Source organism: Streptomyces sp. NPDC001480, assembly GCF_042894725.1.
Taxonomy (GTDB): Bacteria; Actinomycetota; Actinomycetes; order Streptomycetales; family Streptomycetaceae; genus Streptomyces.
In genome coordinates, this window is the sequence record NZ_JBIAVX010000005.1 from 343520 (window position 1) to 456180 (window position 112661).

Annotated in this window: 101 protein-coding genes, 2 tRNA genes and 2 pseudogenes (1 of these 105 cut by a window edge); 46 read left to right on the forward strand and 59 right to left on the reverse strand. The window is 71.2% G+C overall.

Going from position 1 to position 112661, the window contains the following annotated elements; translation table 11 throughout:
• Positions 1-36 precede the first annotated feature (36 nt).
• The 4 genes from ACFY01_RS14450 (at position 37) to ACFY01_RS14465 (ending at position 3650) form a co-directional block, all read left to right on the forward strand.
• Positions 37-264 carry a ferredoxin gene (locus ACFY01_RS14450; protein ID WP_390736034.1) on the forward strand — a complete coding sequence of 76 codons (228 nt, stop codon included), beginning with the start codon at positions 37-39 and terminating at the stop codon, positions 262-264.
• A complete protein-coding gene (locus ACFY01_RS14455; protein WP_390736035.1) occupies positions 261-1661 on the forward strand; it encodes an NAD(P)/FAD-dependent oxidoreductase in 1401 nt (466 codons plus the stop codon). The genes ACFY01_RS14450 and ACFY01_RS14455 overlap by 4 nt, the downstream gene beginning before the upstream one ends.
• Before the next feature lie 13 nt (positions 1662-1674).
• Positions 1675-2889, forward strand: a complete 1215-nt coding sequence (locus ACFY01_RS14460; RefSeq protein ID WP_390736036.1) for a cytochrome P450 — start codon at positions 1675-1677, stop codon at positions 2887-2889.
• Between the two features lie 62 nt (positions 2890-2951).
• Complete coding sequence (locus ACFY01_RS14465; protein WP_390736037.1) at positions 2952-3650, forward strand: DUF899 domain-containing protein; 699 nt, start codon at positions 2952-2954, stop codon at positions 3648-3650.
• A gap of 13 nt (positions 3651-3663) precedes the next feature.
• On the opposite strand, the pseudogene ACFY01_RS14470 reads toward ACFY01_RS14465, so the two are convergent.
• Positions 3664-3781: pseudogene (locus tag ACFY01_RS14470) on the reverse strand (phosphotyrosine protein phosphatase); the annotation flags it as partial.
• Positions 3782-3936: 155 nt separating this feature from the next.
• Positions 3937-5994, reverse strand: coding sequence for a restriction endonuclease (locus ACFY01_RS14475; RefSeq protein WP_390736038.1), 2058 nt, complete (start codon positions 5992-5994; stop codon positions 3937-3939).
• Positions 5995-6266: 272 nt separating this feature from the next.
• Here ACFY01_RS14475 and ACFY01_RS14480 point away from each other — a divergent pair, with 272 nt between their 5' ends.
• Positions 6267-7220, forward strand: coding sequence for an NADP-dependent oxidoreductase (locus tag ACFY01_RS14480; protein ID WP_390736039.1), 954 nt, complete (start codon positions 6267-6269; stop codon positions 7218-7220).
• 84 nt (positions 7221-7304) lie between these two features.
• Here ACFY01_RS14480 and ACFY01_RS14485 read toward each other — a convergent pair whose 3' ends face one another.
• The 11 genes from ACFY01_RS14485 to ACFY01_RS14535 form a co-directional block, all read right to left on the reverse strand.
• On the reverse strand, positions 7305-9260 hold the full coding sequence (locus ACFY01_RS14485) for a TIGR03960 family B12-binding radical SAM protein (RefSeq protein ID WP_390736040.1): 1956 nt from the start codon (positions 9258-9260) through the stop codon (positions 7305-7307).
• 93 nt (positions 9261-9353) lie between these two features.
• On the reverse strand, positions 9354-10877 hold the full coding sequence (locus ACFY01_RS14490) for a CHAD domain-containing protein (protein WP_390736041.1): 1524 nt from the start codon (positions 10875-10877) through the stop codon (positions 9354-9356).
• Between the two features lie 79 nt (positions 10878-10956).
• Positions 10957-12153 (reverse strand): rod shape-determining protein RodA, encoded by a 1197-nt coding sequence (gene rodA, locus ACFY01_RS14495; RefSeq protein WP_390736042.1) that lies wholly within the window; start codon positions 12151-12153, stop codon positions 10957-10959.
• The gene (mrdA, locus tag ACFY01_RS14500; RefSeq protein WP_390736043.1) at positions 12150-14399 is read right to left on the reverse strand and encodes a penicillin-binding protein 2; all 2250 of its coding nucleotides are present in this window, start codon (positions 14397-14399) and stop codon (positions 12150-12152) included. Before mrdA ends, rodA begins: the two co-directional genes overlap by 4 nt.
• A gap of 152 nt (positions 14400-14551) precedes the next feature.
• Entirely contained in the window at positions 14552-15229 is a 678-nt protein-coding gene (mreD, locus tag ACFY01_RS14505) for a rod shape-determining protein MreD (protein WP_390736044.1), read from the reverse strand.
• A 17-nt stretch (positions 15230-15246) separates the two neighbouring features.
• Positions 15247-16185, reverse strand: coding sequence for a rod shape-determining protein MreC (mreC, locus tag ACFY01_RS14510; protein ID WP_390736045.1), 939 nt, complete (start codon positions 16183-16185; stop codon positions 15247-15249).
• 175 nt (positions 16186-16360) lie between these two features.
• On the reverse strand, positions 16361-17380 hold the full coding sequence (locus ACFY01_RS14515) for a rod shape-determining protein (RefSeq protein WP_266514304.1): 1020 nt from the start codon (positions 17378-17380) through the stop codon (positions 16361-16363).
• 1221 nt (positions 17381-18601) lie between these two features.
• Positions 18602-19015, reverse strand: a complete 414-nt coding sequence (ndk, locus tag ACFY01_RS14520) for a nucleoside-diphosphate kinase (protein WP_390736046.1) — start codon at positions 19013-19015, stop codon at positions 18602-18604.
• 63 nt (positions 19016-19078) lie between these two features.
• Positions 19079-19438: a DUF4233 domain-containing protein gene (locus tag ACFY01_RS14525; protein ID WP_390736047.1), complete on the reverse strand. Its 360-nt coding sequence runs from the start codon at positions 19436-19438 to the stop codon at positions 19079-19081.
• 8 nt (positions 19439-19446) lie between these two features.
• Positions 19447-20970: a bifunctional folylpolyglutamate synthase/dihydrofolate synthase gene (locus ACFY01_RS14530; protein ID WP_390736048.1), complete on the reverse strand. Its 1524-nt coding sequence runs from the start codon at positions 20968-20970 to the stop codon at positions 19447-19449.
• 88 nt (positions 20971-21058) lie between these two features.
• Positions 21059-23689 (reverse strand): valine--tRNA ligase, encoded by a 2631-nt coding sequence (locus ACFY01_RS14535; protein WP_390736049.1) that lies wholly within the window; start codon positions 23687-23689, stop codon positions 21059-21061.
• 136 nt (positions 23690-23825) lie between these two features.
• On the opposite strand from ACFY01_RS14535, the gene ACFY01_RS14540 reads away from it, so the two are divergent.
• Entirely contained in the window at positions 23826-24758 is a 933-nt protein-coding gene (locus tag ACFY01_RS14540; RefSeq protein ID WP_390736050.1) for a hypothetical protein, read from the forward strand.
• A gap of 407 nt (positions 24759-25165) precedes the next feature.
• On the opposite strand, the gene clpX is transcribed toward ACFY01_RS14540, so the two are convergent.
• The 5 genes from clpX to ACFY01_RS14565 all read right to left on the reverse strand — a co-directional run bounded on the left by clpX (position 25166) and on the right by ACFY01_RS14565 (position 30042).
• Positions 25166-26452 (reverse strand): ATP-dependent Clp protease ATP-binding subunit ClpX, encoded by a 1287-nt coding sequence (gene clpX, locus ACFY01_RS14545; protein ID WP_390736051.1) that lies wholly within the window; start codon positions 26450-26452, stop codon positions 25166-25168.
• A gap of 192 nt (positions 26453-26644) precedes the next feature.
• Entirely contained in the window at positions 26645-27310 is a 666-nt protein-coding gene (locus ACFY01_RS14550; RefSeq protein WP_390736052.1) for an ATP-dependent Clp protease proteolytic subunit, read from the reverse strand.
• Positions 27311-27383: 73 nt separating this feature from the next.
• Positions 27384-27989, reverse strand: coding sequence for an ATP-dependent Clp protease proteolytic subunit (locus ACFY01_RS14555; protein ID WP_390736224.1), 606 nt, complete (start codon positions 27987-27989; stop codon positions 27384-27386).
• A gap of 399 nt (positions 27990-28388) precedes the next feature.
• The gene (gene tig, locus ACFY01_RS14560) at positions 28389-29786 is read right to left on the reverse strand and encodes a trigger factor (protein WP_390736053.1); all 1398 of its coding nucleotides are present in this window, start codon (positions 29784-29786) and stop codon (positions 28389-28391) included.
• A 179-nt stretch (positions 29787-29965) separates the two neighbouring features.
• A tRNA-Pro gene (locus ACFY01_RS14565) sits at positions 29966-30042 on the reverse strand.
• A 165-nt stretch (positions 30043-30207) separates the two neighbouring features.
• Between ACFY01_RS14565 and ACFY01_RS14570 the strand changes: the two genes are divergently transcribed.
• A tRNA-Gly gene (locus ACFY01_RS14570) sits at positions 30208-30281 on the forward strand.
• Positions 30282-30347: 66 nt separating this feature from the next.
• Here ACFY01_RS14570 and ACFY01_RS14575 read toward each other — a convergent pair.
• The 13 genes from ACFY01_RS14575 to ACFY01_RS14635 form a co-directional block, all read right to left on the reverse strand.
• A complete protein-coding gene (locus tag ACFY01_RS14575) occupies positions 30348-31517 on the reverse strand; it encodes a tyrosine-type recombinase/integrase (protein WP_390736054.1) in 1170 nt (389 codons plus the stop codon).
• Complete coding sequence (locus ACFY01_RS14580; protein WP_390736055.1) at positions 31517-31723, reverse strand: excisionase family DNA-binding protein; 207 nt, start codon at positions 31721-31723, stop codon at positions 31517-31519. Before ACFY01_RS14580 ends, ACFY01_RS14575 begins: the two co-directional genes overlap by 1 nt.
• Complete coding sequence (gene repSA / locus ACFY01_RS14585) at positions 31716-33110, reverse strand: replication initiator protein RepSA (protein ID WP_390736056.1); 1395 nt, start codon at positions 33108-33110, stop codon at positions 31716-31718. The genes ACFY01_RS14580 and repSA overlap by 8 nt, the downstream gene beginning before the upstream one ends.
• Positions 33107-33277 carry a hypothetical protein gene (locus tag ACFY01_RS14590; protein ID WP_390736057.1) on the reverse strand — a complete coding sequence of 57 codons (171 nt, stop codon included), beginning with the start codon at positions 33275-33277 and terminating at the stop codon, positions 33107-33109. Before ACFY01_RS14590 ends, repSA begins: the two co-directional genes overlap by 4 nt.
• Positions 33278-33279: 2 nt before the next feature.
• Positions 33280-33483, reverse strand: a complete 204-nt coding sequence (locus ACFY01_RS14595; RefSeq protein ID WP_390736058.1) for a hypothetical protein — start codon at positions 33481-33483, stop codon at positions 33280-33282.
• Entirely contained in the window at positions 33483-33662 is a 180-nt protein-coding gene (locus ACFY01_RS14600; protein WP_390736059.1) for a hypothetical protein, read from the reverse strand. The genes ACFY01_RS14595 and ACFY01_RS14600 overlap by 1 nt, the downstream gene beginning before the upstream one ends.
• 93 nt (positions 33663-33755) lie before the next feature.
• Positions 33756-34064 carry a SpdD protein gene (locus tag ACFY01_RS14605; protein WP_390736060.1) on the reverse strand — a complete coding sequence of 103 codons (309 nt, stop codon included), beginning with the start codon at positions 34062-34064 and terminating at the stop codon, positions 33756-33758.
• 15 nt (positions 34065-34079) lie between these two features.
• Positions 34080-34268, reverse strand: coding sequence for a mobile element transfer protein (locus ACFY01_RS14610; RefSeq protein WP_390736061.1), 189 nt, complete (start codon positions 34266-34268; stop codon positions 34080-34082).
• Between the two features lies 1 nt (position 34269).
• Positions 34270-34452 carry a hypothetical protein gene (locus ACFY01_RS14615; RefSeq protein ID WP_390736062.1) on the reverse strand — a complete coding sequence of 61 codons (183 nt, stop codon included), beginning with the start codon at positions 34450-34452 and terminating at the stop codon, positions 34270-34272.
• Between the two features lie 19 nt (positions 34453-34471).
• The gene (locus ACFY01_RS14620; RefSeq protein ID WP_390736063.1) at positions 34472-35119 is read right to left on the reverse strand and encodes a DUF2637 domain-containing protein; all 648 of its coding nucleotides are present in this window, start codon (positions 35117-35119) and stop codon (positions 34472-34474) included.
• Positions 35120-35124: 5 nt separating this feature from the next.
• Entirely contained in the window at positions 35125-35316 is a 192-nt protein-coding gene (locus ACFY01_RS14625; RefSeq protein ID WP_390736064.1) for a hypothetical protein, read from the reverse strand.
• Positions 35317-35327: 11 nt separating this feature from the next.
• A complete protein-coding gene (locus tag ACFY01_RS14630; RefSeq protein WP_390736065.1) occupies positions 35328-36668 on the reverse strand; it encodes an FtsK/SpoIIIE domain-containing protein in 1341 nt (446 codons plus the stop codon).
• A 2-nt stretch (positions 36669-36670) separates the two neighbouring features.
• Positions 36671-37000: a hypothetical protein gene (locus ACFY01_RS14635; RefSeq protein ID WP_361456683.1), complete on the reverse strand. Its 330-nt coding sequence runs from the start codon at positions 36998-37000 to the stop codon at positions 36671-36673.
• Positions 37001-37187: 187 nt separating this feature from the next.
• On the opposite strand from ACFY01_RS14635, the gene ACFY01_RS14640 reads away from it, so the two are divergent.
• Entirely contained in the window at positions 37188-37946 is a 759-nt protein-coding gene (locus ACFY01_RS14640) for a GntR family transcriptional regulator (RefSeq protein ID WP_361456680.1), read from the forward strand.
• Here the strand turns inward: ACFY01_RS14640 and ACFY01_RS14645 are convergent, their stop codons facing one another.
• From ACFY01_RS14645 to ACFY01_RS14655, 3 genes are all read right to left on the reverse strand, one after another.
• The gene (locus ACFY01_RS14645; protein ID WP_390736066.1) at positions 37947-38516 is read right to left on the reverse strand and encodes a nuclease-related domain-containing protein; all 570 of its coding nucleotides are present in this window, start codon (positions 38514-38516) and stop codon (positions 37947-37949) included.
• Between the two features lie 1362 nt (positions 38517-39878).
• Entirely contained in the window at positions 39879-42032 is a 2154-nt protein-coding gene (locus tag ACFY01_RS14650; protein ID WP_390736067.1) for a PQQ-binding-like beta-propeller repeat protein, read from the reverse strand.
• Between the two features lie 88 nt (positions 42033-42120).
• Positions 42121-42315 (reverse strand): hypothetical protein, encoded by a 195-nt coding sequence (locus ACFY01_RS14655; RefSeq protein WP_390736068.1) that lies wholly within the window; start codon positions 42313-42315, stop codon positions 42121-42123.
• Between the two features lie 431 nt (positions 42316-42746).
• Between ACFY01_RS14655 and ACFY01_RS14660 the strand changes: the two genes are divergently transcribed.
• Entirely contained in the window at positions 42747-43946 is a 1200-nt protein-coding gene (locus ACFY01_RS14660) for an acyltransferase family protein (RefSeq protein ID WP_390736069.1), read from the forward strand.
• A 38-nt stretch (positions 43947-43984) separates the two neighbouring features.
• On the opposite strand, the gene ACFY01_RS14665 is transcribed toward ACFY01_RS14660, so the two are convergent.
• From ACFY01_RS14665 to ACFY01_RS14680, 4 genes are all read right to left on the reverse strand, one after another.
• Positions 43985-44452: an HD domain-containing protein gene (locus tag ACFY01_RS14665; protein WP_390736070.1), complete on the reverse strand. Its 468-nt coding sequence runs from the start codon at positions 44450-44452 to the stop codon at positions 43985-43987.
• Positions 44449-46935 carry an ABC transporter permease gene (locus ACFY01_RS14670; protein ID WP_390736071.1) on the reverse strand — a complete coding sequence of 829 codons (2487 nt, stop codon included), beginning with the start codon at positions 46933-46935 and terminating at the stop codon, positions 44449-44451. Before ACFY01_RS14670 ends, ACFY01_RS14665 begins: the two co-directional genes overlap by 4 nt.
• Positions 46935-47693, reverse strand: coding sequence for an ABC transporter ATP-binding protein (locus ACFY01_RS14675; protein ID WP_390736072.1), 759 nt, complete (start codon positions 47691-47693; stop codon positions 46935-46937). The genes ACFY01_RS14670 and ACFY01_RS14675 overlap by 1 nt, the downstream gene beginning before the upstream one ends.
• 175 nt (positions 47694-47868) lie before the next feature.
• Positions 47869-49047: a PP2C family protein-serine/threonine phosphatase gene (locus ACFY01_RS14680; protein ID WP_390736073.1), complete on the reverse strand. Its 1179-nt coding sequence runs from the start codon at positions 49045-49047 to the stop codon at positions 47869-47871.
• Positions 49048-49210: 163 nt separating this feature from the next.
• On the opposite strand from ACFY01_RS14680, the gene ACFY01_RS14685 reads away from it, so the two are divergent.
• The gene (locus ACFY01_RS14685; protein ID WP_390736074.1) at positions 49211-50464 is read left to right on the forward strand and encodes a GNAT family N-acetyltransferase; all 1254 of its coding nucleotides are present in this window, start codon (positions 49211-49213) and stop codon (positions 50462-50464) included.
• Between the two features lie 25 nt (positions 50465-50489).
• Here ACFY01_RS14685 and ACFY01_RS14690 read toward each other — a convergent pair whose 3' ends face one another.
• Together ACFY01_RS14690 and ACFY01_RS14695 are read right to left on the reverse strand one after the other, a co-directional pair.
• Complete coding sequence (locus ACFY01_RS14690; protein WP_390736075.1) at positions 50490-51332, reverse strand: Fpg/Nei family DNA glycosylase; 843 nt, start codon at positions 51330-51332, stop codon at positions 50490-50492.
• A 355-nt stretch (positions 51333-51687) separates the two neighbouring features.
• Entirely contained in the window at positions 51688-52176 is a 489-nt protein-coding gene (locus tag ACFY01_RS14695) for a ribose-5-phosphate isomerase (RefSeq protein WP_390736076.1), read from the reverse strand.
• Positions 52177-52401: 225 nt separating this feature from the next.
• Between ACFY01_RS14695 and ACFY01_RS14700 the strand changes: the two genes are divergently transcribed.
• Complete coding sequence (locus tag ACFY01_RS14700; RefSeq protein ID WP_390736077.1) at positions 52402-53823, forward strand: amino acid permease; 1422 nt, start codon at positions 52402-52404, stop codon at positions 53821-53823.
• Positions 53824-53883: 60 nt separating this feature from the next.
• On the opposite strand, the gene ACFY01_RS14705 is transcribed toward ACFY01_RS14700, so the two are convergent.
• Positions 53884-55758 (reverse strand): serine/threonine-protein kinase, encoded by a 1875-nt coding sequence (locus ACFY01_RS14705; RefSeq protein ID WP_390736225.1) that lies wholly within the window; start codon positions 55756-55758, stop codon positions 53884-53886.
• A gap of 270 nt (positions 55759-56028) precedes the next feature.
• Between ACFY01_RS14705 and ACFY01_RS14710 the strand changes: the two genes are divergently transcribed.
• Complete coding sequence (locus ACFY01_RS14710; RefSeq protein ID WP_390736078.1) at positions 56029-56742, forward strand: LPXTG cell wall anchor domain-containing protein; 714 nt, start codon at positions 56029-56031, stop codon at positions 56740-56742.
• 86 nt (positions 56743-56828) lie between these two features.
• Here ACFY01_RS14710 and ACFY01_RS14715 read toward each other — a convergent pair whose 3' ends face one another.
• Positions 56829-57407, reverse strand: coding sequence for a biotin transporter BioY (locus tag ACFY01_RS14715; RefSeq protein ID WP_390736079.1), 579 nt, complete (start codon positions 57405-57407; stop codon positions 56829-56831).
• Between the two features lie 430 nt (positions 57408-57837).
• Here ACFY01_RS14715 and ACFY01_RS14720 point away from each other — a divergent pair, with 430 nt between their 5' ends.
• From ACFY01_RS14720 to ACFY01_RS14770, 11 genes are all read left to right on the forward strand, one after another.
• Positions 57838-59037 carry an ROK family protein gene (locus tag ACFY01_RS14720; protein ID WP_390736080.1) on the forward strand — a complete coding sequence of 400 codons (1200 nt, stop codon included), beginning with the start codon at positions 57838-57840 and terminating at the stop codon, positions 59035-59037.
• Between the two features lie 204 nt (positions 59038-59241).
• Complete coding sequence (locus ACFY01_RS14725) at positions 59242-60309, forward strand: ABC transporter substrate-binding protein (protein WP_390736081.1); 1068 nt, start codon at positions 59242-59244, stop codon at positions 60307-60309.
• A gap of 5 nt (positions 60310-60314) precedes the next feature.
• A complete protein-coding gene (locus ACFY01_RS14730; RefSeq protein WP_390736082.1) occupies positions 60315-61157 on the forward strand; it encodes an ABC transporter permease in 843 nt (280 codons plus the stop codon).
• Positions 61133-61867 (forward strand): ABC transporter ATP-binding protein, encoded by a 735-nt coding sequence (locus ACFY01_RS14735; protein WP_390736083.1) that lies wholly within the window; start codon positions 61133-61135, stop codon positions 61865-61867. The genes ACFY01_RS14730 and ACFY01_RS14735 overlap by 25 nt, the downstream gene beginning before the upstream one ends.
• Positions 61868-62002: 135 nt before the next feature.
• A complete protein-coding gene (locus tag ACFY01_RS14740; RefSeq protein WP_390736084.1) occupies positions 62003-63337 on the forward strand; it encodes an LLM class flavin-dependent oxidoreductase in 1335 nt (444 codons plus the stop codon).
• Positions 63338-63366: 29 nt separating this feature from the next.
• On the forward strand, positions 63367-64269 hold the full coding sequence (locus tag ACFY01_RS14745) for a TauD/TfdA dioxygenase family protein (protein WP_390736085.1): 903 nt from the start codon (positions 63367-63369) through the stop codon (positions 64267-64269).
• A gap of 120 nt (positions 64270-64389) precedes the next feature.
• Complete coding sequence (locus ACFY01_RS14750; protein ID WP_390736086.1) at positions 64390-65766, forward strand: amino acid permease; 1377 nt, start codon at positions 64390-64392, stop codon at positions 65764-65766.
• Positions 65767-65869: 103 nt separating this feature from the next.
• Positions 65870-66517: a superoxide dismutase gene (locus tag ACFY01_RS14755; RefSeq protein WP_390736087.1), complete on the forward strand. Its 648-nt coding sequence runs from the start codon at positions 65870-65872 to the stop codon at positions 66515-66517.
• Between the two features lie 192 nt (positions 66518-66709).
• Positions 66710-68890, forward strand: a complete 2181-nt coding sequence (locus tag ACFY01_RS14760; RefSeq protein WP_390736088.1) for an MMPL family transporter — start codon at positions 66710-66712, stop codon at positions 68888-68890.
• A 5-nt stretch (positions 68891-68895) separates the two neighbouring features.
• Positions 68896-70089 (forward strand): sensor histidine kinase, encoded by a 1194-nt coding sequence (locus ACFY01_RS14765; RefSeq protein WP_390736089.1) that lies wholly within the window; start codon positions 68896-68898, stop codon positions 70087-70089.
• A complete protein-coding gene (locus ACFY01_RS14770) occupies positions 70086-70724 on the forward strand; it encodes a response regulator (protein WP_390736090.1) in 639 nt (212 codons plus the stop codon). Before ACFY01_RS14765 ends, ACFY01_RS14770 begins: the two co-directional genes overlap by 4 nt.
• 1 nt (position 70725) lies before the next feature.
• On the opposite strand, the gene ACFY01_RS14775 is transcribed toward ACFY01_RS14770, so the two are convergent.
• On the reverse strand, positions 70726-71337 hold the full coding sequence (locus tag ACFY01_RS14775) for a histidine phosphatase family protein (RefSeq protein WP_390736091.1): 612 nt from the start codon (positions 71335-71337) through the stop codon (positions 70726-70728).
• Entirely contained in the window at positions 71334-72782 is a 1449-nt protein-coding gene (locus tag ACFY01_RS14780) for an FGGY-family carbohydrate kinase (RefSeq protein WP_390736092.1), read from the reverse strand. Before ACFY01_RS14780 ends, ACFY01_RS14775 begins: the two co-directional genes overlap by 4 nt.
• 164 nt (positions 72783-72946) lie before the next feature.
• Here ACFY01_RS14780 and ACFY01_RS14785 point away from each other — a divergent pair, with 164 nt between their 5' ends.
• From ACFY01_RS14785 to ACFY01_RS14825, 9 genes are read left to right on the forward strand one after another with little or no spacing between them, the layout of a single operon-like run.
• Entirely contained in the window at positions 72947-74380 is a 1434-nt protein-coding gene (locus ACFY01_RS14785) for an ABC transporter substrate-binding protein (RefSeq protein WP_390736093.1), read from the forward strand.
• 7 nt (positions 74381-74387) lie between these two features.
• A complete protein-coding gene (locus ACFY01_RS14790; RefSeq protein ID WP_390736094.1) occupies positions 74388-75269 on the forward strand; it encodes a carbohydrate ABC transporter permease in 882 nt (293 codons plus the stop codon).
• On the forward strand, positions 75266-76096 hold the full coding sequence (locus ACFY01_RS14795; RefSeq protein ID WP_390736095.1) for a carbohydrate ABC transporter permease: 831 nt from the start codon (positions 75266-75268) through the stop codon (positions 76094-76096). Before ACFY01_RS14790 ends, ACFY01_RS14795 begins: the two co-directional genes overlap by 4 nt.
• The gene (locus tag ACFY01_RS14800; protein WP_390736096.1) at positions 76093-77193 is read left to right on the forward strand and encodes an ABC transporter ATP-binding protein; all 1101 of its coding nucleotides are present in this window, start codon (positions 76093-76095) and stop codon (positions 77191-77193) included. The genes ACFY01_RS14795 and ACFY01_RS14800 overlap by 4 nt, the downstream gene beginning before the upstream one ends.
• Entirely contained in the window at positions 77193-78020 is an 828-nt protein-coding gene (locus ACFY01_RS14805; RefSeq protein WP_390736097.1) for a DeoR/GlpR family DNA-binding transcription regulator, read from the forward strand. The genes ACFY01_RS14800 and ACFY01_RS14805 overlap by 1 nt, the downstream gene beginning before the upstream one ends.
• Entirely contained in the window at positions 77998-79080 is a 1083-nt protein-coding gene (locus ACFY01_RS14810; protein WP_390736098.1) for an ABC transporter ATP-binding protein, read from the forward strand. Before ACFY01_RS14805 ends, ACFY01_RS14810 begins: the two co-directional genes overlap by 23 nt.
• On the forward strand, positions 79077-80120 hold the full coding sequence (locus ACFY01_RS14815) for a 2-hydroxyacid dehydrogenase (RefSeq protein WP_390736099.1): 1044 nt from the start codon (positions 79077-79079) through the stop codon (positions 80118-80120). Before ACFY01_RS14810 ends, ACFY01_RS14815 begins: the two co-directional genes overlap by 4 nt.
• 44 nt (positions 80121-80164) lie before the next feature.
• The gene (locus tag ACFY01_RS14820) at positions 80165-81592 is read left to right on the forward strand and encodes an FGGY family carbohydrate kinase (RefSeq protein ID WP_390736226.1); all 1428 of its coding nucleotides are present in this window, start codon (positions 80165-80167) and stop codon (positions 81590-81592) included.
• 39 nt (positions 81593-81631) lie between these two features.
• The gene (locus ACFY01_RS14825) at positions 81632-81838 is read left to right on the forward strand and encodes a hypothetical protein (RefSeq protein ID WP_390736100.1); all 207 of its coding nucleotides are present in this window, start codon (positions 81632-81634) and stop codon (positions 81836-81838) included.
• Positions 81839-81862: 24 nt separating this feature from the next.
• Here ACFY01_RS14825 and ACFY01_RS14830 read toward each other — a convergent pair whose 3' ends face one another.
• On the reverse strand, positions 81863-82525 hold the full coding sequence (locus ACFY01_RS14830) for a DsbA family protein (RefSeq protein ID WP_390736101.1): 663 nt from the start codon (positions 82523-82525) through the stop codon (positions 81863-81865).
• Positions 82526-82662: 137 nt separating this feature from the next.
• Here ACFY01_RS14830 and pepN (ACFY01_RS14835) point away from each other — a divergent pair, with 137 nt between their 5' ends.
• Complete coding sequence (gene pepN / locus ACFY01_RS14835; protein WP_390736102.1) at positions 82663-85242, forward strand: aminopeptidase N; 2580 nt, start codon at positions 82663-82665, stop codon at positions 85240-85242.
• A gap of 213 nt (positions 85243-85455) precedes the next feature.
• Complete coding sequence (locus ACFY01_RS14840) at positions 85456-86502, forward strand: hypothetical protein (RefSeq protein ID WP_390736103.1); 1047 nt, start codon at positions 85456-85458, stop codon at positions 86500-86502.
• A 40-nt stretch (positions 86503-86542) separates the two neighbouring features.
• Here ACFY01_RS14840 and ACFY01_RS14845 read toward each other — a convergent pair whose 3' ends face one another.
• Together ACFY01_RS14845 and ACFY01_RS14850 are read right to left on the reverse strand one after the other, a co-directional pair.
• The gene (locus ACFY01_RS14845; RefSeq protein WP_390736227.1) at positions 86543-87760 is read right to left on the reverse strand and encodes a glycosyltransferase; all 1218 of its coding nucleotides are present in this window, start codon (positions 87758-87760) and stop codon (positions 86543-86545) included.
• Between the two features lie 160 nt (positions 87761-87920).
• Positions 87921-88766 (reverse strand): SDR family oxidoreductase, encoded by an 846-nt coding sequence (locus ACFY01_RS14850; RefSeq protein ID WP_390736104.1) that lies wholly within the window; start codon positions 88764-88766, stop codon positions 87921-87923.
• Positions 88767-88930: 164 nt separating this feature from the next.
• Here ACFY01_RS14850 and ACFY01_RS14855 point away from each other — a divergent pair, with 164 nt between their 5' ends.
• Entirely contained in the window at positions 88931-89476 is a 546-nt protein-coding gene (locus ACFY01_RS14855) for a TetR/AcrR family transcriptional regulator (RefSeq protein WP_390736228.1), read from the forward strand.
• A 4-nt stretch (positions 89477-89480) separates the two neighbouring features.
• Here the strand turns inward: ACFY01_RS14855 and ACFY01_RS14860 are convergent, their stop codons facing one another.
• From ACFY01_RS14860 to ACFY01_RS14880, 5 genes are all read right to left on the reverse strand, one after another.
• Positions 89481-90629, reverse strand: a complete 1149-nt coding sequence (locus ACFY01_RS14860) for a serine hydrolase domain-containing protein (protein WP_390736105.1) — start codon at positions 90627-90629, stop codon at positions 89481-89483.
• Positions 90630-90722: 93 nt separating this feature from the next.
• Positions 90723-92480 carry a TIGR03767 family metallophosphoesterase gene (locus tag ACFY01_RS14865; protein WP_390736106.1) on the reverse strand — a complete coding sequence of 586 codons (1758 nt, stop codon included), beginning with the start codon at positions 92478-92480 and terminating at the stop codon, positions 90723-90725.
• Positions 92481-92727: 247 nt separating this feature from the next.
• Positions 92728-93198, reverse strand: a complete 471-nt coding sequence (locus tag ACFY01_RS14870; protein ID WP_390736107.1) for an NUDIX hydrolase — start codon at positions 93196-93198, stop codon at positions 92728-92730.
• A 9-nt stretch (positions 93199-93207) separates the two neighbouring features.
• Positions 93208-94095, reverse strand: coding sequence for a pyridoxamine 5'-phosphate oxidase family protein (locus tag ACFY01_RS14875; RefSeq protein ID WP_390736108.1), 888 nt, complete (start codon positions 94093-94095; stop codon positions 93208-93210).
• Between the two features lie 2 nt (positions 94096-94097).
• Entirely contained in the window at positions 94098-94544 is a 447-nt protein-coding gene (locus tag ACFY01_RS14880) for a VOC family protein (protein ID WP_390736109.1), read from the reverse strand.
• A gap of 107 nt (positions 94545-94651) precedes the next feature.
• Between ACFY01_RS14880 and ACFY01_RS14885 the strand changes: the two genes are divergently transcribed.
• A complete protein-coding gene (locus tag ACFY01_RS14885; RefSeq protein ID WP_390736110.1) occupies positions 94652-95191 on the forward strand; it encodes a CGNR zinc finger domain-containing protein in 540 nt (179 codons plus the stop codon).
• 52 nt (positions 95192-95243) lie between these two features.
• On the opposite strand, the gene ACFY01_RS14890 is transcribed toward ACFY01_RS14885, so the two are convergent.
• A complete protein-coding gene (locus ACFY01_RS14890) occupies positions 95244-96008 on the reverse strand; it encodes a hypothetical protein (protein ID WP_390736111.1) in 765 nt (254 codons plus the stop codon).
• A gap of 1 nt (position 96009) precedes the next feature.
• Positions 96010-96543 (reverse strand): RNA polymerase sigma factor, encoded by a 534-nt coding sequence (locus ACFY01_RS14895; RefSeq protein ID WP_390736112.1) that lies wholly within the window; start codon positions 96541-96543, stop codon positions 96010-96012.
• A gap of 392 nt (positions 96544-96935) precedes the next feature.
• Between ACFY01_RS14895 and ACFY01_RS14900 the strand changes: the two genes are divergently transcribed.
• Positions 96936-97976, forward strand: a complete 1041-nt coding sequence (locus ACFY01_RS14900) for an aspartate-semialdehyde dehydrogenase (RefSeq protein ID WP_390736113.1) — start codon at positions 96936-96938, stop codon at positions 97974-97976.
• A gap of 85 nt (positions 97977-98061) precedes the next feature.
• Here the strand turns inward: ACFY01_RS14900 and ACFY01_RS14905 are convergent, their stop codons facing one another.
• A complete protein-coding gene (locus tag ACFY01_RS14905; protein WP_390736114.1) occupies positions 98062-98547 on the reverse strand; it encodes a DUF1203 domain-containing protein in 486 nt (161 codons plus the stop codon).
• Between the two features lie 112 nt (positions 98548-98659).
• Between ACFY01_RS14905 and pepN (ACFY01_RS14910) the strand changes: the two genes are divergently transcribed.
• On the forward strand, positions 98660-101236 hold the full coding sequence (gene pepN, locus ACFY01_RS14910) for an aminopeptidase N (protein WP_390736115.1): 2577 nt from the start codon (positions 98660-98662) through the stop codon (positions 101234-101236).
• A gap of 201 nt (positions 101237-101437) precedes the next feature.
• Positions 101438-101647: pseudogene (locus ACFY01_RS14915) on the forward strand (helix-turn-helix domain-containing protein); the annotation flags it as partial.
• Between the two features lie 122 nt (positions 101648-101769).
• Here the strand turns inward: ACFY01_RS14915 and ACFY01_RS14920 are convergent.
• The 3 genes from ACFY01_RS14920 to ACFY01_RS14930 all read right to left on the reverse strand — a co-directional run bounded on the left by ACFY01_RS14920 (position 101770) and on the right by ACFY01_RS14930 (position 104409).
• Positions 101770-102036: a hypothetical protein gene (locus tag ACFY01_RS14920; RefSeq protein ID WP_390736116.1), complete on the reverse strand. Its 267-nt coding sequence runs from the start codon at positions 102034-102036 to the stop codon at positions 101770-101772.
• A 63-nt stretch (positions 102037-102099) separates the two neighbouring features.
• The gene (gene malQ, locus ACFY01_RS14925; protein ID WP_390736117.1) at positions 102100-104163 is read right to left on the reverse strand and encodes a 4-alpha-glucanotransferase; all 2064 of its coding nucleotides are present in this window, start codon (positions 104161-104163) and stop codon (positions 102100-102102) included.
• Positions 104164-104409 carry a hypothetical protein gene (locus ACFY01_RS14930; RefSeq protein WP_390736118.1) on the reverse strand — a complete coding sequence of 82 codons (246 nt, stop codon included), beginning with the start codon at positions 104407-104409 and terminating at the stop codon, positions 104164-104166. It lies immediately after the preceding gene.
• A 279-nt stretch (positions 104410-104688) separates the two neighbouring features.
• On the opposite strand from ACFY01_RS14930, the gene ACFY01_RS14935 reads away from it, so the two are divergent.
• The 3 genes from ACFY01_RS14935 to ACFY01_RS14945 are packed head-to-tail and all read left to right on the forward strand — an operon-like array spanning position 104689 to position 107272.
• The gene (locus ACFY01_RS14935; protein ID WP_390736119.1) at positions 104689-105222 is read left to right on the forward strand and encodes a PadR family transcriptional regulator; all 534 of its coding nucleotides are present in this window, start codon (positions 104689-104691) and stop codon (positions 105220-105222) included.
• Positions 105219-105917 carry an ABC transporter ATP-binding protein gene (locus ACFY01_RS14940; protein ID WP_390736120.1) on the forward strand — a complete coding sequence of 233 codons (699 nt, stop codon included), beginning with the start codon at positions 105219-105221 and terminating at the stop codon, positions 105915-105917. Before ACFY01_RS14935 ends, ACFY01_RS14940 begins: the two co-directional genes overlap by 4 nt.
• Positions 105917-107272, forward strand: coding sequence for an ABC transporter permease (locus ACFY01_RS14945; RefSeq protein WP_390736229.1), 1356 nt, complete (start codon positions 105917-105919; stop codon positions 107270-107272). The genes ACFY01_RS14940 and ACFY01_RS14945 overlap by 1 nt, the downstream gene beginning before the upstream one ends.
• Positions 107273-107490: 218 nt before the next feature.
• On the opposite strand, the gene ACFY01_RS14950 is transcribed toward ACFY01_RS14945, so the two are convergent.
• Positions 107491-108027: an HNH endonuclease gene (locus ACFY01_RS14950; protein ID WP_361796818.1), complete on the reverse strand. Its 537-nt coding sequence runs from the start codon at positions 108025-108027 to the stop codon at positions 107491-107493.
• Positions 108028-108338: 311 nt separating this feature from the next.
• Between ACFY01_RS14950 and ACFY01_RS14955 the strand changes: the two genes are divergently transcribed.
• The 4 genes from ACFY01_RS14955 to ACFY01_RS14970 form a co-directional block, all read left to right on the forward strand.
• Entirely contained in the window at positions 108339-109445 is a 1107-nt protein-coding gene (locus ACFY01_RS14955; RefSeq protein ID WP_390736121.1) for a mechanosensitive ion channel family protein, read from the forward strand.
• A 135-nt stretch (positions 109446-109580) separates the two neighbouring features.
• The gene (locus tag ACFY01_RS14960; RefSeq protein WP_390736122.1) at positions 109581-110204 is read left to right on the forward strand and encodes a Uma2 family endonuclease; all 624 of its coding nucleotides are present in this window, start codon (positions 109581-109583) and stop codon (positions 110202-110204) included.
• 202 nt (positions 110205-110406) lie between these two features.
• Complete coding sequence (locus ACFY01_RS14965; RefSeq protein WP_390736123.1) at positions 110407-111618, forward strand: ROK family protein; 1212 nt, start codon at positions 110407-110409, stop codon at positions 111616-111618.
• A 72-nt stretch (positions 111619-111690) separates the two neighbouring features.
• On the forward strand, positions 111691-112661 hold the 5' portion of the coding sequence (locus tag ACFY01_RS14970; RefSeq protein ID WP_390736124.1) for an ABC transporter substrate-binding protein. The gene runs 382 nt beyond the window's last position; only the first 971 of its 1353 coding nucleotides appear in the window; the start codon lies at positions 111691-111693; its stop codon lies off the right edge, out of view.

Below are 112661 nucleotides of genomic sequence, written 5' to 3' on the forward strand. Positions count from 1 at the left end.
CAGGGTCCGCAGCTCGCATTCCCTGTGGAGGTCGGGATGAGAGTTGTCGTTGATCTTTCCCGATGCGAAGGCTATGCGCAGTGCGCCTTCCTGGCTCCGGACGCTTTCCGGATGCACGGCGAGGAAGCGCTGATGTACGACCCGAACCCCGACGACGCCCACCGCGACCAGGTACTGCGCGCCGCGGCGGCCTGCCCCGTCCAGGCGATTCTGGTCGACCAGCTGGAGGGACGGGGCGTACCGGTGGCGGCGTCGAAGCCATGACCAGCGCCGACACCCTGCGAGCGTTCAAGCGCGACGGCCGCATCGTGGTCGTCGGGGCGTCACTGGCGGGACTGCGGGCCGCGGAGGCCCTGCGCGACGAGGGTTTCACCGGATCGCTGACCATGATCGGTGACGAGCCGTGCGAGCCCTACGACCGGCCTCCCCTGTCCAAGCAGGTACTGACCGGGTGGGTGCCGGCCGGGGGGACCATGCTGCCGCGACGTCGTGACATCGACGCGGAGTGGCTGCTGGGCGTGCCCGCCGCCGGGCTGGACCTGGCGGCCAACCAGGTGCGGCTCGCCGACGGACGCGAGGTTCCCTTCGACCGGGTGCTGATCTCCACCGGGGTACGGGCCCGGCCGTGGTTCGTCGAGTCCGAGGCGTCCCTGGACGGTGTGTTCGTCGTACGGACGCGCGAACACGCCGAGAGTCTTCAGCGGGCCCTGGCCGCAGGCCCCTCCCGCGTACTGGTCATCGGCGCGGGATTCACCGGGTCCGAGATCGCCTCCATCTGCCGTGAGCGGGACATCCCGGTGACCGTCGCCGAACTCGCGCCGGCCCCGCTGGTCGGGGCGCTCGGCGCCATGATCGGTGAGGTCGCGGCGGACATGCAGCGCGCCCACGGCGTCGACCTGCGCTGCGGTGTCAAGGTCACCCGGCTGGAGGGCGACACGCAGGGGCACTTCCGCCGGGCCCACTTCGACGACGGCAGCACCGTCGACGCCGACGTGGCGGTGGTGGCGCTCGGGGGCATCCGCAACACCGAGTGGCTGCGGGGCTCGGGACTGGCGGCGGGGGTCTGGGGGATCGCCTGCGACACGGGCTGCCGTGCCCTCACCCTCGACGGCCTGCTCACCGACGACGTCTTCGTCGCCGGGGACGTGGCGCGCTGCCCGAACCCGGTCTACGAGTACCGGCTCATCTCGCTGGAGCACTGGGCCAATGCCGTGGAACAGGCGGAGGTCGCGGCGCACAACATGGTCAGCGGCCAGGCGGACCGCTGGCCCCACCTGTCCATCCCGGTGTTCTGGTCGATCCAGTTCGGCGTCAACATCAAGTCCGTCGGCGTACCGACCTTCGCCGACGAGGTGGTCGTCACCCAGGGCTCGGTGCCCGACCGCCGTTTCGTCGCCGCGTACGGCTACCAGGGCCGCGTGACCGCGGCGGTCAGCTTCAACAACGCGAAGTGGCTCGACCACTACCGCCGGCTGATCGAGACGGCCGCGCCGTTCCCGCCGCCCTGTCCCACGCCCGACCAGCCCGTCGACGTGAAGCCGGTGCCCGTCGACTTCCCCGGCCCGACCCTGCTCGCCCAGGGCGCCACCGTGGTCGTCACCGGCCACGACCCGGGTGAGCGGCGGGTCACGGCCGCTTACCAGCACCACCACCACCGGTAGGAGGGAAAGCGAGATGACCACGACCGAGACACCGGACACCCTCCACCGGATCCTCGACTACTCCTCCCGGCCCGACCCGTACCCGCTGTACGCCGAGCTGCGCGAGACGCCGGTGGCCCGGCAGGAGGACGGCAGCTACGTCGTCAGCACCTACCGCGAGCTCACGGACCTGCTGCACGACCCGCACCTGAGCTCCGACGTCCGCAATCTGTCGCATCCGATGCCCTCGGTCGAGGAAGGGACCACGCCGGCGTTCATCAACATGGACCCGCCCGAGCACGACCGCCTGCGGCGCATGGCGATGCGCCACTTCGGCCCCCCGCACACCCCGGGGCTGGTGGCGGGACTGGATGACGACCTGGCCGCCGTCGTGGGCGGCCTGATCGACGACTTCGCGGGCAAGGAACAGATCGACATCGTCGACGACTTCGCCTACCCGTTCCCCGTCACCGTGATCTGCCACCTGCTCGGCGTGCCACGCGAGGACGAGCCCAGGTTCCGCGTGTGGGTGAACGACCTCATCAACTCGATCGACTACAACCCCAAGACCGACCCGAAGGAAAAACTGGAGAACGGGCTCCAGGCCCGCAAGGACCTGCGCCAGTACCTCGGCGGACTGCTGGAGCAGCGCCACGGCCGGCCGGGCGAGGACCTGCTGGCACGGATGGTCAACGACGACGGGCCGGACGGGCGGATGACCGACGACGAGATCATCTCCACCGCCAACCTGCTGCTGATCGCCGGCCACGAGACCACCGTCAACCTCATCACCAACGGGATGCTGACGCTGCTGCGCAACCCGCAGGTGCTCCAGCGACTGCGCGACGACCCGGACCTGGTCGTCCCACTGGTGGAGGAACTGCTGCGCTACGAGCCCCCCGTGCACATCATTCCCTGGCGGGCGGCTTACAGCGACATCACCGTCGCCGACACCGTCATCCCCAAGGGCTCGCAGATCATGCTGATGCTGGCCTCGGGCAGCCGCGACCCGGACCGCTTCCACGATCCCGACCGCTTCGACCCCGACCGGCGCGACAACCAGCACCTCGGCTTCGGCAGCGGCATCCACCTGTGCTTCGGCGGCCCGCTGGCCCGACGGGAGACCCAGATCGCCCTGACCGAGCTCGTACGCCGCCTCGACCGCCCCAGCCTCGTCACCGACCCACCGCCGTACCGGCGAAGCCCCGTCCTTCGCGGGCCGGTCCATCTGCACATCGAGCACCGATGAGTTCTGGAGCCCGGTCGGGTCTACCTCCCACAAGCGAAAGCCGCGAGCTCTGTGAGGGGACCATGACCACCCACCACGCACTGCCACCCGTCGTCGACGCCGCGACCTGGAACCACCGACTCGAGGCACTGCGTGCCCGGGAGAAGGCCGCGACGCGGGAGCTCGACGCCATCGCCGCCGAGCGCCGTCGCCTGCCGATGGTCGAGATGCCCGAGTACACCCTCGAGGGCGAGGACGGCCCCGTCCGGCTGGCGGACGTCTTCGAAGGCAGGAGGCAGCTGATCGTCTACAACCACATGTGGTTCGCCGGCAAGGAATGGCAGTGCCCGGGCTGCACGGGGTTCACCTCGCAGTTCACCCGCCTGGAGTTCCTGGACAACTACGACGCGCGCTTCGTCGTCGTCACCCAGGGCCCGATCGAAGAGGCACTCGCCTACAAGCAGCGGGTCGGCAACCGGATGGCCTGGTACTCGACCGCCAACAGCTCGTTCGGGGCCGACGTCGGCGCACCGCCCGACGGAGGATTCGCGGTCAACGTGTTCCTGCGCGACGGCGCCACGGTCTACCGCACCTGGCACACCAACGGCCGGGGCACCGAACAGCTCAGTCACACCTTCGCGCTGATCGACCTCCTGCCGTACGGACGGCAGGAGGAATGGCAGGACTCCCCCGACGGCTGGCCCCAGTCGCCCACCTACAGCCGCTGGGCGACGTCCAAGGACATCGCGGCGCTCTACGGCCCGGGCTCCGGCGACAGCTGACCCACCCGGACCGTCAGCCGACCGGGTCGGCCACCGGGCCGCGGATCCGCCGTTCGATCTCGTCCCCGGATCGGGCGAACCGCATCGACCCCCTGCCCGGCAGGGTCGTCGAGTTGCCAGTCAGCCATCCGGGAGCGCCCGGCGTTGTGGACGCAGCCGAACAGAACCGACGGTCGTGAAACCGGGAAAGTCATCGGCCGACCGTGCCGAGGCTTCTTCGACGGGCCCGGTGGCGTACGCGGTCTCCCCACAGGACACCGGCACCGCGGCCTGACCCACCCTGTCGTCACTCCACTTCGATGCCGTACTCCTGGACGAGCTGCTCCAGCCCGCCCGTGTACCCCTTCCCTCCGAGCACGAAGTCCCAGTCGCCATTGGGCCTGCGCCGGAAGGAGCCGAGCACCAATGCGGTCTCGCCGGAGCGGCCGTCGGAGACTTCGAGTCGGCCCAGCTCGGTCATTGCCGGGTCCAGCAACCGGATGCACGCATCGGTGAATCCGGACAGGTCGGCTTCCGGGTTCACCTCCGGGTCGACGGCCGCCACGAGCACGAACCGATCAGCCGCCTCCGGCAGCGCGTCGAAGGAAACACGGATCGCCGCCTTGTCCGGCGCCGCAGCCGGCACCGCGCGTACCGAACCGTCCGGGCTCTGCGGATTGTTGAAGAAGACGAAGTGGTCTTCGCTCAGGACCCGGTTGCCACGGCAGACAAGAGCGCATACGTCCAGTGCGACACTGCCGGACCAGCTCATGCCCAACACGTTGTGGTCGTCGGGCGCTGTTGCGGGACCGGACGGCGACGGCTGCGCCGGAGTCGCTCGCCCGCCCTCCCCCAGGCGCCCACGAAGCCCGTGCCGGTGCAGGAGGTCGACGAGTTCACCGCCCGAGATGAGCTCCAGGGGCTTGCCCCGGGCGAATGTGTGTGAGCCGGGGCCGAAGCCCGCCGTGGTCACCAGCACTCCCTTGTTGGCACCGACGTCCTGGACCGTCCCGTACAGGTCACGCACCGCGGTGGGCGGCACCGTGCTGCGGTAGCGCTTCACCTGTACGACGATCTTGCCGCCTCGGATGGGCGTCGGGTCCAGCGCGTCGACATCCACGCCGCCGTCATTCGAGCGCTGGGTCGTCACAGCCTGCATGCCCATGGCGCGGAACAGGTCGGCGACGAGCGACTCGAATTCGATCGGATCCATGTCATACAGATCCGGGTCCTCATCACCGCCGTGGGTGACGATGTGGTTCCCGACGTCCTGAGGCTTTCGGCCCGGGCGTACGGAGGTGAGCTGCTCAGGGCGGGACGCGAGCCGGCCCCTCAACGCGCCGGTCAGACAACTGACCGCGTCCACCTGTTCCAGGTGCAGGCCGGTGAACGCCGCCCGCTGGGCCATGGCGGTCGCAAGGAAGATGTGCGTGCGCCTGCCCGTCGCCGGATCGTGGGCGTCGACGAAGCCGTTCAGGGCCACCGAGTCGAGGATGCCGTACTCGTCCGCCGCGAAGAGCTGACGCAGGACCAGCAGCAGGCTCTGCGCGAGCACCTCTCGGTACAGCCCACGGCGCTGGGTAACGGGACGTGCGGTTTCCTTGTACTCGTCCTGGGCGGGCACGTACCTTACGGATTTCGCCTCGGGGACCACGTCGTACCCCGGCAGCTCCCAGTCCAGAACAAGCTGCCGCGCCGCCGAGTCGAAGGCCGCCGCGACCTGCCGGGGAAACCCTTCAGGCCAGGCAGTCGACGAGTAGAGAGCGGCGGAGAAGTACTCGACCACGGAGTCAGGGTCGCCCCGTCTGACGCCCTCGGTCACCTCGGCGATGCCGGCATTGCGCCGACGCACCTCCGCACGCTGAGCCCCGGTCCTCTGCTCGTAGTCCCGCTGGAGGGCCGCCAACCGCTGCCGCCGCTGCGCCTCGGCGGCTTGCGCGGCATGCCAGTCCCGTTCGAACCGAGCCCGTGCCTCCGCCTCGGCCTGTGCACGCCTGTTCGCGGTCCAGCCTCCCTGCGCCTGGTACTGGCTCGGATCCGGCATGCGCACGGGCCAGGCGAGTTGTCCCGGGTCGAACGGCGGGATCTCCTCCGTGCGCATCAGGGACGACGCCCTGAAGGCCGGCGCCTGGCAACCCGCGGCCAGCAACCCCTGCAAGGCGGCGACCTGCCCGTCCAGCTCCTCCGTGCGCCGCCTCGCCTCTGCCTGTCGGTACTGCCGGTGCTCTTGAGCGGCAAGTCGTTGGCAGGCCCGCGCCTGTCGGTCCTCTTCCCGGCGCCGTCTGGCCTCGGCTTCCACTTGACGCTGGTGCTGACGCTGCATTTCTGCCCAGGCACCGACAAAACCAGCAGAGCGACGACTCATGCGCTACAGGCCCTCCCCAGGACGTCGGCACAGCCGACCAAGCTCTGGTTGCCCCCACAACCAGTAGTAACCGAACGACTTTACCCGGCAATCGCTGGTACGGACATCAACTTGCCAAAGGCAACTTGCTGGCTGAGCAGCACCCCGACCGGCGGAGTGCGGCGGCAAAGATCCCTTGAATGGGCGATGATCGGCACCCGTCGTACCTGTGATGCTGGACGCGACGGCCTGGCCACCGGCAGGTCACCCCCATCATCAGGAGTGATCGCATCATGAACACGATGCGCGCGGTCCGCGGGCACCGGCGCGGGGGCCCCGACCAACTGGTCTACGAGAGAGCACCGCGTCCCGAGCCCGGCTCCGACGACGTCGTCGTCGCGGTACTGGCCGCCTCCATCACCACCGGAGAACTCGCTTGGGACGCCACCTGGACCGACAGCTTCGACGGATCCGGGCAGGACCGGACGCCCGTCATTCCCGCACACGAGGTGTCCGGCGTCGTGGTCGAACAGGGGGCCGGCGTCACGGCTCCCGCCGTGGGTGCCGAGGTGTACGGGCTCATCCCGTTCCTGCGTGACGGAGCCGCCGCCGAGTACGTCGCCGTGCCGGCCGGAATCCTCGCCGCCAAACCGGACGGGCTGGACCACCAAAGCGCGGCGGCCGTCCCCCTGGCGGCGCTCACGGCATGGCAGGGACTGGTCGACCGGGCCCACCTGGAGCCCGGCCAGCATGTCCTCGTCCACGGCGGCGCCGGAGGCGTCGGCTCGTTCGCCGTGCAGATCGCCGCCGCGCTGGGCGCGACGGTCACCGCGACCGCCTCGGCCCGCGACACCGAGTTCGTCGCGGGCCTCGGCGCCCAGAACGTCATCGACTACGCGGGCGGCCGGTTCGACGACCAGGTGAACGACGTGGACGTCGTGTTCGACACGGTGGGCGGCGACACCCAGGCCCGCTCCTGGGGCGTTCTGCGCCCGGGCGGCGTCCTCGTCAGCATCGTCGCACCCCCCGACCCCGACGCGGCCCAGGACCCTGGCACACACGGAGTGTTCTTCGTCGTCGAGCCGGACCGCGACGGACTCGACGCCATCAGCGAGCTGATCACGAGCGGACGGCTGAGCCCGCAGATCGACCGGGTCGTTCCCCTGGAGCAGACCCGCGCCGCGTACGAGGCGCTTGAGCGGGAGCACCGGCGCGGCAAGATCGTCATCCACGTCGCGGACGGATGACCAACCGCGGCCCCGCAGGCACACACCGTGGCGCCGTGGAGTGACCCTCGCTTCTCGGGCCGACGCCACAGCGCCTCACCCACGTCAGTGCGCGTGACCGCTCGGCGCCGGCGCGGCGTTCTTGACCGTCAGGGGCAGGAGCTTCTTGCCGGTCGGGCCGATCTGGATGCTGGTGTCCATCTGCGGGCAGACCCCGCAGTCGAAGCACGGTGTCCAGCGGCAGTCGTCGACCTCCGTCTCGTCGAGGGCGTCCTGCCAGTCCTCCCAGAGCCAGTCCTTGTCGAGGCCGGAGTCGAGGTGGTCCCAGGGGAGGACCTCCTCGTAGGTGCGCTCGCGGGTGGTGTACCAGTCGACGTCGACGCCGTAGGGGGCGAGGGCCTTGTCGGCGCAGGCCATCCAGCGGTCGTAGGAGAAGTGCTCGCGCCAGCCGTCGAAGCGGCCGCCGTCGTCGTAGACGGCGCGGATGACGGCGCCGATGCGGCGGTCGCCGCGGGACAGGAGGCCCTCGACGATGCCGGGCTTGCCGTCGTGGTAGCGGAAGCCGATCGAGCGACCGTACTTCTTGTCGCCGCGGATCTTGTCGCGGAGCTTCTCGAGGCGGGCGTCCGTCTCCTCGGCGGAGAGCTGGGGAGCCCACTGGAAGGGCGTGTGGGGCTTGGGGACGAAGCCGCCGATCGAGACGGTGCAGCGGATGTCGTTCGAGCGGGAGACCTCGCGGCCCTTGGCGATGACCTTCGTCGCCATGTCGGCGATCTGGAGGACGTCGTCGTCCGTCTCCGTGGGGAGGCCGCACATGAAGTACAGCTTCACCTGGCGCCAGCCGTTGCCGTAGGCCGTGGCGACCGTGCGGATGAGGTCGTCCTCCGAGACCATCTTGTTGATGACCTTGCGGATGCGTTCGGAGCCGCCCTCCGGGGCGAAGGTGAGGCCCGACCGGCGGCCGTTGCGGGTCAGCTCGTTGGCCAGGTCGATGTTGAAGGCGTCGACGCGGGTGGAGGGGAGGGAGAGGCCGATCTTGTCTTCCTCGTAGCGGTCGGCCAGGCCCTTGGCGATGTCGCCGATCTCGGTGTGGTCGGCGGAGGAGAGGGACAGCAGGCCCACCTCCTCGAAGCCCGTCGCCTTCAGGCCCTTGTCGACCATCTCGCCGATGCCGGTGATCGAGCGCTCGCGCACCGGGCGGGTGATCATGCCCGCCTGGCAGAAGCGGCAGCCGCGGGTGCAGCCGCGGAAGATCTCCACCGACATGCGCTCGTGGACCGTCTCGGCGAGCGGGACGAGGGGCTGCTTGGGGTAGGGCCACTCGTCCAGGTCCATGACCGTGTGCTTCGACACGCGCCACGGCACGCCCGACTTGTTGGGGACCACTCGGGCGATACGGCCGTCGGGGAGGTACTCGACGTCGTAGAAGGCCGGGATGTAGACGGCGCCGGTCTTCGCCAGGCGGAAGAGGACCTCCTCGCGGCCGCCGGGGCGGCCCTCCGCCTTCCACTCCTTGATGATCCGCGTCATGTCGAGCACGGCCTGCTCGCCGTCACCGATGACCGCCGCGTCGATGAAGTCGGCGATGGGCTCCGGGTTGAAGGCCGCGTGGCCGCCTGCCAGGACGATCGGGTCGTCGACCGTACGGTCCTTGGACTCCAGGGGGATACCGGCCAGGTCCAGGGCCGTGAGCATGTTCGTGTAGCCCAGCTCCGTGGAGAAGCTGAGGCCGAAGACGTCGAAGGCCTTCACCGGGCGGTGGCTGTCCACCGTGAACTGCGGGACGCCGTGCTCCCGCATCAGCGCCTCCAGGTCCGGCCACACGCTGTACGTGCGCTCGGCGAGGACGCCCTCCTGCTCGTTGAGGACCTCGTAGAGGATCATGACGCCCTGGTTGGGCAGGCCGACCTCGTACGCGTCCGGGTACATGAGCGCCCAGCGGACGTCACAGCTGTCCCACGGCTTGACGGTCGAGTTGAGCTCGCCGCCTACGTACTGGATCGGCTTCTGCACATGCGGGAGCAGGGCCTCGAGCTGTGGGAAGACCGACTCGACAGACATCGCGGGGGTTACCTTCGTGAGCTGACAGGGGTGACCATCAAGCGTAACCCGGCCGGAGGCCTCCCCCGTACGCCCCGGGAGAACCGGAGGGCCTCAGACGAGCACCCGCGACCGCGCCTTCTCCCACACCCGCGGCAGCTCCGCCTCCACCGCCGCCGCCCGCTGCTCCTCACGCCCGTACAGCAGTCCCCAGGTGAACGTGTCCTCCTCCGCCGCGTGCGCCACGGCGGAGAGCTCGCGCAGGGCGAGGCGGGCCATGACGCTGTCCTGGTGGTCGCCGAGCAGCTGGGTCAGGGACTTCATGGCCTTGGTCAGGGCGGCGGCCGGGTGGCCGAGGGCCGGGGTGGCCGCCTCCGCCGTGTAGCGGGTGCGCTTGGCCTTCTTGCGGGCCTCGTGGATGGCGACGTCCCGGTCCTGACCGGGCGGTGTGTCGATCGCCTGCTCGATGAGCCCGGAGACGCGGCGGGACTCCTTGCGGACGGCCTTGGCGATCGCCTTGGACGGCTTGCCGCCGGCCGCCTTCCGCAGCGGCGGGTCGGTGACCAGGGCGTCCAGGGCGTCGAGCAGCGCCAGATGGCGTGCGGAGTCCAGTACGCCGATCAGGTGCGGCCGGGAGCCGCCGCGCCGCCCCTCCGCCCATGTGTGCAGCCGGTCGGCGACCGGGCCGTGGACCAGGGCGTCCGGAAGCGCGTCAAGGTCCGCGGTCAGACGCTCGGCCAGCACCTCCCGGTCTCGGTCCACCCCGAGCTCGGCCGCCAGCCACTTCAGCTCCGCGCCGATCGGCTCGGTGACGGCCCGGTCGAACAGCGAGCGGTAGGCGCGCAGGGCGCTGCGGGCCCGGCGGGTGGCGACCCGCATCTGGTGCACGGAGTCCTCGACGTCCCTGCGTACGGCCGGGTCGAGCTCGACGATCGCGTCGCGCTGGGCGCGGATGTAGGCGAGGACGTGGTCGCCGGCGGTGACGGGCCGGGCGGGCTCCCGCCGGCGCTGCCCCTTCTTGCCCTTCGACGCGCCCCCCTTCGGCGCGGTCTCCGTGAGCGCCCGGGCCAGCTTCGACGGTGACTTGGACGGCCGTACGTCGGCCTTGCGCAGCCGCTTGTCCACCAGGTCGAGGAAGGCCGGGTCCCCGCCGTCGGCGAGCTCCACCTCGATCTCGGTCCACTGGGCCAGGCCGCCCTCGCCGGTGAGCCGCTCCGCGGTCACGGCGTCCACGCTGGCCTCGGCGAGCAGCAGGCCGTCGGCGTCGACGAGGTGGCGTACGTCGCGGACGGAGCGGAGCCGGACCACGGGGACCAGTTCGGCGTCGCGGACGCGGGAGCGGAGCAGGGGGGTGAGGTCGTCCGGGACCGTGTCCGAGAGGGGGGCCCGGATCTCGTCGCGCACTCCCGGGGCGACCGGGAGTTTGAGGTGCCAGCCCGCGTCGGAGCCGCCGGTGCGGCGGCGCAGGGTGACACCGGTGGCGGCGAGGCGCTCGTCCGGCGTGTCGTAGTAGGTGGCGTCCAGTTCCACGACGCCCTTGTCGAGGACGCCCGTCACCCCGCCGACGCCGGTCAGGTCGGGCAGGCCGCTGTCGTCGGACTCGTACTTGCGTTCGATCTCCCGCTTCGTATCCGCCATGAACCGAATCTAGCCCCGATCCGCCCGGGTACGCCCTCCCCCAGTGACATCGGCTACGCGGACATCGGCCGCTGCACCCTTACGCCGACATCGGCCGCTGCACCCTGATCGACTGGAGGAGTCCCACCGCCACCCACACCGCGAACATCGACGATCCGCCGTAGGAGACGAACGGCAGCGGCAGGCCGGTGACCGGCATGATGCCCAGGGTCATGCCGATGTTCTCGAAGGCCTGGAAGGCGAACCAGGCCACGATCCCGGCGGCCACGATCGTGCCGTACAGCTCGGTCGTCTCGCGGGCGATGCGGCAGGCGCGCCAGAGCACGACGCCCAGCAGCAGGATGATCAGGCCCGCGCCGACGAAGCCGAGCTCCTCCCCCGCGACGGTGAAGACGAAGTCGGTCTGCTGCTCGGGCACGAACTGGCCGGTGGTCTGTGAGCCGTGGAAGAGGCCCGCGCCGGTCAGGCCGCCGGAGCCGATCGCGATGCGGGCCTGGTTGGTGTTGTAGCCGACGCCGGCCGGGTCGAGGTCGGGGTTGGCGAAGGCCGCGAAGCGGTTGATCTGGTACTCGTCCAGGATGTGCAGCTGCCAGACCGCGATCGCGCCCAGTGCGCCCGCGCCGAGCAGGCCGAACACCCACCGGTTGGAGGCGCCGGAGGCGAGCAGGATGCCCAGGATGATGATCACCATGACCATGACCGAGCCGAGGTCGGGCATGAGCAGCACGATCATGATGGGTACGGCGGCCAGGCCGAGGGCCTGCACGACGGTGCGGTGGTCGGGGTACTTCTTGTCGCCGGCGTCGACGCGGGCCGCGAGCAGCATCGCCATGCCCAGGATGATCGTGATCTTCACGAACTCCGAGGGCTGGAGGGAGAAGCCGCCGCCGAGCACGATCCAGGAGTGGGCGCCGTTGACGGTGGAGCCGAGCGGGGTGAGCACCAGCAGGATGCCGAAGACGGAGAGGCCGTAGAGGATCGGCACGACGTTGCGCAGGGCGCGGTGGCCGAGCCAGATGGTGCCGACCATCAGGGAAAGCCCGATGCCGGTGTTCATCAGATGCCGGAGCAGGAAGTAGTACGGGTCGCCCTGGTTGATCTCGGTGCGGTTGCGGGTCGCGGAGTAGACCAGCAGCGAGCCGAGCCCCGACAGGGCGAGGCACGCGAGCAGTATCGGCCAGTCCAGCCGGCGGGCCACGGAGTCACGGGCGAGGAGCCGGGTCCAGCCGGCCCGCTCGGGGCCGTACCCGGAGACGGAGAAGCTGTTGCCGGTCATGCGGGCATCCTCCGGCTTCCCCTCTTGCGAGGTCGCCTGCGGGTGTTGCGGTTGCCGGTCTCGGGCGAGGCGGTGGTCGCCGCGGGCTGGGACTCGTCCGGGGAGGGCGAGCCGGACGGGGTGGCCTGGACGTCCTTGGCCGGGTCGCGGGAGACCTTCCCGGCGGCGATCGTGCCGTCGTCACGGACCTTGGGCAGGCCCTTCTGCGGGGTGGGCAGCAGCGCCTTCTTCTTGTCGATCGAGCCGTCGGACTGGACGCCGTAGAGCGCGCTGTAGATGTTGCGCACGGCCTCACCGGAGGCGCCGGAACCCGTACCGGCCTGGGCGATGGTCATGATGACCGTGTAGTCCTTGGAGTAGGTGGCCAGCCAGGACGTGGTCTGCTTGCCGTAGACCTCGGCGGTACCGGTCTTGGCGTGCAGCGCGATCTTGTCCTGCGGCCAGCCGCCGAACTTCCAGGCGGCGGTACCGCGGGTGATGACGCCCGCGAAGGCCTCGTTCATGCCCTTGAGGGTGGCCTGGCTGACCGGCAGCTTCCCGGTCTTCTTCGGCTTGATCTCCTGGACGCTCTTGCCGTCGGGGCTGATGACCGCCTTGCCGATGGTCGGCTGGTACATGGTGCCGCCGTTGGCGACGGCGCCGTACATCACGGCCTCCTGGATCGGGGTGACGAGGGTGTCGCCCTGGCCGATGGAGTAGTTGATCTCGTCACCCTCGCGCATCTTGTTGCCCTCGAGGCAGTTCTCGTACGCGATCCTCTCCACGTACGAGCCGTTCTTCTTGCCGGTCTTGCACCAGGCGTCCTTGTTGGCCTTCCAGTAGTTCAGCTTCCACTGGCGGTCGGGGACGCGGCCGGTGACCTCGTTGGGCAGGTCGACGCCGGTCTCCTTGCCGAGGCCGAACTGGTGGGCGGTCTTGAAGAAGTAGTCCTTCGGCTCGCCCTTCTTGGGGTTGATGCCGCCGTCCTTCTTCCACTCGCGGTCGGCGAGGCCGTAGAAGACGGTGTCGCAGGAGACCTCCAGGGCCCGGCCGAGCGAGATCGGGCCGAAGTTCTCGCCCTCGAAGTTCTTGAAGACCTGGCCGCCCACCGAGTACGAGCTGGTGCACGGGTAGCCGCCGTCCCAGACGTAGCCGGCCTGGACCGCGGCGGCCGTGGAGACCACCTTGAAGGTCGAGCCGGGTGCGGCCTGACCCTGTATGGCCCTGTTGAGCAGCGGGTAGTCGGAGTTCTTGCCGGTCAGGGCCTTGTAGTCCTTGCCGGAGATACCGCCGACCCAGACGTTGGGGTCGTAGGTCGGGGCGGACGCCATGGCGACGATCCGGCCGGTCTTGGCCTCCATCACGACGACGGCGCCTGAGTCGGCCTTGTAGTTCTCGCCGGTGATCTTGTCGTACTGCTGGCGGGCGACCTTCATGGCGTGGTCCAGCTCGTACTCGGCGACCCGCTGGACGCGGGAGTCGATGCTGGTGACGAGGTTGGCGCCGGGCTCGGCGGCGTCCGACTCGGCCTTGCCGATGACACGGCCGAGGTTGTCCACCTCGTAGCGGGTGACGCCGGCCTTGCCGCGCAGCTCCTTGTCGTACTGGCGCTCCAGGCCGCTGCGGCCGACCATGTCGGACCGCAGGTAGGGCGAGTCGGTGTCCTTGGCCTGCTGGATCTCGTTGTCGGTGACCGGCGAGAGGTAGCCGAGGACCTGCGCGGTGTTGGCCTTGCCGGGGGCCGGGTAGCGGCGCACGGCCTCGGGTTCGGCGGTGATGCCGGGGAAGTCCTCGGCGCGCTCACGGATCTGGAGGGCCTGCTTGGGGGTGGCCTCGTCGGTGATCGGGATCGGCTGGTAGGGGGAGCCGTTCCAGCACGGCTGCGGGGTCTTGGCGTCGCACAGCCGGACCTTCAGCATGACCTCCTTGGGGTCCATGCCGAGGACCCCGGCCAGCTTGGTGAGGACCGCCTTGCCGTCGTCCTTCTGCTTCAGCAGGTCGGTGCGGGAGGCGGAGACCACCAGCCGGGTCTCGTTGTCGGCGAGCGCGACGCCCCGCGCGTCCAGGATCGACCCGCGCACGGCGGGCTGGACGACCTGCTGGACATGGTTGCCGGACGCTTCCTTCTGGTACTCGGCGCCCTCGCGGATCTGAAGGTACCACAGCCGGCCGCCGAGGGTGCCGAGCAGGGAGAGGACGAGGATCTGGATCACGACGAGCCGGATCTGGACCCGTGGGGTCCGTCCGGTCTCGGGAATGTTGGTCACTGCGGCTGCCTCCCCCTCTCAGTGCGTGTATGTGTCATATACGACGAAGCTGTGCGCGTACGGGCGTGGCCCCCGGGTATGTCCTGGGCGCGGCCCCCGCGTCTGTACAGCCGTCCGCAGGGCCATCTGCACGGCCGTCAAGTGTCCGCCGGTCACAGCCGCTTGACCCCCTTGATACGGCTCACGCGCGCGGCGCGGGTGCGGGTTCTGGCCTTCAGGCCGCCGAGGCCGCCGCGCTGGCTGCCGATGCGCAGCCCGGTGCCGGAGGAGAGCCAGCCGGAGGAGATGTCGGCGGCCTTGGCCGCGGAACCGGCCTCCGCGAGCGGGTCGTTCTCGGCGCGGCGGGCCAGGGCGATGATGCCGGGGACGACGAACGGCGCGAGGAGCAGGTCGTACACGGCGGCCGAGGTCAACAGGCCGACGAGGCCGACATGGCGGGCGGCGGTGTCGCCGACGAGGGCGCCGACCCCGGCGTACAGCAGGGTCGAGCCGATCGCGGCGGCGACCACGACGACCATCGGGCCGGTGGCGGACTTCAGGCGGCCGTTCTCCGGCTTGATGAGTCCGGCGAAGTAGCCGATGACGCACAGCACCAGCGCGTAGCGGCCGGCGGCGTGGTCGGCGGGCGGGGCGAGGTCGGCGAGGAGTCCCGCGCCGAAACCGACGAGGGCGCCGCCGACATGACCGTAGACGATCGCCAGGCCCAGCACGGTGAGCAGCAGCAGGTCGGGCACCGCGCCCGGGAGGTGCAGGCGGGCGAGGACACTGACCTGGATGACCAGGGCGACGACGACCAGCGCGGTGGAGAGCAGGATCCGGTTGAGGCGCATGGGACTTCGAGCTCCTACTACTGCTGCTGGTCGTTGGCGGTCGCGTCGGACGACGGGGTGACCGTCACGGTCACCGTCGGCGTCGGGGTCGGCTTCGGCTTGGCCGGCAGCACCTCGTCACGCGGGTCCCGCTTGGGGGCCTCGACGACGACACCCACGATGTCCAGCTTGCTGAAGCCGACGAACGGGGTGACGTAGAGGGTGCGGGTCAGGCCGCCGCCGGAGGGGTCGATGCGGGAGACGACACCCACGGGGACGCCGGGCACGAACGGCTTGTCGGCCTGGGAGCCGAAGGTGACGAGCCGGTCGCCCTTCTTCACCTCGGCCTTGCCGTTGAGGAGTTCGACGCGCAGCGGACGGTCGCCCTGCCCGGAGGCGAAGCCGAGTTCGTCGCTGCCCTCCATCCGGGTGCCGACGGTGAAGTCGGGGTCGTTGGCGAGCAGCACGGTGGAGGTGTTCGGGCCGACGGTGGTGACGCGCCCGACCAGGCCGTCCCCGTTGAGGACGGTCATGTCCCGCTTGATGCCGTCGTTGGCGCCGACGTCGATGGTGACGGTCCAGGAGAAGCCCTGCGCCGACCCTATGGCGATGACCTCGGCGCCCTTGATGCCGTACTGGCCCTCGCCGGCGATCTTCATCATCTTGTCGAGCTGACCCAGGCGGCTGCGGTTGCGGTCGCTGCTGCCGAGCTTGGCCTTGAGGGCCGCGTTCTCCTTCTCCAGCCGCGCAAGCCGGTCGTGCCGCTCACCGGAGTCACGGACCGCGGAGACGGCGTTGCCTACGGGGTCGACCACCGACGACACCCCGTTCTCGATCGGGCCGAAGGCCGCGGCCGCGACCTGCCGGGCGCCGTCGACCGGGGAGTTCTCGCCGCCGCGGATGTCCACCGTGATCAGTGCGAACGCGATGGCGATCAGCAGCACCAGGAGCAGCCGGCTCTCTTTCGTGTCCCTCACGTGCGGCGGCCGTGCCCTTCCTCATTGGAATGCGACTGGGGATGAACTTGGTAATGAACTTGGGGACGAACTGGGGGATGAACTGGGGGATGAACTTGTGGGGGCTTGTGTCTCTATATCAACGATCCGCCGTACGAGAGGAGATCATCTCGTACGGCGGAATCGAAGAGTTACGTCATCTGCGCGGCTGGGCGTCGAGCACCTGCTGGAGCGCCTCGAACTCCTCGACGCACTTGCCGGAGCCGAGCGCCACGCTGTCCAGCGGGTCCTCGGCGATGTGGATGGGCATGCCGGTCTCGCGCCGCAGCCGCTCGTCGAGGCCGCGCAGCAGGGCGCCGCCGCCGGTGAGCACGATCCCCCGGTCCATGATGTCGCCGGACAGCTCCGGCGGGCACTTGTCCAGGGTCGTCTTCACCGCGTCGACGATCGCGTTGACGGGCTCCTCGATCGCCTTGCGTACTTCGGCGGCGGAGATGACGACGGTCTTGGGCAGCCCGGAGACGAGGTCCCGGCCGCGGATCTCGGTGTGCTCGTCGGCGTCGAGTTCGTACGCCGAACCGATCGTGATCTTGATCTGTTCGGCGGTCCGCTCACCGAGGAGGAGGCTGTACTCCTTCTTGATGTGCTGGATGATCGCGTTGTCCAGTTCGTCGCCCGCGACGCGGATGGACTGGGCGGTGACGATGCCGCCGAGCGAGATGACCGCGACCTCGGTGGTGCCGCCGCCGATGTCCACCACCATGTTGCCGGTGGCCTCGTGGACCGGCAGGCCGGAGCCGATGGCCGCCGCCATGGGTTCCTCGATGATGTGCACCTGGCGGGCACCCGCCTGGGACGACGCCTCGATGACGGCGCGGCGCTCGACGCCGGTGATACCGGAGGGCACGCAGACGACGACGCGCGGCCTCGCGAGGTACCTGCGCTTGTGGATCTTCAGGATGAAGTAGCGGAGCATGCGCTCGGTGATCTCGAAGTCGGCGATGACGCCGTCCTTCAGCGGGCGCACGGCGACGATGTTGCCGGGGGTCCGGCCGATCATCTTCTTCGCTTCGGCCCCGACCGCGAGGATGCCACCGGTGTTCGTGTTGATCGCGACGACGGACGGCTCGTTGAGTACGATCCCGCGACCCCTGACGTACACCAGCGTGTTGGCGGTCCCGAGGTCGACAGCCATGTCACGGCCGATGAACGACATTGAGTTCCCCATCAGGATTCGTCTGGCCTTCCCACGAGCTTTTGAGGGCTTTTCAGGTAGGCGAGGTGGGTGCTGTGACGTGAAGGCCTCCATCGTAAACGGGCCTGCACGAACACTGCGCGAGGGTCTTCGCCATTGTCAGCAGATGGGCGAGTGCCTCGCTTGTGGAGACGGCCCAACGGGGGCATGCGTTCCCCCGATCGGCACGCATATGCCAAGCGGTGGTCGAAAAGGTACGTGCGCCGCAGCTCAGCGGGCGGGGCGAGGTGACGCACCCTCAGAAAAATCCTCGGAAAATTCCCCTCACGCCGACCCGCACCACCGCCACCGACGACCTCACGGAACCCGAACGGACGCCGCCGCACGGGGCCTGTCCGAGCGGGCCGGCGGCGCACCGCCACGCGGGGCTCGGCCGAGCCTGATGGGCCACGGCCTGGTCCACCCGGAGGGCACACGCCACGAACGCCTCTGCGCGAAGCCCGGCCGAACGGGTTCACGGACCGCTCACCCCCGGCCGCCGGCCACCGCTGCGCGGGACTTGGCGAGCGGGGTTTCACGGGCCGGCCACGCCCGTCCGGCGGACGCACGGCACGCACGCCGCTGTGCGGGGCTCGGCCGAGCCGGGTGGCCCACAATCAGGTCCGTCCGTCGGGCAGCACGTGGCCTCCCGGGCCCGGGCCTGCCCGGCGGTCGCGCCCCGACGCCGCTGCGGCAACCACAACCCGGCAGGAGCCGACAGCGATCACGGCGGAAATCTGACGCCCCCGGACGTGAGCGGCCCGCCCCAGCCCGAGGGGCAAGGCGCGGGCCTCCGGTGCGTGGGACCTGGCCGAAGCAGACCGATTCCAGTCCCCCGGCCCCGCCGCCCGGCCCTGGCGCACCCCCTGCACAACCCCCGCAGGGGCGTGACAGGGGTCAAACATGGCCCCTGAGCCCGCCACCCGGTCCGGCGGGGCGGCGCGGGCGCCGATACACGACACCCGGCCCAACCAGCCCAGCCCCGGTCCCCTACGCCCGGTCCCGGTGGACACCCCCGACACACCCGGTCGCAAGCCGGACACCCCCGGGCGGCGCGGGCGCCAATGCGCGGGAGCCGGCCCAGGCAGCCCTGTCCCGGTGGGCACCCCTGACGCATCCGGCCGTAAAACGGACACCCCGGACGGCGCGGGCGCCGAGGCGTGGGACGCGCGAGGTCGGTCGCCGTTCAGCCCCCGGCAGGGATCACGCGTGGGTGGGGAAGAAGATCTTGACCTCGCGGTTCGCCGATTCCTCGGAGTCGGAGGCGTGGATCAGGTTCTCGCGGACGATGACGCCGTAGTCGCCGCGGATGGAGCCGGGAGGCGCGGCGATCGGGTCGGTGGGGCCGGCCAGGGCGCGCAGGCCCTCGATGACCCGCTCACCCTCGACGATCATGGCCACGACCGGGCCGGAGGCCATGAACTCCACCAGCGGCTCGTAGAAGGGCTTGCCCTTGTGCTCACCGTAGTGCTGCTCCAGCGTGTCCTGGTCCAGCGTGCGCAGCTCCAGCGCGGTGATCTGCCAGCCGGCCTTGCGCTCGATGCGGCTGATGATCTCGCCGGTCAGGCCGCGACGGACGGCGTCGGGCTTGAGCAGGACGAGGGTGCGCTGGGTCACTGGGGGCTCCTTCTGACTGACATGTGCGGTGGCACGAGATTACAGGGCGTGTCCAGGCGCCTGTTACGCAGCGTCAGCTGTGGTCGAGCTCTCCGCCTGCGCCGCGAATCTCGCCTTCGCCTCGTCCACCTTCCGCCCGAAATGCACCGACGCCCACCACAGGGCGGCGAACACCACGCCCAGGATGTACATCATCGGGACGAAGAACCCGGAGGCGACCAGCGCGATCTGGAGCGCCCAGCCGAGGGCCACGCCCCCGGGCCGGGTCACCATGCCGCACAGTGCCACGCTCAGGAACATGGCGATACCGCACACCGTCCACACGGTGGACGTGGACAGGTCCTGGTCCTTCATCGCCACCAGCCCCGCGAAGCCGATGATGAAGAACTCCCCGATCAGGGTCGAGGAACAGAGCGTACGCATGGGAGCCCTCAGCCCCTTCCCAGCAGCAGCCGGGCCTCGCCGACCGTGATGACGGAACCCGTGACGAGCACACCGCCGCCGGCGAACTCGCCCTCCTCCTCGGCCAGCGTGATCGCCGCCTCCAGCGCGTCCGGCAGCCGCGGCTCGACCTGCACCCGCTCCTCGCCGAACACCTCGACGGCGACCGCGGCCAGCTCGTCCGCGTCCATCGCCCGGTGGCTGGAGTTCTGCGTGACGACGATCTCCGCGAAGATCGGCTCGAAGGCCTCCAGCAGGCCACGGACGTTCTTGTCGCCGCTGGCCCCGACCACACCGATCAGACGGCTGAAGTCGAACGCCTCCCCCACGGCCTCCGCGGTCGCCCGCGCGCCCGCCGGGTTGTGCGCCGCGTCCAGCACGACGGTGGGCGACCGCCGTACGACCTCCAGCCGGCCGGGCGAGGAGACCGCCGCGAAGGCCTTGCGGACGGTGTCGATGTCCAGCCGCTCCGCCCGCTGCGCGCCGACCCCGAAGAACGCCTCGACGGCCGCGAGCGCCACGGCCGCGTTGTGGGCCTGGTAGGCGCCGTGCAGCGGGAGGTAGACCTCCTCGTACTCGCCGCCCAGCCCGCGCAGCGTCAGCAGCTGCCCGCCGACCGCGACCTGCCGCGCCACGACGCCGAACTCCAGCCCTTCCCGGGCCACGGTCGCGTCGACCTCCACCGCCTTCTTCAGCAGCACCTGCGCCGCGTCCACCGGCTGCTGGGCCAGGATCACGGTCGCGTCCTGCTTGATGATCCCGGACTTCTCACCGGCGATCTCGGCGTGCGTCTCCCCGAGCCGGTCGGTGTGGTCGAGGTCGATGGGGGTGACGACGGCGACGTCCCCGTCGATGACGTTGGTGGCGTCCCAGGAGCCGCCCATGCCCACCTCGACGACGGCCACGTCCACCGGCGCGTCCGCGAAGGCCGCGTACGCCATGCCGGTGAGCACCTCGAAGAAGGAGAGCCGGTACTCCTGCTGCCCGTCGATCATCTCCACGTACGGCTTGATGTCCTGGTACGTCTCGATGAACCGCTCGGCGGTGATCGGGGCGCCGTCCAGGCTGATCCGCTCGGTGATCGACTGCACGTGCGGCGAGGTGTAGCGGCCGGTGCGCAGCTCGAAGGCGCCGAGCAGGGCCTCGATCATGCGGGCCGTGGAGGTCTTGCCGTTGGTGCCGGTGATGTGGATCGAGGGGTACGAGCGCTGCGGCTCGCCCAGCACGTCCATCAGCGCGGAGATCCGGCTGACGGAGGGCTCCAGCTTGGTCTCGCCCCAGCGGGTGGCCAGCTCGGCCTCGACCTCGCGCAGCGCCTTGTCGACCTCGGGGTCCTCGGGCCGCGTCGGGACGTCCGCCTCCGGCGGCCCGCCCTGCGTGCGCAGGGTGCGGCTGCCGGCCTCGATCACCGCGAGGTCGGGGTCACGGTCCGTCTCCGCCGCGATGATCTCGTCGAAGGAGTCGAGGGGGTCGCGTGGGTCGGGCTGGTCGCTGTTGCCGGGGAGGTCACTCACGGGGCCAGTCTACGGAGCCGCGGTGACAGAGGTGGGCGAAGGCCCCCGGAGCAGGATGTTCCGGGGGCCTTCACCTACGTACGACCGCTTACGCGGAAGGGAGCCGGTCCAGCTGGGCCTGGATCCGGGCGATGTCCTCGTCCGCCTTCGCCAGCCGCGTACGGATCTTCTCCACCACGTTCTCCGGCGCCTTGGCCAGGAACGCCTCGTTGCCGAGCTTGGCCGTGGCCTGCGCCTTCTCCTTCTCCGCGGCCGCCAGGTCCTTGGCCAGACGCTTGCGCTCCGCCGCCACGTCGATGGTGCCGGAGAGGTCGAGGGCGACCTCCGCGCCCGCCACCGGGAGGGTCGCGGTCGCCGTGAAGGAGTCACCCTCCGGCTGGAGGCGCAGCAGCTGGCGGATGGCCGCCTCGTGCGGGGCGAGCGCCGTGCCGTCGAGGGTCAGGCGGGCGGGGACCCGCTGGCCCGGCTGGAGGCCCTGGTCACCGCGGAAGCGGCGGACCTCGGTGACGACGGACTGGAGGGTCTCGATCTCCCGCTCGGCTGCGGCGTCCCGGAAGCCACTGTCCGTGGGCCACTCGGCGATGACGACCGACTCGCCGCCCGTGAGGGTGGTCCACAGGGTCTCGGTGACGAACGGGACCACCGGGTGGAGCAGCTTCAGCGTGACGTCGAGGACCTCGCCGAGGACCCGCTTGCTGACCTCGGCCGCCTCGCCGCCCGCCTGGAACGTCGTCTTGGACAGCTCGACGTACCAGTCGAAGACCTCGTCCCACGCGAAGTGGAAGAGGGCGTCGGAGAGCTTGGCGAACTGGAAGTCTTCGTAGAACGCGTCGACTTCGGCGATGACGGTGTTGAGCCGGGACAGGATCCAGCGGTCCGTCGCCGACATCGCGGACGGGGCCGGCAGCGGCCCGTCCACCGTCGCGCCGTTCATCAGCGCGAAGCGGGTCGCGTTCCAGATCTTGTTGGCGAAGTTGCGGGAGCCCTGGACCCAGTCCTCGCCGATGGGGACGTCGACACCCGGGTTCGCGCCACGGGCCAGGGTGAACCTGAGGGCGTCGCTGCCGTACTTGTCCATCCAGTCCAGCGGGTTGACCGCGTTGCCGAAGGACTTCGACATCTTCTTGCCGAACTGGTCGCGGACCATGCCGTGCAGGGCGATGGTGTGGAACGGCGGGGTGCCGTCCATCGCGTACAGGCCGAACATCATCATCCGGGCGACCCAGAAGAAGAGGATGTCGTAGCCGGTGACCAGGACGGAGTTCGGGTAGAACTTCGCGAGCGACTCGGTCTGTTCGGGCCAGCCGAGGGTGGAGAACGGCCACAGGCCGGAGGAGAACCAGGTGTCGAGGACGTCGGTGTCCTGCTTCCAGCCCTCCGCCTCGGTGCCGGGCGGCTCCTCGTCGGGGCCGACGCAGACGACCTCACCCTCCGGGCCGTACCAGACCGGAATCCGGTGCCCCCACCACAACTGCCGCGAGATGCACCAGTCGTGGAGGTTGTCGACCCAGTCGAAGTACCGCTTCTCCATCTCCTGCGGATGGATCTTGACCTTGCCCTCGCGGACGGCGTCACCGGCCGCCTTGGCCAGCGGGCCGACCTTGACCCACCACTGCATGGACAGCCGGGGCTCGATGGTGGTCTTGCAGCGCGAGCAGTGGCCGACGCTGTGGACGTACGGCCGCTTCTCGGCGACGATGCGCCCCTCGGCGCGCAGGGCCGCGACGATCGCCGACCGTGCTTCCAGCCGGTCCAGGCCCTGGAAGGGGCCGTGGGCGGTGATGACGGCGTGCTCGTCCATGACGGTCAGGGACGGCAGGTTGTGGCGCTGGCCGATCTCGAAGTCGTTCGGGTCGTGGGCCGGGGTGACCTTGACGGCGCCGGTGCCGAACTCGGGGTCGACGTGCTCGTCCGCGACGACCGGGATGGAGCGGTCGGTCAGCGGCAGCCTGATGAGCTTGCCGACCAGGTGCTTGTACCGCTCGTCCTCGGGGTGGACGGCGACGGCGGTGTCACCGAGCATCGTCTCGGCACGGGTGGTGGCGACGACGATGGTGTCGTCCCCCTCGCCGTACTTCATCGAGACGAGCTCGCCGTCGTCGTCCTGGTACTCGACCTCGATGTCCGAGATGGCCGTCAGACACCGGGGGCACCAGTTGATGATGCGCTCGGCGCGGTAGATCAGCTCGTCGTCGTAGAGGCGCTTGAAGATGGTCTGGACGGCCTGGGACAGCCCCTCGTCCATGGTGAACCGCTCACGCGACCACGCGACACCGTCTCCCAGGCGCCGCATCTGCCCGCTGATCTGCCCGCCGGACTCGGCCTTCCACTGCCAGACGCGCTCGACGAAGGCGTCCCGTCCCAGGTCGTGGCGGGACTTGCCCTCCTTGCCGAGCTCGCGCTCGACGACGTTCTGGGTGGCGATGCCGGCGTGGTCCATGCCCGGCTGCCACAGCGTCTCGTAGCCCTGCATGCGCTTGCGCCGCGTGAGGGCGTCGATGAGCGTGTGCTCGAAGGCGTGCCCGAGGTGCAGGCTGCCCGTGACGTTCGGCGGCGGGATGACGACGGTGTACGGAGGCTTGTCGCTCTTCGCGTCGGCCTCGAAGTAACCCCGCTCTACCCAGCGCTCGTACAGCGGCCCCTCTACATCGGCCGGCGCGTACTGGGTCGGCAGTTCGGTGTCGGGCGCTGGTGGCTGCTGCTGAGCGTTCTCGGTCACGGGGTCAGTTTAGAGGTGTTACGGGGCCGTCCCGAAACGCCTTTGTTCTGTAACGGTGAGACCCCCGATGCGGTGCGCCTCCGACGGCTGAGCCAGGATGTCAGGAACACATAAGTATCTGGAGGGGAACCCAGTAATGAGTCACAACCAGCCGGGCCCGTACGGCGGGCAGCCCCAGCAGCCTGGACCGTACGGCCAGCCGGGCCCGTACGGCCAGCAGCCGCCTCAGGCCCCGCAGCCCGGCTACGGCTACCCCCAGCAGACGCCTCCGCCCGCCCCGCCGCAGCCCGGGTACGGCTACCCGCAGCAGGGCGCCCCCCAGCAGCCGAACCCGTACCAGCAGCAGCCGCAGCCGTACGGCCAGCAGCCCTACCCCACCGTCCCCCAGCCGCCCGTCCCCGACGGCGGCAAGAAGAAGACGGGGCTGATCATCGGCGCGGTGGCGGTCGTGGCCGCGGTCGCGGTGGGTGTCTTCTTCGTGGTCGGCCAGGGCAGCGCCGACGGCAGCGGCGCGGACATCAAGGACGACGGGGCGCACAAGCTCACCACGCCGGCGACGATCCTCGACAGCGAGTACAAGAAGAGCGACTCCGGCACCGGCAAGATGTCCGACAGCGACATCAAGGACGCGGAGTCCTGGGGCGTCAAGAGCCCCAAGGACGTCAGCGCGGGCTACACCTCGGGGTCGGGTCTCACCTCGAAGCAGCTGCTGCTGTCCGGCGTGTACGGGACGATCGACGACCCCGGGGCTGTCGTGGACGCCATGTTCGCCCAGATGAAGAAGGATTCCGAGAAGAGCTCCGACTCCTCCGACGGCAAGCTCGTGGGCAGCCCCGAGACGGTCAACCCGTCCGGCTTCTCCAACGGCGTCATGAAGTGCCAGTACATCGAGAGCACGGAATCCGGCAAGACCACCAAGATGCCGTTCTGCATCTGGGGCGACCACAGCACCATCGCCTACGTACTTTCGTACGACATGGCCAGCCTGGCCGCGGGCAAGAGCACCTCGATGTCCGACGCCGCCGACCTGGCGGCCAAGGTCCGCAACGACGTGCGCGTCAAGGCCTGAGGCCGTACGCCCCGATGACGAAGGGCCCCGGTCGGTCGATCGGGGTCCTTCACCCGTTCGCAGTGCAGCATTCACGCCCGTATGCGGGCCCCAGCGCGACACTGTTCGTGACACCGGCCTGGACCAGGTCATACACACACCAAGGGTTGACCTGCTTGCCAGCTCCGGTGTTGATGGCCGCGTTACTACAGGCGCCCTTCACCTTGGGACGGACCACGTAGCCGTGGCTTACCGCGATCAAGATGCGCTTCTCCCCATCGGAACCCTCCCGTTTCCCAGTCACCAGCCAGGGCGGCTGTGAACCTGGCGTGATCCTTGCGTCCGGCGTCCGGCGTCCGGCGTCCGGGACAAGACAAGGTGCCCGGTGCTCGCTTCAGCACCGGGCACCTCTTCGGAAGGGGGACCGCTCAGGCCGTCTTCTGCTCCCCCGAGCCCCGCCCCCGCGCGTCCCGCGGGATCAGCGTCGGGTTGACGTTGGAGTGGACCACGTCGGCGGTGATGACGACGCGGGCCACGTCCTTGCGGGACGGGACCTCGTACATCACCGACATGAGGACCTCCTCCATGATGGCGCGGAGGCCGCGGGCACCCGTCTGCCTCAGGATCGCCTGGTCGGCGATGGCCTCGAGGGCCTCGCGCTCGAAGTCCAGTTCCACGCCGTCGAGTTCGAAGAGGCGCTGGTACTGCTTGACCAGGGCGTTGCGGGGCTCGACCAGGATCTGGAGCAGGGCCTCGCGGTCCAGGTTGTGGACCGAGGTGATCACCGGGAGGCGGCCGATGAACTCGGGGATCATGCCGAACTTGACCAGGTCCTCCGGCATGACGTCCTCGAAGACGTCCTTGGCCTCCAGCTCGCGCTTGGAGCGGATCGTCGCGCCGAAGCCGATGCCCTTCGCGCCGGCCCGCGACTCGATGATCTTGTCCAGGCCCGCGAAGGCACCGCCCACGATGAACAGGACGTTCGTCGTGTCGATCTGGATGAACTCCTGGTGCGGGTGCTTGCGGCCGCCCTGCGGCGGGACGGAGGCGGTCGTGCCCTCCAGGATCTTCAGCAGGGCCTGCTGCACGCCCTCGCCCGAGACGTCCCGGGTGATCGACGGGTTTTCGCTCTTTCGGGCTACCTTGTCGATCTCGTCGATGTAGATGATCCCGGTCTCGGCCTTCTTGACGTCGTAGTCCGCCGCCTGGATCAGTTTGAGGAGGATGTTCTCGACGTCCTCGCCGACGTACCCCGCCTCCGTGAGCGCCGTCGCGTCGGCGATCGCGAACGGTACGTTCAGCATGCGGGCCAGGGTCTGGGCGAGGAGCGTCTTGCCCGAACCCGTGGGGCCCAGCAGGAGGATGTTGGACTTCGCCAGCTCGATGGCGTCGTCCCGGCCCTGGGCCCCGCCGTTCTCACCGGCCTGGACCCGCTTGTAGTGGTTGTACACCGCGACTGAGAGCGCCTTCTTGGCGGCCTCTTGCCCGACTACATAGCCCTCGAGGAACTCGTAGATCTCGCGGGGCTTGGGAAGTTCCTCCCAGCGCACCTCGCTCGTCTCCGCGAGCTCCTCCTCGATGATCTCGTTGCAGAGATCGATGCACTCGTCGCAGATGTACACACCGGGCCCTGCGATGAGCTTCTTGACCTGCTTCTGGCTCTTGCCGCAGAACGAGCACTTGAGCAGATCGCCGCCGTCACCGATGCGTGCCACGGTGTGCTTCCCCTTCGCCTGGGAGACGCCTGGACGCTAAGAGTCCAGCGGCTCCTGGTGCTGCCTTATTCCGACGGTACCTTGCCGGGCCCCCCGTTCGGGCCCCCCTTGGCACGGTTCACTTTGACGTGCACCTTTCCGCGCACACGGTCAAATCGTGCCAAGGGTGGCAGACGACAACATCACCCCGCGTCAGCGGACGGATTCGTTGTTCATCTTCCGGGTCGAGATGATCTGGTCCACGATGCCGTACTCCAGCGCTTCCTCGGCCGTGAGGATCTTGTCGCGCTCGATGTCCTCGCGGACCTTCTCGATCGGCCGGTTGGAGTGCTTGGCCAGCATGTTCTCCAGCTGCTCACGCATCCGCGTGAACTCGTTGGCGATGATCTCCAGGTCGGAGAGCTGGCCGCGGCCGGTGGAGCCGGCCGGCTGGTGGATCAGCACACGGGAGTTCGGCAGCGCCATCCGCTTGCCCGGCGTACCGGCGGCGAGCAGGATGGCCGCGGCGGAGGCCGCCTGGCCCATGCAGACCGTCTGGATGTCCGGCTTCACGAACTGCATCGTGTCGTAGATCGCCGTGAGGGCGGTCATGTCGCCGCCGGGGCTGTTGATGTAGATCGAGATGTCCCGGTCGGGGTCCATCGACTCCAGGCACAGCAGCTGCGCCATGACGTCGTTGGCGGAGGCGTCGTCGATCTGGACGCCGAGGAAGATCACACGCTCCTCGAAGAGCTTCGCGTACGGATCGTACTCGCGGATGCCCTGGGAGGTGCGCTCGACGAAGCGCGGGATGACGTAGCGGGCGTCGGGCCGGGGGCCGTCGTAACGGGCGTCGGCGGCGCCGGAGAAGTTGGTCATGAGGGTGTTCACCGTCCTGGTGGCGTTCGGGGGGCTGGTGTCTCGGCGGTGCGTGGCGTGGCCGGGCATGGCGTCATGCGCCGGTGCCGCCGCCTCCCGGAATACCCGAGGCGTTCGTGATGATCTCGTCGATGAGACCGTACTCCTTGGCCTCTTCGGGGGTGAACCAGCGGTCGCGGTCGGCGTCGCGGAGGATCGTCTCGACCGACTGGCCGGAGTGCCGCGCGGTCAGTTCGGTCATGGTCTTCTTGGTGCGCAGCAGGTACTGGGCCTGGATCTTGATGTCCGAGACCGTACCGCCCAGGCCCGCGGAGCCCTGGTGCATCATGATGTCCGTGTGCGGCAGGGCGAAGCGCTTGCCGGCGGTGCCGCCGGTGAGCAGGAACTGGCCCATCGAGGCCGCCATGCCCATGCCGATCGTGACCACGTCGTTCGGGATGTACTGCATGGTGTCGTAGATCGCCATGCCGGCCGTCACCGAGCCGCCGGGGCTGTTGATGTAGAGGTAGACGTCCTTGTCCGGGTCGGCGGCAAGGAGCAGCAGCTGCGCGGTGATCTTGTTGGCGATGTCGTCGTCGACCTGCTGGCCGAGGAAGATGATCCGCTCGCCGAGCAGCCGGTTGTAGACCTGGTCGCCGAGGCCACCACCGATGGAAGGCTCGCCGGCGGCGGAGGGCATCAGATTCGTCACGTATCCACCTGCTCGTCTTAACGACGGCGCCGGGCCGTCTCACGTGTTCCCTGCGTATTCCCTGCCAGGGGCTGGGGCGGGTTCGGGGACTCCCCTGCCCCCGTATTCATGGACCCTAACGCGCGGGCCCCTTCGGGGAATCCCGTGGAAGGGGGTGTTCGCCGGGGGCGTAGCGGTGACCTCCGGTGGACCGGCGGGTGCGGTGCGTGGGAAGGCGGTGCGGGAATCGCCGGACGGCGGGTGCGCCGTGACTTGTCGCGCCCCGCGGCAAAGCCGTCATCGGCACGGCCCGGCGCCCCTGGGCGGGCTGCCCCGAGGCAGTACGTCGACGGGCCCCGGGGAAGGTCCCCAGGGCCCGTCGTACGTGCGTCAGAGGCGCCGCAGGGCTCAGCCCTCGGTCTTCTCCTCGGCGGCCTCGGAGGACTCAGCGGCCTCGGCAGCCGGAGCCTCGGCCTCGGCCGTCTCGGTCTCCTCCTCGTCGTCCAGGTCGACGATCTCGCCGTTGGTGTCCTTCACCGTGGCGGCCTCGACCACGACGGCCAGGGCCTTGCCGCGGGCGACCTCGCCGACGAGGAGGGGCACCTGGCCACCCTCGACGACGGCCTGGGCGAACTGGTCGGGGGACATGCCGGAGGAGGCGGCGCGGCGCATGAGGTGCTCGGTGAGCTCCTCCTGGTTCACGTTGAGCTTCTCCAGCTTGACCAGCTCGTCGAGGACGAACTGGGTCTTGATGCCCTTGACCGCGGCCTCGCGGGTCTCGGTCTCGAACTCCTCGGCGGTCTTGCCCTGGAGCTCCAGGTACTTGTCGAGGGTGAGGCCCATCTGACCGAGCTGGTGGTGCTCGAGGTTGTGCTTACGGGTGTTGATCTCGTCCTCGAGCAGCTTCTCCGGGACGGGCACCTCGACGAGCTCCAGCAGCTTGTCCAGCACGCGCTCCTGGGCCTGCGTGGCCTGGTCGTACTGCTTGGTGTCGGCCAGCCGCTTGCGGCTGTCGGCCTTCAGCTCCTCGAGCGTGTCGAACTCGGAGGCGAGCTGCGCGAACTCGTCGTCCAGCTCGGGCAGTTCGCGGGCGGCGACCTGGGTGACCTTGACGGTGACCTCGGCCTCCTTGCCCGCGGCGGAGCCGCCCTTGAGCTCGGAGGTGAAGGTGGCCTCCTCGTCGGCGGACAGGCCCTTCACGGCGTCGTCGATGCCGTCGAGCAGCTCACCGGAGCCGATCGTGTAGGAGACGCCCTCGGCGACGCCGTCCTCGAGGACCTCGCCGTCGACCTTGGCCTGGAGGTCGATGGTCACGACGTCGCCGTCCTCGGCGGCGCGCTCGACCGGAGAGGTGGAGGCGAAGCGCTCGCGCAGCTGCTCGACCGCCTTCTCCACGTCCTCGTCGCTGACCTCGACGGCGTCGACCTCGACCTCGATGCCGGAGTAGTCCGGGATCTCGAGGGCCGGGCGGATGTCGACCTCGGCGGTGAAGTTCAGCGTCTCGCCGTCCTTCAGCTCGGTGATGTCGACCTCGGGCTGGCCCAGCGGGCTGAGCTCGGCCTCGTTGACCGCCTCGGTGTAGAACTTCGGCAGCGCGTCGTTGACGGCCTCCTCCAGCACCGCACCGCGGCCGAACCGCTGGTCGATGACACGGGCCGGGATCTTGCCCTTGCGGAAGCCCTTCACCGTGACCTGCTGGTTGATCTTCTTGTACGCCGCGTCGAGGCTGTCCTTGAGCTCCTCGAAGGGCACCTCGACAGTGAGCCGAACCCGGGTCGGGTTCAGGGTCTCCACGGCGCTCTTCACGGTTCGGTCTCCTTGTGGCTGACTTCTTGGTTTCTGCCGGAGCCAGACAGGTCCGGCGGATTTCGCCGCCCGGAGGAGTTCGTAGGCCGAGTGGGCCGGGACACACGGGCGCGCAGCTTGCATAGTAACCGCAGCCGCTCAGCGCCCCAAAAGGCGATCATCACGGTGACGTGAGTCTGTGGTCGGGGTGGCGGGATTTGAACCCACGGCCTTCCGCTCCCAAAGCGGACGCGCTACCAAGCTGCGCCACACCCCGTGCTGGTGCGACACGTAGGGTACATGCCCGGGCCGGTCGCGTCGGCCGCTTTCCCGTACGATCGCCCCCGCGAAATCCCCGCAGACCAACGCGTTGGCCTGTGCGGCGTGCGACCCGCTACGATGCCTTCTGTTGCCGCGGTCCCGGGACCAGCGGCGCACGTGTGCGGGCGTAGCTCAATGGTAGAGCCCTAGTCTTCCAAACTAGCTACGCGGGTTCGATTCCCGTCGCCCGCTCCACATGGCTCAGGGCCAGGTCAGAGGATTATTCCTCCGCCTGGCCCTGAGTGTTTCCGGGAGTCCCGGTCAGTCCGCCGTGTCCCCCGCGTGCCCCTCGGACTCTGGATCTTGCTTCTCGTCGCCCGTCCGGGTCCCCCTGCGCCCCCTGTCGACCAGGGCGCTCAGCGCGTCGGCGATCAGCCGGTCACGGTCCGCACTGGCGTGCTGGTAGATCAGCGCGGCGCGGGCGGTGCTGTGGCCCATGCGCGCCATCAGCTCTCGCGTGCTGGCCCCCGTCGAGGCGGCGAGGGTGTTGCCCGTGTGCCGAAGATCATGGAAGTGCAGGCCCTTGATCCCGGCGTCCTCGGAGGCCTTGCGCCACAGCCGGTTGAAATGGTTCCGGCGAGGAGTCGCCCCCTTGGCCCCGACGAAGACCCGGCCGTCCGCACCCGGCTCAGCGAACCGCTCCAGGTGATCACGGATGTCGGAGACGATCGCGGTCGGAACCGTCACCGTGCGCTTGCCCGCCGCGCTCTTGGGAGCCTTGATCTGGCGCTGGCCGTTGTTCAGCTCGGCGACGGCCCGGCGGACGCGCACGGTGCCGTGGTCAAGGTCGATATCCCGGCGGTGCAGCCCGATCAGCTCGCCCCAGCGCAGACCGAGGAAGCCGGCCATCAGCACGAGCGCCCGGTAGCGGGACTGGATCGCGTCGGCCAGGTCGTAGACCTCCTGCACGGTGGCGGTCGGCCGCTCCGGGGTGTGCACGGTGCTCGCACCCTTGATCGTGCACGGGTTGCGCCTGATCATCTGGTCATCGACGGCCGTGCCCATGATCGCGCGCAGCAGGGCGTACGCCTTGGCAACGGTGGTCGGCCCGGTGCCGGCGGCGAGCTTGTCGGCACGCCAGCGACGCACGAGCGGGGGCGTGATCTCCGCGACATTGGCGGTGCCGAGGGTGGGCTCAAGGTGCTGACGCAAGAGCGAGCCGTAGAGCTGCCGGGTGGTGGCGGTCAGCTCGCGTTCCTCGATCCAGGCAGCGGCGTACGAGCCGAACGGCACCTTCCCCGCGTCCGGGTCGTGCCAGTCGCCACGGCGCAACTCGGTCTGTTTGTCGGCCAGCCAGTCATCCGCGTCCCGCTTGGTGCGGAACGTCTCCGGAGCGGGCCGCAGGAGGCCGTCAGGGCCGACGTAGCGGGCTTGGTAGCGGCCCGAGGGCAGCTTGCGGACCCGGCCGAACTGTCGACGCTTGCCGGCCATCAGGCAGCCACCCCCGGGGCGCCACCACGGCGCGGCTCGATCGTGTTCGCGACGATGAAGGCACGAACGGCGCTTTCCGGGATGCGGACGTGCCGCCCCACTTTGACGTAGGTAATCCGCCGCTCCTCGATGAGCCGACGGGGAAAGCGCACGGTCGTACCGAGCAGCTCGGCGACCTGGGCGACGTTCAGGTAGCGCTCATGCATGGTCGTACTCCCCTTCCGGGTCGAGGTCTGCGAGCGCCTCCCGGGCCGTCTCGCGGTTGAGTTGGATGTCCCGACGGATGCTGGCGGCGAGCCAGGATTCGCCGGGGGTGTGGCCGTGGCCGGCGTAGGCCCAATGGGCGAGGGTGAGCGTGGTGGCTTCCTCGTCGTCCCGGTCGGGCAGGCCGAGCGCAGCCCGTTGCTGGGCGGCGCGGTAGTCGGCGCGGACCTGGCGGAGGGCGCCGAGCGTGGTCGAGTAGCGGCGGGACTTGGTGGAGAAGTGGCCGCGGAAGCCGAGCATGTGGGCCCAGTCGCGGAGCTTGCGGTCCGGGTAGAGCGGGTGCAGGTCGAGGCAGGCGGCGATGAGCCGGGCGGGGTGCTCGGGGACGCCGAGCAGGTCGAGGGCCTCTTTGTTGCCGATCCGTCGGTCTACGGTGCCGGTGGTTTCGGCGGCTTTGGTGGCGTACTTGGCCACATAGGAGGCAACGGCCTGCTCGGTGATCTCCTCGCCCTGGCCGAAGGCGCCGATCGGCTGTACGTCGAGCTGGGTGCCCCAGCGCAGGGTGCGGGCCGGCTGGTCGCCTGACGGGGGCACGTCGACAGCGACGCGGGCGGCGGCGGCGCGGATCGCGTCAGTGAGCAGGTCGAGGGTGGCCCAGGCCGGGGGCGGATCGTCGGGCCCGTCCGGTCCGTCGAAGCGGATCACGGCGTGGAAGTGGACGGCCCCGCGCTTTTGGTACTCGGCGACCTTGCCGAAGGAGACACGCGACTGTTCCCGGGCATCCTTCTGGGTCAGGCCGGCCCGGCGGGCGATCTCGCGGCGCAAGTAGATCGTGAAGTACCGCCAAAGCTCCGAGGCGTGGTTGTTCCACAGCACGGCGCCCGCGTAGTCGTACGTGTCCGGGGCGAGCGGTGTGCCCAGCTCCGAGGCGTCCTCGGTGTGGCGGGTGCCGCAGCGGCAGGGCCGGTTGCCGGGCCGGTTGTGGACCGGGCCGAACGAGGGCGCGGTGAGTGTGGCGAAGACGCGGGGGTGGTCGCGGATCGTCTCGGGAGTGCCCTTGGCCGGGTCGCCGACGAGGCCGGCGCGGATGAGGTGATAGGTGTCCCCGGCGTAGGTCCAGGCGCAGGACGGGCAGCGGGAAGCCCGGCGGTTGCCGCAGGCGAGGCGGAGGACGCCGCCGGGTTCGTGGTCGGTCGAGTAGGAGTGCAGGACGTGCCCGGTGGTGGCGTCGCGGGTGACGGTGGAGCCGTGCAGGCGGATCGGGTCGGTGCAGCCGCCGGTGCGGCGGATCTGGTCTTGGATGCGGTCGAAGCCGGTGGACCCGGCCAGCCTCAGCACGTCGGCGAGGGTGGCCGGGTCCAGGCCCGCCGCGGTGGCGGTGTCGGTCACTTACCGTCCTCCTCGGGCAGGTGGCGGTCGATCCACTCCTCTGCGCACACCTTGTGGACGGGCTTGCCGCGGTCGGACCGCAGCGGGGTGGGCTTGGTGCAGATCACGCACGGCTTGTCGCCGCTGTGGTCGAAGTGCTCGGGCGAGCGCCAGTCGAGAAGGGCCATGGTCACCGCCCCCAACGCCGCTTCTGAGGGGTGCTGGATTCGCTGCTGGACGGCCCGGACAGGTCAGCGCGGCCCGGGCGGGACGGCTTCGCGCGGCCGCTGTCGTGCAGCTCGTGTGCCTTGGCGGTCTTCTTCAGGCGGTCGTATTCGCCGTCCAGTCCGTCAGAGTGGATGCGGTCGACTCCGCGGCTCCAGATGCGAGGCATCAGACACGCACCCCCTGGTTTCGGGCCGGGCGGGCGATTCCGGTGCCCTTGCAGGTCAGGCAGGTGACGGTGAGGGTCGCGCGGGTGCCGTCCGACTTGCGGGTGCCGGTGGTGATGGCGGCGGTGGCGAAGCCGTCGCAGTCGCGGCAGACGCGCGTGTTCTGGGCGTGCTGAGGCATGATGAGGCTTCCCTTTCGGGTCCGTTGGATCTGGAAGAGGTGCAGGCGCCCGGAGCGGCGGAAGTTTGGCGACCGAGGCCGCTCCGGGGGCCGTTAGCGCTGCTTGTTGATGTCCTTGATCAGCGACTTGAGGACGACCGCGACCACGGCTACCGAGGAAGCCGTGATGGCGACGGCCAGGAGCATGGAGACCAGGACCGCGCCGACGACCAGGACCACGGCGGTGCCGCCGCCGACCAGGGCGAGCACGGTGCCCGGGGTGAGCTGAACCGTGGGCCGGTTCGAGGCCGGGACGACCGGCACCGGGGCCGGCGTGGCGGCGGCCGGGACGCTGTCCATCGAGGGCGCCGGGGCCGGGACCGCGGGGGCGGTGTCCGGGGGCGGGTACTTGGGCGTGAACACGGATCGTTCCTCCTGTCAGGGGTTGCAGTGGTGGGTGCGGGCGGCGAGTTCGGCGGCGGAGCGGTCGGCGTAGTCACCGGAGAAGCCGCAGCCGGGGGCGTTGCAGGCGGCGGTGTGGCGGGTGCGGCCCCGGCCATCGTGGTAAGTGGCGACGGTGACCGGGCCGAAGCGGCGCACGTCGCGGAAGCGGCGGAAGACGGCCATGTCAGCTCTCCCGCCGCAGCGTGCCGCCGGGGAACTCGTCGAGGATGCGGGCCGCCTCGTTCGGGTCCGGGGTGCGGTCGGCGGCTTCCTCGGCCAGCAGTCGGGCCAGGGCCGGGCGTCCGGAGTCGGCCATCTCGCGAGCCGCGTCCAAGTAGTCGGCAGCGCGGTTGTAGGTCTGCGGCATGGGTTGTTCTCCTTTCACATCAGGTGAGTTGGAGTTGAGCGGCGATTGCCTGGCAGGTCGGGGCAGGCAGGCCGAGCCGGGCGGTGAGCGCGTCGGCGGTGATCTGCTCGCCCGTGCTGGTGCGGTGTGCGTCGGCGATCGAGCGGGCGTGATCGAGCAGGGCCGGCGGAACCGCCGCAGTGCTGACGGACGGCTTGGGCGGTGCCGGGGGCAGTTCCGCCGCCGGGGCCGGGTCGGGTGCGTCGGTGGACTGCATCTCGACTTCCGGCACCGCCGGTTCGTGGTCCTGCTCTGTGTCCGGCAGGGCGGGGGCGGGGGCGTGGACCAGGAGGGTGCCGCCGAGGAAGGCGAGGGCGGGCCAGCCGGCGACGAGGATGCGCAGCCAGGCGGGCACGTGGCCGAGGTCGAGCAGCCCAGCCGTGGCGACGTTGGCGCCGAGCGAGGCGCACAGGGCGACCGCGAACCACAGCCAGGAAGAGGTGCCCCGGCCGGCGCGCAGCCGACGCCAGGCGGCGACCAGCAGCAGGTCGACCGAGACCGGATAGGCCCACGCCTTCCAGCCGGACTGTCCGGCCGCCGCCGCCAAATCGTGCAGGTGCGCGAAGGACAGGGCACCGGCGATCACGGCTTGGATCAGGACCGCGTCCGGGCGGATCGAGCGAGTCACGGTGATCACTCCCCGTCCGCCGGGACTTCCCCGGTCCCCAGGCAGGCCAGGCAGATCCCCGCTTGCTGGCCCACCGTCCGGTGACGCCGGCCCACTCGAACCGTGGTCGGCACCGAGCCGGTACCGCCGCACTCCGAGCACGCCTTGACCGCCGGGACGGCCGGAGCCGTGCGCTTGGTGGTCTTGCGAGCAGCCATGGCGGTCCCTCCTACTCGGTGACCGGGCGGGGCTTGACCAGGGACGGGCCCGGAGCGGTGACCGGGTCGGGCACGTCGGGGCGGAACGGCGCCAGCGCGGGCAGACTCGGCACCAGGTGCGTGTACTGCCGACAGGCGGCGACCGCTTCGGAGCGGGAGACGTGCGGGGTGCGGATGCGGGACCAGCCCCCGGAGGAGTCGCCAGCCACCGCCGTTCCCGGGCGGTCCGCGCGGATCAGGCCAGCCGCCGGGACCGCGTCCGGGGCCACGTCGGCCAGGCCCATTTCGGCGGTCTGCTTGTCGTTGACCCGGTGCACCACCCGCCCGGTGAGCTGCGCGCGCAGCATGGTCGCGCCCCTGCCCAGCTCGGAGCCGAAGCGCTGTCCGCACACCTCCAGGTAGAGCCCGACCGCGCGGGACATCTGCGCCAGCCGGATCAACGCCGTCACGAGCCGTTCGCGGCGTTCCTCGTCCTTCTTGGACGCGATCAGGAACAGTTCCGCGATCTCGTCGACCAGGACCACGACGGGGACCGGGCGCACCTTCTCGGGCAACTCCCACAGGTCCGACACCCCGTGCCGGGCCAGCAGATCGAACCGGTCGCCCATCTCCCCGACCAGAGCGTCCACAAGGGCGGAAGCCTGATCCGGGGTGGTCGCCAGCGCCGACAGCCGAGGCCCGTACGCGGTCTGTTCCACACCGCGCTTGCAGTCGATCCCGACCAGCGCGACCGGCAGCGACGCCAACCCCTTGATGAGCGAGCGCTGGTAGACCGACTTCCCCGACTGGTTCGCGCCCAGGGTCAGCGCGTGCGGCACGGCCCGGTAGTCACGGGCGAACACTGTCCCGTCGTCCCGCAGAGCCACCGGCACCACCAGGCCATCCGCGCGGGCCGAGCGGGGCAGGCGCACCCGGTTGAGAACGTCGTAACCGGTCATCCGCAGTTCGACGAAGCCCGGCTTGGTCTCCGCCACGGTGACCGCGTGGACGCCCCAGGCGTGCCGCAGCCGCTCCGAGGCTGCCGCGATGTCCGCCGGTTCCAGGCCGGCCGGAAGCCGCAGCGTCACCCGCAGCCCCGTCGACGTACCCCGCACCCGGCGCACCTTCGGCGGGACCGGCAGCACCTCCCGACGGGCCACGTTCCGCGTCACGAACGCCCGGAACCCCGACGGCTGCACCGTCAGCCCGCACACGTCCATGGTCGAGCGGTACGACCAGGTGAACCGGGCCCAGGTGACCGGCAGGCCCACCAGCGACCAGTACACCCGCGGGGCCCGCACCTTCGCGTAGCCGAGGCCGCCGGCCCCCGCGAGCGCCCCGGTGGCCTCCAGCCACACCGTTGCGTCGGTCATGGTCAGGCCACCGAGGTGATCGCGACCGCGCGGAACGAGATCCCGTGCCGCTTCTGGCCGTTGAACTCGTTCTCCCAGTCGCGGGCCTTCAGGCCGATGACCTTGACCGGCATGCCCGGCGCCAGACCCTCCGGATAACCCGTCTCCGGGATGGTCACCTGGTAGAGGTTCCCCTCCCCCTCGTCCGAGACCAGCAGGCCCACCGTCGACAGGGCCGCACCGGTCTCCCGGTCCATGGCCCGCTCACCGGTCTTGGCGTTGGCCAGCTTCGGCGTCGGCGCGGTCGCCACGAACACCACAGCGGTCGAAGTGTCGATTTTGAAGGACGGCATGCGTCACTCCTCGTTCCTGGAGGCCGCCTGGCGCGACCTCTCTAGACATCTCCATTGGAGCGTACGTCTCTAGAGACGTCAAGAGAGATGTCTAGAGACGTTGAGGGTCGCGGATCTCGGCTACACGGAGAGAGCGGGCGGCGCACCCGTGACCTAAGCTGTCTAGAGAAGAGAGGAGGGCTTCGAAATGGCCACCACCGACGACGACCGTCGGCCGAAGTACCAGCGGATCGCGGACTCCCTACGCGAGGCGATCCAGTCGGGCGAGTACGGTCCCGGTGATCGGCTTCCGGGCGAAAACGACCTGATGGCCGCGCACGGCGTGGCCCGCATGACGGCCCGACAGGCATTGAGTGTGCTCCGTGACGAAGGCGTCGCCGAGGCCCGCAAGGGCGCCGGCGTGTTCGTCCGGGCGTTCCGGCCGCTTCGACGCCGAGGCATCCAGCGACTTTCCCAGCAGCAGTGGGGCAGCGGCCGTTCCATCTGGTCCGCGGACATCGAAAACCGCGCGCTCGAAGTGGACCAGGTCACCGTGTCGGAAGAGGGGGCCCCCGACCACATCGGCGCGGTCCTGGAGCTGGCCGACGAGGAGACCGTGTGCGTGAGGCGCCGGCGCTTCGTCTTGGATGGGAAGCCCGTTCTGCTCGCGACGAGTTACCTGCCCACCTCAGTGGTTGCAGGGTCGGCGATCACTGAGGAGAACACCGGACCCGGCGGGACGTACGCCAGGCTTGCCGAACTCGGCTACAAGCCCGTGCACTTCCGCGAGGAGATCCGCTCACGCATGCCGTCGAAGGACGAGGCGGCGCAGTTGAACATCTCCTCGGGTACGCCGGTCATTCTCATCTGCCGCACCGCTTTCGCGGACGAGGGCCGCCCCGTCGAGATCAACGAAATGACGCTTGACGCTGCCTCGTACATCCTGGAGTACGACTTCGACGCCTGATCAACTGGCCCAGGTCTGAGCCCTTCGCGCCACACCATAGATGTGGGCCACCTGGTCGGTGGAGAGCGTCGGTGAGAGCCCCGACAGAACCTGGTCGAGGTGTTCGACAGCCAGGACGAGTACCGGAGGGTTCGCCCCCTTGATGGTCAGTTTCGACGCGTGCACGACGGAGATCACCGGGCGGACGGGAACGTCGACTCCGCAGCGCTGAGACAGGATGCGGGACACACGGCGCGCTTCAGACTGACTGACTGCGATGTGACGGGTGGGAGCGCCGTTCACCGTGATGGCACGGTCGCCGTACCAAACAGCCTTGCCTCGGTGCCGTTTGGAGTTGATGGCGAAGACGCCGGCGGGGCCGATGGTGAGGTGATCTATGTCCGCGCCGCTCGCCCACTGGATGGCGTGGAGAGTGAACCAGCCACGACCCCGTAGTCTGCTCAGCTTCCGGGCGGTGAGCCGTTCGCCTGTGAGTCCGTCCACCCAACTCCGGATCTCCGAACGGGGCCGCCAACGGTCGACCAGCCGCAGTGCTCGATTCGGCTGCAACTCGTGGATCTTGCGGCGCACCGCGTCGCCCGGCCGGTTCCGCGCCAAGTCATCCGGTAACGGCTGCACCCTGCCCCCTCCCGCGTGCTATCGCTGCCAGATCACCACGGAGGCATGACCAGCGCCAAGACCCGTATCGGCCATGAGCTGTTACAGGTTTCTCTACCTCATCAAGCCCCGGCTGCGCTCCGCTCCGCCGGGCGCGCTTCCCGGCTCCGCTGCGGGCGCCGCTCCTGCCTCCGGCCCGCTCCGCCCGCGCTGCGCCGACGCGCGCCCACACATGGATTGGGCCGGAGGCCATGAGTCGAGCACCCGACGAGCACGGCCACCGGTCACAGACGATGCCTCCGGCGGGGGATCGGCCGGCACCGGGATGGAGGGGGCACCATTGCCGAGTGCGGGCCCGTTGTGGCGTGCGCGGGGAGCTCCCATCCCGCACGCCGTCGACCCAGGCAGAGCCGAGCAGACGCGGCCCCTGGCGTCCAGGTCGTTCGTACAGTGGCGCGCTCCACCTGGACGCCAGGAACCACGCCCGCTCCACGGTGTGTGGGTCGACGGCGTACGGGATGAGAGCTGGGGAGAGTGGTGGGCTGATGTCGTTGGCCGTGGGCACTTTCGGCGGCCCCACAGCACCTTTCCGGCCAACCTGTAGTCACGGCACGCACGCGAATATGCCCGGGTTTCACCGAGTCTCAATGTCGCTCAGTGTCGCTCAGTGTCGCTCAGTCCAGGCACCTAGTTGCTGGAAGTGAGCGGACGGGAAAACGGCCGGATGAGCGCTGAAGCGCCCGCTGCTACCGTCTTGAAGCAGCCCGAAACCACACCGTCGCAAGTAGCAGCCCACGAGGGCGAGTTGTGGAGCCGCGCCTGTTAGAGTTAGCCAGCTACGCACAGCAATGACCCGTTCGGCGTCTGTCTCTCACCACGTCCGCCGACGGGTCACTCGACACTCGAAGGGAAGTCATGTCTGCGCACGACGACCATCCGGAACCATCGAAGATGGGAGACAACTGTCTCCCGTCCCGGAATAGTACACCCGGGTCAACGAGCAGTACAGTCGGGACCCCTAACACAGCCGCGCTGATCTCAGCCCTCGCCAGTCTGATCACGGCTCTGACAGGACTCGCGGCCCTCTTGCTGTACCGAAGCTAACCGACCAACCACCGTGCCCCCTGCGTGCCCGATGCTGAGGTGCGCAGGGGGGAACCACGGGGAGCCGCAGCGAGCACCCGAAGGACGTGCAGGTCAGCGTCTTACCAGGTCAAGCAGCATGCGCATACGCGATCTTCCAAACTAGCTACGCGGGTTCGATTCCCGTCGCCCGCTCTGTACGGCCCTGGGGCCCGGTTTCCGTTTCGGCGGGGGCCGGGCCCCTCGCGTTTGCTACAGGTCGCGGATGTCCGCGGAGTAGACGGCGCGTATGCCGTACGGGACGTAGACGGCGTCGCCGTGTACCAGGGGGGTCGAGCCCACGTACACGAAGACGGGGTCCGTGCGGGCGTCGCGGCCGGGGAGGCTGTGGAGTTCCCTGCCGGTGCGGCGGTCCAGGGCGGCCAGGCGGCCGCCGGGGGAGGCGACGAGGACGTAGGCGTCGCTGACGGCGGGCGGGCCGGGGCGTTCGACGGAGGAGCGGGTGTCCCACAGGGTGCGGCCGGTGGCCGGGGTGACGGCGCGGACCTCGCCGCTGTTGAGCGTGAAGTAGAGGGTGCCGCGGAGCACGGTGGGCGTGGAGCCGGACGGTACGGCGTGGGCCAGGGGGACGACGTGCGGTGAGCGGTCGGTGACGTCGAGCAGGGTGATGCGGTGGTAGGCGACGCCCGAGGCGTCGTCGGGGGCGTTCGGGGACGTGAGGAGGACCAGACGGCCCGCGGACCGGCCGGCCAGGGTGAGGGCGCCGTCCACCGTGGCGGTCCACCGGGCCCTGCCGTCGGCCGGGGCGACCTCGGAGATCCGGGTGTGCTTGCCCTTGGGGTCGACGCACAGCAGGTAGCCGTGGCCCGCCGCGGCGCGGACCTCGCAGGTGTCCCCGGCGGGCGTGGTGCGCTTCCAGCGGGGTGTGCCGGTGGCGGTGTCCAGCAGGGAGTACGTCCTGCCGTCCCTGCCGTAGGTGATGATCGGCCCGTCGGCCGTGACGGCCGTGCTGCCGTCCACCGCGGACAGCTCCCGGTCGCCGACGGGCATGTTCCAGCGCACCTTGCCGGTGCGGGCGTCGAGGGCCTGGAAGACGTAGTCGCCGGTGTCGGCCGACCGGGCCTTGGTGTCGGCGACCACGTACACGTCGTGTCCGTGGGTGCCGAACACCCCGCTGTCGGGGATGCTTCCGCCGCTGCTGTTCGGGTCGGGGTGGTCGGCCACCGGGTGGCTCCATTCGACCTTGCCGGTGGCGAGCGAGAAGCGGACGGCCTTGATGCTGTCACCGGCGCAGATCAGTCCGCCGTCGAGCGCGGTGCAGGACGGGAACGCCGCACTGGGGCTGGTCGCCTTGTCGAGGTCCTTCGCCTGCCAGGCCCGCCAGCCCGCCGGCAGGTCGCTGTGGGTACCGCTGCCGTCCCCGCCTCCCGTCAGCCACAGCGCGGTGGCGGAGGCGGCCGCCGCGAGCAGCAGGGCGCCCGCGATCGATGCGGCCCGCAGCCTTCGGCGCCGGCCGTGCGGGCTGCGCGGCGCGGTGTCCTCCCGCGTGTTTCCGCGCGTGTTCACCCGGGTGGGCTCCGGGCGCGGGTCCGGCAGGGTCCCGTCGCGCAGGAGGCGAAGGAGCTCGTCGGGGGTGGGACGGGACTTCGGGTGCTTTTCCAGGCAGAGGCTGACGAAGGGGAGCAGTTCGGCGGGGACGCCGTCGACGTCCGGCTCGCCCTCGACGACCCGGGTGGCCGTCTCGTAGGGGCTCGGGCTGTCGAACGGACCGCGCCGGGTGGCGGCGTACGCCACGACCGCGCCGAGGGAGAAGATGTCGGCGGCCGGGCCGACGTCGTGCGGGGAGGAGAACTGTTCGGGGGACATGAAGGGCGGGGTTCCCATGACGCGGCCGGTCTGGGTGAGGGCGTCGGCGGAGGCGGACTCGGCGGCGCGGGAGATGCCGAAGTCGATGACGCGGGGGCCGTCCTCGGCGAGCATCACGTTGGCCGGCTTGAGGTCGCGGTGGACCACGCCGGCGCGGTGGATGTCGCGCAGCGCCTCGGTGAGGCCGGCGGCGAGTTCGCGCAGCCGGGGCGGGGGCAGCGGGCCGTGCCGGCGGACGTGGGTGCCGAGGTCCTCGCCCGGTATGTAGAGCGTGGCCATCCAGGGGCGCGGGGCGTCGGCGTCGGCGTCGACCACAGGAGCCGTGAAGGCGCCGCTGACCCGGCGGGCGGCGGCAACCTCGCGGGCGAACCGGGTGCGGAACTCGTCGTCGTCGGCGTACTGGCCGTGGACGACCTTGACGGCGAGGCGGCGGCCGGAGGCGGACCGCGCGAGGTAGACCACGCCCATGCCGCCGCTGCCGAGGCGGTCCTCGATCCGGTAGCCGCCCACCTCGGCCGGGTCCGAGTCGCGCAGCGCCATCCCCGTACGTTCCCCCCCCCCCGTCGTCCGTCGTCCGTCGTCCGTCGTCCCGTCGTCCCGTCGTGCGTCGGGTGCCGCCGATCGCGGGTCAGAAGCTGATGGAGTTGATCGACTCCGCTATCGAGTTCAGGAACCGCTGGATGGACGGAGCCATCCCGGTCGAGGCCAGGAAGAAGCCGAAGAGCACCGCGACGATGGCGGGGCCGGCCTTGATGTTCCCCCCTCTGATCAGCACCACAAGGATGATCGCCAACAGCAGCACCACGGACAGTGAAATGGCCACAACTGATCACACCCTCGGTCGGTCCGCACTCCCGGAACCATCGTGCCACCAACCGGGCCGTCCTATGCGGCACGTGACACATCGTCGGCCCCGCCCGCGCCAAGTCCGGCGCCCGCACACTAATTCGAGGCCCCACTCGCGCCGCCGTCCACCGGGAACCCACAGGGAATTACACGACTTCGTTTCCCTGTCCACACATCCCGTGCGCGGGTAATTCGAATTGTTCACGCAGAGACGGCGTTATGCACCAATTAGTCGGGATGAATCTGGACATCAAGGCCATCCGGCGGTCCCCTACGACCCATTGATGTGCTCGCCATCACGTGGCCAGACATGTCAACTTCGGAAAATCCGGGGTACCCGCAGTCCGATAACCAGGAATGACGCACGGGGTTTTACGAAATCCCACAGCCGACGCTAGGGTGCCTGAGATGTTTGACGCCGCCTCGTCCCACGGCCAGCACCGAAGGCCACTCCCCCCGGCACAGTCGCCGACGGAAGGAGTGCCCAGTCCGCGTACCCCGACAGGTGCGCAGCAGTCACGGGAGCAGCCGACACAGGCGGACAGACCGGGCAAACAGCGCGACGCGTTCTTCGACAACGCCAAGTACCTCGCCATCGTGCTGGTCGCCATGGGGCACTCGTGGGAGCCCCTCAAGGGCGACAGCCGCATCCTCGAGGGCCTGTACTCGGTCGTGTACAGCTTCCACATGCCGGCGTTCATCATCATCTCCGGCTTCTTCTCGCGCAGTTTCGACATGCGCCCGGACCGGCTGAAGCGGCTGATCACCGGCGTCGCCGTGCCGTACATCGTGTTCGAGACCGCCTACCCGCTCTTCAAGCGGTTCGTCGACCACGACCCCAGCCAGGAGATCAGCCTCCTCGATCCCTGGTACCTGACCTGGTTCCTGTGCGCGCTGTTCGTCTGGCGGCTGACCACGCCCATCTGGAAGCTGGTCCGCCACCCGCTCCCGGTCGCGCTCGGCATCGCCATGCTGGCCTCCGTCACCCCGAGCATCGGCGACGACCTGGACCTCCAGCGCGTCCTGCAGTTCCTGCCGTACTTCGTGCTGGGCCTGTGCATGAAGCCCGAGCACTTCCATCTGGTGCGCCGCCCCTGGGCGCGGGCCGCCGCCGTACCGGTGTTCGCGGCCGCGCTGGCGTTCGGCTGGTGGGCGGTGCCCCGCATGAACACCGCCTGGTTCTACCACCGGGACTCGGCCCAGGAGCTGGGCGCGCCGTGGTGGGCGGGGCCGGTCATGGTGGTCGCGATGTTCGGCTGCTCGCTGCTGCTGACCGCCTGCTTCTTCGCCTGGGTGCCGGGCCGCACGACGTGGTTCACCGCGCTGGGCGCGGGCACGCTGTGCGGCTACCTGCTGCACGGCTTCCTGGTGAAGTTCGCCGACTACCAGGGCTGGTTCGACCACGCGGCGCTGCACCGGCCGCTCGGCGAGATCCTGGTGACCGTCACCGCGGCCGCCGTCGTCACGCTCCTGTGCACCGCCCCTGTACGGCGTGTGTTCCGCTTCGCCATGGAGCCGCAGATGAACTGGGCGTTCAAGCAGGACGCCGCCGAACTCGCCCGCGAACGCCGGCTGCGGGAACCCGAGCGCGAGAAGGTCGGCGTCTAGCCCCGTCATTCCCCGGGCCCGTCACTCCCCGGGCCCCGTCATTCCCCGGGCGTCCCCAGGCCGAGAAGTGCGCGCATCCGCGTGTACTTCTCGGTCAGTCGTGTCCGGGTCGCCCCGTCCAGCACGGCCAGCCGGTCCGGGTCAGCGTTGTGGGCGAGGTCGGCCTCCTTCACCAGCAGCGCGCCGGGCGTGTCGAGAACGCGCCGGGCGTACGCCTCCGGGCCCTCCCCCGCCCGCTTGGTGACCGCCAGCACGATGTCCTTCGTACGGCGGCTCAGCGCGGCCCCCGCCAGCCACTCCTCGGAGAGGGCGTCGTCCTCGACCGCGTCGTGCAGCCAGCCCGCCGCGATCTGCGCCTCGTCGCCGCCCCGGGCCCGCACGCCCTCCGCGACGGCCCGCAGATGCTCGGCGTACGGCCGCCCCGCCTTGTCGGTCTGCCCGGCGTGGGCGGCGCACGCCAGGGTCTCCACCTCGGCGAGGGTCATCGGGGGGCGCGTCTCGGTCATCGCCCCAGTGTCTCCCGGCGCAGCGCGGCCCGGGCCGGAAGGGTCGCGGCGGCCACCCCGAGCACCACGACACCGGCCGCGAACGCCCCGTACACCAGCGGCGGTACGTACGGTTCCTGTCCCGTCAGTCCCTTCATCATCGGCACCAGCGTGGCCAGTGCGATCGCCGTGCCCAGGCCGATGCCGCTGAGGGCGACCAGGAGGGCCTCCCAGCGGATCATGCGCAGGATCTGCCGGCGGGTGGAGCCGATGAGCCGGAGCGTGCCGAGCTCGCTGCGCCGGTCGAGGACCGTCATCACCAGCGTGTTCACGGCGGCCACGGCGGCGAACCCGCCGAGCACGCCGGCCATCACGGCGTTGGCCCAGGCGTTCAGCTCCCGGTCCAGTGACCGGGCGGTGGTGTACCCGCCCCGGTCCAGCACCTTCCCCAGGGGCGCCAGCGCCCGTGCCGTGCCGCCCTTGGTCCACAGCTCGGTGTCGAAGGCCGAACTGACGTGGCCGGCCAGCGCGGCGCGGCCGAGGGTGACCTGTGAGAGTCCCATGCCGCGCGCGTACGTCGCCACGACCAGCGGCGCGGTCCTGGTCCCGTCGGGCAGGTACAGGCGGAGCCGGTCGCCGACCCCGACGTGCGTGTTCCGGGCGAGGGAGGCGTCGACCGCCACCTCGCCGGGCCGCAGCGACAGCCGCCCCCGCCGCACCCCCAGGTCCTGTACGGCGGCCAGGTCCCGTACCGTCCCCGTGACCCCCTGCGCGCTCGCCGACTCCAGCGACCCGGAGACCGGCACGAGCACCGAGGTCCGCAACAGGCCCACGGCGGCGGTGACCGAGGGGGTGTCCTGGGCCCTGGTCACGGCGTCCGGGGCGAGCCCGGGATCGGCGGTGACGATGTGGTCGGCGGTGACGCCCGCGCGCTGCTGATCGCCGGTCACCTTCTCCTCGCTGGTCTGCATGAACACCAGCACCGAGGAGAACGCCATGGCGAGCACGATCGGCGTGATCGCCGAGGCCAGCCGGCGGGCGTTGGTACGGGAGTTGGCGGCGGCGAGTGCCCCGGGCGCCCCCGCGCCGCGCAGCACCGGCCCGAACAGGGCCGCGAACGCCCGGGCGAGCAGCGGTCCGAGCAGCGCCACGGCCAGCATGAACAGCAGGACCACACTGAGGGCGGCGTTGGCCGCGTCCTCCCCGTCGAGCGAGGAGGCCAGCCCCGCGCAGACGAACCCGCCGACGGTGGCGGCGATCCCGAGCGGCGTACGGATCCACCCGATCCGCAGCCGCTCCACGGACGCCTCGCCGAGCGCCTGCCCCGGCTTGATCCGGGAGCTGCGGCGGGCGGCGATGTACCCGGCCCCGAGAGCGGTGACCAGCACCGCGCCGACCGCGCAGACCAGCGGGATCCAGCCCACGGCCAGGTCGACGGCGCCCGGGATCGCCCCCTTGCCCTTCAGCTGCCCGAACCACCAGCGGGCCAGGGCGATCCCCGGCAGGCAGCCGGCCGCGCCCGCGAGCGGGGCGACGAGGAGGGCCTCGGTGGCGATCGTGCGGCGGATCTGCCGCGGGGTGGTGCCGATGGCCCGCAGCAGGGCGAACTCCCGGGCGCGTTGCCCGACGGCGAGCGCGACGGTCCCGGCCGCCGTGAACACCGCGACCATGGTGGCGACACCGCCGAAGGAGCCCCCGAGCCCGGTGAGGAGCTCACAGGCCTCGGCGAGCGAGGGGTCCTCGACGGCACCGCGGCCGGCACCGGTGTGCACCTGGGCCCGGTGCCCGAGGGCGTGGGCGACCTGGGCCCCGAGGGCGGCCGGGGTGACGCCGGGCTTCGGCAGCACGACGACGGCGTCGATACGGCCGGGGTGCCCGGAGATGCGGAGGGCGTCCGGATCGGCGAACCAGACGGTCGCCGCCGGGGCCCTGGTGAGGCCGGAGACACGGTAGGTGCGGGGGCCGTCGGGGGTGATGAGGGTGACGTGGTCGCCTACGGTGACGTGGGCGCTGACCGTGCCGTGGTCACCGACCGTGCCGTGGTCGCCGACGACCGCGCCATGGCTCAGGACGACCTCACCGGGGCCGGGCGCGCGACCGCCCGTGAGGTGCTCGCCGGTGAAGGCGGTGGAAGCCCAGTTGTGGGCGGTGAGCGGGTCGGCGTGCGGGCCGCCCACGGGGAAGGTGACGTCGGCGACGGCCGTGCGGGCGCCCGGCACGGAGGCGGCCCGCGCCACCAGGCCGGCGGCCAGGCGGGCGCGGTCCGGGACCGGCACGGCGTCGCTGTCGTCCCCGTGACCGGTATGGGCGCGCTGGTCCGCGGCGGCGACGACGGGGGCGTGGGCGTAGCGGACCGGCGGGACCGTGGCCCGTATGCCGGTCTCCAGCAGGATTCCGCAGGCCGCGACGATCATCGCGGCCAGCATGAGGGCGACGAAGGTGCCCGCGAACGCGGCGGGACGGAAGCGGACGGCGGCGCGGGCGAGGCCGTTGGGGCCGTACATCAGGCGGCCGCTTCCGCACGGGCGGGGCGGGCGGTGAGCTCGGCCATGCGGTCGGCGATACGGGCGGCCGGGGCGCGGTCGAGGTGGTCGACGATCTCGCCGTCCGCCAGGAACAGCACGCGGTCCGCCCAGGCGGCGGCCGACGGGTCGTGGGTGACCATCACGACCGTGGCGCCCTGTGCGTCGACGGCGTCCCGCAGGAGGGCGAGGATCTCGGCGGCGGTGGTGGTGTCCAGCGCGCCGGTCGGCTCGTCGGCGAAGACCACGTCCGGGCGGGTGACGAGTGCCCGGGCGACCGCCACCCGCTGCTGCTGGCCGCCGGAGAGCTGGCCCGGGCGGCGGCGGGCCTTGTCGGCGAGGCCGACCTGGGCGAGGACCTCGGCGGCGCGGCGGCGGTCGGGGCGGTGGCCGGCCAGGCGTGTCGGCAGGACGACGTTCTGCTCGACCGTGAGGGAGGGCAGCAGGTTGAAGGCCTGGAAGACGAAGCCGAGGCGGGTGCGGCGCAGCGCGGTGAGCTTGTTCTCGCTCATGCCGGTGATGTCCGTGCCGCCGAGCAGCACCTTCCCGCCGGTGGGGCGGTCCAGGCCGGCCGCGCACTGGAGGAACGTCGACTTGCCCGAGCCGGAGGGTCCCATCACGGCGGTGAAGGTGCCGGGCGGGAGGGTGAGGTCGATGCCGCGCAGGGCGTGGACGGCGGAGCCGCCCCGGCCGTAGCGCCGGGTCACTCCGTGCAGTTCTACGGCCCACTGGCTTGGCATGGGGGTCCTTCCCGTCCGTTCGTCGAGGGGGGCAGGGCGCGGTGGTGCCGCGCGGTGGTGCCCGCGCGGTGGCGTCTGCCGGTTTCTCGAACGTACGGATTCGGGGGGTGCCCGGGCCATGAGGGCGGCTGGCGGATGGGGCCGGGGGAAAACCCCACCGTCAGGACGGCACGTGTCAGCGGGCCTGCTGGGCGGACGGGCCTTCCCGGCAGATCAGCAGCAGCGCCCGGTCGTCGTTGACGTCCTTCGCCACGGCCTCGATGAGATGCCAGGCCGCTCCGTGGAAGCCGCCCGCGACATAGCGGTCGGCCTCGCCGGTGAGGCGGTCGATGCCCTCGACGATGTCCCGGTCGGACGTCTCCACCAGGCCGTCCGTGAACAGCATCAGCACGTCTCCCGGCCGCAGCGAGCCCTTCACGGGGTCGAACTGGGCACCGTCGTACACACCGAGGAGCGGGCCCTCCGCGGCCTTCTCCTCCCAGCGCCCGCTGCCCGCGCTGAGTTGCAGGCCCGGCGGATGCCCCGCCGAGTACAACTCGTAGTCCCCGGAGTCGAGATCCAGCACCAGGTGGATCGAGGTCGCGAAGCCCTCGTCCCAGTCCTGGCGCAGCAGATAGCCGTTGGCCGCCGGGAGGAAGGCGTGCGGTGGCAGCGAGCCGAGCAGTCCGCCGAACGCCCCGGACAGCAGCAGCGCGCGCGACCCGGCGTCCATGCCCTTTCCGGACACGTCCGTGAGCACGGCCTCCAGCGTGCGCCCGCCGTTGGTACGGGCCGCGACCACGAAGTCACCGGAGAAGGACTGCCCGCCCGCGGGCCGCAGCGCCATCTCCCGGTGCCAGCCCGGCGGCAGCTTCGGCAGCTTGCTCTGCACCCGGATCCGCTCGCGCAGGTCGAACAGCATGGTGCCGCCGCGCCGCCACGGCACGCCGACCCGGCTGCGGAACTGCGCGGTGAGCAGCCCGAAGAACCCGCAGGCGGCGACCACGAGCACCACACCCGGCGTGACCCTGGAGGGCCCCTCGGTGTACGGGCCCAGCCGCACCGACTCCACGATCAGCGCCGTGGCCGCCGCGGCGTACAGCCCGAGCAGGCTCGCGGGCCGCAGCAGCAGGCCGCCCGCGACGATCGGCAGGACCAGCGTGGCGGGTGAGCACCACACCGAGTTGGCCAGGGTCATCGACGCGAGCACCGGGATGGTGAGCAGCAGTCCGGCCAGCGCGATCCAGTCCGAGCCGTCGCCGCGGAAGTAGTCCACGGCGCTTCTGCGCAGGCCGACGCGGGCCCGGTGCCACTGCATCTTCCACCGGGCCGTGAACGTCTCGGCCTTCGAGCGCCGCTCTCGTCCTGCTGCCATTAGTTCGGGACCCTATCCATCGGACCAGGCGCTTGGCACGGGAGGTCCGACTTATCCCCCGTCCGAGGCCCAACATCACAGTGAACTTCACAGAGCGCCGTCCTGTCGCAACCCGGCGGAAATTGGTTCGCCCGCCCCACGACGGCGCTGGTACGCATGGTCCATGGGGACAGACCTTTCGAGTAGCCCTTCGGCCGATCTGCGGGTGCTGCGGCCGGACGAATGGGACCAGTGGTACGACAGCCTGCTCCGGGCCTTCGGCGGGGTTCCGGAGGCGGCGGAGGAGCGTGAGCTGTGGAACTCGCTGACCGAGACCGAGCGTTCGATCGGCGCCTGGGACGGTGACGCGGTCGTCGGTACGACGTCGGCCTTCGACTTCCGGCTGACGGTGCCCGGCGGGGCCTCGGTGCCGGCCGCGGGCGTCACCATGGTCAGTGTGGCCGCCACGCACCGGCGGCGCGGCGTGCTGACCTCGATGATGCGGCGGCAGTTGGACGACGTACGGTCCTGGGGCTGGCCGCTGGCGGTGCTGACGGCCTCCGAACCGGCCATCTACGGGCGGTTCGGGTACGCCGCGGCGACGTACAACGTCAACGCGCGGATCGACACCACCCGGGTACGGCTGACGGTGCCGCCCGGCACCGACGACGTACGGCTGCGGTACGTCGAACCGGCCGACGTCCTCGACGCCTGCGAGGCCCTGTACGCCCGGCAGGTGCCCCTGCGGCCGGGCATGTTGGCGCGGTCGCCGGGCTGGGAGCGGCTGATGCTGCTGGACCCGGCGGGCGAGCGGGACGGGGCGTCGCCGTTGCAGTGCGTGGTCGCCGAGCGGGGCGGGGAGCCGGTCGGGTACGCCCGCTTCCGGGTCAAGCCGGAGTGGGAGCCGGCCGGGCCCAAGGGGACGGTGGTACTGGAGGACATGGAGGCGCTCGACCCCGCGGCGCACGCCGCTGTGTGGCGGTTCCTGTTCGGCATCGACCTGACCACGGTGATCGACGCCCGGCGGCGGCCGGTGGACGAGCCGTGGCAGTACCTGGTGTCGGACGTCCGGCGGTGCGAGCTGCTGGTGCGGGACTCGCTGCACGTGCGGCTGGTGGACGTGGGCGCGGCGCTGGCGGCGCGCACCTATCAGGCCCCGGTGGACCTCGTGTTCGAGGTCGAGGACTCCTTCTGCCCGTGGAACGCGGGGCGTTGGCGGCTGACCGGCGACACGAAGGGCGCGGCCTGCGAACGGACCGAGGACGCGGCCGATCTCGCGCTTTCCGTACGGGAGTTGGGGGCGGCGTACCTGGGCGGCGTCTCACTCGCCGCACTGGCCGCGGCGGGGCTGGTGCGGGAGCTGCGGGAGGGGGCGCTCACGGAGGCGTCGGTGGGGTTCGGGTCGGCGGTGGCACCTTGGCTGCCGCACGGGTTCTAGCGGCGGTGGCTGCGGTCCGGTGCCCTCAGGGACGCTGGCAGGTGGGGCACCAGAAGAGGTTGCGGGCGGCGAGGTCGGCGGTGCGGATGCCGGTGGCGCAGATGTGGCAGGGCAGGGTGGCCCGCCGGTAGACGTACACCTCGCCGCCGTGGTCGTCGACGCGGGGCGGGCGGCCCATCGCCTCGGGGGTGTGCTCGGGGCGGACGGTGTCGATGCGGTTGTTGCGGACGCCCTCGCGCATGAGCTCGACGAGGTCGGCCCAGATCGCGTCCCACTCGGCGGGGGTGATGTCGCGGCCCGCGCGGTACGGGTCGATGCGGTGCCGGAAGAGGACCTCGGCGCGGTAGACGTTGCCGACGCCCGCGATGACCTTCTGGTCCATGAGGAGCGCGGCGATCGTCGTACGGCTGCGGGAGATTCTCTGGTACGCGCTTTTCGGGTCGGCGTCCGTACGGAGGGGGTCCGGGCCGAGGCGGTCGTGTATCGCCTGCTTCTCGGCGTCCGTGATCAGGGCGCAGGTGGTGGGGCCGCGGAGGTCGACGTACGAGGTGGCGTTCGCGAGGCGGAGGCGCACGGTGTCCGTGGGCGGGGGTGGGGCCGCGGGCGCGGGCGCGGCCGCGGGGACGTCGCCGAAGGTGACCTTGCCGAAGAGGCCGAGGTGGATGTGGATCCAGTCGGGGGCCTCGGGGTCGCGGAAGCCGAGGAAGAGGTGTTTGCCGTGGGCTTCGGTGTGGGTGAGTTCCGTGCCGGTGAGCAGTTCGGCGGCGTCGGAGAACTTGCCCTGGGGGCTGGTCACGCGGGGGGTGGTGCCGGCGAACCGGGCGGCGTAGTCGTGCGCCAGCCGGTGGATCGTGTGCCCCTCTGGCAACGTGACCGTACCTTTCCCCGGGGCTGTCGCCCCGGACCCCGTTTCCCACCCGCCCGCTCGTGACGGCCGACTGGGAGGTGGCCCCGCCCTGGGGCCCCGCCCTGGGGCTCCGCCCCAGCCCCCGGGGGTTTCCCACCCACCCATGACGCCCAACTGGAACGTTGCCCCACCCTGGGGCTCCGCCCCAGACCCCGGCGGGGACTGCGTCCCCTGCACCCCTCGCGGGGCTCCGCCCCTGCACCCCATGGACCTCTTCAGCCCCGGCCGGCATTACTCAGCCCGTCCGGCGTTTGAGGACGAGGCCCCTTCAGGGCCGAAGCGGGGGTCTGGGGGCGGCAGCCCCCAGCGCGACGGGTCAGTCCTGCTGCGGGTGGTGGGCCGGGATGGGGGGCAGGGCGCCCGTCGTCTCGTAGGCCGACAGCATGTCGATGCGGCGGATGTGACGCTCGTCGCCGGAGAACTCCGTGCCCAGGAACGTCTCGACGAACTTGGTCGCCTCCTCCTGGGTGTGCATGCGCGCGCCCACCGCCACGACGTTGGCGTTGTTGTGCTGGCGGCCGAGGGAGGCCGTCTCCTCGCTCCAGGCGAGGGCCGCGCGGACGCCCTTGACCTTGTTCGCGGCGATCTGCTCACCGTTGCCGGAGCCGCCGATCACGATGCCGAGGGAGTCGGGGTCCGCGGCCGTCCGCTCCGCGGCGCGCAGACAGAAGGGCGGGTAGTCGTCCTGGGCGTCGTAGATGTGCGGGCCGCAGTCGACGGGGTCGTGGCCCGCCGCCTTGAGCCATTCGACGAGGTGGTTCTTGAGTTCGAAGCCCGCATGGTCGGAGCCGAGATACACGCGCATGGGATGAGTGTGTCACGGGTGTTTCGGGGCAGCAGCCTCGGGATGCCGCGTCGGAAAAATGTGAGTCACACCATAGAAGCTCAAGGGAACCTCAAGTAACAATCCGGATTCAAAGGTTCCCGTATTCGTACACCTCGGATTCACTGGACCGACTCGTACAAGGCCGCACAACGGCATCCCCCCGCGTACGGGAATCCGCTCCACCGGCGCAAAGGAAATCCGTCCATGACCCCTGGTTCCGGACTTCAGGCAGGACTCAAGAACCGGCATCTGACCATGATCGCCATCGGCGGCGTGATCGGTGCCGGACTGTTCGTCGGCTCCAGCTCCGGTATCGCCACCGCAGGGCCCGGCATCCTTCTCTCCTACGCCCTCGTCGGCACGCTCGTCGTGCTGGTGATGCGCATGCTGGGTGAGATGTCCGCCGCGAATCCCACCTCCGGCTCCTTCTCCGCGCACGCCGACCGTGCGCTGGGCCGCTGGGCCGGGTTCTCCATCGGCTGGCTGTACTGGTTCTTCTGGGTGGTGGTGCTGGCCGTGGAGGCCACCGCCGGCGCCACGATCCTCGAGGGATGGGTCCCCGCCGTCCCGCAGTGGGGCTGGGCACTCATCGTGATGGCCGTGCTCACCGCCACCAACCTGGTCTCCGTCGGCTCCTACGGCGAGTTCGAGTTCTGGTTCGCCGGCATCAAGGTCGTGGCGATCGGCGCGTTCATCGTCGTCGGCCTGCTGGCCATCTTCGGCGTGCTGCCGGGCGTACACGCCGACAAGGCGAGCTTCGGCAACCTGAGCTCCCACGGCGGCTTCCTGCCGCACGGCCCCGGCTCGATCCTCACCGGTGTGCTCCTGGTCGTCTTCTCCTTCATGGGCAGCGAGATCGCGACCCTGGCGGCCGGCGAGTCCGAGGACCCGCAGCGCGCGGTGACCAAGTCGACGAACAGCATCATCTGGCGTATCGGCGTCTTCTACCTGGGCTCGATCCTCGTCGTCGTCTCCCTCCTCCCCTGGAACGACCCGTCGATCAAGGAGCAGGGCTCCTACGTCGCCGCCCTGGACTCCCTCGGCATCGCGCACGCCGGCGAGATCATGAACTTCATCGTGCTGACGTCGGTGCTGTCCTGTCTCAACTCCGGTCTGTACACGGCCTCCCGGATGGCGTTCTCGCTCGGCCAGCGCGGTGACGCGCCCAAGGCGTTCGCCCGTACGACCTCCCGCGGTGTGCCGATGGCCGCGATCGTCGCCTCCGTGATCTTCGGCTTCGTCGCCGTCTTCTTCAACTACAAGTTCCCGGACTCGGTCTTCCTCTTCCTGGTCAACTCCAGTGGCGCGGTGGCCCTGTTCGTCTGGCTGGTCATCTGCTTCTCGCAGCTGCGCATGCGGCGGATCATCCAGCGGGAGGCCCCGGAGAAGCTCGTCGTGAAGATGTGGCTGTACCCGTACCTGACCTGGGCCACGGCCGCGCTGATCGTGTTCGTCCTCGGCTACATGCTGACCGACACCGAGCACGACGGCCGCGAGACCGTACTGCTGTCGCTGCTGGTCGCGGCGCTGGTGATCGTGATCGCCGTGGTGAAGGAGAAGGTCCTCGGCGGCCGTACCGCTGCGGCCGCGGAGCCGGCGCCGGCCGACGAGGTGTCCGTCGGCTGATCCGGCGAACCACCGCCGCGTTCCGGGGAGGAGTCCGTCAGGGCTCCTCCCCTTCGCCGTTCACAGCACCGTGAAGCTCTGCTCGACCTCGTCGTACGTCTTCAGCGCCTGAGCCTCGATCTCCGGCTGGTACCAGGTGTTGACCTGGTACGACTTGCCGTTCGCGTCGAAGCCGAGCAGTCGGGCGTGCCAGGCGACGCCCTTGAGCGTGAAGGTGTACTCCCAGACCACCGCCGGGTGGCCGTGGAAGGTCGTCCGCGCCAGGCGGATCTTGGCGTACCCCTGGCCCTGCCGGGCGTCGCGCTCCGAGGCGCGCCAGGTGTCCATGAGGTCGCCCTGGGCCAGGGAGGACTTGGCGACCAGCTCCTGACGGCCATCGGGCGAGGTGTAGTGCACCTCGGCGCCGGTCTTCACGTCCCGCCGCCAGCCGTCCGGTGTCCGCCAGGCGTATCCGCCCGCCTCCCGGTGCGCGCCCGGCGGCAGGCTCTGCGGCCTGGAGGTGCCCTCCACCGTGGGCGACGGGCTGCTCGGGGCGCTGGTGGTAGCGGCTGAGGCTGAGGTGACGGGCGAGGGGTTCGCCCGCGCACCGCCGCCGTCCGATCCGCCGGGTGATACGGCGAGCAGGATTCCCGCCACCGCGGCGGCGGCCACCGCGCCGAGGGCGGCGAGCAACGCGGTGCGGTGGTGGCCCGGGGTGGTCACGGGTCGTTCACCGGGAGGCCGGCCCGCGGTACGGGTGCCGTGCGGGCCTTCTGGGCCCCGTGGACCGACGAGCGGACGGCACTGGGTCTCCGCCTCGGACGGTACTGCGCCGAGGGCGGACTCGGTCGCGGGAGCGGGCTCGGCCGCGGGAGCGGGCTCGGCCGCGGGACCTGGCTCGGCCGCGGGACCTGGCTCGGCCGCGGGACCTGGCTCGGCCGCGGGAGCGGGCTCGGCCTGCGGCAGGGTCTCTTCGCTCGACGGCACCGCATCCCGCACCGGTTCGGGTTCGGGTTCGGGTTCGGGGTCGGGCTCGGGCTCGGGCTCGGGCTCGGGGACCGTCTCCGGTTCCGGCACCCGGGGGTCCCGGGCCGGGGGCGACCCCGCCACCGCCAGGAACGCCAGTGTGGGCCGCTCTCTGTGGACCTCGCCCCCGGATGCCCCGAGCCCCTCCCTCACCTGGAACGTCGGTGTCGGTGCCGGGTCCGAGGAGGCCACCGGGCGCAGGGCCGCCTCGATCTCGGCCAGTTCCGGCCTGGTCGAGGGCTCCTTTTCCAGGAGGGCGGCCAGGATGTCGCGCAACGGGCCGGCTTCGGGCGGCAGTTCGGGTTCCTCGTAGAGGACGGCGTGCAGTGTGGCGAGGGTCGTGTCGCGGGAGAAGGGGGAGCGGCCGGCCAGGGCCGCGCAGAGGGTGGCGCCCAGGGACCACACGTCGGAGGGCGGTCCCTGACGGCGGCCGGAGATACGCTCGGGCGCCATGTAGTCGGGCGAGCCGACCAGCATGCCGACCATGGTGAGCGCCTTGGCGTCCTGGATGGCCGCGATGCCGAAGTCGGTCAGGACGACCCGGTTTCCGGCGGCCTCGACCAGGACGTTCCCCGGTTTGATGTCCCGGTGCAGCACGCCCCCGGCGTGCACCTGGCGCAGCGCCGCCACCAGCCCGAGCCCGATCCGCGCCGCCTCGGGCGGGCCGAGCGGCCCCTCGGCCACCATGATCTGTTCCAGCGAGCGTCCGGCGATCAACTCCATGACGATCCAGAGGCGTTCACCCTCGTCGACGACGTCGTAGACGCGTACGACGTTGGGGTGGTCGATCCGGGCCGTGGCCCGCGCCTCGCGCAGCGTGCGTTCGCGGCGGGTGCGGGCGTCCTCCGCGTCGAGTCCGTCGATCCGCATTTCCTTGACCGCGACCTGCCGGTCGAGTATTTCGTCGGCGGCCCGCCACACCCGCCCCATTCCCCCCTGGCCGATGCTCTCGACCAGCCGATAACGCCCCGTCACCAATAACCCGGGGGCACCACCGCTCCCCGCATTCCCCGTGTCACCCGCGTTCCCCGTATTTCCCGTATTTCCCGGCAATCCGCTGCACCCCCCTCAACGACCGCCCCAGCTGAAACACAATGGTCACACTTCGTGCCGTACCAGCATAGTGCGGAGAAATCTTGTGGTACCTCTTCAAGTACTGCGAATTCAGGCGCAGTCCAGGGGGTTGCAAGGGGGACGAACATGAGTTCTCGTCGGATGGCGGCCATCACGGGATCGCTGCTCACGGCATCTTTTTCGGCCGTGCTGCTCCTTCCCTGCTCGGCCGTCGCGGACGATCAGGGACCGCCGAGCGGTAAGGGGGGAAAGGCCGTTGACGAGGCGCCGGCGGGTGTGAAGCTCAGCACCACGCTGCCGTCGCGGATCTCCGTCGACAACAGCTCGCGAAAGACGGCGATCACCGCCACGGTGAAGAACGACGGAAGCAAGGACAGCGCAGACATCAGGCTTTTGGTGGTCGGTTTCGACGGCCTGAAGGTCAACGGCGTCGAGGGCTGCTCCGCGCTCGCGAAAAAGGACCTGCCGAAAGGTTCGAACAGCGCTTTCAGCTGCCCGGTCGGCTCGCTCGCCGCCGGGAAGTCGAAGTCGTACGCGGTCGACGCCACGTACGACCTTGGCAAGGCGGGGAAGATCTGTCTGCCGGTGCAGACCGCCGACGGGAAGAAGACCTTCTGGCAGCAGGGACCGGTGCCGTTCGGGACGACCAACCCGTCGCCGAACGCACCGGCGACCCCGCTGCTGCTCGGCACCGACAACAAGCCGGTGGGCCCAGCCGGCGACCAGCTGCCCAAGACCGGGGCGGGCCGTGACGTCCTGCCGCTCGGCGCGGCCGGCGGCGCTCTGATCGCGGCCGGCGCGGCGGGGATGTGGTGGGCGCGGCGCCGACCGCAGGGCTGAGCCGGAAGCAGCACGCGAACGGCCGCATCACCTGACGGAATCCGTCGGGTGGTGCGGCCGCCCCGTGCCGTACGGTCTCCGCGGTCTCAGCGCTTGACGAGCTTCCAGGCGGTGGGCAGCAGGCCCATCGCCAGGGCGGCCTTCAGGGCGTCGCCGAGCAGGAAGGGGGTGAGGCCGGCGGCGATCGCGGCGGACGCCGAGATGCCGGCGGCGTAGGCGAGGTAGGGCACGCCGACGGCGTAGATCACGGCCTCGCCGAGGATCATCGTGCCGGCCATGCGCCAGACGTTGCGGTCGGCGCCGCGGCGGGCCAGCGCGCCGACGAGCGCGGAGGCGAGCAGCATGCCGATGACGTAGCCGAAGGACACCGCGCCGGAGCCGGAGGTGCCGTCGGCGAACCAGGGCACGCCGGCCACGCCCGCGAGCGCGTAGAGCGCGAGGGAGAGGAAGCCGCGGCGCGCGCCGAGGGTGGTGCCGACCAGCAGGGCGGCGAAGGTCTGGCCGGTCACCGGCACCGGGGAACCGGGCACCGGGACGGACAACTGGGCCGCGAGGCCGGTGAGCGCGGCACCGCCCAGCACGAGCGCGGCGTCGCGGACGCGCGACGCGGGCAGGAGGTCGGCGAGGACTGCGCCGGGGCGAGCGGTGGCGGTGGCGGTGCTCATGGGGACTCCGCGAGAGGTGTGGGCAGGTGGGAACACCGTGACGCTATACCGGTGTCCTCGAGCCGATCACCGTCAGCGCTCGACAAAGGGTGGAACGCGGGCTTGGTGGGGTCCTGACAAAGAGTGCCGGTTACACCGGGTACGGCGTGACACCGGTCACTGAGGCAGGGGTGTTTCGCTCACTTCCGGGCCGCCGCGCGGACTGTGGGGATTCACCAAACGAATCCTAGTGGGCTGGTCGGATTCACCGTTCCTGCCCTACCCTTCCAGGCATGGTTGCCCAGGCCCGGTACTTCACGTCGCGTCGCTATGTCGACCTGCGACGCCAGGGCACGGCCACCTGTCGCCGTCCGATGTGAGGCGGGCGGAGCGGACTCGGCGCGCCTCGATCCCGAGACGTGTCAGCCCCGTTCCTTAAGGACGGTTTCCCATGCCCCGCACCGCGGCATCAACCCTTGCCTCCCCCGTTCCACGCGCCGCCGACAGCGACCGCCGGCGCACCAGTGCCAGCGTCGTGCTGCGGTCCGTGCTGGAGCACGGACCGGTGGCCCGCAGCACCATCGCCCGGCTGACCGGGTTGTCCCCGGCCTCCGTGACCGACTACTGCGCCCGCTTCACCGAACTCGGGCTGATCCGCGAGGCCGCCGCGCCCCGCCGGTCGAACGGGGTCGGCCGGCCCCATGTGCCCGTCGACCTGGACGACTCGCGGTTCGTGGTCGGCGGCGTGCACATCGCCGTGCCGTACACCACGGTCGCCCTGCTGGACCTGCGCGGGCGGGTGCTGGCCCGCCGGGAGTCGAAACACGAACACTCCGAACCCGGCCGGGTGCTGGCGCGGGCAGCCGACGGGCTGGCGGCACTGCTCGCCGGGACGCCGGGTGCCAGACCCCTGGGGGTCGGGGTGGCCACCGGGGGCTGGGTGGACCGGGACTCCGGGACCATCGTGGAGCACCCGCTGCTGGGCTGGCGGGACGTGCCCGTGCGGGAGGTGCTCGGCGCGCGCACCGGGCTGCCCGTCCATGTCGACGGGCACGCGCGGGCGTTGGTCAACGGGGAGCGGCTGTTCGGGCGGGCGCGGGGCAGCGCGAGCGTGCTCCACTTGTTCGTCGGCAATGTGGTCGACGCGGCTTTCGCCACCCATGACGCGGTGCACTACGGGCCGCGATCGCAGGCGGGCGCGATCACCCATCTGCCGGTGCCGGGCGGCACCGAGCCCTGCGCGTGCGGGCGCACCGGCTGCCTCCAGGTCGAGTTGAGCGAGCGGACGTTGTGCCGGCGGGCCCGGGAGGCCGGGGTCGTCGACGGGACGAACCCGATGCACGTGGTCGCCGCGGCGGCCGCCGGGGACGCGGTGGCCGTGCGGCTGCTCGTGGAGCGGGCCACGATGATCGGGCGGGCGGCGCGGCTGCTGCTGGACGTGCTCAACCCGGAGACGGTGGTGGTGACCGAGGTGGGTGTCATGCGCCGTGATGACTGCCTGAACGCGTTGCGCGGGGCGGTCGGGCCGGATCGTGCCGGGGATGTTTTCGCGACGAGTTTTTCCGACAGCGTGCTGGCCGTGGCAGGCGGATCCGTGGTTCTCGATGTGCTCTATCGGGATCCGCTGGGCGCGTCACCTGACGGTAGTTAATTCAGAAACTCCGAATGTTGACAGGGGGCGCTCATGACCGGGAACATCCTGGTCATGACCTGTCGCACCCTTTGTTGCTGACGTGTTGACGCGCCGTGAAGCGCGTATCTCCCCTGCGTGAATTCCCCTTCCCCGGCCTTCTGCTGCCTGGAATTCCGCATGTTTTCCCATCTGCCTGCGCATAACAACTCAGGGAGCACTCCCATGTCTTCTCCGCCCGTTTCCGGCTTTGACCGCCGGCTGTTTCTCACCTCTCTGCTGGGCGCCACGGCGGCGGCCGCCGGTCTGAGCGGCTGCGCGGGCAACAGCGCCGCGGCCGACACCGAGGGTGCCTCCACCAAGCCGCTCGCCGACAAGGTCCCGGTGGGCACCAGCCTGAAGATCGCCTCGTACCAGAACGTCCAGCAGCTGCAGTTCAAGCTGGCGAAGCTGCCCAAGCTGCCGTTCACGGTGTCGAGCTGGGTGAACCTGGGCGCCGGTCCGGACATCATCAACGCCTTCCGCGCCAAGTCGCTGGACCTCGCCAACAACGCGGGCATCCCGCCGATCCAGGCGCACTACCAGGGTTTCGACGCGAAGATCGTGGCGATCAACATCACCCGCAAGCCCAACTACGTCTTCGCCACCAAGCCCGGCAGCGACATCCGCACGGTCGAGGACTTCAAGGGCAAGCAGCTCGCCTTCTCGCAGGGCCAGGCCCAGGGCGTGGTGCTGCTGCGGGCGCTGAAGAAGGCGGGCCTGAAGTACGACGACGTGAAGCTGGTCCCGCTGACCAGCAACCAGTTCCTCACCGCACTCCAGTCCGGCCAGGTGGACATCGCCCCGCTCGCCAACAGCCAGGCACCGGCCTACCTCAAGCAGTACGGGGGGAAGGGGGCCCACGTCGTCAAGACCGACGTCGTCGACCTGCTCAACCTGCTGTGGGCACCGCAGTCCGTGCTGAACGACCCCGCGAAGGCGGCCGCGATCGCCGCGTACATCCCGCAGTGGGCCAAGGGCCAGGTGTGGCAGTACGAGCACCCGGACGTCTGGGACGAGGAGTTCTACGTCAAGACACAGAACCTGACCCTCGCCCAGGCCAAGTCGATCACCGACCTCGCCAACAAGCCGCTGTTCCCGCCCAGCTGGGACGAGGCGATCAAGTGGGAGCAGCAGACCGCCGACCTGCTCGCCGAGGGCGGCTTCGTGAAGAAGTTCGACGTCTCCACGCTGTTCGACCATCGCTTCGAGTCCATCGCCGCCAAGGCCGTACCGGCGGAGTACCGGAGGTGAGCGCCGTGACCACCGCAGTGAACGAGACCACCGTCCCCTCCGCCGGGGACGAGGTCCACCGGGTACGCAGGCGCCGCCGGCTCGCCCCCGGCAAACCCCTCCCCGCCGTCCGGCTGATCGGCCCCGCCGTCCTCGTCGCCCTCTGGGCGGCCGCCTCCGCCGCCGGAGCCCTCGACCCCGGCGCGATCCCGGCCCCCTGGACGGTCGTGAAGACCGCCGGTCACCTGTGGACGGACGGCACTCTCCCCACCGACGTGCTGACCTCCCTGCGCCGGGCCGGGTACGGCTTCGCGATCGGCCTGACCGCTGGTGTCGTCCTCGCGCTCGCGTCGGGACTCAGCCGGGTCGGGGAAGCCCTGATCGACGGGACCGTGCAGCTCAACCGGGCGATCCCGACCCTCGGTCTGATCCCGCTGTTCATCCTCTGGCTGGGCATCGGCGAAACCTTCAAGATCGCCATCATCGCGATCGTCGTCTACATACCGATCTACCTCAACACGCATTCCGCGCTCTCCGGCATCGACAGCCGGTTCGTCGAACTCGCCGAGGTGCAGGGCCTGTCGAGGCTCGCGTTCATCCGGCAGGTCGTCATCCCCGGGGCGCTGCCCGGATTCTTCGTGGGACTCCGGCTCGGCGTCACCGGCTCCTGGCTCGGCCTGGTGGTACTGGAGCAGATCAACGCCACCAGCGGTCTCGGCTACATGATGTTCCAGGCCCAGAACTACGGTCAGAGCGACGTCATCCTCGTCGGCCTGCTGATCTACGGCGCCTTCGGCCTGGTCTCCGACAGCGTAGTCCGTATCGTCGAACGGAGGGTGCTGTCATGGCGACGCACACTGAGCAGCTGACCCGACCCGCCGTCCAACTGCGCGGCCTGACCCGGTCCTTCGCCGGCCGCACGGTCCTCGACGGCATCGACCTCGACCTGCCCGCCGGGCAGTTCACCGCCCTGCTCGGGCACAGCGGCTCGGGCAAGTCGACGCTGCTGCGGGCGGTCGCGGGCCTGGACCACGGCGTCGAGGGCAGCGGACAGCTCACCGCGCCCGAGCGGGTGTCCGTGGTCTTCCAGGACTCACGGCTGCTGCCGTGGCGCCGGGTCCTGGACAACGTACTCCTGGGCACCGACGGCAAGGACGCCGAGGAACGCGGCCGGGCCGCCCTCGAAGAGGTGGGGCTGGGGGGCCGCGAACGGGCCTGGCCCGGCGAGCTGTCCGGCGGCGAGGCCCAGCGCGCGGCCCTCGCCCGCTCCCTGGTCCGCGAGCCCGAACTCCTGTTGGCCGACGAGCCGTTCGGCGCCCTTGACGCACTCACCCGGATCAAGATGCACAACCTGCTGCGCGAGCTGTGGAAGCGCCACCAGCCCTCCGTGCTGCTGGTCACCCACGACGTGGACGAGGCGATCGTGCTCGCCGACCGGGTCCTCGTCCTGGAGCGGGGCCGCATCGGCCTGGACCTGACCATCGAGCACCCGCACCCGCGCTCCTACCGGCAACCGGTGCTCGGCGAATACCGCGAGCGGTTGCTGGCCGCGCTGGGCGTGACCGAAGACGCCGGCTGACCGTCCCTGGGGGCTGCCGCCCCCAGACCCCCGCTTCGGCCCTGAACGGGCCTCGTCCTCAAGCGCCGGACGGGCTGAACGATGCCGACCGGCGCTCGCAAGTCCTCCCCTACCTGTCCGCAGCAAAGGACACCCATGCCCCGGCAACTCCACCTCAACGCGTTCCTGATGAACACCGGCCACCACGAGGCGTCCTGGCGGCTCCCGGAGAGCGATCCGTACGCCCACGTGGAACTGGACCACTACGTCCGGCTGGCCCGGATCGCCGAACGCGGCACCTTCGACTCGCTGTTCCTCGCCGACGGCCCCCAACTGTGGGGCAACCTGGCCCAGCGCCCGGCCGGCGCCCTGGAACCGCTCACGCTGCTCACGGCGCTGGCGACGGCCACCGAGCACATCGGGCTGATCGCCACCGCCTCCACCTCCTACAACTCCCCCTACAACCTGGCCCGCAAGTTCGCCTCGCTGGACATCATCAGCGGCGGCCGGGCGGGCTGGAACATCGTCACCACCGCCGGCGCCGAGGCCGCCCGCAACTTCGGCCTCGACGCCGAGCCCGCGCACGCCGAGCGGTACGCCCGGGCCGCCGAGTTCCTCGACGTGGCCCTCAAGCTCTGGGACAGCTGGGAGGACGACGCGATCCTCGGTGACAAGGCGGCCGGGGTCTGGGGCGACGACACCAAGATCCACCCGCCCCGGCACAAGGGCACGTACTTCAGTGTCGAGGGCGCCCTCAACGTCCCCCGCTCCCCTCAGGGTTACCCCGTCCTCGTGCAGGCGGGGTCGAGCGAGGACGGCAAGGCCTTCGCCGCCCGGTACGCGGAGGCGGTGTTCACCGCCCAGCAGACCATCGAGGACGCGCGGGCCTTCTACGCCGACCTGAAGTCCCGTACCGCGCGGGCCGGCAGGGACCCCGAGCACATCAAGGTGCTGCCCGGCATCGTCCCCGTACTCGGGTCGACCGAGGCGGAGGCGCGGGCGAACGAGCGGGTCCTGGAGGACCACATCGTGTACGACCACGGCGTGGCCCGCCTGGAGAGCCTGCTGCAACTGGAGCCGGGCACCCTGGAGCTGGACGAGCCGCTGCCCGCCGATCTGCCTCCCGAGTCCGCCATCGAGGGCGCCAAGAGCCGCTACACGCTCGTGGTGGAGCTGGCCCGGCGCGAGCGGCTCACCGTCCGGCAGCTCATCGGGCGGCTCGGCGGCGGGCGCGGGCACCTCACCTTCGCCGGTACGCCCGAGCAGGTCGCGGGCCAGATCGAGAGCTGGTTCACCCAGGGCGCCGCCGACGGATTCAACATCATGCCGGCCGTGCTGCCCTCCGGCCTGGAGGCGTTCGTCGAGCACGTCGTCCCGGTCCTGCGCGCCAGAGGCCTGCTCCGCGCCGAGTACGGCCCCCGCCGGACCCTGCGGGAGCGCTACGGCCTCCCGCGCCCCGCCAACCAGTACCTGACACCCGCGTTCGCCTGACCCACCTGACGCACCCGAAGGGAACCCCCATGTCCATCGAGATCACCAAGGTCACCGCCAACATCGGCGCGCAGGTCTCCGGCGTCGACCTCTCCGGCCCGCTCGCCCTGGAGGAGGTCGCCGCGATCCGTGAAGCGCTCAACGTCCACAAGGCGCTGGTCTTCGACGACGTGCACCTCGACGACGCCGGCCAGCAGGCCTTCGCCCGCCACTTCGGCGACCTGACCACGGCCCACCCGACGGTCGGCGCGGTCGAGGGCGCCCCGAACGTGCTGCCCGTGGACAGCGAGCGGGGCCGCGCCAACCACTGGCACACCGACGTCACCTTCGTCCTCAACCCACCGCAGGCCAGCACCCTGCGCTCCATCACGGTCCCGCCGTACGGCGGCGAGACCCTGATCGCCAGCTCGGCCGCCGCCTACCGCGACCTGCCCGAGCCGCTGCGCCGGCTGGCCGACACCCTGTGGGCGGAGCACACCAACGACTACGACTACGCGGTGCCGGACGAGGAGGTGGACGAGGAGAGGGCCGCCCAGCGCGCCCAGTTCACCTCGATCAAGTACCGCACCGCCCACCCGGTGGTCCGCGTCCACCCACTGACCGGCGAGCGCGGGCTCTTCATCGGCGGGTTCGCGCAACGGATCGTCGGCCTGTCGACCGGCGAGTCCCGCAAGATCCTCGACCTGCTCCAGGCGTACGTCACCCGGCCGGAGAACGTGCTGCGCTGGCGCTGGTCGCCGAACCAGCTGGTCCTCTTCGACAACCGGATCACCCAGCACTACGCCATCGACAACTACGACGGGCAGCCGCGCCGGCTGCACCGGGTGACCGTCGCCGGTGACGTCCCGGTCGGTATCGAGGGCAAGGAGAGCTACTCGATCGAGGGCGACGCCTCGCACTACACGCCCGTACTCACCCCGGTCGCCGCGTAACCGTCCGTTCACCGCCCGTGCGGCGGGCGTCCGGATGGTGGGCGGCTCCTTCGCGCGAACGGAGGGGCCGCCCACACTGTGGGCGTTTTTGCCCATCTATTGCACTGGACGAGCCGCGCCATGCCCAGCACCAACGTCAAGGCTCCGCCGGAGTCGGACGCCTCCCTCTCCCACGGTCTCAAGCAGCGCCACCTGTCGATGATCGCCCTCGGCGGCGTGATCGGCGCGGGCCTGTTCGTCGGCTCCGGCGCGGGCATCGCCGCCGCCGGACCGTCGATCGTGGTCGCCTACACCCTCTCCGGCCTGCTGGTGATGCTGGTGATGCGGATGCTCGGCGAGATGTCGGCCGCGTACCCCTCCTCGGGCTCCTTCTCCGCGCACGCCGAGCGGGCGATCGGCCCGTGGGCGGGCTTCGCCGCGGGCTGGTCCTTCTGGGTGCTGCTGTGCACGGCGGTCGGCCTGGAGGGCATCGGCGCCGCGCACATCGTCAGCGGCTGGCTGCCGGGCACGCCCGAGTGGGCGTGGGTGGCGCTGTTCATGGTGGTGTTCTGCGGCACGAACCTGGCCGCGGTGAAGAACTTCGGCGAGTTCGAGTTCTGGTTCGCCGCGCTGAAGGTCGGTGCGATCAGCCTGTTCCTGGTCCTGGGCGTGCTGGCCGTCGCGGGCGTGCTGCCCGGCACGGACTCCCCCGGCGCCGCGAACCTCACCGACTTCCTCCCGAACGGCGGCGAGGGCCTGGTCATCGGCCTGCTCGCCTCCGTCTTCGCGTACGGCGGCCTGGAGACCGTCACCATCGCGGCGGCCGAGTCGGAGAACCCGGTGCGGGGTGTGGCGAGCGCCGTCCGCACGGCCATGTGGCGCATCGCGCTGTTCTACATCGGCTCGATGGCCGTCGTCGTCACCCTCGTCCCCTGGAACTCGAAGGCGGTCGTGGAGAAGGGCCCGTACGTCGCCGCCCTGGACCACCTGGGCATCCCGGGCGCCGGTCAGCTGATGAACGTGGTCGTCCTGGTGGCCCTGCTCTCCGCCATGAACGCCAACATCTACGGCTCCTCGCGCATCGCCTACTCCCTCGTCCAGCGCGGCCAGGGCCCGAAGGTGCTGGCGAAGATCTCCGGCGGGGTGCCGCGCGTCGCCGTGCTGACCTCCTGCGTCTTCGGCTTCGTCTGCGTACTGCTGAGCTACTGGCGCCCGGACGACGTCTTCCCCTGGCTGCTGAACATGATCGGCGCGGTGATCCTGATCGTCTGGATCTTCATCGCCGTCTCCCAGCTGCTGCTGCGCCGCCGCGTGGAGCGGGAGGCACCGGAGCGCCTGGCCGTCCGGATGTGGGCGTTCCCGGTGCTGACCTGGGTGGCGCTGGCGGCCATGGCGGCGGTTTTCGTCCTGATGGCCCGTGAGCCGGACACCCGGGTGCAGCTCTACTCCTCCGGCGGTATGACCCTCTTCCTGGCGGCGGTCGGCTACGTCCGGCAGCGGACACGCGCCAAGTCCTGACCCCCTCCCGCCCCGAAACGCCCCCGCGGTACACCCGCGGGGGCTTTTTGTTGCTAGCGTGCAGTTGCAAGCTATGTGCAATAAGCTTTCGAGGGGACCCGCCATGCCCGTCTACACGCTGCCCGACCTGCCCTACGACTACTCCGCGCTCGCCCCCGTGATCAGCCCCGAGATCATCGAGCTGCACCACGACAAGCACCACGCGGCCTATGTGAAGGGCGCCAACGACACGCTGGAGCAGTTGGCGGAGGCGCGGGACAAGGAGTCGTGGGGCTCGGTCAACGGCCTGGAGAAGAACCTGGCCTTCCACCTGTCCGGGCACATCCTGCACAGCATCTACTGGCAGAACATGACGGGCCCGAAGGACGGCGGCGGCGAGCCGCTGGCGCAGGACGGCGTGGGCGAGCTGGCGGACGCGATCACCGAGTCCTTCGGCTCCTTCACCGCCTTCAAGGCCCAGCTCTCCAAGGCCGCGGCCACCACCCAGGGCTCCGGCTGGGGCGTGCTGGCGTACGAACCGCTCAGCGGCCGCCTGATCGTCGAGCAGGTCTACGACCACCAGGGCAACGTCGGCCAGGGCTCGGTCCCGGTCCTGGTCTTCGACGCCTGGGAGCACGCCTTCTACCTCCAGTACAAGAACCAGAAGGTCGACTTCATCGAGGCCATGTGGCAGGTCGTCAACTGGCAGGATGTGGCCGGCCGTTACGAGACCGCCAAGTCGCGCGCGGACGTCCTGCTCCTGACGCCCTGACGGCGCCACCCGATCGTCCCGCCTCGTGATCGTCTTCTCACCCTTCACGGCGGCGGGCGGAAAGAAAGAGACCCCCGTGAGGACGTGACTCACGGGGGCTTTCCCCTCCTTCCGGGTCCACCGATCGGTGGACGCCAGGTTCAACCGGGTACCCGTGTCCCCCAACCACCTTGCACAGCAAGGCTTTGGGGCATGAGAACACCCACTGTGCGCATAGCGGGCTGGAGTGCGCGGCACCCTTGGAAGGCGGTCCTCGGCTGGCTGCTGTTCGTGGCCCTGTGTCTGGGCGTCGGCGGAGCCGTCGGCACGCACGGGGCGACCACGGCGGACTACCGGGTCGGCGAGGCGGGCCGGGCCGAGGCCATGGCGGCCGAGGGACACCTGGAGCGGCTGTCCACCGAGCAGGTGCTGATCTCGGCGCGCTCGGGAGCCCTGGACGAGCGGGCCGACTCCGCCGCGCGGGACCTCGCCGCGCGGATGAAGCGGCTGCCCGAGGTCGCGTCCGTGGCCGCCCCGGTACGGTCCCCGAACGGCCGCCTCCTCATGGTCGAGGTGTCCGTCAAGGGCGAGGAACGGGACGCGAAGGACAAGGTCGGCGCCCTCCTCGCACAGACCCAGGCCGTGCAGCGGGCCCACCCCGGGCTGCTGCTCCAGGAGACCGGAAGTCCCTCCATCAGCAGAGGGGTCGACGAGCAGCGCGGCGACGACCTCGCCCTCTCCGAGAAGATCACGCTGCCGGTCACCCTGCTCACCCTGCTGGTCGCCTTCGGGTCGCTCACCATGGCCGCCGTACCGCTGCTGCTCGCGCTGTCGTCGATCGCCGCGGCCGTCGGGCTGGCGATGGTCGCCTCGCACGTCTCGCCCGACGCGGGGGTCGGCACGAACGTGATCCTGATGATCGGGCTGGCGGTCGGCGTCGACTACACGCTGTTCTACCTCAAGCGGGAACGGGAGGAACGGGTCTGCTCGGGCGGGCGGTTGAGCAGCGAAACCCTGGTGGAGCTGGCGGCGTCCACCTCCGGGCGGGCGGTCGTGGTCTCCGGGCTCGCGGTCGTCGCCTCCACCGCCACGCTCTACCTGGCCTCGGACGTCATCTTCTCCTCGCTGGCCACGGGCACGGTCGTGGTCGTCCTGGTCGCGGTGGCCAGCTCCCTCACGGCGCTGCCCGCGCTGCTGGTCCTGCTCGGCAGGCGCGCCGAGCGCCGGGCACTGAGGCGGGCGGGGCGCGGAAAACCCGCACGGCGGCCGCGCGGTGAGGACGGCGGCCGGTTCTGGACGACCCTGCTGCGGCCCGCCGCCCGGCATCCGCTGGCCGCGCTGTGCGTCCCGGTCCTGGCACTGCTCGCTCTCGCCGCCCCGCTCGGCAGCCTGAAGATCACCGAGATGAGCCGGGACACGCACTCCCGGGAGATCCCCGCGATGCGCGTGTATGACCGTCTCAACGCCGCGTTCCCGGAGCACCGGGTCACCCACCAGGTCGTCGTACGGGCCACTCCGCAGCGGTCCGGTGACGTCACCGCGGCCCTGCGCGCCCTCGCCCGCCGCGCCGCCGGCGACCCGCTGTTCACCGGCGCGTCCCGGATCCGCACCTCCGCCGACCACCGCACCAGCACCCTCGAACTACGGGTGCCTTACCTCGGCAACTCCCCCCAGGCGTATGGCTCCCTGGACCGCCTGCGCCGCACCTACCTGCCCGCCACCGTCGGCCGGATCACCGGCGCCGAGTACGGCGTGACCGGCGACGTCGCCCGCTACACCGACTATCCGGACCACCAGAACGGCAAACTTCCCCTCGTCCTCGGTGCGTTGCTGCTCGTCACCTTCGCGATGACCCTGTACGCGTTCCGTTCCGTCGTCCTCGGCCTGATCGGCGTCGCCCTCAACCTGCTGTCCGCGGCGGCGGCGCTCGGTCTGCTCGTTCTCGTCTTCCAGCACACCTGGGCCGAGGGGCTGCTCGGCTTCCGCTCCACCGGGTCGATCGGCTCGCGCGTGCCACTGTTCCTGTTCGTCATCCTCTTCGGGCTGTCCATGGACTACCAGGTGTTCGTGGTGAGCCGGATCCGGGAGGCGGTCCTCGCCGGCACCCCGACCCGGCAGGCGGTGCTCGGCGGGATCCGCCGCTCGGCGAGCGTGGTGACCAGCGCGGCCGTGATCATGACGACGGTCTTCGTGAGCTTCGTCTTCCTGCACATCATCGAGATGAAGCAGATCGGCTTCGTCCTGGCGGCGGCCGTCCTGCTGGACGCGTTCGTCGTACGGATCCTGATCCTGCCCGCGGCACTGCTGCTGCTCGACGAGCGCAGTTGGTGGCCGGCACGATCGGCCTCGCGCACTCAACCCGCTCCCGACGGCGCGCTGGTCGACGTACGTTGATCGGCATGACCGCTCTCGCCGAGCCCTCCACCGACGCCTTCTGGGCCGTGTCGCTGCGCCGTTGGAACGCGGTGTGCTGGGTGCTGTTCGCCGCGATGGCCGTCGGGATCACCGCACTGGGCGGTTCCGGCCGGGACACCTACGCGGCGCTGGCGCTGCTGGCGTGTGTGGCGGTGAGCTTCGCGGTGCTGCACCGCTTCCCGGCCAACCCCGTCGTGCGTCCGCACGGCTACCTCGGGGTGCTGGTGGCCGCGCTCGGCGGCCTGGCCTACCTGGGGTCCAGCTACGCGGCCCTGTTCATGGTGACGTTGCCGCACTACTGGATGTTCGGGCGGACCCGGCGGGCGTCGATGGAGTTCCTGGGACTGGCCACCGCCGGCACGCTCGCGGGCAGCTGGGTGCGGCAAGGCTGGTCGGCGGAGTTCATCGGTGAGACCGCCGTGTCCACCCTGATCGTGGTCGCGGTGGGTGTGCTGATCGGGCTGTGGGCGCACTCGGTCGTCGAGCAGAGCACCGAACGGGCCCGGCTGATCGTCGAGTTGGAGCGCACCCAGGCCGAGCTGTCTCAGGCGCACCAGCGGCAGGGGGCCGCGGACGAGCGGGAACGGATGGCACGCGAGATCCACGACACGCTCGCGCAGGGCCTGGCGTCCATCGTGGTCCTCGCCGAAGCCGCCCGGTCCGGGCTCGCCACCGACCCCGAGCGCACCGTCCGGCAACTGCGCTCCATCGAGTCGACGGCCCGCGAGAACCTCGCCGAGGCACGCGAACTGGTCGGCTCGGGGCAGCACGGCGGGCGGGCCGCGGCCGGGTCCGTGGCGCAGACGCTGCGCCGCATCCTGGACCGGTTCGCGGAGGACACCGGGCTCACCGTGGACACCGAGCTCGCCGACCTCGACTGCGACCAGCAGACCCGGATCGCCCTGCTGCGCTGCACCCAGGAGTCCCTGGCCAATGTGCGCAAGCACGCCCGCGCCTCCACGGTCGGCGTGGTGCTGGCCCGGCGGTCGTACGGGGTCGAGCTGGAGGTCACCGACGACGGCACCGGGTTCGTGGTGGAGGCCTCGACGGGCTTCGGCCTGGACGGGATGCGCAAGCGGCTGGCGGAGCTGGGCGGGCGGCTGACGGTCACCAGCTCGGTCGGGGACGGGACGAGGATCCTGGCGATGATCCCGACGGACGGCGAGGGGGCGGTATGAAAGGCGGGACGCTCAAAGTCGTCGTGGTGGACGACCACACGGTGATGCGGGCAGGGGTGATCGCGCTCCTCGACGGCGAGGCGGGCATCGAGATCGTCGGTGAGGCGGGCGACGGCCGTGCGGCCCTCGACCTGGTCGCCCGGCACGATCCCGACGTGGCGCTGGTGGACCTGCGCATGCCGGTCCTGGACGGGGTGACAACGACCACCGAGATCGTCGCCCGGTATCCGCGCACCCGGGTGCTGATCCTGACCACGTACGACACCGACGCCGACGTGGAGCGGGGCGTGGAGGCCGGGGCCATTGGCTATCTACTGAAGGACACCACCCGCGAGCAGCTGGCCGACGCGATCCGGGCGGCGGCACGCGGGGAGACGGTCCTGGCGCCCCGCGTGGCGGAGAAGCTGGTCGCGCGGCTGCGGCGGCCGGTGCAGGAGCCGCTGACCGCCCGCGAGACCGACGTCCTGAACGCAGTCGCCGACGGGCTGACCAACGCCGAGATCGGCCGCCGCCTCGTCATCTCCGAGGCCACCGTGAAGACGCACCTGCTGCGCCTGTTCGCCAAGCTGGACGTCAACGACCGGACGCGGGCGGTGGTGGTGGCGATGGAGCGGGGGCTGCTGCGGCGGCCCTGAGCTAGGGCTCGCAGGGCACGTTCAGCGACAGCAGTGAAGCGGTCTCCCCGTCGATACGGACCTCGCTCACCGCCGCGTTCTCCAGGCGCGGGAACACCCTGCGGTACTCGGCCGGCGGGATGGACAGCAGCCGGCACAGCACCAGCCGGAGCAGGGTGTTGTGGGCGACGACGAGGACGCGTTCCCCGGGGTGCGCGGCGGCGACGCGGCGCAGGGCGGCCGTGCCCCGGCCGGCGGCGGCGAGGGGGTCCTCGGCGTCCGGGAAGGGGTGGGCCACCGGGTCGGCGCGGAAGGCGCCGGCCGCCGTCGGATCCTCGGCCGCGAACTCCGCCAGCGTACGGCCCTCCAGCACCCCGAAGTCGCATTCCCGCAGGTCGGGTTCGCGGTGCGGGGTGAGAGAGAGGGCGCGGCAGGCGGGGTCGGCGGTGGCGACGGCCCGGGAGAGGGGGGAGGTGACGATCGCGTCGACCGGGTGAGCGGCGGTCCACCGGCCGAGCGCCTCGGCCTGGTCCCGGCCGGTGTCGGTGAGGGCGATGTCGCTCACCCCGGCGTAGCGGTTCTCGGCGTGCCAGACGGTCTGCCCGTGCCGGGCCAGGAGGAGGGTGGTGGTCATGAGTCGGCAGTATCCCGGTCGAGGCGGGCGCGTGCGTGGGCGGCGACCGGGCCGGGCAGCCAGCCCCGTGACTGGAGCTCGTCGACGAGGCGGGCGTACGGCTCGGTGAAGCGGGCGGTGTGCCCCGGGCGGGGTTCGACGACCGTGCGGACGCGGACCATGCGGTCGGTGACGTCGGCGAGCGTGGGCGCGGCACCCATGCCGTACGCGGCCAGCGCGGCCATTCCGAGGGCGGGTTCGGTCTGCTCGGGCACCCGGCCCGGGCGGCCCAGGATGTCGGCGCGGAGCTGGTTCCAGTAGGCGCTGCGGGCGGCTCCGCCGGTGAAGGTGAGGGGGCCGTCGAGGGGGGCGCCGAGGTGGTGGAGGTAGTCCAGGCAGAGGCGTTCCGTCATCGCGACCCCTTGGAGCAGGGCCGCCCACAGGTCGGCGTCCGACACCGGGTCGCCGAGGAGCACGGCGGTGGCGTCCGAGGAGCGGAACGGGAAGCGTTCACCCGGTGAGACCAACGGGTAGGCGACCGCGTTCGACGGTTCGAAGGCGGCGGCACGGGCGTCCAGCGCGGCCGGGTCGGCGCCCGGGAACCGCGCGGTCAACACCCCCGCGCCGACACTGGAGGCGCCGCCCGGCAGCCAGCCCCCGTCCGGCGCCCGGTGGTTGTAGACCACGCCGGCGGGGTCACGGACCGGCTCGGCGGCGGCGCCCTTGAGCACCAGCGTCGTCCCGAGCACCGAGTTCCAGGCCCCCTCGCGCAGCGCCCCGGACGCGATCTGCGCCGCGCACCCGTCGGTCATGCCCGCGATGACCGGGGTGCCGGCGGGGATGCCGGTGGCCTTGGCGGCGGCCCGGCAGACCTCGCCGAGGCGGGTGCCGGGGCGTACGACGGCGGGGAGCGCGTCCGCCGGGACGCCGGGGATCTCGGGCCAGGCGTCGCGCCCGAGGTCGTACGCCGTTTTGAGGGCGTGGCTGGAGTCGGTGGGGACCGGGTGGCCGACGAGGTGTGCGGTGACGATGTCGGGCTGGTGGGCCACCTTCCCTGACTCCCCGTTCGCGAGCAGCCACCGCGCCTTCGGCAGCCCCCAGGTGTCCTGCACCGCGAGCCCGGCTGCCCGCAGCCGTGCCGCCTCCGCGCCGGCCCGCCCGTCGTCGTACATCAGCGCGGGCCCGAGCGGCTGCCCGTCCGGGTCCGTCAGCAGCACGGTCCCGGAGGTGCCGCACACCGCCAGCCCGTCGACCCGGCACCCTCCCGGCAGTGCCTGCCGGGCGGCGGCGCACAGCGCCTCCCACCACTCCCCCGGCTCCTGCTCGTGCCGCGTCCCCGCGCGCCGCCCGTGCCGCAGCGGGGCCGAGCCGCTGCCCGCGACCGCGCCGTCCGCCGTCACGAGCAACGCGCGCACGCCCTGCGTCCCCAGGTCGATCCCCAGCCATGCCTCGGTCCCGGAGCCCATCCGGTCCTCCCACACATCGCGACCCGTTCTGTGAACTTCCCACTCTGCACTGAGATTTCACCCCGCACGAGGGATTGACGGGCTTCCTTCTCCGTTACACCCTCTGTTATCGAGTCGACTCGACGTGTTAACCCGACCGGCCCCGACCCCCACGGAGGTCACGGATGGACAGGCACGCGCACGACCGCCGACGCTTCCTCGCCCTCACCTCAGGCCTCACCGCCGCCACCGTCGCGGCCCCGCTGCTCACGGCCTGCGGCGCGGGCTTCGGCGGGAACGACGACAAGGGCGCCGGCTCGGCCGCGGACGACGTCACCGGCTCCTTCGACTGGAGGCGGGAGAAGGACACCACCGTCAAGGCGCTGCTGAACAAGCACCCGTACACGGACGCCCTGATCGCCGACCTGAAGTCCTTCACCGCGAAGACCGGCATCAAGGTGGAGTACGACGTCTTCCCCGAGGACAACTACTTCGACAAGCTCACCGTGGACCTCTCCAGCGGGCGTGCCTCGTACGACGTCTTCATGCTGGGCGCCTACATGGTGTGGCAGTACGGGCCACCGGGCTGGCTGGAGGACCTCGGGCCCTGGATGCGCAACTCCTCGGCCACCGGAGCCGAATGGGACCAGGCGGACTTCTTCCCCAACCTCCTCCAGGCCGACCAGTGGTCCCTGAAGGCCGGCGCGCCGCTCGGGCGGGGCGGGCAGTACGCGCTGCCGTGGGGCTGGGAGACGAACGTCGTCGCCTACAACACCGAGGTGTTCGCAAAGCTGGGCCTGAAGCCCGCGGAGACCTTCGACGAGCTGCGCGAACTCGCCGGGGTCATCAAGAAGAAGGCGCCCGGCGCCGGCTTCGACGGCATGTACGGGATCGCGGTGCGCGGCTCGCGCAGCTGGGCCACCATCCACCCCGGGTTCATGACGATGTACGCCCGCGACGGGCTGCACGACTTCACGGTGAAGGGCGGGAAGCTCACCCCCGCCATGAACACCCCTCGGGCCGTCGCCTTCACCCGGGACTGGGCGGGCATGGTCAAGCAGGGCGGGCCGCCCTCGTGGACGTCGTACACCTGGTACCAGTGCTCCAGCGATCTCGGCGCGAAGAAGGCGGGCATGCTCTTCGACGCGGACACGGCCGCCTACTTCCAGGCCGTGAAGGGCGCCTCGCCCGCCTCCGGGAAGATCGCCTTTCACCCCGGGCCGAAGGGCCCGGACGGCTCCCTCGCCACCAACATGTGGATCTGGTCGCTCGGCATGAACGCCAAGAGCAAGAAGAAGAGCGCCAGTTGGCTGTTCCTCCAGTGGGCCACGGGCAAGGAGCACCTGCGCAAGGGCGCCATCACCTACAACCACATCGATCCCGTTCGGAAGTCGGTCAGCCAGGACGCCGCCTACAAGGACAAGATGCGGCACCTGCCCGGCTTCCTCGACACCTTCGAGACGGTCGTCGACCAGACGAAGATCCAGTTCACCCCGCAGTCCCAGTTCTTCGACGCCACCACGAGCTGGGCGGCGGCCCTCCAGGAGATCTACGGCGGCAAGGACGCGGGATCCGTGCTCGACGGGCTGGCGGGCGACCTCGAGTCCAAGGTGGGGTGAGGCACGGATGGGCTGGCGGCTCACTCTCCGCCCGTACTTCCTGATCGTCCCGGCGCTGCTGCTGACCTGCGGGATCCTCTACCCGTTCGGACTCGGGCTGTACTACACGCTGTTCGACTTCTCGGCGAGCAAGCCGCAGCCGGACATGGTCCGCCTCCACAACTACGAGACGGTCTTCACGCAGGACGCCTTCTGGAACTCGGCCTGGGTGACCGTGCTGTACGCGGTCGGCGCCGCCGCCGTGGAGACCGTGCTCGGGGTGACGGTCGCCCTGCTGCTGCACCGGTCCTCGCTCGTCGGCCGGATCCTGGAGAAGATCCTGATCCTGCCCCTGATGATCGCCCCGGTGATCGCGGCGATCATGTGGAAGCTGATGCTCCAGCCGTCGGTGGGGGTGGTCAACCACCTGCTGAAGCCCTTCGGGCTGGGGGGAGTGCAGTGGACGGACACCCCGACCGGCGCGCTGCTGTCGTCCATCGCGGTGGACGTGTGGGTCTACACCCCGTTCGTGGCGATCCTCGCCCTGGCCGGGCTGCGGTCCCTGCCCGTCTCCCCGTTCGAGGCGGCGGCCGTCGACGGGGCCCGCTGGTGGTACACCTTCCGGCGGCTGACCCTGCCGATGCTGTGGCCGTACGTGCTGGTCGCGGTGATCTTCCGGTTCATGGACTCGCTGAAGGTGTTCGACATCATCTACGCCCTGACGGAGGGCGGGCCGGGCGACTCGACGGTGGTCCTCCAGATCAGGGCGTACCTGGAGGCGATCCGCTTCCAGCGGTACTCCTTCGGGATCAGCTACACGATCGTGCTGTGGGCCGTGGTGTATCTGGCGGCGATGGTGCTGGTGCGGCACCTGGGGCGGATCCAGCGGAAGGCGGCCGAGGCGAAATGACGTACCGGAAACGCCTGTTGGGCTGGCTGGCGGACGCCGCCCTCGTCCTCTACTTCGTCTTCGCGCTCTTCCCGATCGCCTGGATGGTGATCCTCTCCCTGAAGCCCGCGGACCAGCTCTTCAGCACCTACTTCTCCTTCTCGCCGACGCTGGACGGCTACCGGACCGTCCTCGGCGACAGCGAGGGCATCCCCTTCGTCCGGTTCTTCGTCAACAGCCTGGTGGTGTCGGTGGGCGCGGTCGCGCTGTCGCTCGTCGTCGGCCTTCCGGCGGCGTACGCCTCGGCGCGCTGGCGGTTCAAGGGCTCGGAGAACCTGATGTTCACGCTGCTGTCGTTCCGGTTCGCCCCCGAACTGACCGTCATCATCCCGCTGTTCGTGCTGTACCAGAAGCTCGGGCTGTTCGACACGTACGTCGGCATGGTGTGGGTGCTGCAACTGGTCACCCTGCCGCTGATCGTGTGGATCATGCGGTCGTACTTCGCCGATCTGACGCCCGAGCTGGAGCAGGCGGCCCTGCTCGACGGCTACACGCGCAAGCAGGCGTTCTTCCGCGTCGCCCTCCCCCTGGTCAAGCCGGGGATCGCGGCCGTGTCGCTGTTGGCGTTCATCTTCGCCTGGAACAACTTCGTCTTCCCGCTCATCCTCACCTCCAACGAGGCCCAGACGGTGACCGTGGGCGCGCTGTCCTTCCTCGGCGGCGACCGGCCCAAGTACAACCTCACGGCCGCCGCCGCGCTGGTCTCCGTCGTACCGCCGCTGCTGCTGGCCCTGACCATCCAGCGGTATCTGGTGCGGGGGCTGTCCTTCGGGGCGGTGAAGTCATGATCGGGCTGCACGGCGTCCACAAGTCCTACGGGCGTACCACCGCCCTCGACGGCCTCGAACTGGACGTCGAGGAAGGGGAGTTCTTCTGCCTCCTCGGTCCCTCCGGGGCGGGAAAGACCACGACCCTGAAGACCGTCGCCGGTCTCGAACAGCCCGATTCCGGCACGGTCGAGATCGACGGCAAGGACATGCGCGGAGTCGAACCGTACGACCGGGGCGTGGCCATGTGCTTCGAGAGTTACGCCCTCTACCCGCACCGCTCGGTGTACGACAACCTCGTCTCCCCGCTGCGCTCACCCCGGCACCGGCTGCCCGCCGGCGAGGCCCGCGACCGGGTCGGCGCCATCGCGGAACTCCTCGGCGTCAGCGGCCTGCTGGACCGGTCGGTGGGGCAGCTGTCCAACGGGCAGCGGCAGCGCGTGGCCCTCGGCCGGGTGCTGGTCCGGCCCGCCCGCGCCTTCCTCCTCGACGAGCCGCTCTCCCACCTCGACGCCAAGCTGCGCCAGCAGATGCGGGCCGAACTGAAGGCGATCGGGGCGGTGCGGCGCACCACCACCCTGTACGTCACCCATGACTCGGTGGAGGCGCTGGCCCTCGGCGACCGGATCGGGGTCATCCGGGACGGGCGGATCGTGCAGACGGGGACCCGGGAGGACATCTGGTACCGGCCGTGCGACACCGAGGTTGCGCGGGCCTTCGGGCGGCCCCGGATCAACCTGCTGCCCGGGGTGGTGACGGAGAACGGGGTGCGGTCGGACGGCGGGGTCGAACTGCCGGTCGGGGCGAAGGCGGCCCCGGGGACCGAGGTCCTGGTCGGCGTGCGTCCCCGCGACCTCACGCTGGGCGGCGACGGCCATGAGCTCACCGGCACCGTGTACGTCACCGAGGTGCTGGGCCGGTCCGTCGAGGTGACCGTCCGGCTCGGCAAAGGCAAAGGCGAGGGCGAGCGGCACGTGTCGCTGGTCGCCCCGCGCGGTGACGCGGCGCGGCTGCGTCCCGACGATCCGGTGCGGCTGCGGGTGCGGCCTGAGAACCTGCTGCTGTTCGAGGCCGACCGGCCGGAGCGCCCAGGACGACGGATCGGGAAGAGCACGTGATGAGCAGCAACAGCAGCCCCCAGCAGCAGGGTCCCGCGGCCCGCCAGGCCGCCATGGCCGAACTCGTGCTGGCCGACGGCTCGGCCACCGCGGCCGAACTCGCCGAACGCTTCGGGGTGAGCCTGATGACCATCCACCGGGACCTCGACGAGCTCGAACGGCAGGGGATCGTGCGGAAGTTCAGGGGCGGGGTGACCGCGCAGCCCTCGGGTGTCTTCGAGTCGAACGTGCAGTACCGGCTGAAGACCATGCGGCCGGAGAAGGCCGCCGTCGCCGAGCAGGCGCTGAAGCACATAGAGCCCGGTATGGCGATCCTGCTGGACGACTCCACCTCCACCCTGGAGATAGCCCGCCGACTCCGGCTCGGCGAGATCACCCCGCTCACCGTCGTCACCAACTTCCTGGAGGCGATCAACCTGTTGTCGGACCAGCGGGGCATCCACCTGATGGCGCTGGGCGGCGACTACGACCCGCTGCACTCGTCGTTCCTGGGGGTGTCCTGCGTGGAGGCGGTCGGGCAGCTGCGGGTGGACGTCTGCTTCGCGTCGACGTCGGCCGTGCACGGGGGTTACGCCTACCACCAGGAACAGCACATCGTGTCCGTGAAGCGGGCGATGCTCGACGCGGCCGCGCGGAACGTCCTGCTGATCGACCACACCAAGCTCGGCCGGGTCGCCCTGCACCGGGTCGTCCCGCTCTCCCGCTTCGACCTGCTCCTCGTCGACGAGGGGGCGTCGCAGGAGGCGCTGCGGGACCTGGACGAGCACAAGGTCCGTTACGAGGTCTGCGTGACGAAGGGCGGCCATGACGGCACTGGAGCTACGTGAACTGCGCAAGACCTACCGGGCGCGGGGCCGGCCCGCGGTGGACGCCGTGCGCGGCATCGACCTGGGGCTCGGTTCCGGCGAACTGCTCGGGCTGCTCGGCCCGTCCGGGTGCGGCAAGTCGACGACCCTGCGGATGATCGCCGGGCTGGAGACGGTGACCGGCGGGGACATCCTGGTCGGGGGCGCGTCCGTGGTGCGCCGGCCCGCGCAGGAACGCAACATCGGGGTGGCGTTCGAGAACTACGCGCTGTATCCGCCGCTGACGGTGGCGGAGAACCTGGCGTTCGGGCTGCGGGCCCGCCGGCGGGCGGCCCGGGGTTCCCCGGCGGAAGTCACCCGCAAGGTCGCCGAGATCGCCGAGCGGGTCGGCCTCACCGGCATCCTCGACGCCCGCCCGGCCGGCCTGTCCAGCGGGCAGAAGCAGCGGGTGTCCCTGGCCCGCGCCCTGGTCCGCGAGCCGGACGTGCTCCTCCTCGACGAGCCGCTCTCCCACCTCGACGCCGCCCAGCGCGACACCACGCGCCGCGAACTCAAGCGCATCCAGCGGGACCTGGGCCACACCACCATCCTGGTCACCCACGACCAGGAGGAGGCCCTCTCCCTCGCCGACCGGATCGCGGTGATGAAGGACGGCGTGATCCAGCAGCTCGGCACACCGTTCGAGATCTACGACAGTCCGGCCACCACCTTCGTCGCGGACTTCGTCGGCGAACCCGCGATCAACCTGCTGCCCGGCATCGCCACGGCCGACGGCCACGCCCGCCTCTCGGCCACCGTGCGGATCGCGCTGCCGGTACCGGTGGCCGAGGGGCGCGCGGTGGTGGTCGGGATCCGTCCCGAGGACCTGGAGCTGACGGGGTCGGACGGAATCCCCGCCCGGGTGGTGGCCCACGAACCGCTCCTGGAGTCGGGGATCGCCACCCTCCGCCTCGACGGGGTGGAACGCCCCCTCGTCGTCCTCACCGGCCCCGAGGTGCGCCTCGCGCACGACGACCAGGTCCGGGTGACGCCCGGACTCACCCATGTCTTCGACGCCGAGACAGGAGACTCCCTGCGATGACCTCCGCCCGCAGTGTGCGTGTCGTGGCCGCCGGCGACCGCTTCGTCCTGCCGTCGCTCATCACGCAGGCGCTCACCGACGAGCTGAAAGGACCGTGCGACGTCCGGGAACTGACCCTCGGCTGGCCCCTGGAGCCCTTCGGCCCGGTCGCCGAGGTGAGCGAGGCGAGTGACGCCGAGGACGAGCTGATCGACGCGCTCACGGACGCCGAGGTGCTGGTGACCCAGATGGGCCCCGTCACCGCGCGCGTCCTCGACGCCTGCCCCCGGCTGCGGCTGGTCGTCGTCTGCCGGGGCGGCCCGGTCAACGTCAACCTGGACGCGGCCGGGGCGCACGACGTCCGGGTGTGCTTCGCGCCCGGCCGCAACGCCGCCGCCACCGCCGAGTTCACCGTCGGCCTGCTGCTCGCCGCCCTGCGCCGCATCCCGCAGGCCCACGACCTGCTCGCCCGGCAGGGCAGCTGGGCCGGGGCCGCCTACTACACGTACGAGCACAGCGGCCTGGAGCTGGAGGACCTGCCCGTCGGCCTGGTCGGGTACGGGGCGGTGGGCAGCCGGGTCGCGCGGGTGCTGTGCGCCTTCGGGGCGCGGGTGATGGTGTACGACCCGTACGTCCGCGGGGAGGTCCACGGCCTGCGGCTGGCCTCCCTGGACGAGCTGCTGCGCCGCTCCCGGGTGATCACCCTGCACGCCCGGCTCACCGACGAGACGCGCGGGCTGATCGGCGCCCGCGAGCTGGCGCTGCTGCCGCCCGGCGCGGTGGTGGTGAACGCGGCGCGCGGCCCGCTCCTCGACGAGGACGCGCTGTGCGACGCGCTGGAGAGCGGGCGGCTGTCGGCGGCGGCCCTCGACACGTACGCGGTGGAGCCGCTGCCGCACGACGCGCGGCTGACGGGGTCGACGGGGCTGGTTGAGCGGGTCGTCCTGACCCCGCACCTGGGCGGGGCCAGCCGGGCGGTGGCTCAGAAGGCCGCGCGGATCGCGGCGGCGGAGGTGGGGCGCTGGGTGCGCGGGGAGCCGCTGGCTCACTGTCTGACTTGATGGCCGTACCGGGAATGCCGGACATGGTCGTACCGGGAGGTGACATGTACGTCGGGATCGATGTGGGCACGTCCATGGTGAAGGCCGCCGCGTTCGACGCGAGCGGGCGCCAACTGGCGGTCGAGGCCCGGCCGGTGGGCCTCGATCTGCGTGAGGGGCGCGTGGAGCAGGACATGGCGGAGGTGTACGGGGCGGTCGTCGACGTGCTCGGCGCGCTGACCGCGCGGGTGCCCCAGGGGGTGGAGCTGGCCGGGCTGACCGGGCAGGGGGACGGGGTGTGGCTGGTCGACGCCGAGGGGCGGCCGGTGCGGCCGGCGGCCTCCTGGATGGACGGCCGGGCGCACGAACTGCTCGACCAGTGGCTGGCGGACGGCACGTTCGAGACGGTGTTCCGGCGCACGGGCAGCGCCATGTTCCCGGGGTGCCCTGGGCCGCTGCTGGCCTGGTTCGACCGGTACGAGCCGAAGTCGCTGGACGCGGCGACGGCCGCCGTCTACTGCAAGGACATGGTCTTCCAGCGGCTGACGGGCGCGGCCCGGGCGACGACGGACGTGTCGGACGCGTCGATGCCGTTCCTCGACCCGCGCACCCGGTCCTACGACAACCGGGTCGTCGAGCTCCTGGGCCTGACCCACCGCAGGCGCCTGCTCGCCCCGGTCAGCTACCCGGTGGCGACCGGCGAGGCGCACGGCGAGGGGCTGCCGGCCGGCACACCGCTGGCGAACGGCCCGTACGACCTGCCCGCCTGCGCGCTCGGCGCCGGGGTCACCCGGCCGGGTGACGGCCTGCTGATCGTCGGCACCTGCCTGGCCGCCCTGGTCGCCACCGACGGCCTGGACCTGACGGGTGAACCGGCCGGCCTGTACATCTCCACCGACCGCCCGGGCCACCGGCTGCGCGCGATGCCCGCGATGGTCGGCACGGCGGCCCTGGACTGGGTGCTGTCCACGACGGGCGTGCGGCACGAAGAGGTCGACGCCATGCTGGCCGGGACCCCGCCCGGCGCCCACGGCGTCCGCGTCCTGCCCTACTTCGCGCCCTCCGGCGAACGCGCCCCCTTCGTCGAGCCCCGGCTGCGGGCCGAACTCACCGGGGTCTGCCTGGAGACCACCCCCGCCGACCTGATCCGCGCGACCTGCGAGGGCATCGGCTACGCCGCCCGGCACTGCCTGGCCGCGGCGGGTCTGACGGGGACCCTGGCGGTGTGCGGCGGCGGCACCCGCAGCCCCGCCTGGACGCGGCTGCTGGCCGATGTGCTGGGCCGCCCGTTACGCGTGGTCGAGGGCGAGGTGGGCGCGCGGGGCGCGGTACTGGCGGCCGCCGAACGGTACGGGGTGGCCCTGGACGCGGACGCCTGGACCCGGCCGGCGCTGGTGGTGGAGCCGGACGAGGACCGGGTGGCGTACTACGCCAAGGGCTACGAGGAGCACCTGGAAAGACTGGCGGAGGCCAGGGCCCGGGCGCGGCGGTGACCGCGGCCCGTCCCGGCGCGCCCTTACGGAAGGCGGTACATGGAGTTCAAGCGATGCCCGAGCTGCGGCGGCCCGTTGCAGGCGTTCCGTCCGCTCACCGACGAGGAGAAGGAGTACGTCCGCAAGGAGAAACCGGACCACGCGCCCGACGCCTATGTGCGCTGCACCCGGGAGGGCTGCCGCCGGTACCAGCGCAGCTGGAACTGGACCGACGGCGGCTGGTTCCCCCCTCCCGAGGAGGCGTGAGGGTCAGGCATCAGGCTACGAGGATCAGAGGTTGCTGAAGTCGGGTCCCTTGGTGCGGGTCCGCTTGATCTCGTAGAAGCCGGGGACGGAGGCGACCGCGAGGGTGCCGTCCCAGAGGCGGGCGGCTTCCTCGCCCTTGGGGGCGGGGGTGACGACGGGGCCGAAGAAGGCGATCTGCTCGCCGTCGGGGCCCGGGACCGCGATGACCGGGGTGCCGACGTCCTGGCCGACCTTCTCGATGCCCTCCTTGTGGGAGGCGCGCAGCTCGGCGTCGAACTCGAAGTCCTTCTGCTCGGCGTACTCGATGAGGTCGGCGGGCAGGCCGGCGTCCGCGAGGGCGCCCGCGATCGCCTCGGGGGTCGGGCCCTCGCCGTTGTTGTGGAAGCGGGTGCCGAGCGCGGTGTAGAGGGGGCCGAGGACGTCGGCGCCGTGCTTCTGCCAGGCCGCGGTCACCACCCGGACCGGCTTCCACGCCTTGGTGGCGAGCATCTCGCGGTACTCCTCGGGCAGCTCGTCCAGCCGGTTCTCGTTCAGCACGGCCAGGCTCATGATGTGCCAGCGGACCTCGATGTCCCGGACCTTCTCCACTTCCAGCACCCAACGGGAGGTCATCCAGGCCCAGGGGCACAGCGGGTCGAACCAGAAGTCGACGGGGGTCTTGCCGGAGGCGGTCGTGGTCTCGGACATGGCTCTCCTCGGGAAACGGGTCGTTTCCAGCGGCAACACCAGGATCACCGGGCTCATTCCCGCTGTCCCGCGTCAGGGGCGCATGGCAGGATCGGTCCTGTTCAGACGTACCCCCGACGATGAGGGAGTTGCCGCCCGTGCCCGGTGAGAATCTGTCCCGCGACGAGGCCCGGGAGCGGGCCGCCCTGCTGTCCGTCGACGGGTACGAGGTGTCCCTGGACCTGCGGTCCGCGGTCGGTGGCGGCGACGGCGAGCCGCGTACCTTCCGCTCGGTCACCACCATCCGGTTCCGGTGCGGCGAGCCGGGCGCCTCCAGCTTCGCCGATCTGATCGCCCCGAGCGTGACCGCCGTCACGCTCAACGGGAAGGACCTGGACCCGGGCGAGGTCTTCGACGGTTCACGGATCACCCTGGAGGACCTGGCCGCCGACAACGAGCTGACCGTCGACGCCCAGTGCGCGTACTCCCGCACCGGCGAGGGCATGCACCGCTTCGTCGACCCCGAGGACGGCGAGGTCTACCTCTACACCCAGTACGAGCCGGCCGACTCCCGCCGCGTCTTCGCGAACTTCGAGCAGCCCGACCTCAAGGCCCCCTTCCGCTTCGAGGTGCGGGCGCCGGAGGGCTGGACGGTGTGGAGCAACGGCGCCGGCGAACTCACCGACGGCGTCTGGCGGTTCGCGGAGACGAAGCCGATCTCGACCTACATCACGTGCGTCGTCGCGGGCCCGTACCACTACGTCACGGACTCCTACTCGCGCACCTTCGAGGACGGCTCCCGGCTGGAGATCCCGCTCGGCGCCATGTGCCGCAAGGGCCTCGCCCCCTATTTCGAGGCCGACGACGTCTTCCTGATCACCAAGCAGGGCCTGGACTTCTTCCACGACCACTTCGACTACCCGTACCCCTTCGGGAAGTACGACCAGGCGTTCGTGCCCGAGTACAACCTCGGCGCGATGGAGAACCCGGGGCTGGTGACCTTCCGCGAGGAGTACATCTTCCGCGGGAAGGTCACGCGGGCGTCGTACGAGAGCCGGGCCAACGTCATCCTGCACGAGATGGCCCACATGTGGTTCGGCGACCTGGTCACCATGGAGTGGTGGGACGACCTGTGGCTCAAGGAGTCCTTCGCGGACTTCATGGGCACGTTCGCGAACGTCGGCGCGACCCGCTTCAGCGACGCGTGGATCACCTTCGCCAACCGCCGCAAGGCCTGGGCCTACCGCGCCGACCAGCTGCCCTCCACCCACCCCATCACCGCCGACATCCGCGACCTCCAGGACGCCAAGCTCAACTTCGACGGCATCACCTACGCCAAGGGTGCCTCCGTGCTGAAGCAGCTGGTGGCGTACGTCGGCCAGGACGCCTTCCTGGAGGGCGCCCGCCGCTACTTCAAGCGCAACGCCTACGGCAACACGCGCCTCGGCGACCTGCTGTCGGTCCTGGAGGAGACCAGCGGCCGGGACCTGACCGGCTGGGCGCGCTCCTGGCTCCAGACGGCCGGGGTCAACTCGCTGACCCCGCAGGTGCTGCTGGACGAGCGGGGCCGGATCGCGGAACTGGCCGTGCTCCAGGAGGCTCCCGAGTCACACCCGGAGCTGCGCCCGCACCGGGTGGCGGTGGGCCTGTACCGGCGTACGCCCGAGGGGGCACTGGAGCGGTACGCGCGCGTGGAGGCGGACGTCGAGGGGCCGCGGACGGTGGTGGCGGAACTGGCCGGCGCCGAGGCACCGGAGCTCGTACTCGTCAACGACGACGACCTCACGTACTGCAAGATCCGCTTCGACGAGACCTCGCTGGCCACCCTGCGGGAGCACCTCGGCGCGATCAGCGACCCGCTGGCCCGCGCCCTGTGCTGGTCGGCCCTGTGGAACCTGACCCGGGACGCGCTGCTCCCGGCCCGGGACTTCGTCGGCCTGGTGCTGCGCTTCGCGGGCCGGGAGTCCGAGATCGGTGTGGTGCAGATGCTGCACGCCTGGGCGGAGTCGGCGCTGGTGCACTACGCGGCCCCGGACTGGCGGGAGACCGGCGAGCGGCTGCTCTCCGAGGGCGCCCTGCGGGAGCTGCGGCAGGCCGAGGCGGGCAGCGAGCACCAGCTGGCGTGGGCGCGCTTCTTCGCGTCGGCGGCCACCGGCGAGGACGATCTGGCGCTGTTGAAGGACCTGCTGGACGGCAGCGAGGTGGTCGAGGGGCTGGAGGTGGACCAGGAGCTGCGCTGGGCGTTCCTGGAGCCGCTCGCGGCGCACGGGGCGGCGGACGAGGGCGTGCTGGCGGCCGAACTGGCCCGGGACGACACCGCGTCCGGTAAGCGCCATCAGGTCCGCTGCCTGGCCGCCCGTCCGTCGGCGGCGGTGAAGGCGCAGGCGTGGGCCCAGGTCGTGGAGTCCGACACGCTCTCCAACGCGCTGGTGGAGGCCACCATCGCGGGCTTCGCGCAGGCCTCGCAGCGGGAGTTGACGGCACCGTACGCGCCGAAGTACTTCGCGGCGATCGAGCGGGTGTGGTCCGAGCGGTCCATCCAGATCGGCATGGACGTGGTCCGGGGCCTGTTCCCCGCCTTCCAGGACTCGCCGGAGACGCTGGCGGCGGCGGACGCCTGGCTGGCGGCGCACCCGGACGCAGCGCCCGCGCTGCGCCGGCTGGTGCTGGAGGCGCGGGACGATCTGGCGCGGGGGCTGCGGGGGCAGGAGTGCGACGCGCGGGAAGCCGTGGCCTGAGCCCGAGCTTTGGCCTGAGATCGGCCGGTCCGTGACCGTTACGGAATTCAGGCAATAGGAGCCGTAACCCCTGGTCCGCACCCGAACGGACCAGGGGTTTTCCGTGCCTACTCGGCATCCGAACATCCGTCCTTTAGTCCCGTCTTGTCCGCATTTATCGACGAGCGTGTAACAGCGGTTAGGACAGGGACCGGACCCGGGAATCGGGACGGCATGACGCACAACACCCCGCTCTCCCCCCGCCCCCTCCGTCACCTCTCCGAGGTGCAGCGCCGCGTGATGACCGCGGCCCAGCTCCGCTCCCACGGCGTCACCCCCGCCGAACTGAACGACCAGTGCCGCCCCGGCGGCCCCTGGCAGCAGCTCCTGCCCGGCGTCACCCTGCTCCACCCCGGCCCGCCGACCAGCGAGGAGCGCCTGCACGCGGCCCTGATGTACGCGGCGAAGGAGCCGGCCACCGGGGCGCCCGGAGTGCCCGAGCAGCCCAGCGCGGAGACCCCGCACCGCCCGGTGTACGCGGACGCGATGATCACCGGCCTGGCGGCCCTGACGCTGCACGGCTTCACGTCGTCGCCCCCGCTGCCGTCCCTGGAGCACATCGACGTCCTCGTCCCCCGGCTGCGCCGGCTGCGTTCCGCGAGCTACGTCCACGTCGTCCGCGCGGTCGGCCTGCCCGCTCCGCGCCAGGTGACGGGCGTGCCGGTGGCACCGGTGCCGCGGGCGCTGGCGGACGCGGTGGCCGGGCTGACGGACGCGACGGCGGTCCGCCGGCTGCTCACCGAGGCGGTACGCGCGGGCCACTGCGAACCGGCCGCCGTCGTGCGGGAGCTGACCCAGGCGAAGCTCCTGACCCGCCCGCACGTGGTGGACGCCGTGGACTCGCTGCTGGCGGAGGGCCGGGCGATCGCGGAGGGCCGCCTGTACCGGATGGTGCACAAGTACGGCCTTCCCGACCCGGTCTGGAACGTCGACCTCCGCCTCCCCGGCGGCCCGCACCTCGGCGGCCTGGACGCCTACTGGCCCGAGCAGGCGGTCGCGGTGGAGCTGGACACGCGGGCCCCGCGGCAGGAGGAGGACGCGATGTGGTCCGAGTACGCCCGCAAGCGGGAGCACCTGGAGCGGCTGGGCATCACGGTCGTCCACATCACCCCGAGGAAGCTCCGGGACTCGATGGAACAGCAGGCGACGGTCATCCGCACGGCCCTGATGGCGGCGGCGGACCGCGACCCGGCCGCGTATGTCGTGGTCCTGCCCCGGTAGTGGGGTGGAGTGCCCGCTTCCCCCACCTCGCTACACCCCTCTACCTCTCCCAGACGCCCCCGAGCAGGTCAGGTCGGAGTCCGTCGGCCGGAACTCCGATGTGGGAGGAGTGGACCCGTTCGAGCAGTTCGGCGTACGCCGCGATCATGCGGGTGCGGCTGAAGCGCGCGCGGCTCCGCAGCAGCGCCGGGGCGAAGCCGGCCCGGCCGGCGACCGCGCCCGACCAGGCCTGGGCGATGGCGTCGGGGTCGGGCGGGGTGACGACCCCGTGGCCGGAGACCAGGGCCGCGCTGTCGCCGACGTCGGTCGTCACGGGCACGGCCCCGCACATCATGCCCTCGATCAGGCAGAGCGGCGCCGCCTCCCCGGAGGAGGAGGTGAGGGCGACCACGTCGGCGGACGCGTACACCGCTTCCATGTCACCCCGTACTCCCAGCAGGTGCACCCGGTCGGCGAGGGAGGCCCCCCGCTCCCCGAAGGCGGCCCCGATGTCGGCCGCCAGCGCCGGGTTCCCGGACGTCATCCCCGCCCCGCACATCAGCACATGGCCCCCGCCCTCGCGCGCCAGCCAGGCCCGTGCCGCCCGCAGGAAGAGCGGGACGTTCTTCATGGCGGCGTACCGGGCGGCGAAGACGACGACCGGCGCCGAGTCGGGTATGCCGAGCGCCATGCGCAGGGCCAGCCTGCGGACCGGGTCCGGGCGGAACCGGAACAGGTCCACCCCGTTGGGGATGACGTGCAGCAGCCCGGCCGGGATCCCCGCGTCCCGGTACGCCGCCCGCGTCGACTCCGCGCAGCACACGCACGCCACCACCGTGCCGTCGGCGATGGCGGCCTTCAGCTCGTCCAGGGCGGCGCCCTGGTTCTCGGGGTCGGAGCGGTGCAGGCAGACCACGACCGGACGGCGGGGCAGCCCGGCCTGGTTCAGGAGCGCCAGCGGCTGCTCCTTCAGGGAGAGGACCACGTCGGCCGCCGCCATGGCCCGAGCCGTATCGGCCAGTTCGGGCCCGCTGAAAACAGCCGGACGATCGTCCGAACCGATATGACCGCGCCCCAGGGTGCCGACCCCCACCCCGGCCGCCGTCAGCGACCGGTAGCAGGCGTCGTCCCGCATCCGCTGCCGGGTCTCCTCCCGGTGCACCTCACCATGGATGCTGAGTACCCGGTGGTCCTGGCCGCCTTCCGCCAGCCCCAGCACGACATCGCTGTGCACGATCCGGGCCCCTCCGGAGAAGAAGCCTTCGTAGACCGACAGCACTCGCAGCCCGCTTCCCGTACGCATACGATCACCCGCCTTGCACATAAATCGAGCCAAACCCGTGAACAGTGGGTCAGCCGATATGAGGCGGTACGGACGTTTCGTACGGATGAACTGGCCGTCTCGTATCGAAGTCGGCTCAGTTACACCCCCTCACGGCTCACCGGAACGCCTCGACGTTCCGCGTCGCCCACTGGGCGAAGGTGCCCGGCGCCCGCCCCAGGACCCGCTCCACATCCGGGCTGACCTGCTGCTCCTCCGGCATGGGGGCGCCGAGCAGAGCCAGTGTGCCCGTCACCACCGGCAGCGGCATGAACGCGGCCATCTGCGCCTCGGCCTCCTCCCGCGTCTGCTCCACGAACCGGACCGGCTCGCCGAGCGCCGCCGCGAGGGCGGCCGCCCGCTCGCGCGGGGTCGTGGGCGCGGGGCCGGTGAGGGTGTAGGTCGCTCCGGCGTGACCGGAGCCCGCCGCCCGGCCCGGCCCCTCCGCGCGGAGGACCGCCGCACCCACCGCCGCCACGTCGTCGGGGTCGACGAAGGGCAGGCCCACGTCACCGAAGGGCGCCGCGGCGGTGCGGTGCAGCCGTACCGGCTCGGCCCAGGCGAAGGCGTTCGACGCCAGGCCGCCGGAGCGCAGGACCGTCCACTCCAGGCCCGATTCCCGCACGGCCGCCTCGAAGCCTGCCGCGTGCCCGTACACCTGCGGGCGGGTGCCGGCCCCCTGGCTGGAGAGCAGCACCAGTCTGCGGACGCCCGCCGCCTTGGCCGCGCCCACGATGCCCTGCGGGTCCTCCCCCGCCACCAGGAGGAACAGGGCCTCGGCGCCCTCGAGGGCGGGGCGCAGGCCCTCGGGCTCCCCGAGGTCGGCGGCCACCGCACGCGCCCCCGGCGGGACGTCGGCCTCGGTGATCCGGCGGGCGACCCCGGTCACCCGCTCCCCCGCCTCCACCAGTAGCCGTACCAGCGTCCGGCCGACGTTGCCCGTTGCGCCCGTCACGACGATCATCTGATCCCCCAGCAAGTTAGTTAGCCGACTGACTCACTTCGACGGACAGACCGTAGCACGGATCGCGCCCTAAAGTTAGTCGGGTGACTGACTCACAGACTTCGAGGCAGAGTTCGGGAGAGAACCCGAGGGTGAAGGCCGCCGGGGCCAAGCGGCGGCGGCTGATGGCCGCCGCGGCCGAGGTGGTGCACCGGCAGGGCGTCGAGCGGACCACGATCGCCGACATCGCCCGCGCCGCCGACGTGCCGACCGGGAACGTCTACTACTACTTCAAGACCAAGGACGATCTCGTCGCGGCCGCGCTCGACGAGCACTCCCGCCAACTGGACGCTCTCGTAGAGGAGTTGGAGCGCCTCCCCGGCCCCCGCGAGCGCCTCGTGGCGCTGGTGCGCGGCTGGGTGGAGCAGCGTGAGCTCGCGGCCCGCTTCGGCTGCCCGACCGGGACGCTCGCCGCGGAGCTGGACAAGCGGGCGGAGGGCGGGCTGGACGCCGAGGCCGGGAAGGTCATGAGGCGGCTCCTCGACTGGGTGGCGGGGCAGTTCGGGGAGCTGGGCCTGCCCGACCCGGACGGGCTCGCGCTGACGCTGGTGGGCGCGTACCAGGGCATGTCGCTGCTGGCCAACGCCCTGCGCGACCCGGAGGTCATGACGAAGGAGGGAGCCCGGCTGATCGACTGGCTGGGCTCCCTCCCCGGCGGAGAAGAGGGCTAGCGGCTCAGTTGCCGCAGTACTCCGCGTCGACGACCGCGTCGCTGTCGCCCGTCCAGTCCCCGTTGAAGTTGAACGCCAGCGCGTGGCGGCCGTCCGCCGTCGTGGACGTCCAGGACGAGGAGCCGTGGATGCCGCCGTCATGGCCCCAGACGTGGACGCCGCAGGAGAGGGTGGTGTCCACGAGGCCGAGGCCGTAGCGGATGTTGGGGGCCTGGGCGATCTTCACCGTCGTCTTCATCTCCTTCAGCTGCTTCGGCGGGAGGAGGGTGCCGCGCAGGAGGGCGCGGTAGAAGCGGGTGAGGTCGGCGGAGTCGGAGATGATCTCGCCCGCGGAGGAGGCGATGGAGGGGTTGAGGCGGGTCACGTCGTACGTGGGACCCGTCGCCGTCAGCGCCAGCTTGCCGTAGGCGCGGCTGCTCGGCTGCGGCACCGTGACCCGCGTACCGGGGACCGAGGTGCCCGTCAGCCGCAGCGGGTCGATGATGCGGTGGGTGATCTCCTGGGCGTACGAGTGGCCCGTGACGCTCTTGATGACCATGCCGGCCAGGACGTAGTTGGTGTTGGAGTACTTCCAGGAGGTGCCCGGCGCGAAGTCAGGCTTGTGGCGCATGGCGATGGCCACCAGCTGCCGCGCGGTGAGGGTGTCGTAGCGGTGCTTGAAGAAGCCGTCCTTGAGGAAGTAGGTGCGGCCGAAGTCCTCGTCGGCCGTGTAGTTGAAGATGCCGCTGGTGTGGTTGAGGAGCTGGCGGACGGTGATCGCGCGGCCGTCGTGGCCGTTGCCGTGCACCACGCCCGGCAGCCACTTCTCCACCTTGTCGTCCAGGGACAGGCGGCCCTCGGCCTCCAGTTGCAGCAGGACGGTGGAGACGAAGGTCTTGGTGATGCTGCCGACGCGGTAGCGGTCGTCCGCCGAACGCGGGGCGCCGGTGCGGAGGTCGCCGACCCCGGCCGTGGTGGACCAGGTGCCGTGCGCGTCCCTCGCCGTGAGGGTCACTCCGGGGACGCCGGCCGCGACCACCGCCTCGACGGCCTTGCGGGTGGCTGAGTGGCCTGCGGCTTCCCCGGTGGGAGCGGCCGCCATGGCCGGTCCCGCCAGGGTCGCCGACAGGGCCAGGGCGGCCGCCGCTGCGACCAGTACCTTGCGTGCACGCATGTCTTCCCCCATCTGTGCCGTCGAGCTCGGTCGCCGGGAGGGACACTACGCCGCGTGCGGAGGTTGCCTCGGTGTGGGCCGGTTGAGTGCGTTTCAGCCCTTCTTCAGTACCAGCTCCGTGTTCCGGTCGGCCGGGTCGCCCGCGAGTGTCCTGTTGGCGCCGGGGGCGTTGTAGGAGAGCTCGCGGTAGAGGGCGGCGAGGCCGGTCTGGGAGAGGTCGGTGAAGTCCGTGCGGTGGGGGGCGGCGGACTCGATGAGGGTGGTGAAGAGGGATAGGGTGCCGTCCTTGTTGTCCACCAGCTCGATGACGCGGGCGAGCTGGGGGTGGTCGACGTGGGAGGCGGTGGAGATCTCCCAGAAGGAACGGTTCCCCGAGGCCTTGTGCGGGGTGACGACGTTCTTGTGGATGTGGCCGTTCACCCAGGCGAGGACGTTCGCGTGGCGGGCCAGGACGGACACGACCTCGCCGCCGTTGTGGCGGCGCTCCGACGGACGGGCCGGGTCCGGGCGGGTGTTCGTCATCGTCTTGCTGGTGTGGTGGCTGAAGACGACGGCGTACGAGTCCTTGTTGTCGGTGAGGGTCTTGTCCAGCCAGTTCAGCTGCTTGGTGCCGATGGAGCCCTCGTAGTGACCGCCCGCGTCGGTGGTGTCGAGGCTGATGCCGATCACGTCGTCGGAGATGCGGAAGGCGTAGTACTGGGTGCCCGCGTCCACATTGGCCGAGGAGTAGCCGTGGCCGACCGGGCCGAGGCCCTGGTGGGCCGGGTCCAGGTGGGCCTTGAGGTAGTCGGCGGGGGTGTAGGGGGCGCGCTTCTCGTCCGGGGTGACCGAGCGCATGGACCGGGTGTGGGCCTTGAGGAAGTCCCGGTACTGCACGCCCCCCGGGTCCTTGGCGTTCTTGATGGCGTCCTGGAGCTTCTTGGCGTCGGCGGCGGACACGCTCAGCAGCTTCTTGCCGCCGATGGCCGCCTCGGCGAGGTAGGAGTCGCCGTGCGAGCCGTAGCAGCCCAGCGGCAGGGAGTCGTGGTTGCCGACGGTGGAGTACCAGGGCAGGTTGAGGCCGGGGCTTCGGGCCTCGCGGATCGCGGCGGCCAGGTAGCCCCCCAGGTGCGGGAAGCCGAGCGTCTTGTCGTTGTCGCGGACGGTGGAGTCGGGCTGCCAGTACAGCTTCATGCCGCTGTTCTGGGCGCCCTCGTAGTGCCTGGGGTCACCGGTGTTCGGGGTGATCCGGCCGCCGGACATCACCTTCATGAACCACTCCAGTTCGGAGTGGGCGTTGTTGTCGGTGTTGTCGCCGGTGGTCATGACGAAGTGGAGCGGGGCGCCGGTGACGGGGGCGCCCCGCAGCGCGTTGACCCGCTCGACGAGCGAGATGGCGCCCTGCACGGTCAGCGCCTCGTGCGGGCGCCAGGCGTGCACGTCGGTGGAGCGCAGGAACTCCAGGCGCAGCGGGTGCTGGACGTCCATCAGGTGCAGGTCGGTGAACTGCACGAACGCCGCGAGAGCCGTACGGCGGTCCGCGCGCCCGGACTTGGGCGTGGCCAGGTCGCTTCTCACGACGCGCTTCCAGCCGGCGCCGTCGCCGAGGCGGCGGTAGCCGGAGCTGTTGCGCGGAGCGGCGACGCTCGCGACCGTCGTTCCCTTGGTGTAGGGGGCCAGTGGCGGGGCAGGCGCTTTCCGGGAGTTGGCGACCGGCGCCTGTTCGGTCGTCGTGGTGGTGGCGGCCTGGCTGTCCGTCGGGCGCAGGGCGTAGCCCACGCCCGCGGACAGCGTCACCGCCCCGGCGGTGGCCAGGACGGTACGGCGGTTGACCCCCAGCGCGGAGCTGGCGACAGAGCGTGTGCGCGACATGGCGCGATCTCCCCGAGTGCGAACTGCGTCGGCAGTGGTCGCGGGCGGTCGCTGTCGCGAACATCCCGCTCGCTCTGGATCGTTGGCACCGGGGGTGACCTGCGCGTGAACGAGACGGCAACGCGCAGCGCCGATCACCGTACGTCGATCACGGTGTACCTGGCATGGTCATGGAGCGGTCCGCGGGTGGCCGGGGGGCGGTCACTCCGCGTTCATCTGGCGGGGTACGGGACAGGCCCCGGGACCGTTACCCGACTCCGTCCGTCCCGTCCGGCACCCGGCCGGCCGGCGGGCGTTCGCGCCACAGGCGCAGGGCGACGTCGACCAGACGGACCCGGGTGAGGCCGGGTACCGCGTCCAGGTCCTGCCAGGCGGCCAGGTCGGTGGAGCCGTTCACCTCGTTGCGCAGTTCGCCGTCGGCGACGCGGCCCTCGTAGATGATCCGGACGCCGTGGTGGTCGGTCAGGGGGCGCAGGGTCCGGCGGCGCAGGACGTGGCGGGAGGAGTCCACGCCGAGGAGGCCGGTCACCTCGATCCGGTAGCCGGTCTCCTCGGTCAGCTCACGGCGGACGGTGTCGTACGGGTCCTCGCCGTGCTCCATGCCGCCGCCGGGCAGGACCCATTCGGGCGTGCCGTCGGGGGCCGGTGAACGGGCGAGCAGGATCTGTCCGTCGCGGACGCACACGGCGTAGGCCGCCACCCTCAACTTTCGGCGCATGGGCCGACGTTAGCCTGCCGGGTCCGGGTTGGCCGGTGAGTATTCCGGCGGTGACCAGCGCAGCGGCAGCGCGGACCCGGTCTCCACGGCCTCCGTGAGGGTGAAGCGGACCTGGCGTTCGCCGTCCGTGCCGTACTCGGTGCGGGCCTCGCCGGTGAGCTGGAGGGTGGTGCCCGTCGTCCAGTCCATCAGGAGCAGTCCGGCCCGGGAGTCGGTGAGGAGGTTGCCGAGGGTGAGGAACATGGAGTTGCCCGGGTAGTCCCGCCAGGTCAGTTCGCCAGGTGACGTGACGTGGACGAAGCCGGGGTTGCCGCCGCGGTGGCTGGTGTCGGCGCCGTGGGGGTGGACGGTGGTGAGGAAGAAGGTGTCGGCCGTCTCGATGAACCGTGCCTGGGCGGACGAGAGTTCGGTGGTCCGGCGGGGTGTGTCCGGGACGCGGTCGGGCACGGTCTCGTAGGTCTGCCTCTTCTGGAGGTACTTGGGGCAGTTGGAGAACACCTGGTCCGCCTCGACCGCGAAGCCCCGTTCCGTGGGGTGGAGGCGGCCGTTGAGGCGCATGCGGCGGCGGGTGCGGGGGTCCAGGGCGATGGTGCCGACGGGGGTGCCGGGCGCGGCGAGGGCCGTCGCGAGGGGGTCGGCCGGGGGTGGGGCCGCCGCGACGGACATCCGGTGCGGGCCCGTCGCCCGTACGAAGCCGGGGGTGCCCGCGAGGGGCGTGGCCCAGACCCTGCCGGTCGCCGGGTCCGCCGCGCCCACGACCAGCAGCGGCTGGAGTTCCAGGAAGGCGGCGGCGACCGGTTTGATCCCGGTGCCCATGGCGCGGCCCACATGATCGGCGAGTTCGCGGACGCCGACGCGGTCCTGCACGGCTCGGGAGCCCTGGTGGTAGACGGTCATGGCTAGAAGAAACCGCAGGTCGGTGCGGAGGTGTGCGGGGCGGGGGCGTTTTCGAGGCCGTGCGGTACGGAGATCTCCAGGCGGGTGCCGTCGGGGTCGTGGAAGAAGATGCCGCCCGAGGCCGCGCCCTCGCGGTGGGCGACCACGCCCTCGTAGGCGAAGTCGACGCCGTGGGCGCTCAGCGCCTGCTGGTACCGCTCGACCCGGGCAAGGGAGTCGGCGGTGAACGCGAGGTGGTGCAGGCCGGCCCGGGCGCGGTCGTACGGCCCCTCGGCCTGCTGCCAGAGGGTGAGGACGGGACTGTCGCCGCCGTCGCCGAGGAACGCGTACCGCCGGTCGTCCTCCTTGCCCTCGGCGAGGAGCGTGAAGCCGAGGACGTCCCGGTAGAAGGCGAGCGAGCGGTCGAGGTCGGTGACGTTCAGGCCGGTGTGGCCGGTGCGCAAGGTCATGGCTGTCCCTCTCGATTGATCTAACCTCTATAAAGAGACTAGACGGTTAGAAACGCAGGCGTCAACCGGTCACGTACCCTTGAGTGGTTAGCGAAGAAGGAGTACCGATGCCCGCCGCCGCCCCCGACCCCCGCCCCCTCACCGGTGAGCCGCTCGCGCTCGACCTGCTCAACACGCGGTGGAACCGGGAGGGCGTCACGCAGGACCTGCTCACCGGCACCGACGGGCTCGCGGTGTGGCTGGCGGGCAACGGGCTGGAGTACGAGGCCGACGCGCGTACGCTGCGGCACCTCCTCCAGGCCCGGGACGCCCTGAAGGCGGTCGTGGACGGGTCGCCGGAGGAGGGGGCGCCGCTCGTCGACGCCGTGCTGGAACACGGGCGGATCCGCGCCGGGCTCGGCGTGGACGGGCCGGCCGAGCGGGCCGAGTTCAAGGACGCGTCCTGGGGGCCCGCCTGGCTCGCCGCCCGGAACTACCTGGAACTGCTGACCACCGCGCCGGACCGGATCCGGACCTGCGCGCACGAGACGTGCGTCCTGCACTTCTTCGACACCTCGCGCAACGGCACCCGCCGCTGGTGCTCGATGGCCGCGTGCGGCAACCGCGCGAAGGCGTCCCGCCACTACGCCCGTACGAAGGAGAGCTGAGCCGCGGAAGCCGATCTGTGGGGCGTGCGCCTTCAGGACGCCCGCCCCTTCGTCATTCGCAGCTGACGTCGCCGGACGCGGGCAGCACCCGCGCGATGGCGGCGCGTTCCCGGCTGATCCCGGCCGCGTCGGTGATCCACAGGTCCGGGTTCGTGGCGTCCTTCTGGATTCCCGCGAGGACGTGCTGCCCCGGCCGTGGACCGGGGACGGCCGCCCGCTCCACCCGGAAGGTCACCTCTTTCCCGCCCTTCGCGGGGACGTAGGAGCGGGTCACGCGCAGGGTGACGCGGTCCTCGCCGGTGCCGCGGACCGGCTGGACCCTCGTGACGTCGCCCTCGACGAGGAGGTGGGCGCAGGCGAGGCGGTCGGGCCCCTCGGCGCTGCTGCGGGACGCCGCCGACTTGTCGCTCGCGGAACCGCCCGCGCTCTGGTCGGCGCCGTTGTTCGACGCGACGAGCCAGCCGAGGCCCAGCACGGCGGAGGCGACTGCGGCGGTGACGAGCGCGCCGAAGGAGAGGGTCCGCACGCCGGGGTGGCGGTACCAGCGCTCCCTGGGCGGGACGGATGCGGGTGCCGGACGGGGGCGGGGCGCGGGGCCGGCCAGCGTGTCGCCGATGATCCCCAGCTGTTCCCGCAGCAGGGCCACATCGGCCGCGGCCGCCCGGTGTTCGGCCATGAAGGCGGCGTCGGTGCGGGCCCCGTCGGGCAGCGGCTCGTCGGAGAGCACGGCGAGCAGCGCGTCCAGCTCGTCACCGCCGCCGCCGTCGCCGCCGTCGTAGCCGTCCCCGCCGTCGTAGCCGTCGTGTTCGGCGGTCACGTCACACCACCTCGTCCTCGTGCAGGCGGGCGCGCAGGGCGCGTACCGCCGTGTGCAGCCTGCTCTTGACCGTGCCCTCGGGGATGCCGAGTTCCTCGGCGATCCCGCGCACCGGCAGGTCGGCGTAGAAGCGCAGGACGAGGATCTGGCGCTGGGCGTCGGGCAGGTCGTCCAGGCCCCGGGCGACGGCGAGGGAGAGCAGGCTGGTGTCCTCGCCGGAGGGGTGGTCGGCCTGCCGGAGCGCGGCCAGACGCTCGCCGAGCCGTTCCTGGCGGCGCTTGGCCCGGTGCCAGTCCACGGCCAGGTTGGAGGCGACGACCGCCGCCCACGCGGACACGTCGCGCGGCGCCTCCTGCCCGCCCGCGGCCCGCTCCAGCAGCCGCAGGCGGACCTGCTGCACCCCGTCCGGCAGGTCCGCCTGCGGTACCCCGCCCAGCGCGAGCACCGCCCGCACCCGGCGTTCCTGCGCCGCGTCCAGCGGGTCGTCCCCTGCGTGGTCCGCCCCCTGGCCGCGGCGGGCCTTTCTGCGCAGCACAGCCGCTCCTCCCCTCGCCGCGTTTCCCCTATGACGCCGGAGCGGTGGGAAACGTTCGGCCCGCCGCGGCCCCTTTTTTCTTTGACTTTTCGGCCTCTTTTCGGCCTCGCCGTTCACGATGCGGGCAGAGGCATACGTCACACCGCCGTGTGAGCGACGCGGTGCCGGGCAGGGACCGGGCAGCACAGCTTGCGGCGGAGAGAGCCCGACGGGGAAATTTCTCCAGCTCAGCGCGGCGCGGACGGCAGGACCGCAACCGGCCGCAGGGTGATCGCGTCCCATCCCTCGGGCACGCGGGCCAAAAGATTGGACACACCGGCCGGGGACGGCCGCATGATGGAAAGGCCCCGGCCACGCAGGGGGCATCCGCCAGCCACGGAGAAGGAGTCGCAGTGAGGGTCGGAATCGTCGGAGCCACCGGTCAGGTCGGCACGGTCATGCGCAGGATCCTCGCGGAGCGTGACTTCCCCGTCACCGAGCTGCGGCTGTTCGCCTCGGCCCGCTCGGCCGGGACGGTGCTGGACGGGGTGACGGTGGAGGACGCGTCGACCGCCGACTACACCGGGCTCGACATCGTGCTGTTCTCCGCGGGCGGCGCCACCTCCAAGGCGCTGGCCGAGAAGGTTGCCGCGCAGGGCGCCGTGGTGATCGACAACTCCTCGGCGTGGCGCAAGGACCCCGAGGTGCCGCTGGTGGTGTCCGAGGTGAACCCGCACGCGGCCGTGAACCGGCCCAAGGGGATCATCGCCAACCCGAACTGCACGACGATGGCCGCCATGCCGGTGCTGAAGCCGCTGCACGAGGAGGCGGGCCTGGAGGCGCTGGTAGTCGCCACCTACCAGGCGGTGTCCGGCTCGGGCCTCGCGGGCGTGGCGGAGCTGCACGGACAGGCGCAGAAGGTGGTCGCCGACGCGGACCGGCTCACCCACGACGGTGAGGCGCTCGACTTCCCCGAGCCGCAGGTCTACAAGCGCCCCATCGCCTTCAACGTGCTGCCCCTGGCCGGCAACCTGGTCGACGACGGCCTGAACGAGACCGACGAGGAGCAGAAGCTCCGCAACGAGTCCCGCAAGATCCTGGAGATCCCCGAGCTGAAGGTCTCCGGCACCTGTGTGCGCGTCCCGGTCTTCTCCGGACACTCCCTCCAGGTCAACGCCCGCTTCGCCCGCCCGATCAGCGTGGAGCGCGCGACCGAGCTGCTGGCCGGCGCCCCGGGCGTCGCCCTCACGGACATCCCGACCCCGCTCCAGGCGGCCGGCAAGGACGCCTCGTACGTCGGCCGTATCCGCGGCGACGAGACGGTGGACAACGGCCTGGCCCTGTTCGTCTCCAACGACAACCTCCGCAAGGGCGCGGCCCTGAACGCCGTGCAGATCGCGGAGCTGGTGGCGGCGGAGCTGTCCTCGGCCAAGAAGGCCGTGGCACCCGAGTAGGACCTGTCACCCGAGTAGGACGCTCGCCCAGGGGGCGGTCACCTGCGGCCTCACCGCCGTCAAGGTGACCGCCCCCTCGGCGCTGTCAGGGCCGGCGCACCTCGTACAGGAAGCACCCGTACTCCACCGCCCGTACGTGGACGAGGGCCACCGCCGGGTCGGCGAAGGCCTCCGCGAAGGCCGCGTCGAAGCCCTCGGGGCCCGTGGGGTCCTCGACGAGGCGGCCGCCCAGGATGTGGCCGTCGGCGCAGTAGCGGCGGACCGTGCGGTGGTCGTTGGTGAAGGGGTGGGCGTCGCAGTCCGGGCCCGGGCACTCGTCCGCGTGGATGAAGACCGGGCCCTGTTCGTCGTAGGCGCCCGGGTCGGCGCGGTGCTCCGTGGCCCAGCGGCGCAGGGGCGCGTAGGAGACGAGCGCGAGCCGTTCGCCGGGGGTGCTGTGGCGCAGGCAGCAGCGCAGCGGGGAGCCGCCCTCCTCGTCGGTCACGGGAACCGTTCGCCGTCCGGCGTCGTCAGCTTCGCGGAGCTCCTTCAGGGCCCGCGCGTCGATGGGTCGTGCCGTGTACGTGGTCATGGGCCCAGGCTGGCGTGATTCCGCGCCACCCACCGGCGGGATCCGGACATCGCGTTCGGCGCGGGTCACGTGGAAGGATGGCGCAACCGACACATAACGAGGAGATGACCGCGTGCCTGGCACAAACCTGACTCGCGAAGAGGCGCAGCAGCGGGCGAAGCTGCTCACCGTTGACTCGTACGAGATCGATCTCGACCTCTCCGGCGCGCAGGAGGGCGGTACCTACCGGTCCGTGACCACGGTGCGCTTCGACGTGGCGGAGAACGGCGCCGAGTCGTTCATCGACCTGGTGGCCCCGGCCGTGCACGAGGTGACGCTCAACGGCGATCCCCTCGACCCCGCCGAGCTCTTCAAGGACTCACGGATCGCCCTTCCGGGGCTGCTGGAGGGCCGCAACATCCTCCGCGTGGTCGCCGACTGCGCGTACACCAACACCGGCGAGGGCCTGCACCGCTTCGTCGACCCGGTCGACGACCAGGCCTATCTCTACACCCAGTTCGAGGTGCCGGACGCCCGCCGGGTCTTCGCCTCCTTCGAACAGCCCGACCTGAAGGCCACCTTCCAGTTCACCGTGACTGCGCCGACAGGCTGGACCGTCGTGTCCAACTCGCCGACACCCGAGCCCAAGGACGACGTCTGGGTCTTCGAGCCGACCCCGCGGATCTCGACGTACATCACCGCGCTGATCGTCGGGCCGTACCACTCGGTGCACAGCGTGTACGAGAAGGACGGGCAGTCCGTGCCGCTCGGCATCTACTGCCGGCCCTCGCTCGCCGAGTTCCTCGACTCGGACGCGATCTTCGAGGTGACCCGGCAGGGCTTCGACTGGTTCCAGGAGAAGTTCGACTACGCGTACCCGTTCCAGAAGTACGACCAGCTGTTCGTGCCGGAGTTCAACGCGGGCGCGATGGAGAACGCGGGTGCGGTGACCATCCGCGACCAGTACGTCTTCCGGTCGAAGGTGACGGACGCGGCGTACGAGGTGCGCGCGGAGACCATCCTGCACGAGCTGGCCCACATGTGGTTCGGCGACCTGGTCACCATGGAGTGGTGGAACGACCTGTGGTTGAACGAGTCGTTCGCCACCTACACCTCCATCGCCTGCCAGGCCGCCGCGCCGGGCTCGAAGTGGCCGCACTCGTGGACCACGTTCGCCAACTCGATGAAGACCTGGGCGTACCGCCAGGACCAGCTGCCGTCCACCCACCCGATCATGGCGGACATCCGCGACCTGGACGACGTGCTGGTCAACTTCGACGGCATCACCTACGCCAAGGGCGCCTCCGTCCTGAAGCAGCTGGTGGCGTACGTCGGTGAGGACGAGTTCTTCCGGGGCGTGCAGGCCTACTTCAAGCAGCACGCGTTCGGCAACACCCGCCTGTCCGACCTGCTCGGCGCCCTGGAGGAGACCTCCGGCCGGGATCTGAAGACCTGGTCGAAGAAGTGGCTGGAGACGGCCGGCATCAACGTGCTGCGGCCGGAGATCGTCACGGACGCCGAGGGCGTCGTCACCTCCTTCGCGATCCGCCAGGAGGCCCCGGCGCTGCCCGCCGGCGCGAAGGGCGAGCCCGTCCTGCGGCCGCACCGCATCGCCGTCGGCCTGTACGACCTGGACGAGGCGAGCGGCAAGCTGCTGCGCGGTGAGCGCGTGGAGCTGGACGTGGACGGCGAGCTGACGGCCGTGCCGCAGCTGGTCGGCAAGCGCCGTCCGGCGGTGATCCTGCTCAACGACGACGACCTGTCGTACGCCAAGGTCCGGCTGGACGAGGAGTCGCTGAGGGTCGTCACCGAGCACCTCGGCGACTTCCAGGAGTCCCTGCCGCGCGCCCTGTGCTGGGCGTCGGCGTGGGACATGACCCGGGACGCCGAGCTGGCCACCCGGGACTACCTCTCCCTCGTGCTGTCCGGCATCGCCAAGGAGTCGGACATCGGTGTCGTGCAGTCGCTGCACCGGCAGGTGAAGCTGGCGATCGAGGTGTACGCCGACCCCGCCGGCCGCGAGGCGCTGCTCACCCGCTGGACGGACGCCACGCTGGCCCATCTGCGGGCGGCGGAGCCGGGCGGCGACCACCAGCTGGCGTGGGCGCGGGCGTTCGCGGCGACGGCCCGTACGCCGGAGCAGCTGGACCTGCTGGAGGCGCTGCTGGAGGGCACCCAGACGATCGAGGGCCTGGCCGTCGACACCGAGCTGCGGTGGGCTTTCGTGGAGCGGCTCGCGGCGGTCGGCCGGTTCGACGAGGCGGAGATCGCGGGCGAGTACGAGCGGGACAGGACGGCCGCCGGTGAGCGGCACGCGGCGACCGCGCGGGCGGCCCGGCCGACGGTGGAGGCCAAGGAGGAGGCCTGGGCGGCGGTCATCGAGTCGGACAAGCTGCCGAACGCCGTGCAGGAGGCCGTCATCGGCGGCTTCGTGCAGACCGATCAGCGGGAGCTGCTGGCGGCGTACACGGAGCGGTACTTCGAGGTCCTGAAGGGCGTCTGGGAGTCCCGTTCGCACGAGATCGCCCAGCAGATCGTGATCGGCCTCTACCCGTCCGTGCAGATCACGCAGGACACCCTCGCCAGGACGGACGCCTGGCTGGCCTCCGCCGAGCCGGGCGCGGCCCTGCGCCGGCTGGTCTCGGAGTCCCGGGCGGGCGTCGAGCGCGCACTGAAGGCGCAGGCGGCGGACGCGGCCGCGGCCGGCTAGTCCTTCGCGGCACGTACGCCCAAGGGGCGCCCGGCAGCACGCCGGGCGCCCCTTTCCCGTCGCCGGGAGTCGCTCACGGGGACCGTACGGCCGGGCTCGCGGCTCACCCCACCTGGGCCGCGAGGGCCGCCTCGATCGCCACCGCGTCGGCCGCGTCGGCCGCGTCGGCCGCGTCGGCCGCCAACACTTGTTGGTCAACGCTTGTTGGCAAGCCTACGGGGGCCTCAGCGACTGGTCAGCACTTGTTGGCCCACGCTCGGCGCCGCCCGGGAACGCTTCGCCACCGATGGGTACGAGCGCGCCACCATCCGCGCCATCGCCCGGGACGCGCACATCGATCCGTCGATGGTGATGCGGTACTACGGCAACAAGGAGGGCCTGTTCGCGGCGGCCGTGACGATCGATCTGCGGCGGATGGCTCGCGCCGACCGTGCAGCGCTATCTGACGGCGCCCGGTCCCGCCTGAGCCGGGACGCCGGGAAACACATCGAGGGCGCCGGCGTCACCGGCGCCCTCGACGGGAGTCGCGAAGGTCAGGCCTTGGCCTTGGCCTTGGCCTTGGGGTTGACGAGCTTGGCCTTGTCGGACTTGTCCAGCACCATGACCAGGCCGGTGATCACCCCGAAGATGACCAGGGGCAGCACGACGTAGAGGCCCAGCGTCGCGCCAATGCTCAGCGGCTGGCCGGGGTCGTCACCGTCGTCGCGGGTCACTGCGAGCGCGGGGGACGACATGAGCAGCATCATCAGCGTCGTACCGGCGGCCAGGGCGCCGGCGCGCAGGGCGTTCTTCTTGTCCACGTTGCCAAAGTATCGAACGCCGGAACGGGCCGCGCGTCCGGGGTGGCCTATGCGCCCCACGGCTCAGCCCTCCCCCAGCACCGCGAGCAGAGCCCGCACCCTCGGCGACCCCGTCAGCTCCTCCAGCGTCACCGGGCGTCCGGCCGCGTCGGCGATCGGCAGGCGCCAGTTCGGATACTGGTCCCAGGTGCCGGGGAGGTTCTGCGGGCGGCGGTCGCCGATGCCGTCCGGGAGCCAGACGCCGATCATGCGGGCGGGGGTGCGCAGCAGGAAGCGGTGGACGGCCTGGATCTCGGCCTCCTCCGCCTCCTCGGCGAGTACCGCTGTCCCGATCAGACCGAGCCGGCCCAGCACGGCCAGCCATTCCCGCGCGTCGGCGGCCGCCTCCGCGCGCTCCTCGGCCAGGGGGCGGGTGAGCAGGCCGAGGGAGTCGCGGAGTTCGACGTGCTCGCCGGTGAGGCGGGCGGCGGTGGGCGGCAGGTCGTGGGTGGTGGCGGTGGCCAGGCAGTCGGCGCGCCAGTTCTCGGGCGGCAGCGGGCGGCCGTCGCCCTCCCAGTCCCGTTCGAACCACAGCACCGACGTGCCGAGCACCCCGCGCCGCTGGAGCGTCTCGCGCACCCCGGGCTCCACCGTCCCCAGGTCCTCGCCGATGACCACGGCCCCCGCCCGGGAGGCCTCCAGCGCCAGCAGGGCGAGCATGGCCTCGGCGTCGTACCTGACGTACGCGCCCTCCGTCGGCGGTCCGCCCTGCGGCACCCACCACAGCCGGAACAGACCCATGACGTGGTCGATGCGCAGGGCGCCCGCGTAGCGGAACAGGGCGCGCAGCAGACGGCGGTAGGGGGCGTGGCCGGAGGCGGCCAGACGGTCGGGGCGCCAGGGCGGCAGGCCCCAGTCCTGGCCGCGGGCGTTGAAGGCGTCGGGCGGGGCGCCGACGGACATGCCGGCGGCGAAGTGGTCCTGCTGCGCCCATGCGTCTGCGCCGCCGGGGTGCACACCGACGGCGAGGTCGTGGACGATGCCGACCCCCATGCCCGCCTCGCGGGCGGCGCGCTGGGCGGCGGTGAGCTGCTCGTCGGTGAGCCAGGCGAGCCAGGAGTGGAAGTCGACGCGGTCGGCGAGGCCGGCGCGGGCGCGGGCGGTCTCGGGCGAGCGGGGGTCGCGCAGCCCGGCGGGCCAGGCCTGCCAGTCGGAGCCGTGCACCTCGGCGAGGGCGTACCAGGTGGCGTGGTCCTCCAGGGCCCGGCCGTGTTCGGCCCGGAAGGCGGCGTAGGCGGCCTGCCGTCCCGGCCCGAGCGGCACCTCACGCATCCTCCCCAGCGCCTCCCGCTTCAGCTCCCACACCGCGTCCCGGTCGATCAGCGCCCCCTTGTCGAGCACGCCGGCGCGCAGCCGGGCGGCCCGCTCCAGGACGGTCCGGAGGTGCTCGTGGTCCTCGGCGTAGGCGTACTCCGGGACGTCCTCGACGCGCAGGTGGACCGGGTCGGGGAAGCGGCGGGAGGAGGGGCGGTAGGGCGAGGGGTCGGTGGGGGCACCGGGAACGGCCGCGTGCAGCGGGTTGACCTGCACGAATCCGGCGCCCGCGGTGCGTCCGGCCCAGGCGGCCAGCTCGGCGAGGTCACCGAGGTCGCCCATGCCCCAGGAGCGGGTGGAGAGCAGGGAGTAGAGCTGGACGAGGAGCCCGTAGGAGCGTCCGGTGGGGGTGGGCAGCCGGGGCGGCGCGACGATCAGGTGGGCCTCGGCCGTGCGCCCGTCGGGGGCAGTGGCGGTCACGCGGTGGACGCCCGGCGGGAGTCCCTCGGCGGCGGCCCGGGTCTCGCCCTGCTCGGTCTCGACGCTCAGCCGGGTGCCCGCGGGCAGGTCGGCGAGGGCGGCGGGACCGGCGCCGGCGTCGGTCCAGTGGACCAGGGTCGGCGCGAGCAGGCGCTCACGCAGCTCGCGCTCCCGGTCGGCGAGGGCGTCGCGGGTGGCCTCGGGGGTGGAGGCGTCGACGCCGAGGGCGGCCAGGACGGCGACGACGGCATCGGCGGAGGCCGCGACCGTGCGGTCCGGGGACGGGCTGTAGGAGGTGGCGACGCCATGCAGCTCCGCGAGCCGGGACAGCTCCTCGTCGAGGGGTGCGGCCATCTACAGCCCCGGGCCGTAGGAGTCCGGGATCGGGTCGGACTCGCTGGTCAGCGGGGCGGTGTCGGAGAGCGGCGGTTCGCTTGTGAGGGGCTCGGCGTCGGGCAGCGGCGGCTCGCTCGTCAGCGGCGCCTCGACGTAGCTGCCCTCGGCGCTGAAGACGCAACTGTGCGGGTCATGGGGCTCGGCGGGCGTCTCCGCCGCGGGTTTGGAGAGGGCGGGCAGCGGGGGGTGCGTCAGTGCGGCCACGGGGGCCTCCTTGTGGTTGCGATCGGTACGGCGGTAGGTGGCGGGATATCGCAGGCCTACCCAGTGGACGCGTTGGCAGACGTGTGACCGGGAACCACGTGATGAATAACGCATGCCGGTCGGCCGCCCCTTGTGCCGCGCTGAGGCGGGGCCCTCGCGGCGCCCGTCCCCGCCGCCCGTTCGCGCCGCCCGTTCCCGCCGTCCGTTCCCGCCGTCCGTTCCCGCGGTCCGCCCTCCGACTATTCACTCAGTACATGTAGCTGGTGCATACTGATCTCCATGAGCACCCGTCACCTCCTTCTGGGGCTGCTCGCGGCGGGGCCGAGCCATGGCTACGACCTCAAGCGACGCCACGACGAACGGTTCCCGCAGGCCCGGCCACTGGCCTACGGGCAGGTCTACACCACATTGCAGCGCCTGGTCCGTGACGGTCTCGCCGAGGTCGACGGCACGGACGCGGACGGCGGACCGGAGCGCACCCTGTACCGCTCGACGGACGCCGGTTCGCACGAACTGACCCGGTGGGCGGCCGAGATCGCCCCGCCGGCGCCGTTCGTGACGAACGAGATCTTCGCCAAGGTCGTCGTGTCGATCCTCGCGGGCGGCGAGCCGGCCGCCTACCTCGCCGCCCAGCGTGCCGCCCACATGGAGCGGATGCGGGAACTGACGGCCCTCAAGACCGCCGTGGACTCCGATCTGGCGACCGTGCTCTCGGCGGACTACGCCCTCAACCACCTCGACGCCGACCTCCGCTGGATGAACACCACGGCGGCCCGGCTGATCACTCTGACCGCGGAGGTCGACGCAGCATGAACAGCAAGGGGGACCCTTCGGTGCCGCTTCTCGCGGGCCGGGACCTCGTCAAGGCGCACGGCAGGACGCGGGCGCTGCGCGGCGCCTCGGTCGAACTGCACGCCGGCGAGATCCTCGCCGTCACCGGGGCCAGCGGCAGCGGCAAGTCCACGCTGCTGCACTGCCTCGCGGGCATCGCCCGCCCGGACGAGGGCTCGGTGGTGTACGACGGACAACGGCTCGACCGGCTGCCGGAGGGGCGGCTGAGCGAGCTGCGCCGCTCCGAATTCGGCGTGGTCTTCCAGTTCGGGCAGCTGATCCCGGAGCTGACCGCCGTGGACAACGTGGCGCTGCCGCTGATGCTGGCCGGAACCGTTCGCGCCGAGGCGCGGCAGCGGGCGGGCGAGTGGCTGGAGCGGTTCGGGGTGCGCGGGCAGGAGGAGTTGCGGCCGGGCGAGCTGAGCGGTGGCCAGGCGCAGCGGGTCGCCCTGGCCCGGGCGCTGGTGACCGGCCCGAGGGTGGTCTTCGCGGACGAGCCGACGGGGGCGCTGGACTCGCTGGCGGGCGAGCAGGTGATGACGGCGCTGGTGCGCACGGCCCGCGAGGCCGGCACGGCGGTGCTGCTGATCACCCACGACGCTCAGGTGGCGGCGTACGCCGACCGCGAGGTGCGGATGGGCGACGGGACCCTGGCGCCGCTGGGGGTGGCCGCGTGATCGCCGCGGACGTCCGGCTCGCCTGGCAGCTGACCCGGGGTTCCGACCGGCGCGAGTGGTGGCGGGTCGCGCTCACCGCGGTGGGGGCGGCGCTGGCCTCGGGGTTCTCCCTGGCCGCCGCCACCCTGGCCTCGGTGCGGGGGTATCGCCATGTGTCCGTCGGCAGCGGGCTGCTGGACAACCCCGGCGAGCGCTCCGGGGTGATCGTCTGCCTGCTGCTCCTGCTGGTGCCGGTGCTGGGCTTCCTCGGGCAGTGCGCCCGGATCGGCGCCGTGTACCGCGACCGGCGGCTGGCCGGGCTGCGGCTGGCGGGCGCCACCCCGGCCCAGGTGCGCCGGATCGCCGCGCTGGAGACCGGGCTCGCCTGTCTGCTGGGCTCGCTCCTCGCCACCGCCGTCGCGGTCCCGGTCCTGCTGGGCCTGTGGGCCGAGCCGACCGTTCTGGCCTGGGTGGGCCTCGCCCTGGTCGCCCTCGGTGTGCCGGTGCTGGGCGCGGCGGCGAGCGCGCTGGCGCTGCGCCGGGTGGTGGCCTCGCCGCTCGGGTGGGTGCGCCGGGTGCGGCCGAGCGGCGGCCGGGGGCCGGGACTGTTGTTCGCGGGCGCGGTGGTGGTCGTCCTGCTGCTGGCGCTCTGGGCCGTCGCGAACACCTCCAGTACCGACCGCGGGCAGCTGCCGCTGACGGTGTTCGGCCTGGTCCTGGTGGTCGGCGCGGGCACGGTGTGGCTCGCCGGCGGCACGGCCGGGCTGACCGGAAGGCTGCTGGCGGCCCGGGCCCGTTCGGCGGCGACGCTGATCTCGGCGGAGCGGCTGCGCGACGACCCGTGGGCGGCGGCCCGTACGCACGCGGCGGTGCTGCTGGTCACGATCGTGGGCACGGGCTTCGTCGGCGTCCGCCAGACATTCCTCGCCGACGTGCACGCCATGGACCGCGAAGGCCACCTGGGCATGCGCCTGTCCTTCTACACGACGGGCATCGACCTGACGGCCGCCGCGATCCTCGTCGCCCTCGCGATCACCCTGTCCGGGCTCGCCGTCGGCACCGCCGAGTCCCTGGCGAACCGCCGCCGCGGCCTGGCCGCGCAGGTCGCCGCCGGGGTACCGCGGGCCGTGCTCGGCCGGGCGCTGCTCCTGGAGACGGCGCTGCCGCTGGCCCCCGCCGTCGCGCTGGCGGGCACGGGCGGCATGGCGATCGGCATCTGGTACGCCTCGGTCGCCGGTGACCACGCCGCACCGGCCGTGCCCTGGGCGGCCCTGCTGGTCCCGGTCGCGGTGTACACGTGCTGCCTGCTGGCCGCGGCCACCTCGCTGCCCCTGCTGCGCCGCTCGGCGCACCCGGCGGAGCTGCGCTACGCGTGACGGCCGGGTGAGCGCGTGGCCCCGGGGGCACGGGGGACCCCCGGGGCCACGCCACGCGCGCTTCGGCTGCACGAAGGCACAGGTCGCCGCAGCAGTGCCGCGGGCCGTGCCCGGCCGGGCACCGCACCGGGAGACGGCGGCCGCCGGTCCGGCTCGGGGGCACGGGGAAGCCCGGGGCCGCGCGACGCGTGCCCCGGGGTGTGCGAAGGCCCGGACCGTCAGGCGGAGATGCCGTCGATCCGGGCCAAGGCGTCGTCCGCGCCGTACGGCTGCAAGTACGGCAGCCAGCGCGGGTCCCTATGGCCGGTCCCGATGATGCGCCAGGCCAGACCGGTGGGCGGGGCTGGTTTGTGGCGCAGCCGCCAGCCGATCTCGACGAGATGACGGTCGGCCTTCACGTGGTTGCAGCGGCGGCAGGACGCCACCACGTTGTCCCAGACGTGCTTGCCCCCGCGGCTGCGCGGGATGACGTGGTCGACGCTGGTTGCGACGCCACCGCAGTACATGCACCGGCCTCCGTCGCGGGCGAAGAGCGCGCGCCTTGTCAGAGGAACGGGCCCCCGGTAGGGAACCCGTACGAATCGCTTGAGCCGGACCACGCTGGGTGCGGGGACTGTGACGGTCGCGCTGTGCATGTAGGCGCCGGATTCCTCGAGGGAGACGGCCTTGTTCTCCAGTACGAGGATGAGCGCGCGGCGGAGCGGTACGACGCCGAGCGGCTCGTACGACGCGTTGAGGACCAGGACGTGCGGCACGGGTGCCTCCTTGGGCGTCGGCGGCGCGTGGCTCGCGCCGGGACGATCTGTAGTCAGTCTCCCCTCAGGGCTGGTGGAAGCGCCACCATCTCCCGGTAACGGGCTGGGAGTGTTTTCGACCACATCGCATTCATCCCCCGGATCATGGCCTGTTCAAGCGCAGGTGAGCGGGGTCCCTCCTTCACGGATCCGGCGATGGCACACACAATGCCCCGTTAGTGTGGTGGTTCTGCTCGTCCGGTGACCTTTCCGTGACCTCAGCGACATTGACCGTCGCACCGGACGGGTGCTTGCGCCTGGAGGTACCTGCCGTGTCCTTGCCCGCCGTCCTACTGGCCGCCGGTGCGTCGCCGTCGCCGTCACCGTCCCCCTCGGGGACGACGGCGACCGTGCCGTCGCTCCAGGACGCCCAGGAGAGCGCGACGAACGCCGCCAGCTGGGTGGAGCAGAACTGGTCGACCTGGCTCGCCATGGGGCTTCAGATCCTGCTGGTCCTGGTCGTGGCGATCGCGCTCAGAGCGGTGGTCCGGCGGGCGATCACCAAGCTCATCGACCGGATGACCCGTTCCGTGCAGGCGGTGGACGGCTCCGCGCTGGGCGGGCTGCTGGTGAACGTCGAACGGCGCCGGCAGCGGGCGGCGGCGATCGGTTCGGTGCTGCGCTCGGTGGCGAGTTTCCTGATCCTCGGCACGGCCGCGCTGATGATCCTGTCCACCTTCAGGATCAACCTGGCGCCGCTGCTGGCGTCCGCCGGTGTGGCCGGTGTGGCGATCGGTTTCGGTGCCCGCAACCTGGTCACCGACTTCCTCTCCGGCGTGTTCATGATCCTGGAGGACCAGTACGGCGTCGGCGACGTGATCGACGCGGGCGTCGCCTCCGGCGAGGTGATCGAGGTCGGGCTGCGCGTGACCAAGCTGCGCGGTGACAACGGGGAGATCTGGTACGTCCGCAACGGCGAGGTCAAGCGCATCGGCAACCTCTCCCAGGGCTGGGCGACGGCGGGCGTGGACGTCACCGTCAAGGCGAACGAGGACCTGGACCGGCTGAAGGCCACCCTCGACGAGGTCGCCGAGAAGATGAGCAAGGAAGAGCCCTGGAACGAGCTCCTGTGGAGCCCGATCGAGGTACTCGGCCTCGACAGCGTGCTGCTGGACTCGATGGTGGTGCGGGTCTCCGCCAGGACCATGCCCGGCAAGTCCCTGGCGGTCGAACGCGAGCTGCGCTGGCGCATCAAGCGCGCCTTCGACGCGGCGAGCATCCGCATCGTGGGCGGCGCGACGGCCGTCCCGGAGGAGGACGAGACCCCCGACCCGACGGCCGCGATGGCCGCCCCCTCGGTGTACTCCAACGCGGACTCCCCGCAGGTGGCGGCGGCGTCACCGATAGCTCCGCAGCGGTCGGCGGCTCCGGGGAAGTAGGGGAACGGTTCAGCACGCTCGTTCGAGTGAACGGCAGGGGCATTCGGCGCCGAGGAGGCGCTGGGTGCCCCATCGTGCTGCCGGGGCGCCCAGCGCGGGCTTAGCCTGGCATCGATCCGACAAGGAGACCCAGTGATGAGCGCGGAGCCGATCATGGAGCCGGTCATGCCGCAGGTGGACCCCATCGACCTGTTGATCGCATTCGAAAAGGCAGCGTCGCCGATGCCGATTCGAGCGGAGTACATCGAGGGGACGGGCATCTTGCCGCCTCAACCGGAGCACCGGCACAACGCCGGTGCGTTCAAGCTCGCCGTCCAGTTCAGCACGGCGGGCTTCGCGCTGGCCGGTATGTGCAACGGCTACCGCGCCGCACACCCCGACGGCCGCACCATGACCCTGGTCGTCCCGGACTTCTACGTCCTGCGCCGAGAGCCGACCGAACTCGACGAGTCGTACCGCAAGACCCACAAGGGCTGGTACCCCATCGACATGCTCGCCTTGGTCGGCGAGGTCACCTCCACCAACCACGAGACCGACACCGGCCCCAAGTTCCGCACCTACGCCGCCGCCGGCATCCCGGTGTACGTCCTCATCGACCGCCACTCCAGGACGGCCCACTGCTACACGGACCCCGTCCTCCCCGGCGAAGACCCCACCGAGGCCTACTACGACACCGACACCAAGGTGGACCTCGGCGACCCGCTCCCCCTCCCGGACCCGTACCCCACCCTCGACACGGCCCCGTTCCTCACCGACTGAACCGGCCGGAGGCCCCCCGCCCCCGAGGTAACGACTCCGTTGCCTCGGGGGCGGTGTCTATTGACGCCCGCTTCGTCCTGGGCATACCTTCACTCCACCCAATAGGAAACTTTCCTAACAGTGATCGACCAGTGATCACCGGGTGGACGTGATCCCCAGGTCACTGGGAAGCTGGGCAGTTGGAAAGGCAGGTGTCGCACCCATGGCAGGATCCGCCGGTACGCCGGGCACCCCGCGCGTCCTGCGCGCCATGAACGACCGCGCCGCCCTCGACCTCCTCCTGGAGCACGGGCCGCTGTCCCGCACGCGGATCGGCAAGCTCACCGGCCTGTCCAAGCCGACCGCCTCCCAGCTCCTGGCCCGCCTGGAGGCGGCGGGACTGGTCCTGGCCACCGGCACCAGCGAGGGCCGCCCGGGACCCAACGCGCAGCTCTACGCGGTCAACCCCGCCGCCGCACACGCGGCAGGGCTCGACGTCACCCCGAACCGGATCCGCGCCGCCGTCGCCGACATCACCGGCCGCACGGTGGGCGAGTACGAACTGCTCACCCCCGGCAGGCGCCCGGAGCAGCCCGTCGTCCGGCAGGTCACCGACGCCCTCGACGGCGCGGTGAAGGCCGCGGGACTGGCCCGGGACGACGTCCACCGGCTGGTCATCGGCACCCCGGGCGCCTTCGACCCGGGCACCGGCCGGCTGCGCTACGCCTCCCACCTGCCCGGCTGGCACTCCCCGACGCTGCTCGACGAACTCGCCGCCGCGCTGCCGATGCCGGTCGAGTACGAGAACGACGTCAACCTCGTCGCGATCGCGGAGCAGCGGCTCGGCGCGGCCCGGGGCCACGCGGACTTCGTCCTGCTGTGGAACCAGGAGGGCCTCGGCGCCGCCCTGGTCCTCGGCGGGCGGCTGCACCGCGGCTGGACCGGCGGCGCCGGCGAGGTCGGCTTCCTGCCGGTGCCGGGCACCCCCCTGGTCCGCCAGGTGACCAAGGCCAACAGCGGCGGCTACCAGGAACTGGCGGGTTCACAGGCCATCCCGAAGCTGGCCCGCGAACTCGGCGTCGGCGACCTGCCGACGGGCCCGTACGCCGAGGTCGCCGCCGAACTGGTGGCCCGTGCCGCCGACCACGCGGGCGGCCCGCACCGGCAGCTGCTCCAGACCTACGCGACCCGGCTCGCCACCGGTCTCGCCTCCCTCGTCTCCGTCCTCGACCCCGAACTCGTCGTCCTCAGCGGAGCCTCCCTCACCGCCGGCGGCGAGGTGCTGCGCGCGCTCGTCCAGGCCGAACTGGAGGAGCTGGCGGCACCGCGCCCGCACCTGGTCGTGGGCGACGTCCGCGAACACCCCGTCCTGCGCGGCGCGCTGGAGAGCGCGCTGGCGACCACCCGCGACGAGGTCTTCGACACCTCACGCTGAGCCTCCCGCACCACCCCCCTTCCCGCACGGCCCCTTCCCTCATCGCCCCGCCCGCCCCAGGGAGATCCCGTCATGCCCGAAGCCATACCCACAGCTGCCCGAAAGACGGCCTTCGCCGCTTTTGCCCTCACGGCCTCGCTGGCGTTGCTCACCACCGCCTGTACCGGCCAGTCCGGCTCGACCGCCTCCGACGACGCCTCGAAGGACACCACCATCAACTTCTGGCACGCCTGGAGCGCGCCGAACGAGGTGAAGGCGGTCAAGGCGCTGATCGCCGGCTTCGAGAAGGCGCACCCCAACATCCACGTCAACGTCGTCGGCAACATGACCGACGACAAGATGAACCAGGCGCTGCGCACCGGCGGCGACAAGGCCCCGGACGTCATCTCCTCCTTCACCACCAACACCGTGGGCAAGTTCTGCTCCTCGGGCGCGCTGGTCGACCTCAACCCGTTCTTCAAGAAATCGCGGGTCGACCCGGAGAAGACGTTCCCGAAGCCGATGAACGAGTACACCCAGTTCGACGGCGACCGGTGCTCGGTGCCGCTGCTCGGTGACGCGTACGGGCTCTACTACAACAAGACGGCGTTCAAGAAGGCCGGCATCGCCGCCCCGCCCAGGACCTGGTCCGAATTCAAGGCCGACGCGAAGAAACTGACGATCACCCAGGGCGACGGTTACAAGCAGCTCGGTTTCATGCCGGACTACCACGGCTGGGAGACCACGACCGAGCACTATCTCGGGCAGTTCTCCCCCACGTACTTCGACAGCAAGGGCAAGTCGAACGTCGCCGAGGACCCGGCCTTCGCGAAGGCCTTCACCCTCCAGAAGGACCTCGTGGACGAACTCGGCGGATACCAGAAGCTGGAGAAGTTCCGCGCCACGCTCGGCGACGAATGGGGCCCCAAGCACCCCTTCCAGACCGGCCAGGTCGCCATGCAGCTCGACGGTGAGTGGCGCCTCGGCATGGCCCTGGCCACCAAGCCGAAGTTCGAGATAGGCGTCGCCCCGCTGCCCGTGCCCGACGACCAGGCGGCCCAGTA

What these genes read in the sequence shown, in the direction of transcription:
- ACFY01_RS14705 (WP_390736225.1), bottom strand. Translation starts at nt 55,758, where the DNA reads ATGGGGCGGGTGTGGCGGGCCGCCGACGAAATACTCGACCGGCAGGTC.
- ACFY01_RS14850 (WP_390736104.1), bottom strand. Translation starts at nt 88,766, where the DNA reads ATGATCGTCGTGACGGGCGCAACGGGCAACGTCGGCCGGACGCTGGTA.
- ACFY01_RS14625 (WP_390736064.1), bottom strand. Translation starts at nt 35,316, where the DNA reads ATGGCTGCTCGCAAGACCACCAAGCGCACGGCTCCGGCCGTCCCGGCG.
- ACFY01_RS14760 (WP_390736088.1), top strand. Translation starts at nt 66,710, where the DNA reads ATGAGAACACCCACTGTGCGCATAGCGGGCTGGAGTGCGCGGCACCCT.
- ACFY01_RS14680 (WP_390736073.1), bottom strand. Translation starts at nt 49,047, where the DNA reads ATGGCAGCAGGACGAGAGCGGCGCTCGAAGGCCGAGACGTTCACGGCC.
- ACFY01_RS14610 (WP_390736061.1), bottom strand. Translation starts at nt 34,268, where the DNA reads ATGGCCGTCTTCCGCCGCTTCCGCGACGTGCGCCGCTTCGGCCCGGTC.
- ACFY01_RS14870 (WP_390736107.1), bottom strand. Translation starts at nt 93,198, where the DNA reads ATGCGCCGAAAGTTGAGGGTGGCGGCCTACGCCGTGTGCGTCCGCGAC.
- ACFY01_RS14860 (WP_390736105.1), bottom strand. Translation starts at nt 90,629, where the DNA reads ATGCGTGCACGCAAGGTACTGGTCGCAGCGGCGGCCGCCCTGGCCCTG.
- ACFY01_RS14840 (WP_390736103.1), top strand. Translation starts at nt 85,456, where the DNA reads ATGACGCACAACACCCCGCTCTCCCCCCGCCCCCTCCGTCACCTCTCC.
- ACFY01_RS14460 (WP_390736036.1), top strand. Translation starts at nt 1,675, where the DNA reads ATGACCACGACCGAGACACCGGACACCCTCCACCGGATCCTCGACTAC.
- ACFY01_RS14650 (WP_390736067.1), bottom strand. Translation starts at nt 42,032, where the DNA reads ATGGCGCTGCGCGACTCGGACCCGGCCGAGGTGGGCGGCTACCGGATC.
- ACFY01_RS14600 (WP_390736059.1), bottom strand. Translation starts at nt 33,662, where the DNA reads ATGCCTCAGCACGCCCAGAACACGCGCGTCTGCCGCGACTGCGACGGC.
- ACFY01_RS14750 (WP_390736086.1), top strand. Translation starts at nt 64,390, where the DNA reads ATGCCCAGCACCAACGTCAAGGCTCCGCCGGAGTCGGACGCCTCCCTC.
- ACFY01_RS14865 (WP_390736106.1), bottom strand. Translation starts at nt 92,480, where the DNA reads ATGTCGCGCACACGCTCTGTCGCCAGCTCCGCGCTGGGGGTCAACCGC.
- ACFY01_RS14540 (WP_390736050.1), top strand. Translation starts at nt 23,826, where the DNA reads ATGAGTCACAACCAGCCGGGCCCGTACGGCGGGCAGCCCCAGCAGCCT.
- ACFY01_RS14875 (WP_390736108.1), bottom strand. Translation starts at nt 94,095, where the DNA reads ATGACCGTCTACCACCAGGGCTCCCGAGCCGTGCAGGACCGCGTCGGC.
- ACFY01_RS14790 (WP_390736094.1), top strand. Translation starts at nt 74,388, where the DNA reads ATGGGCTGGCGGCTCACTCTCCGCCCGTACTTCCTGATCGTCCCGGCG.
- ACFY01_RS14770 (WP_390736090.1), top strand. Translation starts at nt 70,086, where the DNA reads ATGAAAGGCGGGACGCTCAAAGTCGTCGTGGTGGACGACCACACGGTG.
- ACFY01_RS14685 (WP_390736074.1), top strand. Translation starts at nt 49,211, where the DNA reads ATGGGGACAGACCTTTCGAGTAGCCCTTCGGCCGATCTGCGGGTGCTG.
- ACFY01_RS14450 (WP_390736034.1), top strand. Translation starts at nt 37, where the DNA reads ATGAGAGTTGTCGTTGATCTTTCCCGATGCGAAGGCTATGCGCAGTGC.
- ACFY01_RS14725 (WP_390736081.1), top strand. Translation starts at nt 59,242, where the DNA reads ATGTCTTCTCCGCCCGTTTCCGGCTTTGACCGCCGGCTGTTTCTCACC.
- mreD (WP_390736044.1), bottom strand. Translation starts at nt 15,229, where the DNA reads ATGCGCCTCAACCGGATCCTGCTCTCCACCGCGCTGGTCGTCGTCGCC.
- ACFY01_RS14795 (WP_390736095.1), top strand. Translation starts at nt 75,266, where the DNA reads ATGACGTACCGGAAACGCCTGTTGGGCTGGCTGGCGGACGCCGCCCTC.
- ACFY01_RS14800 (WP_390736096.1), top strand. Translation starts at nt 76,093, where the DNA reads ATGATCGGGCTGCACGGCGTCCACAAGTCCTACGGGCGTACCACCGCC.
- ACFY01_RS14555 (WP_390736224.1), bottom strand. Translation starts at nt 27,989, where the DNA reads ATGCCCTCCGCCGCCGGCGAGCCTTCCATCGGTGGTGGCCTCGGCGAC.
- malQ (WP_390736117.1), bottom strand. Translation starts at nt 104,163, where the DNA reads ATGGCCGCACCCCTCGACGAGGAGCTGTCCCGGCTCGCGGAGCTGCAT.
- ACFY01_RS14755 (WP_390736087.1), top strand. Translation starts at nt 65,870, where the DNA reads ATGCCCGTCTACACGCTGCCCGACCTGCCCTACGACTACTCCGCGCTC.
- ACFY01_RS14695 (WP_390736076.1), bottom strand. Translation starts at nt 52,176, where the DNA reads ATGCGCGTGTATCTCGGCTCCGACCATGCGGGCTTCGAACTCAAGAAC.
- ACFY01_RS14855 (WP_390736228.1), top strand. Translation starts at nt 88,931, where the DNA reads ATGGCCGCCGCGGCCGAGGTGGTGCACCGGCAGGGCGTCGAGCGGACC.
- ACFY01_RS14490 (WP_390736041.1), bottom strand. Translation starts at nt 10,877, where the DNA reads ATGGCGGATACGAAGCGGGAGATCGAACGCAAGTACGAGTCCGACGAC.
- ACFY01_RS14805 (WP_390736097.1), top strand. Translation starts at nt 77,193, where the DNA reads ATGAGCAGCAACAGCAGCCCCCAGCAGCAGGGTCCCGCGGCCCGCCAG.
- ACFY01_RS14580 (WP_390736055.1), bottom strand. Translation starts at nt 31,723, where the DNA reads ATGCATGAGCGCTACCTGAACGTCGCCCAGGTCGCCGAGCTGCTCGGT.
- ACFY01_RS14615 (WP_390736062.1), bottom strand. Translation starts at nt 34,452, where the DNA reads ATGCCGCAGACCTACAACCGCGCTGCCGACTACTTGGACGCGGCTCGC.
- ACFY01_RS14740 (WP_390736084.1), top strand. Translation starts at nt 62,003, where the DNA reads ATGCCCCGGCAACTCCACCTCAACGCGTTCCTGATGAACACCGGCCAC.
- ACFY01_RS14595 (WP_390736058.1), bottom strand. Translation starts at nt 33,483, where the DNA reads ATGCCTCGCATCTGGAGCCGCGGAGTCGACCGCATCCACTCTGACGGA.
- ACFY01_RS14940 (WP_390736120.1), top strand. Translation starts at nt 105,219, where the DNA reads ATGAACAGCAAGGGGGACCCTTCGGTGCCGCTTCTCGCGGGCCGGGAC.
- ACFY01_RS14525 (WP_390736047.1), bottom strand. Translation starts at nt 19,438, where the DNA reads ATGCGTACGCTCTGTTCCTCGACCCTGATCGGGGAGTTCTTCATCATC.
- ACFY01_RS14880 (WP_390736109.1), bottom strand. Translation starts at nt 94,544, where the DNA reads ATGACCTTGCGCACCGGCCACACCGGCCTGAACGTCACCGACCTCGAC.
- ACFY01_RS14960 (WP_390736122.1), top strand. Translation starts at nt 109,581, where the DNA reads ATGAGCGCGGAGCCGATCATGGAGCCGGTCATGCCGCAGGTGGACCCC.
- ACFY01_RS14700 (WP_390736077.1), top strand. Translation starts at nt 52,402, where the DNA reads ATGACCCCTGGTTCCGGACTTCAGGCAGGACTCAAGAACCGGCATCTG.
- ACFY01_RS14465 (WP_390736037.1), top strand. Translation starts at nt 2,952, where the DNA reads ATGACCACCCACCACGCACTGCCACCCGTCGTCGACGCCGCGACCTGG.
- ACFY01_RS14670 (WP_390736071.1), bottom strand. Translation starts at nt 46,935, where the DNA reads ATGTACGGCCCCAACGGCCTCGCCCGCGCCGCCGTCCGCTTCCGTCCC.
- ACFY01_RS14815 (WP_390736099.1), top strand. Translation starts at nt 79,077, where the DNA reads ATGACCTCCGCCCGCAGTGTGCGTGTCGTGGCCGCCGGCGACCGCTTC.
- ACFY01_RS14485 (WP_390736040.1), bottom strand. Translation starts at nt 9,260, where the DNA reads ATGTCTGTCGAGTCGGTCTTCCCACAGCTCGAGGCCCTGCTCCCGCAT.
- ACFY01_RS14575 (WP_390736054.1), bottom strand. Translation starts at nt 31,517, where the DNA reads ATGGCCGGCAAGCGTCGACAGTTCGGCCGGGTCCGCAAGCTGCCCTCG.
- ACFY01_RS14710 (WP_390736078.1), top strand. Translation starts at nt 56,029, where the DNA reads ATGAGTTCTCGTCGGATGGCGGCCATCACGGGATCGCTGCTCACGGCA.
- ACFY01_RS14735 (WP_390736083.1), top strand. Translation starts at nt 61,133, where the DNA reads ATGGCGACGCACACTGAGCAGCTGACCCGACCCGCCGTCCAACTGCGC.
- ACFY01_RS14775 (WP_390736091.1), bottom strand. Translation starts at nt 71,337, where the DNA reads ATGACCACCACCCTCCTCCTGGCCCGGCACGGGCAGACCGTCTGGCAC.
- ACFY01_RS14935 (WP_390736119.1), top strand. Translation starts at nt 104,689, where the DNA reads ATGAGCACCCGTCACCTCCTTCTGGGGCTGCTCGCGGCGGGGCCGAGC.
- ACFY01_RS14590 (WP_390736057.1), bottom strand. Translation starts at nt 33,277, where the DNA reads ATGGCCCTTCTCGACTGGCGCTCGCCCGAGCACTTCGACCACAGCGGC.
- ACFY01_RS14480 (WP_390736039.1), top strand. Translation starts at nt 6,267, where the DNA reads ATGAACACGATGCGCGCGGTCCGCGGGCACCGGCGCGGGGGCCCCGAC.
- ACFY01_RS14455 (WP_390736035.1), top strand. Translation starts at nt 261, where the DNA reads ATGACCAGCGCCGACACCCTGCGAGCGTTCAAGCGCGACGGCCGCATC.
- ACFY01_RS14660 (WP_390736069.1), top strand. Translation starts at nt 42,747, where the DNA reads ATGTTTGACGCCGCCTCGTCCCACGGCCAGCACCGAAGGCCACTCCCC.
- ACFY01_RS14635 (WP_361456683.1), bottom strand. Translation starts at nt 37,000, where the DNA reads ATGCCGTCCTTCAAAATCGACACTTCGACCGCTGTGGTGTTCGTGGCG.
- ACFY01_RS14665 (WP_390736070.1), bottom strand. Translation starts at nt 44,452, where the DNA reads ATGACCGAGACGCGCCCCCCGATGACCCTCGCCGAGGTGGAGACCCTG.
- ACFY01_RS14515 (WP_266514304.1), bottom strand. Translation starts at nt 17,380, where the DNA reads ATGTCGTTCATCGGCCGTGACATGGCTGTCGACCTCGGGACCGCCAAC.
- ACFY01_RS14720 (WP_390736080.1), top strand. Translation starts at nt 57,838, where the DNA reads ATGCCCCGCACCGCGGCATCAACCCTTGCCTCCCCCGTTCCACGCGCC.
- rodA (WP_390736042.1), bottom strand. Translation starts at nt 12,153, where the DNA reads ATGACCGGCAACAGCTTCTCCGTCTCCGGGTACGGCCCCGAGCGGGCC.
- ACFY01_RS14785 (WP_390736093.1), top strand. Translation starts at nt 72,947, where the DNA reads ATGGACAGGCACGCGCACGACCGCCGACGCTTCCTCGCCCTCACCTCA.
- ACFY01_RS14830 (WP_390736101.1), bottom strand. Translation starts at nt 82,525, where the DNA reads ATGTCCGAGACCACGACCGCCTCCGGCAAGACCCCCGTCGACTTCTGG.
- ACFY01_RS14675 (WP_390736072.1), bottom strand. Translation starts at nt 47,693, where the DNA reads ATGCCAAGCCAGTGGGCCGTAGAACTGCACGGAGTGACCCGGCGCTAC.
- ACFY01_RS14825 (WP_390736100.1), top strand. Translation starts at nt 81,632, where the DNA reads ATGGAGTTCAAGCGATGCCCGAGCTGCGGCGGCCCGTTGCAGGCGTTC.
- ACFY01_RS14810 (WP_390736098.1), top strand. Translation starts at nt 77,998, where the DNA reads ATGACGGCACTGGAGCTACGTGAACTGCGCAAGACCTACCGGGCGCGG.
- ACFY01_RS14630 (WP_390736065.1), bottom strand. Translation starts at nt 36,668, where the DNA reads ATGACCGACGCAACGGTGTGGCTGGAGGCCACCGGGGCGCTCGCGGGG.
- ACFY01_RS14550 (WP_390736052.1), bottom strand. Translation starts at nt 27,310, where the DNA reads ATGACCAACTTCTCCGGCGCCGCCGACGCCCGTTACGACGGCCCCCGG.
- ACFY01_RS14885 (WP_390736110.1), top strand. Translation starts at nt 94,652, where the DNA reads ATGCCCGCCGCCGCCCCCGACCCCCGCCCCCTCACCGGTGAGCCGCTC.
- ACFY01_RS14780 (WP_390736092.1), bottom strand. Translation starts at nt 72,782, where the DNA reads ATGGGCTCCGGGACCGAGGCATGGCTGGGGATCGACCTGGGGACGCAG.
- ACFY01_RS14475 (WP_390736038.1), bottom strand. Translation starts at nt 5,994, where the DNA reads ATGAGTCGTCGCTCTGCTGGTTTTGTCGGTGCCTGGGCAGAAATGCAG.
- ACFY01_RS14745 (WP_390736085.1), top strand. Translation starts at nt 63,367, where the DNA reads ATGTCCATCGAGATCACCAAGGTCACCGCCAACATCGGCGCGCAGGTC.
- ACFY01_RS14965 (WP_390736123.1), top strand. Translation starts at nt 110,407, where the DNA reads ATGGCAGGATCCGCCGGTACGCCGGGCACCCCGCGCGTCCTGCGCGCC.
- ACFY01_RS14820 (WP_390736226.1), top strand. Translation starts at nt 80,165, where the DNA reads ATGTACGTCGGGATCGATGTGGGCACGTCCATGGTGAAGGCCGCCGCG.
- ACFY01_RS14640 (WP_361456680.1), top strand. Translation starts at nt 37,188, where the DNA reads ATGGCCACCACCGACGACGACCGTCGGCCGAAGTACCAGCGGATCGCG.
- ACFY01_RS14765 (WP_390736089.1), top strand. Translation starts at nt 68,896, where the DNA reads ATGACCGCTCTCGCCGAGCCCTCCACCGACGCCTTCTGGGCCGTGTCG.
- ACFY01_RS14905 (WP_390736114.1), bottom strand. Translation starts at nt 98,547, where the DNA reads ATGACCACGTACACGGCACGACCCATCGACGCGCGGGCCCTGAAGGAG.
- ACFY01_RS14715 (WP_390736079.1), bottom strand. Translation starts at nt 57,407, where the DNA reads ATGAGCACCGCCACCGCCACCGCTCGCCCCGGCGCAGTCCTCGCCGAC.